This is a genomic window from Campylobacter sp. W0066.1, from assembly GCF_024723635.1.
GTDB classification, from domain to species: domain Bacteria; phylum Campylobacterota; class Campylobacteria; order Campylobacterales; family Campylobacteraceae; genus Campylobacter_D; species Campylobacter_D lari_C.
This window is the reverse complement of sequence record NZ_JANQCW010000007.1, coordinates 1-84306: the sequence shown is the minus strand read 5'-3', so window position 1 is coordinate 84306 and position 84306 is coordinate 1. Positions and strand designations below refer to the sequence as shown.

The window sequence follows — 84306 nt, the reverse complement described above, 5'->3', positions numbered from 1 at the left end:
TTTAATTCTACATAAGTAATATGCCCGCCATTATTTAGCTCATGATATGGGGCTTCTATTTGAATTTTTTCATATATACTAATAGGAAAATCTACAGGAATATGAAAAGAATTAGTATAAAATTCTTTATCGGTTATACCTTTTAAAATGCCGTATTTTTTTTGGTCTAGCTTTAAAAACCTTCCACTTAAACCCTCAGCTGGAGTAGCTATGAGTGAAAAATTCAGTTTGTCTTTGAGTGCTTTTTCATCGACAAATTCACGCATAAAACGCACGATTTGTAAGCCAAGCTCCCTTGCTTCTTGACTTTGTCCATGATGGGAACCTATCAAAGCTATTAAACTCTCACAAAGTCCTATGTAACCTATAGCTAAAGTCCCGTGTGCTATGATTTTTTCTACGCTATCATTTTCTTTTAAAGTATCTGAATCTATCCAAATTCCCTCGCCCATTAAAAATAGGAAATTTTTAACCTTTTTTAGACTTTGAATTTTATATCTATGAAGTAATTGCTCATACACAAGCTCTAATTTTTCTTTTAAAAGTGAGTAAAAAAGCTCTAAATTTCCTTTGGCTTCTATGGCTAAACGCACAAGGTTTATACTTGTAAAGCTTAAATTTCCCCTGCCGCTTGTGATTTCTTTGCTCTCATCATAAACATTTGCCATAACCCTAGTTCTACAACCCATATAAGCTACTTCGCTATTATAATCGCCCTTTTTATAGTATTTTGCGTTAAAACTTGCATCTAAAAAGCTAAAATTTGGAAAAAGTCTTTTGGAAGCACATTCTATGGCAAGTTTAAAAAGCTTATAGTTTGGGTCTTTTTCATTATAATTAACACCCTCTTTTACTTTAAAAATTTGCACAGGGAAAATTGGTGTTTCACCATTCCCTAAGCCTTTCATCGTGGCTTTGAGTAAATTTTCTATTACCATTTGCCCTTCAAAAGAAGTATCGGTGCCATAATTTAGTGTGCTAAAAGGTACTTGGGCTCCTGCTCTTGAGTTCATAGTATTAAGATTATGCACCAAAGCTTCCATAGCTTGAAAAGTTGCATCTTGGGTTTGCTTTAATGCTCTTTTATAAGCATAAGCATTTGCTTGTTTTAAAAAATTCTCATCGCTATTTAAGTCAAACTTTAAAAGCTCTTTGAAACATTCTTTTTCATTTGAAGCTTGAAATTTTGTGTTATCAAAGCAACTCTCGTCTAAACTTTGCTCTAATTTTATTTCAAAAAAAGCATTTATAGCCTTTTTATACTCTTTTTGAAAAGTCTTTGCCACACCATTTGCCATAGCAAAATCAAAATTTGGTATAGATTGACCCCCATGCATTTCATTTTGATTAGCCTGCAAGGCAATGCAAGCTAAAGAAGCATAAGATCTGATATCATTTGGCTCACGCAAACTTCCATGCCCTGTACTAAAACCATTTTCAAAAAGCTTTAACAAGTCTATTTGACAACAAGTTTGCGTTAGCATATAAAAGTCTTTATCGTGTATGTGTATATCGCCGTTTTTGTGTGCATTTGCGATATGTTTTGGCAAAATACACTCATCTACATAGTATTTTGCGCCTTCTGAGCCATATTTTAACATCATTCCCATAGCGCTATCTGAATTAATATTTGCATTTTCTCTTTTTAAATCAGCTTCTTTAGAATCTTTAAAAGTTAAATCATCATACAAACTAAGTAAATCATAACTACCATTACGAATTTGTGTTCTTTTTTGTCGGTATAAAATATAAGATTTTGCGGTATTAACTAAGGCATTTTTGATTAAAACTTCTTCGACTTTATCTTGAATTTGCTCTACTTGTGTGTGTTTTTCATCAAGTAAAGCTACAACCTCATCACAAAGCTTATCTAAAAAATCTTTATTTAATTTTTCATCTGTGGAGTTTATATTAGCTTTAAAAATAGCATTTTTGATTTTAAAAATATCAAATGCAACTTGGCTCTTATCTCTTTTTATAATAAATTTTATTTTCATGGAAATTTTCCTAAAAAATAATCTCTAAGCACTATAAAATAATACTTTTAAAAGATAAGTTTAGTACAAAAACTTGATGAGAAGCTTAAAAAGATAAAAGAAAAATTCACACAAAAAATGTGTGAATTTTATTTATTCTAGCTCTATACCTTTTACGGTATAAATTTTATCAAGACCGCGATTTCCAAACATTTTTTGAGTATTGCAACCTTTTTGGATATTCCATTCATCTAGCTCGTGATGAAAATTTTTACAATTATGGAAAAGATATGCCATGGTAATTACATTTTGCACATCCCAATTTGCAACGCTATGCTCATATGCATGGCAGTTTTCAAAACAATGGGCCATTCTAGTAGCATTTGAAGTCTTCCAGTGCAATAAAGAATGATTAAAACTAACACAATTAAAAAACATATAAGACATATCTTTTAAACTTTGTGTGTTCCATTTTGATAAGTCTTGATTGAAATTTTTGCAATTAAAAAACATACTTGCCATATTTTCAACCTTAGAAACATTCCAACGCGACAAATCCGCATTAAAACTTTCACAACAATAAAACATATAAGACATATCTTTAGCATTTGATACATCCCAACGCTCAATGCCTAAAAAATCTAGTCTTTTAGAATAATAAAACACATAAGAAAAATCATCAATCAAAGATACATCAATATCTCTTAAAGAAATTCTTTCATTATGCACCAAATTCATTAACTCGTTTTTGTTTTTAGGTCTATACATTTTGTCCTCCTTTTTGTACATTTTAAAAAACAATTGTGAAGTCAATGTAAATTTAAAAATAATTAATGAAAAATTTGAGAATATTAATAACAATTAATTTAAAATTAACTTAATTTAAACAAAAGAAAATAAATAAGAAATATTGATTTAAAATAATGTAACTTTTTGTAAAATATGACAATGATTATCAAAAAATGGGATAAAATAAGAAGTGGTGACCCATACGAGACTCGAACTCGTGTTACCGCCGTGAAAGGGCGATGTCCTAACCGCTAGACGAATGGGCCATTTGTAGTTTAAAGATGAAATTATAACAATTTTTACTTAATAATTATTTAAGGCATTAAAAAATACCTTAAATATCGATTTCTATCCCTACAGGAGCATGATCTGAACCAAAAATATCATCTCTTATAAAGGCATTTTTGAGCTTATCCTTTAAGCCATTAGAAATGAAAAAATAATCAATCCTCCAGCCTACATTTCTTTCTCTTGCTTTCATTCTATAGCTCCACCACGAATACTTTTCTTTAATATCGCCATTGATATGTCTAAAAGTATCTATAAAGCCTAATTTTAACAAATCATCTATCCAAGCGCGCTCAATCGGCAAAAAGCCTGAGGTTTTTTCATTAGCTTTTGGGTGGGTTAAGTCTATCTCACGGTGAGCAGTATTTACATCTCCACATATTATGATTTCTTTACCTTCTTTTAAAAGCTTATCTAAATACACTAAAAAATCATTATAAAATTTCATTTTAAAGTTTAAACGCTCTTCATCTTTTTGACCATTTGGAAAGTAGATATTAAACAAAACTACATTTTTAAAGCTATGTTCTAAAACCCTACCCTCATCATCATCAAAAAACTCACATTTTTTGACTTCGCAATCAAAATTACACAAGCTCATTACACCTGAATACCCTGCTCTTTTAGCACTATTTGAATGCATATGTTTAAAAGGATACTCATAAATTCTTTTTGGAAATTTATCCTCGTGTGCTTTGATTTCTTGAAAACCTATAAAATCAATTTCTTCTTTTTCAATCCAATCAAGTGCATTTTTATCACAAATTGCCCTTAAGCCATTTACATTCCATGATAATAATTTCATAAAATACCTTTACTAATCTTCTTTTGTTGCTATTTTATATGTGATTTATTAATTTTATTCAAATAGACTAAGTTTTTATTTTATTCCAAAGGAAAAAAATGCATTTAAAACTTTCATGGACAAAATTTACCTTACTTAATGCGGTTTTCATCATGACGTTTAATTTCTCATTGTTTGAATTTGTATATGAAAAGATAGATCAAAATACTATGCTTTTTAGTGTGTTTTTTGGAATTTATTTTTTCTTGGTTTTGAGTGTTTTATCTTTGGTATATTTTCCCTACATTAGCAAAATTTTAAGCATATTTTTACTTAGTACTTGTGCTATTTGTAGTTATTTTGTTAGTAATTATGGAGTTTTAATCGATGATCATATGATACAAAATGTTGTTGAAACAGACAATAGAGAATTTTTTTCTTATTTTAATTTTTCCTTTGCTTTGTATATTTTAACCTTTGTGATTTTTCCTAGTTTGCTTGTGATTTTTACTAAGATTGATTATCAAAAATATTTTTTCAAAAAAAGTGTATTATTTTTGACTTCTTTGGTATTTTGCTTTGCTTTAATAGCTCTTAGCTCAAAAACACTTTTGCCTTTTTTAAGATCACACAATATCGTTAGAATGTATAATCTACCTTTTTACCCAATATACTCAAGCATAGAATTTACAAAGAAAAAGCTAGCAGGTAAAAAAGAACTAACTATCATTTCAGATGATGCGAGTTTAAAAGATACTAATACAACTAAACTTATGATTTTAGTCATAGGTGAAACTGCTAGAGCGAGTAATTATTCTTTAGGTGCTTATAAGATCAATGATACGAATTTTTATACTAAAAATGAGCCAAATTTAGTGTATTTTAGCGATGTAAGCTCTTGTGGGACTGCTACTGCAAGAAGTTTGCCTTGTATGTTTTCAAGACACAAAAGAGTAAATTTTGAAGATGGATTATATGAAGAAAATGTTTTAGATATCTTACAAAAGGTTGGAGTACAAAGTATTTGGTTTGGTAATAACTCAGGGGGTTGTAAAGGAAATTGTGATCGTATAAAACATAGGCTAATTCTAAAAGATTATGATGAGAGTTTACTTGAACTTGTAAAACAAGAGCTTGAAAATATAAATTCAAACAAAATTATCGTTGTGCATTTACAAGGCTCACATGGGCCAACTTACTATAAACGCTACCCAAATACATTTAAAAAATTTATGCCAACATGTGATACAAACGAGCTTAACACCTGCTCACACGAACAAATCATAAACACCTATGACAATACTTTACTTTATACAGACTTTATTATAAAAAGCCTTATAGATATGCTTAAGCAAAATCCCACCAAAGAAGCTTCTTTGCTTTATTTGTCAGATCATGGAGAAAGCTTGGGTGAAAATGGAATTTATCTTCATGGTATGCCTTATTTAATAGCACCAAAAGAACAAAAACACATACCGATGATATTTTGGAACAAAGATAGTAAATTAAGCCAAGATTTACAAAGCAAAAAAGACTATAAACTTTCTCAAGATAATCTTTTTTCAAGCTTACTGGGGTATTTTGGTGTAAATAGCAAAGAATATGAAGCAAATTATGATATATTTAGCAAAAATTTAAAGGAAAATCCTTAATGAAGCCAAAGTATTCTTTATTTAAAAATGCAAGCTATGCCTTTAGCGGAATTAAATTTTTACTCCAAGATGAAATGGCTTTTAGGATAGAATTTGCCATTATTTTACCTTTGATTGTTGCAAGCTTATTTTTACCTGTGAGTTTTTTAGAGCATTTTGTGCTTGTATTTGTTTTGGTGCTAATTTTGATCGTAGAAGCGCTAAATTCTGCCATAGAAGCTTGTGTGGATCTTTGCACGAGCGAATTTCACATCTTAGCTAAAAAAGCAAAAGATTGTGCGAGCGCTGGGGTTTTTTTTAGCGTGGTTTTAGCTATAATTACTTGGAGTTTTATTCTTTTTGATTTGGTTAGAGAATGGATGATAAAGTAAAAACACTATGCGTGAAAATATTTGGTAAAAAACGCTTTGAAATTTTAGAATTTTTAGCCCTTCATGCTAATGAAGATGGCTTTGTCTTTGTCAATATAGAAGAGCTTTCTAAAAGGTTAAATATCAGCAAACCTACCATCATTTCTACTTTTAAATTTTTAGAAGAAAAAGCTTTACTTGAAAAACTTAAAAACGGCTTATATAAACTCAAATAGGAGATAAAATGACACTTAAAAACCCTTTGGATATGCATTTACATTTACGCGATGAAAGTATGCTTGAACTTGTAGCTCCATTTAGTGTAAAAGACTTTAAAGCAGGGGTTATCATGCCAAATTTAATCACCCCGCTTACCGAAACAAACGCATTAAAAGCTTATAAAGAACGTATTTTAAAAGCGTGCAAAAATGAAGATTTTACGCCTTTGATGACTTTATTTTTTAAAGATTATGATGAGCAATTTTTAGAAAAAGCTAAAGATGAGCTTTTTGCTATCAAGCTTTATCCTGCAGGTATCACTACCAACTCAGATAATGGAATTTCAAGCTTTGATATAGAAAAGTTAAAACCTACATTAAATGCTATGAGTGAGCTTGGACTGCCTTTGCTAGTGCATGGCGAAACAAATGATTTTGTAATGGATAGAGAAGCAAATTTTGCTAAAATCTATGAAAAATTAGCTAAAAACTTTCCAAAATTAAAAATCGTAATGGAGCATATTACCACTAAAGTTTTGTGTGATTTATTAAAAGATTATGAAAATTTATACGCAACTATCACTTTGCACCATTTAATGATAACGCTTGATGATGTAGTGGGTGGAAAAATGGATCCACATTTATTTTGCAAACCTATTGCAAAACGCTATGAAGACAAAGACGCTTTATGTGAGCTTGCTTTTAGTGGTTATGAAAAGGCTATGTTTGGAAGCGATAGCGCACCTCATCCTTTGCATACTAAAGAATGTTGTGGGTGTGCAGCTGGAGTATTTAGCGCACCGGTGATTTTACCTGTGTTGGCTGAACTTTTTGAAAAACATTCAAATGAAGCAAATTTACAAAAATTTATTTCAGATAATGCTTGTAAAATCCATAATCTTAAATTTGAAAAAGATAAAATCATCGCTTTAGAAAAACAAGAATGGCAAGTAGCGCAAAAATACGGCGATGTAGTGCCATTTATGGCAGGAAAAACTTTAAATTTCAAGGTTATTTAACCTTGAAATTTAATCAATAATCAAAAGTTTTATCTTAGCTTCTATAAGCTCTTCCACCTCATCTTTTACAAAGCTTTTTAGTTCTTGTTTATTTACATTAACACCATTCATACTCAAATGCCACAAAGCATTTTCTATCGCACTTTCTTTATCTCTTTTTACCACTCTAGTTTCATTAAAAACTTCACTTTCATAAGGGATATTTTGTGCATTTAAAAAACCTTGCAAATCCTCTTCATAAAAACCTTTAAAATGCGTGTTAAAATGTTCAAATATAGGATCTAAAAAGCTACTTTTACGCCTACTTGCCCAGCCTAAATACACCTTTTTAGAAGCTAAGTTTAAAAAAGCTTTATAGTCTTTTTCATTTTGCAAAGCAGGCGACATACTTAAAAAGGCTAAGTCAAATTTTGTGTTATTGTTTTTATAAAAGTTTTCAAAGTCTAAATTTAAAATTTTTACATTTGATATGGCATGAGTTTTTGCATCTTCTTGTAAAATTTCAAGCATAGCACTAGAGCTGTCTATACCTAAAACACTTTTTGCTTTTTGTGCTAAATGCAAAGTCCAAACACCACTCCCACAGCCTATATCTACCACGCTTTTATCTTGTAAAGATCCAAGTTTTGCGAAAGTAGCTTTTTGAATTTCGTTTAAACTAGGATTATACCTTGCATAGCTTTTTGCTTTTTTATTCCATAAATTCATCTTCACTCCTTATTTTTTCTAATATAGTATAATATTTTTTTGTTTTTAGAAAGGAAAATTATGCGTGTATTGTTTTTGTGTTTGATTTCATTTTTAAGTATATATGCCAAAGATTTGGTAAGTGTTAGTATAGCTCCACAAGCTTACTTTGTAAAGCAAATTGCCAAAGATACTTTGGATATTAATATAGTCATACCACCTAATGCAAATGAACATACTTTCGAATTTAAACCAAGTGGTATTTTAAAACTTGAAAAAAGCGATATTTACTTCACAGCAAATTTAGAATTTGAAAAAATTTGGATTTTAAAACTTAAAGATAATCTCAAAAATACCAAAATCATCTCTACTCAAAATGGCATTGATTTTATACCTTTGCAAGAGCATGCTCACGAAGGACACCATCATCATGGAGATGACCCTCACACATGGCTTGATCCACTTTTAGCAAAAACTCATGCTAAAAATATCACCTTAGCACTTATAGAACAATACCCACAAAACAAAGCATTTTATGAGCAAAATTTAGAAAATTTCTTAAAAGAAATGGATGTATTAAATTTACAAATACAAGCTTTATTTAAAAATGCAAAAAACAAGCATTTTCTAGTCTATCATCCATCTTGGGGGTATTTTGCAAAAAGATATCATCTAAGCCAAATTCCTGTAGAAATAGAAGGAAAAGAACCCAAACCAAAAGACTTAGCCAAGCTTGCAAAACTCATACAAAAAGAACAAATAAAAGCTATTTTTGTACCCAAAGGAGCTAATAATAATACTATTAAGGCTATGGCAAGTAATTATAATCTTAAAATCATAGAACTTGATCATTTGCCAAGTGATTATGAAAATGAACTTTTAAAAGATGCAAAAAATATAGCAAGCGTTTTACAATGATAAAAATCAATATTAAAAATTTAAACTTTTCATATAATCAAGATGAGGTTTTAAAAAATATCAACCTAAACTATGAAAGCAAAGACTTTTTAGCCATAGTAGGGCCAAATGGCGGGGGTAAATCTACACTTTTAAAACTCATACTAGGTTTACTAAATAGTCATAAAAATATAAACTTTGAAAATTTAAGTTTAAAAGATATAGGCTATGTCCCACAAAATACTTTAGCTAATCCAAACTTTCCAGTGCGCGTGCTAGAAGTGGTGATGATGGGAAGGGTGGATAAAAAATTCTTTGGTTTTTATACCAAAAAAGATCAAGAGCAAGCCTTGCTAGCCTTAGAAAAAGTAGGTATGAGAAATTTTTGGGATAAAAAAATCAATGAACTAAGCGGAGGTCAAAGACAAAGAGTTTATATAGCAAGAGCCCTAGCAAGCGAATGCAAACTTTTAATCCTTGATGAGCCCACTGCAAGTATAGATACTAAAGGCTCTGTGCAGATTTTTGAGCTTTTGAAAAAATTACACGAAAGCGGGGTTGGTGTGATAGTAATATGCCATGATTTAAATGTAAGCTTAGCTTATGCAAATAAAATCGCATATTTAAATAAAGAATTATTCTTACATGAAAACACTCCTGAAAAAAAGGCACATTTACTAGCGCATTTAAGCCAAAATCACACGCATTTTTGTGATGTGGAGCTTAGCTTGGAGCAGTGTTGTTGCAAAGGAGAAAATCATGCTTGAACTTTTATCTAGCTCTTTTATACAAAATGCTTTTTTGGCTGCATTTTTAACTAGCATTGCTTGTGGGATTATGGGGACTTTGATCATGATCAACCGCTTAAGTTCTATGGCAGGAGGTATTACGCATGGGGCTTTTGGGGGCATAGGTATAGCATTTTACTTTGGTTTGCCAGTATTAGTTAGCACGAGTTTATTTACTCTTTTTTTAGCCTTGCTTGTAGCATTTTTAGTGCAAAAATATCCTTTTAGGAGCGATAATATAGTCGGTGTTATATGGGCTTTTGGAATGGCTGTTGGTATCATACTCATAGACTTAACTCCTAGTTATAATGGTGATTTAATGGGATATTTATTTGGTAGTATTTTGTCTGTACCTACGCAAGATATAGTTTTATTTGCAGTGATTGATGTAATTTTTATCATTTTAGTATTGCTTTTTTATCGTCAATTTGAAATTCTAAGCTTTGATAAAGAATTTGCAAGCTTAAGAGGGGTTAATACCAATCTTTTTCACTATCTTTTAATCGCAATGATGGCTTTTTGTATCGTTATAAGTATCAAAGTAGTAGGGCTTATACTTGTGATAGCTTTGCTTAGCATACCTGCATTTATCGCTGAGAGTTTTTCTAAAAAGCTTGGTCAAATGATGATCATCTCTACGCTTTTGAGCATAAGTTTTTGCGTGATAGGGCTTTTTGTGAGTTTTTATTATAATCTTGCAAGCGGAGCTTGTATTATAGCAAGTGCTTGTGTGATTTTTGTGCTTTATCTTTGTTTTAGAGTTTTTGCAAAGAAAAATTGAAATTTACTTTTACTTTAAAACGCTATTTTCATGCACTCTTAAAAAACTAGCAAATTTTGGTTTGCCATTTTTGGTTAAGCCGTTGTATTTAAAAGTGATGATAGCACCAACTGGCGGAGGGTTTAAGCGATCGCTTTCTTTAAAACCTGAGCCTATTTTAAAACTTACTTTTTTACTCTCAATCACTGCTTCACAAAGCAAAGATCCCATTTTACCTTCAAATTTTCCCTTACCTTCAAAATGCTTTTTTACAACACATTCTGTATCATCAAAAGGTTTTAGTTTAAAAGCATTGCTTGATCTTTTCTTTTCATAAGGTGCGTTGTTTAATCTTATGATTATACCCTCGCCTTTATGCGAAATGATATCTTGGTAAAACTGCTTTAAATGATTTTTATCTTTAATGCGAATTTGTGGGATGATTTTTATAAAATCATTTGGAATTTTAGCTAAATACTTTTTTAAAACTTCTAATCTTGCTTCTAAAGTACAAGGATCAAGCTTAAATTCCTCGCAAGCATTTGGCACATCAAAGACATTATAACTTACTTTTTGCCAAAAGTTTTTCATCAGGGTTTTCTTGGCGTATTAAAGATGAAATTTCTTCAAAAGAAGCTCTTTTTACCCAAAGTTCTCCATCTAACTCAAATTTAGGAAAGTTTTTTGTGAAAAATGAAGGGAGTTTTATAGCATTTCCTGCTCTTGTTTGCATAGACTTACCACTCCAAAGTCCTCTTACGCCATCGAGTTTTTCGCTCATGAGATAATGGCTTAAATTTATATCTTTAAATGCTTTTTCATCATAAACTTTAAAAAGTAAAATATCTTTTGCAAAAAGAGGATTTAAAAAGAGAGTAAAGAGAAAAACAAGGCTTATAAAAAGCCTTGCAGTAAGATTAAAGTGCTTTTTTAGCAGCATCTGCTATTTTAGCAAAAGCAGCTGCGTCGTTCATCGCTAAATCAGCTAAGATTTTTCTATCAAGCTCAATGCCTGCTTTTTTAAGACCATTTATAAATCTTGAATAACTAATATCATTTAGTCTGCAAGCTGCATTGATACGTACTATCCAAAGACGACGGAAATCACGTTTTTTGCGGCGTCTATCACGATACGCATAAACCAAACTTCTTTCTAATTGTTCTTTAGCTTTTCTAAAGTGTTTGCGGCGACCACTATAAAAACCACGCGCAAGTTTTAAAACTTTTTTATGTCTGCGGCGTCTTACAACACCTGTTTTTACTCTTGCCATATTTATCCTTTCACAAATTGGCGTTCGTTAAACGAATCTTGCCCTTTAATATAAGGGGAGTTTGAATGACTTTCGTCAAAAACTAAAATTTAAGCTCGCTTAAATTCCTAACATTTTTTCAACCGCTTTAACATTGGTTGAGTGAACATACTTAGAAGTGCGAAGATCACGCATTCTTTTAGCAGGTTTTTTAGTCAAAATATGGCTTCTATAAGCAGCGCCTCTTTTGATTTTATTTTTACCTACTTTGAAGCGTTTAACAGCACTTTTAACGCTTTTCATTTTTGGCATGTGTATCCTTTGGATCAATTTTTTCATAAAAGAAAGCTATCATTTTACTACAACTATGCTTTAGAAAAATTAAATTTTTATATGACACAACCTGTCACAAGGGTTTAATATGATTTTATTATTTTTATAAAATCCAATAAAGGAGTCAAATGGCAATAGTAATTGGCATTATAGTCATGATAGCCACTGCTATATGGGCTATTGTCTGCGGAGCCTTTTGGGCTTTATTTATATTTATATTATGGTGCGTTATATTACCAAGTTTATTTTTAATAGAAAAATACGGAATTATAAATGTAGTAGTGTCTTATGCGCTAATTTTATCAGGTGTAGTAGTGCTTACAAGGATAATTAAAAGTAAACAATACTAAACAAAACCTTGACAATACGGGGGGGGGTATTGATATAATAATAAAAATTTAAATTGAAAGGAAAAAGATGGCATATAGATATGACAAAGATTTGGAATTTTTGAGAAACTTAAGTAGCGAAGAATTAAATGATTTTGTTAGTATTCTTACACATGATAAAGATAATACTACAAGATTTACGGAATTAATAACGGTAAATGAGTTGTATAAAAAATTCTATCCTGATCACAAACAGTATTTAGATTTAATTTTAGATGAGTTTCAGTGTTTTGGGGGAAACACCTTTGCAAATATCTTAAGAATGGGAAAAGGTGTACTTTATAAAGAAATTTTATGCGATGTAGCCGATAAACTTAAAGTTAATTATAATAAAAATTCCGATACAGAGATAATAGAAATAAATCTTTTTATGAAAATTTTAGAAAATTCTTTAGACCAAATGAGCAAAGAGCAAATCAAGGAAATTTCTCAAGAATTAAATTTAAATTTATCAACTTTTACAAAACAATCTACAATGGCAGCAATGCAATTTTTAATAAAACAAGGTGGTTTCAAAAGCTATCAATTAATAGTTATTGTTGCAAATGCCATATCAAAATTAATTTTAGGCAGAGGATTGTCAGCTGTAGTTAATGTGAGTTTAACAAAAGCGATGAGTATTTTTGTTGGTCCTATTGGATGGGCAATAACAGGGATGTGGACTGCAATAGATATAGCAGGACCTGCTTATAGAGTAACTATACCAGCTGTTATTCAAATAGCATATCTACGACAAAGTTATAATATGAAACAAAACAACCAAAAACTATTATAAAAGAGACCACTATGATAGATAATAAAGAACTTATAAACGATTATGAACTTTTAGAAAATGATTTGAAAGAGATATCACAAAGAGAACAACTTAAAATCAATATAAATCAAAACTTAGAAGAAGCCTTGCAAGAACTAAAAAACATAGAAACACAACTACCAAAAGAGCAAAGTAAAAAACTTTTTGAGCAATGCACCCAAAACGCACTTGATGCTATAACAAGTCATTTTGGATTGGCTGCTATTGTTCTAGATTCTCAAGACGGTGGTAATGTAAGCACCACACATAATGCCAGGAAAGATATATATGCCAACGAAAACGATAAGCAACAATATGAAAAACGTGAAAAATACTGTTCAAAAAAATATCATAATGGGGAATACAATAAAATAAATAATAAACTAAAAAAAGAAATAGAAGAGGGAAGATTATATGATTATGCAACTGGAAAGATGATTAAGCCAAAAGACAATACTCAGCTAGATCATGTTGTTTCAGCCAAAGAAATTCATGAAGATCGTGCAAGAATTTTAGCTAATGCTAATGGTGTATCTTTAGCTAATACACCTCAAAATCTAAAAAAACAGATGCTAAGATAAATAATTTTAAAAGAGATAATAGCGCAACAAAAACTTTAGAGAAATTAGAAGGACAGATACAAATATTAACCGAAAAAGAAATAAAAAATGGAAAACTATCCTTAAAAGATCAAAAAAATATAGAAAGATTATTGGATATGCAATGTAAAATTGATGGTGAAAAATTTATAGAAGAATATAATCATCAAAAAAAACATATTGATAGTGAAATTGATAAAATTTACTATACAAGCCTAAAACCTTACAAAGAAGCTTTGATAACCGGAGCTAAAGACTCTACAAAAATGATTGTATATTCAGCACTTGGAATGATTTTAAGAGACTTTTTCAAAAGCTTAATGATAGAAATTAGAAAAACATTTAAAGAATTTGGAAACGAGAGTTTTAGTGATATATTCAAAAGATTTAAAGATAGAATCCATTACATTTGGGATGATATCAAAAAGAAATGGAAAAATATTTTTGCAAGTTCTTTAGAGGCAGGAATTCAAGCATTTTTATCTAATTTAGTTGTATTTGCTATAAATACTATATTTACAACTTTAAAAAGAATAGTTCAAGTTATTCGTGCTGGCTTTACTTCTTTATATAATGCGATAAAAATTATTATAAATCCTCCAAAAGATATGCCTAAAGAAGATATATATTTTGAGGCCGCTAAAATTTTTACAGCAGGTATTATCGCCTCACTCACAATGCTAGGAAGTGAGGCGATAAATAAATGGCTTATAACTATACCTGGGCTTAATGTTTTATTATCTTTACCTATACCATTTACGAGTGAAACTATAGGTGATGCAATTTCATTAAGTATAAGTGCTGCTTTTGGAGCTATTGTTAGCACTATTGTTGTTTTTTATATGGATAAATGGAAAAACAACTCCAAAATAGGAAATTTACGATTACAGCTTGTTACTCAAAGTGGTGTTATTTTAAATTGTAAAATAGCTCAAACATGGCTTATGCTAGATGATGCATATATTTTTTTAACACATGCAATAAATTCTATAAAAGAAAAGAATTTAATACTACAAAACAATCTCACTCAAGAGCTAAATACTTATAAAAAGATGGACGAGGAAAGAAAAACTAAAATATCTAATCTGAAGAAAAAGATTCTTGATCTAAAGGAATTGCATGATTAGTTATAGTAAAAGTAAACATAAAATTAGTATAATAAATTCACATGAATGTTTAACAAAAACAAATACACCTAATAAAAATGCAAATTCGCAAGAAGTAGCTAACATACTTAATAATAAAATTCACAAAGCTTCTAAAAAAATCATAGAGGCAAAAAAAGTTGCAAAATTAGCTAAAAATACTAAAAATACTTTTTTGGAAAATATGGCAAAAAATATACCTTTTGCTGGAATTTTTATTGATAGTGAAGAGATTAAAAAAATAAATATTCTAATAGAATTAAACATGATGAATATAGAGGCTATTGAAGCACAAAATGATTTAATTCAAGAAGTTATAAAACTCACATGTTATAGCATAGAATTTATAAATGACACAATCAACGATCTACAATTAATAATTTCCAAAACAAATGAAAATTATAGGACTAGCATTACAGAATTATCTTATGATACAAATGAAATTTTAGAAATATATAATGAACTTACAGATATTGTAATAAATCAAATGCAAGATCATACAAAACATTTTCAAGAAATTCAAATAAAAATAGAAAAAAATGAAGATGAAGTAAATCTAATTAAACAACAACAAAAAAACTTCACCGAAACTATTGAGTTACAAGAAAATAAAATAAACTCACTTAATAAAGATTTACTATTATCTTCAAAAAAAATCGACAATTTATCAATGCAACAAAATGAATTTATGCAAAAATATGAAAACCAAATAGCAAATTTATCGAAAGATATTATGCAGGAATTGGAAAATATAAAAACTGTAATAAAAAAACACGAAAATCTATTAGATAATAATATATTAAAAATAGTTTCTATTACATCTTTGGGGATTGCAATAATAGCAATTTTATTGCAATATATACAATAAACCATGCTAAACAAACTACCCCAACTTTTTTCATTGCTTTTTAGTTATAAATTAAACATCTTTAACATCATCTCAAAGCCAAAGCAAGCTTATACTTACACCAAGTTTGCTTTAGAGCTAAAAGAGCTTTATGAAAAAGAAAACGACAAAACCGAAGCTGCTTTTATCATCCTAGATAGAGTACTTAAATTTAAAAAAGAAAATCCTGATGATTTTAATGATTTTTTAAAGCTTATTCAAGAGCTTTTAACTACCTATGAAAACGATCCAAAAACAATCAAACAAAACATCAAAGATTTGCTAAAATAAACAAAAATAAAAAAAGGTTGTATATGGAAAAAGACAAGCTTTCTACGCGTTTAGTTTCTATACTGCAGTGTTTAAACAATGGCGAGCGTTTTAGCTTAAAAGAGCTTGCGCAAGAATTTAATGTCAGCATTCGCACCATACAAAGAGACTTACATAAACGCCTTGCTTTTATCCCTATAAAAAAAGAAAATGGAAAGTATTTTTTAGAAGGCTATGTTTTAGGAAAATTAAGCTTTAAAGATATACAAAATTTTGCTATTTTAAGCGGTATAGGTAGACTTTATCCTAGTTTAGATAAAGAGTTTTTAAACGACTTGCTTAATGAAAAAATCAATAAAGCCTTTTTAGTCAAAACCCAAAGCTATGAAACACTTGATAGAGAAGTTTTTGAAGAACTAAGTGCAGCTATCATAGCAAAATATCCCATTAGTTTTTACTACAAAGAAAAACACAGAAAAGCTAATCCATACAAACTCATCAATATTGACCACATATGGTATCTTTTAGCAGATGAAAACGATACTTTAAAAACCTTTACTTTTTCTAAAATCACACAACTAAGAGTGGAAAAGAAAGAAATTTTTACCCCAAAAGAAGAGTTTTTAAAACAAATTCAAAAAGATCAAAGCAACTGGATTAGTAAAGAAAACAAAGAAGCTATTTTAAAACTTGATAAAAAAGCTAAAGAATATTTCTTAAGAAAAAATGCCCTTACTAAATACGAATTTATAGATGAGGATGAGAATTTTATTTACATCAAGGCATTTTATACCTATGATGATGAGCTTTTAAATTTAATAAGATATTGGATACCATATATTAAAATAAACAAACCTATCGCTTTAAAAGAAAAACTTTTTGAGCAGTTAAATACATACATGCAAGATTAGCGTTTTTTTAACACATAGAGTTGTTCTTGTATATGCATAGAGCGTTTAGAAAGGTTTCTACTAGCTCTAAAGGCATTATACTTTTGCTCAAGCACAAAACATTCTCCAAGACTTTGAAGTCTTTTTGTGAAATTTTCTTTTTTTACAAAACCCTCACAATTATAAGAAAGCAATACAATCTTGGCTTTTAAATCATTTATCAAATCAAACAAAGCATCTTCGGCTTTTTTTTCTTTGTTAAAAGCACTGCGGTTCCAGTCTTTTGGTATGCCAGAAACCTTTGAAATTTCCTTTGGCTTTTTATAATTAGCAATTAAATTTAACATAAAATAATTTGATCCATAAGGATGTTGATTATAAGGTGGGTCTAAATACGCCACATCAAAGCTATCAAGCTCTTTAGCTAAAACATTTGCATCTTTTTGAAAAACCTCATATTCACAAGTAAAATTTGAAAAAATAGGCATTTTTAAAGCTATATCACCCTTTATACGACTAAGTGCATTTGCTCCATTTCCTCCAAATTTTCCCACTCCATTTTTATCTTTATAAAAGCCTTTAAAAACCCCACTTGTATTTGCATGCACGCTTGCTTCATAGATAAGCGGCGCGATGAAGTATTTTTGTATATTACTTGGCAGGCTTGAAATTTTTTCTCGCATAGAGTCTAAATACATCGCATTTTTAAGCGTGTAGAAAACTCTTTCATTCTTTTGGATATACTCATCATCATTTGGCGCATAAAGCTTGCTTATAAAGCCTTTTTTAAGTTTTAAATCAGAAATTAAAAAATCATAATATTTTTGTAATTCTTGTAAAAATTGTACATTTTGATTGCTTAAATAACACTCATTGATGATTTTAGAATAATCTTCCAAATCATTTGCCATGATAAAACTCGCATAAGGCCTTACAAAACGCGAAACTACCCCAGAGCCACTAAATACATCACAAAAACTAAATTTGTCTTTTTTAAGCTCATTTTGCGCAAATTTAAAGCCTTGATTTAAAAACTCGAGCAAAGATCTTTTATTACCAAGATAAGTTATGATTTGTTCTTTTAAAAATTGTGGATTTTCTTCTAACATAAGTTTAAAATACAAGCCTTAAAAAGGCTTGTGATTATTTTTTCTTTTTAGGAGTTACTAGCATATTTACATAGCGTCCTTCGAGTAAAGGCTCTTTGTCTCTATCTGCTATATCTTCAACCATTTGCCAAATTTTTTCAAGCAAAGCTACCCCTGCTTCAGGAGAGCCCATCTCACGACCTTTTAAAAACACTCTAAATTTAACATGCTTGCCTTGCTCTAAAAACTCACTTGCATGTTTGACTTTATAATTAATGTCATTTTGAGCGATTTTCACAGAAAGTTTGATTTCTTTTATATCAATAACTTTTTGTTTTTTCTTTGCTTCTTTTTGTTTCTTTTCTTGTTGATAACGGAATTTTCCATAATCCATTATCTTACATACAGGTGGTTTGGCTTCGGGGGCTATCATCACCAAATCAAGCCCTAGTCTATTTGCTATATCTAGCGCCTCATCACTACTAATAATGCCATAAACCTTGCCATCATCACCTATACATCTGATCTCATCTGCTTGAATTTCTTCATTTAGCAATACTTCTTTTTCTTTACTCAAAAGCGTACCTCACTTAATTTCTCCTTTGTTAGGGTTATAAATTCATCTAAAGTCATTGTTTTTTGCTCTTTTGCTCTTCTATCTCTTAAAGCCACACTTTTGTTTGCTACTTCTTCATCACCTAAAACAAGTATCATAGGCACATGTGCTTTTTCAGCGGTGCGGATTTTTTTATTTAAGCTTTCATTTTTATTATACACTTCACTATCAATGCCAAGTTCTAAAAGTTTTCTTGCTATTTCTTTTGCATACTCATGATGATTTTGCGAAATAGGCACTATAGCTACTTGAGTTGGCGCTATGAAAAATGGTAACTCCCCTGCACAATGCTCTACTAAAATTCCTATAAATCTTTCAAAAGAACCTAAAATAGCACGGTGAAGCATTACAGGTTGTTTTTTCTCATTATCTGCGTCTGTGTATTCGAGTTTAAAACGGCTTGGTAAGTTAAAATCTACTTGTATAGTTCCACACTGCCATTTTCTTTTTAACGCATCAGTGATTTTGATATCGATTTTTGGACCATAGAAAGCTCCACCGCCCTCATCAATGCCATATTTTAAACCTTGTTCATCTAAAGCTTCTTTTAAAGCCTTTGTAGCTATATCCCAAATTTCATCATCGCCTATTGCTTTTGTTGGGCGTGTTGAAATTTCCATTTCATAATCAAATTCAAAAGCCTTCATCAAAGTATCAACAAAGCTTAAAATTTCTAAAACTTGTTCTTTTATCTGACTTGGCATACAAAAAATATGCGCATCATCTTGGGTAAATTCTCTTACCCTAAAAAGCCCGTGTAAAACTCCACTTTTTTCATGGCGGTGCACCACACCATATTCAAAAAATTTCAAAGGTAAATCACGATAGCTTCTAACATCACTTTGATAAATTTTAATATGTCCTACACAATTCATCGGCTTAATGCCATATTCTTGCTCATCAATTTGCGTAAAATACATATTTTCTTTATAGTTTGCATAATGCCCACTAATTTTCCACGCATCAGCTTTTAAAAGTTCAGGTCCACGCACAGGCTCATAGCCTCTTAATCTATGTGCTTTATATAATAAATGCTCTAATTTGCTTCTTAATTTTGCACCATTGCTAAGCCATATAGGAAGCCCACCGCCTATTTCATCATCAAAGGCAAAAAGTTTCATTTCATTGCCAAGTTTTCTGTGATCTCTTTTTTTAGCTTCTTCAATGATTTTTAAGTATTCATTTAAACTTTCTTTATCTGCAAAGGCAGTACCATAAATTCTTGTGAGCATTTCTCTTTTTTCATCACCGCCCAAATACGCTCCCGCTACGCGAGTAAGTTTGAAAAATCTTAAATACCTAGTATTTGGTACATGAGGCCCACGGCATAAATCTTCAAATTCGCCTTGCTTATAAATACTTACTTTCCCATCAGGAATTCTTAGTAAAACTTCTTGTTTTAAATCATCATTAGCAAATTTTTCTTTAACCTCAGTCTTTGAGAGTTCGTATTTTGTGATGTCTAGCTTTGCTTCTGCTAGTTCTTTCATTTTCTTTTCGATCTTGCTTAAGTCTTCTTCTGAAATCTTACTATCAACTCTAAAATCATAATAAAACCCATCTTCTATCACAGGCCCTACGAAAAATTTAGCCTCTGGATATAAACTTTTAATCGCTTGAGCCATTAAATGCGCACAAGAGTGGCGGATAACTTCTAAACTTTCTTTAGAGTTATCAAAATAAATCGGAGTTAAATTTGTATCATTGTTAAAACTTTGAGTATCTACCAAAGTTTCATTATTTGCATATGCAATTATATCTTTTGTCATTTCTACCCTTAACACTCACTAACCTTGTGAGCTTAAATTAAAATATAAGACTAATTTTAGCTATGAAAAACTTAAACTTTTTTTAAATAAAGGATATTTTTATATTTCAAACACCCGTTCTTGATATATCTAAAGCACCACTCATAAAAAGGTATAAAAATACAAAACCTAAAATTATCCTATAAATTCCAAAAGGTATGAAGTTTATCTTGCTGATTAATTTTAAAAATATTTTTATTACCACAAAAGCCACTACAAAAGCTGTTATAAAACCTATGGCTAAAGGAATGAAATTATTCATATTGCTTAAAACCTGTGGTTCTTTATAAATGCTATAAGCTGTTGCGATAATCATAGTAGGAATTGCAAGCAAAAATGAAAATTCAGAAGCCACTTTGCGATCAAGCCCAAGCAATAAGCCACCTATGATACTTGCTCCACTTCTTGAAGTACCTGGTATGATAGCAAGAGCTTGGGTTAAACCTATCAAAAAAGCTTGCTTATAACTTACCTCATCTAAAGAGTGGATTGTGTAGTCTTTTTTTCTATGTTTAAGTTCTATAATGATAAAAATAATCCCACCAATGATTAACATAGTAGCCACAGTATAGCCATTAAATATTTCTTTTAAAAACTTATATGCTATAAAACCTACTCCACCTGCGGGCAAAAAGCCCACAGCAAGTTTTAACCAAATATCAAGTTTTTGAGTTAGTTTATCTTTGAAAATAAAAATCACCGCTAGTATAGAACCAAGCTGAATGATGATGAAAAAACTTCTCCAAAAATCATCTATATTTAAACCTAAAATTTCAGCACCCAAGATCATATGCCCTGTAGATGAAACAGGTAAAAATTCTGTTAAACCCTCGATAATTCCTAAAATCAAAGCATAATAATAATCTAAATTCATTTTTTAAGTACTCTTCTTGCAAAAATTAGCATAATCGCTACAAAAACTACAAAACCTATAATCCCATCGTCTTTAAATGAAGTTGCAATAGCAAGTGGATCTTCAGCCCCACCTCTACTAATAGAAAGCACAGTTAAACCAGCTATTAACACTCCAAACAAACTCTCACCTACTATCAAACCAGAGGCAAATAAGGTTCCTTTTTGCTCATGCTCTTGAATGATTTCTTTTTTATGAGCATTTTTAGCATATCTTTGCTCTAAACGCTTTTTGATTAAATATGCCAATAAGCCACCTACAAATAAAGGCATATTAACAGCAGGTGGTAAATATATACCTATACCCACAGCTAAAGGTGGCAAAGACATATTTTTCTTTCTTAATAAACGATCGATGATGATTATACCAATACCCACAAAAGCTCCCGCTATAATATAACTCCAATCAATGTTAGCATTAAAAATGCCTTGTGCTATAGTACTCATTAAATTTGCTTGTGGTGCAGCAAGTGCATTTGCCTCATTCATTCCCTCTCTTGGCATTGCACCCACAAAACCATAAGCTTGGTATAATAAATTTAAAACAGGGGCTATAGCTAAAGCTCCAAATACGCAACCTATAATCAAAGAAACTTGCTGTTTCCAAGGAGTTGCACCTACTAAATAGCCAGTTTTTAAATCTTGTAAATTATCATTAGAAATAGCAGCAGTTGCCAAAATAACACTAGTAGTAAATATAGCAAAAGCAATAGCAAATTTAGACATCAAAGGATCGCTAAATAAATCTACTTGATAACCCAAAAGCAAAACAATCAAAGAAGAAATCATAATCCCAATAAGTCCTATACCCGAAATAGGAGAAGATGATGAACCCACCAAACCTGCCATATATCCACAAGCAGAAGCTACAAAAAAGCCTATGAAAATAGCTACTAAAGTTCCTACCAAAGCAAAAAGAATTTGATAACCACTTGCTAAATTTGAATCAGCCACAAAAGCATAAAATGAAATAAACAAACCTATACACATAAGCACAAATAAACCTAGCATAGCTTTTAAAGATAAATCCATATCTTTAGGATCTTGTGAGGGGTTTAATGAGGTTTTCTTAAGCATATTTTTCATGCCATCATAAACAGGCTTTGCAAGCTCTATTAAAGTCCATAATGCTGCTATAGCAATAGCTCCTGTACCTATTAAACGCACCTTTTGAGCCCAAATTTGATTAGCTATATCAAGCGCGCTTAAACTCGCGTCAAAACTTTCTTTAGCAGAAAAATATGGCACAAAAACCATCCAAGCAAGCACCATACCCGCAAGTAATGCAACACCTCCGGCTATACCTACTAAGTATCCAGCACCCAAAAGTGCCACTGAATAACCCATAGAAAAGCCAAAAGTCATTTTTTGCCAAATGAATGCAAAACTGCTTCCACTTGAAAGTAGTTTAAAACCGCTTGAAAAAAGACTTATCACAGAAGCAAAAGCCACGCCAAGTGTGATTTCTTTTAAGCCCACTTTTCCTTTTTTATCAGCTTGATCTTTATTAGCTACTTTTAAAATTTCAGCAGCAGCTCTTCCTTCAGGATAAGCTAATTTACTCTCTACCACCATAGCTCTACGCAAAGGTATGGTAAAAAGCACGCCTAATCCACCCCCACAAAGACAGAGCATAAAAGTAAGCCAAAGTGGAAATTCAAACCAATATCCACACATAAAAAGACCTGGTATAACAAAAATCACAGCCGAAAGCGTACCTGCAGCTGAAACTTGAGTTTGAACCATATTATTTTCTAAAATATTAGAGTCTTTAAAGATTTTTAAAACAGCCATCGCGATCACAACAGCAGGAATAGAAGTAGAAAAAGTAAGACCAACTTTGAGCCCCAAATATACATTTGAGGCGGTAAAAATAATCGTTAAAATACTTCCTAGTATTATACCCCTAAGCGTAAGCTCCGGTAGTGAGTTTTTTGTATGCATTTTGCTTCTCCATTTTTATTGACAACCTTCACATTCTATAGTTCTATCAACTACATCATCATTTACTTTTTGACTATCAGGACTTTCGCTTCTTAGATAATAAGTTGATTTAACACCTAATTCCCAAGCAAGTTGATAAATTTCATTTAAATATCCACCGCTTGCTTTATCTAAAGAAACAAAGATATTTAATGATTGACCTTGATCAATCCATTTACCACGAATCGCTGCTGCTTTTACTAAGATTTTTTGATCAAGCTCATAAGCAGGAGTGTAATACTGCCAAGTATTAGCACTTAGATTTGGCACCACAGTTGGTATCATACCGCTTAAGTTTTGCTCAAACCATTTTCTTTTATATACAGGCTCAATTGTTTGAGTAGTACCCACTAAAATAGAAATAGAAGAAGTTGGTGCTATAGCCATTAAATAGCCATTTCTTATACCATCTCTTTTTAGTTTTTCTCTTAATTTTTCCCAATCACACTCGCTTTGATCAAACAAACCTTCACTTGCGGTAAGTTTTTTAGCATTTTCGTTTGCTACATCAATTGGCACTATACCTTTACTCCAGTTTGATCCTTCAAAGTCAGGATAACTTCCTTTTTCTAAAGCTAAATTTGAGCTAGCTAAAATCGCCTCATAGCTAATCATCTCCATAATACGATCAATTTTTTCAAAATGCTCATTAGAACCCCAATAAATTTGAGCTTCAGCCACCATTTGCGCTTCACCCATTACACCAAGTCCTATAGCGCGTGATTTTAGGTTGGTATTTTTAACCTTTACATGAGGATAAAAATTTAAATCAATCACATTATCAAGCATTCTTATCGCTGTTGGCACTACTCTTTGAATGTCTTCTTTAGTATTGATTTTACTTAAATTTATACTTGCTAGATTACAAACTGCGGTTTTTCCTTCGTTTTTGTATTTTTCTACTATATAGACTTTTTTACCATTAATACTATCTAAAGTAGAAACTTTTTTAGCAAGCTTTTTATACCCTCCATCTATTGTAAGTTCTTCATCCTCATCTAAATGAAGCTCTGTTTTATCATCAAATACGATTTTGATTTGATAATAATTTGGATCTGTATTTTGAAAAATTTCTGTACATAAATTTGAACTTCTTATAATTCCTGCGTGGGAATTTGGATTTGTTTTATTTGCACTATCTTTAAAACATAAAAATGGCATACCTGTTTCAAAATAAGATAAAAGTATTTTTTTCCAAAGCTCTTTTGCATCTATAATTTCTTTAGCTATGCTTTCATCTTTTTCAAATTCTTCGTATTTTTTCTCAAATTCTTCACCGTATAAATCGCATAAACTTGCTGTATCAGCAGGATCAAAAAGCGTCCATTTATCATTTGCTCTTACTCTTTTCATGAACAAATCATTAATCCACAAAGCAGGGAAAAGTTCATGTGCTCTTCTTCTTTCTTCACCTGAATTTTTACGCAAATCTAAAAAGTCATTAATATCCATATGCCAAGGTTCAATATAAACCGCAATTGCACCTTTTCTAGTACCAAGTTGATCAACAGCAACTGCTATATCATTAGTGATTTTTAAAAATGGTATGATCCCACCTGCTGCATTTTTATGCCCATCTATGCTTCCACCCATAGCGCGCACCTTAGACCAATCCCAGCCTATACCACCGCCAAATTTAGATAAAAGCGCCATTTCTTGATAAGAATCAAAAATTCCTTCTATATTATCAGGCGTGCTTCCTATATAACATGAGCTTAATTGGTGTCTTGTAGTTCTTGCATTTGAAAGGGTTGGAGTTGCAAGCATTACTTCAAAAGTTGAGATCAAATCATAAAATTTCTTAGCCCAAGTTTGAGAGTCTAGCTCATTTTGTGCTAAAAACATTGCAATAGCCATAAACATTTGCTGTGGTAATTCTATAGGCATACCTTTAGAATCTTTAATCAAATATCTATCATATAAAGTTTTTATACCAAGATAAGTAAATTGCAAATCACGTTCTGGCTTGATATAAGCATTAAGATCATCTAAATCATATTTTTCTTTTAAGCCAATTAAAATCCTACCTTCTTTTTCACCTTTTTCAAGATATTCTCTTAAATGTTTATATCCATTATAACCACTTACTTTTTTATATAAATCATATAAAAATAATCTTGCAGCAACAAAGGTCCAATTAGGTCTATCAATATCTATTTTATCTACTGCTGTTTTTATAAGAGTTTGTTGGATTTCTTCTGTTGTTATACCATCACGAAATTGAATTTTTGCATCTACTTCAAGCTCACTTTGGCTAACATTTTCTAAATTTGCCACCGCATCAGTGGTATATTTTTTAATTTTAGAAACATCTAACTCTTCAGTTCTTCCATTTCTTTTTAATACTTTCACTCACAACCCCTAGTTTATTATTTAAAAGTTCTTGCAAAAATTTTATCTACATTTTTTGTATAGTAGTTATAGTCAAAGCAATTTCTAATATCTGCTTCACTTAAAGATTTTTTCAAATCCTCATCAGCTAATAAAGCTAGCAAAAACAAACTCTCGCCTTTTTCATTTAAAGCAGGCTTACCATTTTGCAAATCAGCCCAAACTTTCATAGCATTTCTTTGAACGATTTTATAAGCTTCTTCTCTGCTTATACCTTTAAATGGAAGCTCAAGCAACACTCTTTGAGAAAATACAAGTCCCCCGGTTAAGTTTAAATTTTTCATCATATTTTCTGGATATACCAAAAGCTTTTCTATCACACCACATAATCTTGAAAGCATAAAATCAGTCGTGATAAAAGCATCAGGTAATACAAATCTTTCTACACTAGAATGTGATATATCTCTTTCATGCCACAATGCTACATTTTCCAAAGCAGGTGTTACATAAGCTCTTATCATCCTGCAAAGACCGGTGATATTTTCACTTAAAACAGGATTTCTTTTATGAGGCATAGCTGAACTTCCTTTTTGTCCTTGAGAAAAATATTCTTCAGCTTCATATACTTCTGTTCTTTGAAAATGGCGGATAGCAACAGCAATTTGCTCACAACTTGAAGCTAAAATAGCTAAAGCTGAGATAACTTGTGCATAACGATCTCTTTGTATAACTTGGTTTGAAACTGGTGCTGGCTTAAGATCTAAGTTTTTACAAACTTCTTCTTCAAATTCAAGCGGAGCATGAGCAAAATTCCCCATAGCACCGCTAATTTTTCCATAGCTAATCACTTCTTTTGTATGAATGATTAAATCTTTTGCATGAACTAGCGAATCATACCAAATAGCCAAAACCAAACCAAAAGTTATAGGCTCCCCATGAATTCCATGACTTCTTCCTACCATTAAGGTGTTTTTATGCTCATACGCTCTTGTTTTAATCGCTGCTAAAACTTGATCTAAATCTTGCAAGATTAGTTCTAAACTATCTTTAATCTGCAAAGCAACTGCAGTGTCAATACAATCTGAACTTGTCATTGCATAATGCACAAAACGACTTTCCTCGCCCAAGCTTTCACTTACACTAGTTAAAAAAGCGATAACATCGTGTTTGGTAGTTTTTTCTATCTCATCTATTCTTGCTATATCAAATTTTGCATTTTTTATAATTTTTTCACAATCATCATCTTTAATAAGACCAAGTTTATTCCACGCTTTCACAGCAGCTAATTCTACTTTTAACCATGCATCATATTTTGCTTGCATGTCCCATTTTTTAGCCATGATTTCTCTACTATATCTTTCAACCATTTTCAAGACCTTTTTTTATATAATTTTTTATGAAAAAATAGCTTGAATTTTATTATAAATTACCTAAGAAAGTTATTAAATGGCATATATAAAAAAGAAACTATCAAATAATGGAAAAAAGGCATTTAGACTGCTTATGGATGAGTTAAAAATTTCTATGCGTGAAGCACAAAAACTCATTGATAAAAAAAGACTATTTTGTAATGGAATTTTAGTAGAAGAAAAAAACAAATTTTTAGATGGCTTAGTGGAATTAATCGTATATGAAAATAATCCCAAAGGATTAGAAATAGTTTATGAAAATGAAGATTTTGCTGTAGTAGAAAAACCAAGCGGGGTGCTAACTCATCCTAATGGACGCAATTGTGCTTATAGTCTTTGTGATGAAATTTGGCATTTATGGGGTGAAAAAGCTTGCGTAGCTCATAGATTAGATAAAGAAACAAGCGGACTTTTACTCATAGCAAAACATAAAAATGCACAAATTGAGTTAAAAACTATGTTTGAAAAAAGATTAGTTCAAAAAAGCTATCTTGCACTAGTAAAAGGAAAAACTGAAAAAGAATTTATAGTAGATAAAAGCTTGGATTTAGCTAAAGACTATGATGCAATAAAAACTAGGATGCATATTTGTGAAAATGGCAAAGAAGCTTTAACGCAATTTTATGCTTTAGAATATTTTAAAAATTTAGATGCCAGTTTAGTTTTAGCTAAGCCTCTAACAGGTAGACAACACCAAATAAGACTACATTTGTTTCATGTGAAACATAAAATTTTAGGTGAACCTTTATATGGTTTAGAAAAAACACAAATAGAGCAAATATTAGATGGAAAAATGAGCGATATCGAAAGAGTTCTCATCACAGGTGCTAAAAGATTGCTTTTGCATTCTTTTAGCTTAGAATTTACATATAAAAATCAAAAATTTTTGATACAATCTCAAAAAGATATAAAAGATGAGTTTTTGAAAAATTTATCTTAATCTTTTTCTAATTTTAAAACCTTATCAGTTTGGATTGCAACTGCAATTTGCTTAGCTGGCTTACCATAATCTCTACAATAATCACAAGATTTATAAAAATCTTGAGAATAAAATTCAAAAAATCTTTCTTTAGAATCCTCTAAATTTAAAAAATCGCCATTAAATTCTTCAAGTCCTTTTAAACGTGATAAAGAACTTGATATAGGGCAAACAAAAATAGCTCCTTTAGGTGCTAATTGTTTATTTTCTAAGCCCTCAGATGTCATCAAACTTACGCATGGCATTTGACAATTACGATAATTTTTGATTATATCTTCTTTACTTCTACCGCGTTTATAAATTTTTTCAGGATCACTCCAAGTAGAATTTTCGCCACTAAAGTCCATAGAAAATGGAATTTTATTTTCTTTTAATTTTCTTAAAATGTTTTCTTGTTTTAGTGGAATTTTTAAATTTGGCGATCTTTTGTAGTCTGAAATCGTAATTTTTCTAATCTTATTAGATTTTTTAACTTTTTCATCAATTCATCTTTAAAATCAATGGTTGCATTGGTAACTAAAGAAAAAGTTAGTATTTTCTTTTGAGTATCTAAATAATCAATCAATTGTGGTAAATATTTAAATAACAAAGGCTCTCCACCTATAATTCTAACTCTTGCAATAGAATCTACCTTAGATAAAAGTAGATCTAATGATTCTATAATACCCTCTAAAGTACAAGTATATTGATTTGATGGTGAAAAATACTGCATTAAATTATTACATGATTCACAACGCAAAGTACATCTTGTAGTTAAAACTAATTCTAAATAAGGAATATCCACCTTACCTTCTAAAACCCTCTTTTCGAAGTATTTTTTAAATAAAATTTTTTCATCAAAGTAGCATAAGGAACTTTAAAAATTCTAGCAAATCCTCTTTTACCATTTAAATGAGAGAAATACCAAGAAATATTTGGCTTTATATATCTATTTTGAAATAATTGATTTTCTAACAATTGTTTTTTATCTATCATTATTTTTCCCTTCATTTTTTAATACATAAATAATCCCACCAAGCCCTATGATCACCACTATGCTTATAAAAATAAGCTGTGCTATATCTAAAAAAGTCATTGTTTACTCTGCCTTTCTTTAAGCTGTCCGCATGCAGCTGAAATATCAAGTCCTTTACTTTCTCTTATCGTACAAGTAACACCTTTGGCACTTAAATAATCTTGAAATTTAACCGCATTTTCAACACTTGGTCTTTTATATAAACTTCCTTCGTGTGGATTAAAAAGTATTAAATTTACTTTAGCTTTTATACCATTTAAAAGTTTGACTAGTTCTTTGGCATGTTCTATTTTATCATTTATACCATCGATTAAAAGGTACTCAAACATTACTCTTTTACGCTGATCTATAGGAAAATTTCTCACTGCTTCCATAATGCTTGCTATATTATAAGCTTTATTAATAGGCATTAATTCACTTCTAAGTTCATCATTAACCGCATGGAGTGAAATAGCCAAAAGTACACCTAAATTCATTTCTCCAAGCTCTTTAATTTGCTTTGCTAAACCACTTGTACTTATAGTTTGTCTTCTAGGGCTTATTGCCAAAGCATCATTATCTGCTAAAATTTTAACTGCCTTAGAAACATTTTTAAGATTATCCAAAGGTTCTCCCATACCCATATAGACTATATTAACCCTTCTTTCATAAGGTATATTGTTATGTTTTTTAATCCATAAAATTTGTCCTACTATTTCCCCTGCGCTTAAATTTCTTTTTAAACCACCTTTAGCAGTAAGACAAAAACTACAACCACTTTTACAACCCACTTGAGAGGAAACACAAATAGTATATCTTGCATGTTTGATGATTTTGCCATCTTCATCTAAAAGTTCTTCTTTCATTGGTAGCAAAACAGCTTCTATCTTTTTACCATCTAGAAGTTCAAAAAGATATTTAATACTCCCATCTTTGCTTTTTTCATCTTTCACACATTTTAAAGGTGAAAAATGAAAATTTTCTTGCAAATGCGCTCTAAAGTCTTTTGGCAAAGATGACATTTGTAAAAAATCATCTGCATATTTTTTATATATCCATTCAAAAATTTGCTTTGCTCTAAATTTTGGCTGAACTAAATTTTCTAATTCTTCTTTAGTAAAATCTAATATATTTTTTAATTCACTCAATTTTTTTCCTATATAAGTTTTTTATCTAACAAAAATTCTTTTAATAATTCTTTTGCTTTTTGATGGTTTTTTAAAAAATCCTCATGTGCAAATTCATTACAAAAATTTGTCGCACATAAATAACAAATTCCTTCTATACCTTGCATTTTTGCACAAGAAAGCACTGCATATGCTTCCATATTTTCTATATGTACGCCTTTTTTAAAAAATTCTTGGGCGATATTTTCATCTTTACAAATATAATTTGAAGAATTAATCATAGTTTCATGTGAAACATTTAATCTAATCTCATTAGATATAGGTGTATAGAAACTATCAAATAAATCTGCGTATTCTAAATTTGCAGCATTAGAACTTTCATAAATGTCTAAAATTTTTCCTTCTTGGTAAATTCCACATGTACCTATAAAAATCACTCTATCTACTTTTGCTTGACTTAAAATTTTACCTAGAGAAAAAGCAGAATTAACTAAACCTATGCCTATACTTTGTGCAAATTTAAAATCCTCATTTCCTCCTGCACATACTATAAGATTTTTCAAAAATTAACCTTTATAAAAAATAATTCAAATTTTATCTAATTAGCGCTTAAAATAATGCTATAATTAATATTTTTTAGATAAAATAAATTTATGATAAAAGCAAAAAAACATTTTGGACAAAATTTTTTATGTGATAAAAGCGTGGTAGATAAAATCATCCAAGCCATACCCAAAGATACTAAAAATATAGTTGAGATTGGGCCTGGCTTAGGTGATTTAACGCAAGAACTTTTGAAAATCCCACAAGCTCATATTAGAGCTTATGAGATTGATAAAGATTTGATTCCTATTTTAAATAAAAAATTTCAAAATGAGATTGAAGGTGGAAATTTTGAGCTTATCCATCAAAATGCAAGCGATGCTTTTGATCAAGGAAGTTTAAGCGATAAAGAGTACTTTTTGGTAGCAAATTTACCATATTATATTGCTACAAATTTGATTTTAAAAGCCCTAGAAGATCAAAATTGCCTTGGGCTTATAGTAATGGTGCAAAAAGAAGTGGCACAGAAATTTTGTGCAAATGAAAAAGAAAGTAATTTTTCGGCTTTAGGGGTGCTTTGTGCATTGATATGCCAAAGACAAATGCTTTTTGATATACAACCACAAAGCTTTAATCCTCCACCAAAAGTTACTTCAGCTGTAATGAAGTTAATAAAAACTACTCATTATCAGCAAAAATGTGAAAATATAGAAGCTTTTAAAGAATTTCTTAGAGCTTGTTTTCAAAATCCTAGAAAACAACTCTTATCCAATTTTAAAAATAAAAAAGAAAAAATTCTAAAAGCATTTGAAGCACTAGACATCTCTTCTACCTCAAGAGCTCATGAAATTAGCGTTGATTCATACCTTAAAATTTATGACTATTTAAAGGATGACTATGAGCGAAGAAAACAAAACTCAAGAACAAAATAAAGCTAAAAGATTTAATAAATTCAAAAACAAAAGAAAAAAAGATTCACAAAATCAAGAACAAAATAGTGAAATTAAAAACGGAACAAAAATAGAAAATACTCAGACTGAAGTTAGCGAAGAAAAAAAGAAAAAGAAAAAAAATAGAAATTTACCATCTAAATTAAGTGGTAATGAAGAATGGCAAATAGAACTTGCCAAAAGCATAGAAGCTAATAAAATCATGCACGAGCTAAGACTTCACCCTTTAAAACACAACAACTCAAGCGAACATAAAATTCGTATTACGCCTTTGGGTGGGCTTGGAGAAATCGGTGGAAATATCACTGTTTTTGAAACTAACAACGATGCAATTATCGTTGATATAGGTATGAGTTTTCCAGATGGAACCATGCATGGAGTAGATATTATCATACCTGATTTTGACTATGTAAGAAAGATTAAAAACAAAATTCGTGCTATCATCATCACTCATGCTCATGAAGATCACATCGGTGCTGTGCCGTATTTTTTCAAAGAATTTCAATTTCCTATCTACGCAACACCTTTGGCGCTAGGTATGATTTCAAATAAATTTGAAGAGCATGGTTTAAAGGCTGAGCGTAAATGGTTTAGACCTATAACAAAAAGACAAATTTATGAAATAGGTGAATTTAATTTAGAATGGATTCACATAACCCACTCTATCATCGATGCTTGTGCTTTAGCCATTAAAACTAAAGCAGGAACCATCATACACACTGGCGATTTTAAAATAGATCAAACACCAATTGATGGTTATCCAACGGATTTAAGTCGTTTAGCTCAATATGGCGAAGAAGGTGTGCTTTGTCTTTTAAGTGATAGCACAAACTCATATAAAGAAGGTTATACAAAAAGTGAAAGCTCCGTAGGACCTACTTTTGATCAAATTTTTGCCAAAACTAAAGGCAGGGTAATCATGAGCACCTTTAGCTCTAATATCCACCGCGTATATCAAGCTATTAGTTATGGTTTAAAATACGGCAGAAAAGTGTGTGTTATAGGGCGTTCTATGGAAAGAAATCTCTATACTACTATGGAACTTGGCTATATCAAACTTGATAGGAAAATTTTCATTGACGCTGATGAAGTAAGCAAATACAAAGACAACGAAGTGCTAATTGTCACTACAGGAAGTCAAGGCGAGACCATGAGTGCTTTATATAGAATGGCAACTGATGAGCATAAATTTATCAAAATCAAACCTAGCGATCAAGTTATCATTTCAGCTAAAGCAATACCAGGTAATGAAGCAAATGTTTCTGCTGTGCTTGATTTTCTTTTAAAAGCAGGAGCTAAAGTAGCTTATCAAGAATTTAGTGAAATTCATGTAAGCGGACATGCTAGTATAGAAGAACAAAAACTCATGCTAACTTTAGTAAAACCTAAATTTTTCTTACCAGTGCATGGAGAGTATAATCATATCAATAAACACAAAGAAACCGCTCTAAAATGTGGCATACCTGAAAGAAACATCTACTTAATGAGTGATGGGGATCAAGTAGAGCTTTGCCAAAAATACATCAAACGCGTAAAAACAGTTAAAACAGGAAAAGTCTTTGTAGATAATCAAATCAACAAACAAATTGCAGATGATGTGGTAATTGATAGACAAAAACTAGCAGATAGCGGTATAGTTGTCATCATCGCCCAGCTTGATAAAGCAAGTAAAACACTAATTAATAAACCAAGAGTATTTAGTTATGGCTTGGTAGCTGATAAACAAGATGGAGCATTTTCAAAAGAAATGAGTGATGTTTTAAGTCAATTTTTCCCAAATGTAAAAGATGAAATTTTAGATAATCCAAAAGTTTTAGAAGCTCAAATTAGACAAGTACTAAGAAAGCATATTTTTAGAAAAATTAAAAAATATCCAACCATAGTACCAACTATTTTTGTGATGTAAAGCAAAATTATGAGAATTAATAAATTCATCTCACACAATAGCAAATATTCTCGCCGTGAGGCTGATGAGCTAATCAAGCAAGGCTTAGTAAAAATCAATAAAAAAACAGCCTTGCTAAGTGATAGTGTAAATGCTGAGGATAAGGTTTTTATCAATGGTAAAAAGCTTCATAAGAAAACACAATTTTCAGTCATCATTTATCATAAACAAAAAGGTGAAATAGTTAGTAAAAAAGATGATAGAGGTAGAAAAACCATCTATCATACCCTGCCAAAACAATTTAGCACTTGGCTTAGTGTAGGAAGGCTTGACTTTGCAAGCGAGGGATTGCTTTTATTAACTGATTCGCCTGTGATAGCAGATGCGCTTATGCATAGTGATTTAGAAAGAGAATATTACTTAAAAGTAAAAGGTAATATAGATAAAAATGTTATCGAAGCTATGCAAAATGGCTTAGAGATTCAAAATGAAAAAAAAGGGGCTCACGCTAAAACTAAAATAACCTCAATGAGTTTTGCTCCATTTTTAGGCTTTGAAATTTTTGGCTCAAGCGGTGGCTATACGAAGCTAAAAGTAATCATTAATGAAGGTAAAAATAGAGAGCTAAGACGCTTTTTTGGGCATTTTGACTTAGAAGTGATGGATCTTAAAAGAGTAGCTTTTGGAGCATTAGATCTTGGTATGTTAAAAGCAGGAAAATATCGTTATTTAGAAAATGGCGAGTATGAAAAACTACGTGATTTTTTAAAAACAAATGATATTAGGTATTAAATTAATACTTTAAAAATACTTAAATTAATTAAAATTTAATTTTAATTTTGTATAATTAGCAATTTAATTTATATAAAAAAGGAAAATTATGGCAAACCATAAATCTGCTGAAAAAAGAGCAAGACAAACTATCAAAAGAACTGAAAGAAATAGATTTTATAGAACAAGATTAAAAAACATTACAAAAGCGGTTCGCGAAGCAGCAGCAAATAACGATAAAGAAGCTGCACAAAATGCATTAAAAGTAGCTAATAAAAGCATTCACGCTATGGTAAGTCGTGGATTTTTGAAAAAACAAACTGCTTCACGCCGTGTGAGTAGATTAGCATTATTGGTAAATAAATTAGCATAATTTAATGTTAGCTGATAAACTCAAACCTTTTTTAGCACGCTTTGATGAGTTAAATACTCTTCTTAGCGATGTTAATATCTCTAATGATATTTCTAAAATGACAGCTCTATCTAAAGAGCAAAAAAATTTAGAACCTATAGTAGAAAAAGCAAAAGAATATCTCAAAACCTTAGATGATATAGAAGAGAATAAACTTCTTTTATCTGATCCTGAACTAGGGGAGCTTGCAAAAGAAGAACTTAAAAATCTCGAAGTTTCAAAGCCACAGCTTGAAGAAGAATTAAAAATTCTTTTATTGCCTAAAGATCCAAACGATGATAAAAACATATTTTTAGAAATTCGTGCAGGAACGGGTGGTGATGAAGCTTCTTTATTTGTTGGGGACTTAGTAAAAGCTTATATACGCTATGCTGAAAATCGTGACTACAAATACGAAATCGTAAGCTCAAGCGAAGGTAGCGTAGGGGGATTTAAAGAAATCATCATTCTTATTAAAGGAAATGGAGCTTATTCAAGGCTAAAATACGAAGGTGGTACGCATAGGGTTCAAAGAGTGCCTGAAACAGAATCTCAAGGTAGAATTCATACTTCAGCTATTACAGTGGCTATTATGCCTGAAGTTGATGATGTTGAAATTCAAATCAATCCAAATGACTTAAAAATCGATGTAATGCGTAGTAGCGGTCATGGTGGACAAAGCGTAAATACCACAGATAGTGCTGTAAGAATCACTCACATTCCAACAGGTATAGTTGTAGTAAATCAAGATGGTAAAAGCCAACATAAAAACAAAGAAAGCGCCATGAAAGTCTTAAAAGCAAGACTTTTTGAAATGCAAGAACAAGAACGCTTAGCTAAAGAAAGCGAGGCAAGAAAATCACAAGTTGGAAGTGGCGATAGAAGTGAGCGCATACGCACTTATAATTTCCCTCAAAATAGAATTAGTGATCATAGAATAAATCTTACTTTATATAGACTTGATGCGATTTTAGAAGGCGGGCTTTTTGATGAAATCATCGAGCCATTAATTGCTTATTATCAAGCAGAAGCTTTAAAACAAGAAAATTTATAATTTCTTGTTTTAATTATTACTTGCTAGCAAAACTCTGTATTGTTCTTTATCTACATTTATCAAAAGAGAAGCGAGTTTAAAAGCTCTAAATTTTTCCATTACAAAAAGATCTTTGCTATCTTTTAAGACTATAGCAACTAAATTTTTCATTACTTTATCAAGCCAAATATTTTTATATTTATCATTTGCTGAATGGTATCTTCCAATGGCATTCCAACTAAAACCATGCTTTTGTATAATCTCATGAAGCAATCTTGCTGCTGTGTCGATATTTACACTAGATTTTACAATCTCTTTTTCAGCAATTTTATAGCGTTTTAAGTGAACACTATTAATTTGCATTAAACCATAATCTCTTGTTTGATTTTTATTTTTACCGATGATATTATGCTTATATGCAGCATTTTCTGTTAAAGCTATAGCCTTAAGTAAAGTCATAGGTATGTTGTATTTTCTAGCTGCAGCTTTAAAGTCTTTGTCATACTTATAAAAATTTTCAGGTATATAAGTATCACCTATAAAAATTTTGGTATCAAAGGCAAAAGTAAAATTAAAAAATACTACTAATAATAAAATCCTTTTTAACATTTTACTCCTTTATATTACTTATGCTATAGCAAATTTATAAATAAAAAATATGTGAATAAGTTAATAAATTATCTAAGAATTTCTTTGATAGTAAGTTGAGGCGTGATTAATCCTCTAAAATTATTTTTGGAAACACTAGCTATAAAATTGATATTTTCCCCAATTTCTGGTTCATAGTCAAAGTTAAAAAATAAAGCTTCTAAAGTCTTATTTCCTTGTGTTAGAATAAGTTTTATATGATTTTCATCTTTACCAAGTCTTCTTTTATTTTTCACAAAAAGCTTATCAAATTTAAAATAAGGTCTTGGGTTTTTATGTCCAAAAGGTTCAAAAAATTCTAATATCTCTAAAAGTTCAAAATCAACTTCATTTGGGTCAATACTACCCAAAACCTCATCAGCATTATAAAAATCATCTTTAGGGATATTTTGACAAATTTCATAAAGCTTACTTTTAAAAACACCAAATTTTTCAAGCTCTACCAAAACTCCGGCTGCACCTTTATGCCCACCATAGCTTAAAACAAAGTCTTTAACTTGCTCTATAATATTTAAAATATCTATCCTACCTACACTTCTAACGCTAGCTTTAGCCTTTTGCTCACATTCTGAAAAAACAAAGGCAGGTTTGTTAAAATGCTTTGCTAAACGACTTGCAACTATACCCAAAACACCCTCATGCCAGTTTTGACCATTGACAATAATCACAGGATCATTTTCATCAACTTGTTCTAAACACTGCTTAAAAAGCTCACGTTCTTCATCTTTACGGCTATTATTATAAGCAATGATTTGTTCTAAATACCCCATAACTTCATCGATATTTTTAGAATGTAAAAATTTATAAGAAATAATCGCATCATCCATTCTACCTGCACTATTAATCAAAGGTGCGATTAAAAAGCTAATATTATCAAGTTCAAATTTACCCTTACCAAAATACTGCTTAATCGCTTTAAATGCTACTCGTTTTGAATCATTAATACACTCTATACCTTTTCTAACTAAGGCTCTGTTTAAATCTCTAAGCTCCATCATATCTGCGATAATTGCAATTGATAAAAGCTCTATAAATTTACACATATTGTAATTAATCTTACACACTTCTTTTATCGCAGCGACTAAATACCAAGCCACTTGAGCACCACAAATTTCAATATCAGGAAATTCACAATCTTGTTGCTTAGGATTAATGATCGCATAAGCTTTTGGTAAAGTAGCTGGAGGCATATGATGATCGGTAATGATTAAATCAATTCCTTTTTGCAAACAAAGCTCTGCTGCATCAAATGCTGCTATACCATTATCTACAGTGATGATTAAATCTACCCCATCAAGTTCATTGATGATTTCCTCATTTAGACCATATCCATCTTTAAAACGATTTGGAATTTTTACTACATAGTCATATCCAATATCATCAAAAAATTCAGATAAAATCACACAAGAAATCACCCCATCTACATCATAATCCCCAACAATAGCAAGCTTTTGATTTTTTTCAATCGCTTCTTTGATACGCAAAGCACCCTTATAGACATCTTTTAAACAAGATGGCATAGGTAAATCACAAAGCTTTACATGTGTATCGTTGATAAAACGCTGGTGTAAAATTTCTTTTATTTTAGCTTTATTTAGCATGATTTGTTAAAGATGCCTTGATAAAAGAAAAAATAGCCGGATTAACTCTAACTAAGCGTGAAGTAAATTCAGGGTGAAACTGCACTGCTAAGAAAAATGGATGATCTTTAAGCTCCACAGCCTCAACCAAACCTTCATTCTCCCCGCTTATAATAAGTCCATTTTTCTCAAACATTTCTTTGTATTTTGGATTAGCTTCATAGCGGTGGCGGTGGCGTTCTTTTACGCTTTTTTGATTATCATAAACCTTGCTTAAAAGTGTATTTGGCTTGATATGACACTCATAAGCCCCAAGACGCATAGTTCCACCAAGTGGAGTTTTACTTGTTCTAATTTGCTTTTCTCCACTTGCGTCAATAAATTCATCAATCAAAAAGATGATAGGATTTTTACAATTTGGATTAAACTCATGAGAATTTGCATCTTCAAGTTTTAAAACATTGCGTGCAAATTCTACTAAAGAAAGCTGCATACCCAAACAAATTCCTAAAAATGGAATTTTATTTTCTCTTGCATATTGTATGGCTTTGATTTTTCCTTCTACTCCACGGTAGCCAAAACCACCTGCTACTAAAATCCCACTTACATCTTTAAAGCTTTCTTCAACATTTGTATTTTCTAATTTTTCACTATCAATCCATTTTAAATTTACTCTTGCATCAAGTGCTGCACCTGCATGGATAATGGCCTCTGTTAAACTTTTATAGCTTTCTTTTAAATCTACATATTTTCCTACAAAAGCGATGCTAAGTTCATTACTTGGAGCGATGACCCTTTTTACTAAAGAATCCCATTCATTCATATTTGGCTTTAAATTTTGAAGATCTAATAAACTTGCAATAGAGTTTAAAATATCTTGTTTTAAAAAATTTAGTGGAATTTGATAAATACTAGCTGCGTCCACACTTTCTATAACACAGTTTTTTTCAACCCCACATGAAATTGCGATTTTGTCTTTTAACTCTCTATCTAAAGATTTTTCACTTCTGCAAATAATCATATCAGGGCTTATACCTATACGGCGTAATTCTCCCACACTATGTTGAGTTGGTTTTGTTTTAAGTTCTCCTGCTGCTTTGATAAATGGCACTAAAGTTAAGTGAATATTAATAGCATTGTATTTACCCACTTCAAGCTTTAAAGCTCTAATAGCTTCTAAAAATGGTAAGCCTTCTATATCTCCTACTGTGCCACCTATTTCAACGATTAAAATATCTTTATCAACTCCGGCTTTTTTAATACGATCTTTTATCTCATCAACTATATGAGGGATTACTTGTATGGTTTTTCCTAAGTAATCTCCTCTTCTTTCTTTTTCTATAACACTTTGATAAACTCTTCCTGTTGTGAAGTTATTATCCTGAGATAAGCTTTCATTTAAAAATCTCTCATAATGTCCTAAGTCTAAATCTGTCTCAGCTCCATCATCTGTAACAAAAACTTCCCCATGCTCTAAAGGACTCATCGTACCAGGATCAACATTGATATAAGGATCTGCTTTTAAAATACTTACTTTTAAACCTGAATTTTTTAAAATCGTAGCTATAGAAGCTGCTGCTATACCTTTTCCTAATGAGCTTAAAACACCACCGGTTACAAAAATATACTTAGTTTGTTTTAATTTCATAAAATAACCTTAATTTCTTTTTTTGAAATTATAACGAATAAAAAATTTTATTTTTATAAACATTTGTGTAAAATTCAATTATTTTTGAAGGAAATTTTTGATGAAAATCACATTATTAAATCATACTCCACTTTCTGTATGCTCTCATGCAACAAGAACATGTTGGCAAAGTTTTGACAAAGGCGATTGTGGCGGTGAGAAAGACAAAGAATTAATCGATCGAGTGGGAAATAAATTCAAACATGCTTCAACCTTAGAGCATTTAAACTATACTTTTTATATACAAGGTATTTCAAGAGCATGCTTACAAGAAGTTGCAAGACACCGCCACACTAGTCCTAGTGTAAAAAGCACAAGATATACTTTAAAAGAACTAAGAAATGAAAGTGAATTTAAAGAAAATGACTTTGAAAATGCTAAAAGATACTTAGTATTAACCGGAAATGAAGTGGTAGATAATGCAAGTATCAAAGCTTTAGAAAATCTGCGTTTGATTTTGCAAAATAGCATTAGTTTAGATATAGCAAAATACTGCTTACCAGAAAGTTATAAAACAGAATTAACTTTAACGATTAATGCAAGAAGTTTGCAAAATTTTATTACTCTAAGAAGCTCAAAATCAGCCCTTTGGGAGATAAGACAACTCGCCAATGCTTTATTTGAAAACTTGCCTGAGGAACATCAATTTATTTTTAAACATTGTGTTTATCAAGAAGAAAATTCCCAAGATTGATTGGGAATTTTTACTATATTTTTTTAAGAAATTCGGTTTTTAAAACAATCACACCAAATTTATCTACCTTAGCTTCAATTTCGGTGTCTTTGTTTGTAAGTTTAATGTTTTTTATAGTCGTGCCACGCTTTAAAGTAGTGCTTGCACCTTTTACTTTCAAATCTTTCACAACACTTACACTATCACCTGCATTAAGCTCAGTTCCATTTGCATCTTTTGGCATATATTCTCCTTAGAATTTATAAGTATATCCTAGATATAAACCATAATTTGTTTGTTTAGGATCATAAAAGTTTGATGAATTAGCAGTGCTGAAATTTCTTGTATTGTAATGAGTTTGCTCGGCTTTAAAACCAAACTCAATTTCATTTGCTTGATTTAACTCATATAAAGCACCGATTTTTGCCCCATAAGTATAACCATCAAAGTCTTGAGATAATGATAATATACTTGTTTTTAAAGTCATATCCGTTCTTGCATAACCGCCATATACACCTAAAACTGCTCTTGTTTTTTCAAATATTTTTGGAGTAAAATCATAACCAAGCAAAAACTTATGTGTAGTAAATTCTCCATCAATTTTAAAACTTGTGGTATTGATTACATCACTAAATTCACTTGAATAATTATAAGCACCATAAATTCTATGGTTTTCACTAAAACGATAACCAACTCTTAAACCAAAAACAGGAACATCACCTTCTAAATCACCATTAAATTTTTTATTGTTTTTAGTATGATCAAGATCAGATTTTACCTTAGTATGGAACCATCCTGCATCAATACCTAAAAGTAAACCCGAATTTTCATCAGCTAAAGCTAAATTTGAAACCAAAGCAACGCTTGCTACTAAACTAAATAATTTTAATTTCATATTTTCCTCCTTTAAAATAAGACTTAATATATCCTTTTATTTTTAATAAAAACTTAATTTTGTGGCACTACTAAATCGGATCTGCATTCAATCACAGTATGCACATTACCACGAGGGTTAAAATCGCCTACTACTTTTATCCATTTTGGATCAAGTTTTTCTTTTAAAGTATTATAAATTTCATTAATGCTTGCTTCATGTGAAACATTTCTATACATAAAGGTATTGATATAAAGTTTAATTGCTTTAAGTTCTACTACTAATTTATTTGGAATGTATTCTAAGTAAATCGTAGCAAAATCAGGATACCCACTACGTGGACAACAACACATAAATTCAGGCAAAGTGATTTTAATCACATAATCATTTTTAGCATCATTTGGCCAAACTTCCATATTTTCTACACTAAATTCTTTGATTTCTTTTTCACCATATCGCATTTATAATCCTTAGTTTGTTTTTAAAACTTTATAATACCACAATATTTTATATTTTATTTTGACAAAATTTAAAAAGCTTATCTTGAAATAAAAGTAATTTTTCACTTTCATTACTAAGAATTTTTATACACAAACCCTCATAAAAAAGTTGATTTATATCGTCAAATGAAGCTTTTAATTCTTCATAAAACTCATCATATCCAAAAAGATAAATACTCAAATAATGCGTATGATTTGCAAAAAAAAATAATTCATTTTCTTTCATATAAGAAGGATTGATTTTAATTTTATCATTTAAAATTAAAGTATCATTTCTGTAAATTTGAGTTAAACTCTCATAATTTTTAAAAGCAAATTTTTCATCCATAGCCACTCTACCAAAAATGACAAAATCAACATAAACTAATCTTGAAAAAGAAGCTAGATTAATCTTTGTATTTTGTATAAAATTTGCATTTTCTTGAAGCAAAAGTGGCTTTGGCATATAAAAAAAGCTTGCATTTTCTTCAAGAATAAAATCAATATTTTTACTCGCAAAAGAATCTTTAGTATCATATACCTTTTCATAACTTTGTGTGAGTATAGCGGTGTTTGTATTTTTCTTACATATGATTTCAAAACTTAAATAATCCTCTTTGAAAATTCCAGCACTAGAGTTTAAAACATATATACTAGTTAATTTTTTATCATAAAAATTCCTCATAAGTTTAAAAGGAGGAGTGAAAAAAGAATTTTTTATGATAGTTTTTTCATTGATAGTATCTAATGTAAGTTTAAAAACACTCTTTTGAGCAAACAAATCAATCCTTTAAAAGTGTGTATTTTTTAATCCAAGTAATGATTTCTTCTAAACCTTCTTTAGTTTGAAGATTACTCATGATAAAAGGTCTATCTCCACGCATTTTTAAAGTATCTTCTTGCATGATTTTTAAAGAAGCATTCACATAAGGAGCTAAGTCTATTTTATTGATAATCATTAAATCAGATCTACAAATAGCAGGACCACCTTTGCGTGGAATTTTTTCTCCTTGGGCAACATCTATAACAAAGATAAAAAAATCCACAAGTTCAGGTGAAAAAGTCATCGACAAATTATCTCCGCCACTTTCTATAAAAATAAGATCTAAATCACTAAAACGCTCTTGTAAAAGTTCAACGGCTTCAAGATTACAAGAAGCATCTTCTCTAATGGCTGTATGAGGACAACCTCCAGTTTGTACTCCTATGATTCTTTCTTTTTCAAGAACACCTTGTTTGATTAAAAAATTTGCATCTTCATTTGTATAAATATCATTTGTAATCACAGCCAAAGAAAGTTCATCTTTTAAAGCTTGACATAAATTTAATACTAAAGCTGTTTTACCACTACCCACAGGACCACCTATGCCTATTTTAACCATTAGAACCCTTTTAAGAAATATAAATTTTAAATGCTAAATTTTGGTGTTTTATACCCAAATAATCATTTAAGATATTGTGATTTTCACACCAATCTTTTAAAGTTAAATTTTGCAATTTAGAAAGAACCTTTTGAAAATCTTGCTGTAATTGAAAAAGTAAAATCTGCCCTTCATTTTGTGATAAAGGCACGATTTTTACAAGAATATTAACAAAATTACTCATTAAAGCAAACAAAAAACTTTCATACATAAAATCAAGTTCATTATCTTTACAAAATAAAGCATACACAAAAGGATAAATAGGAGTTTGATTTTCTTTAATGTATTGATTTAATAAAGGATTTGATAATCCATAAAGACTGACATTTTTTACAAAACGTTTAGCTAAAAAAACATAAGCTTGACTTTGTTCTTTTGCAACTATACTTGATAAAAATTTTCTTTGATAAATTAGTAAATTTTCTACATCATTTGCATTTTCATAAGCTATTTTCAAAGCTAAAAGTTCAAAATACAAAATATTAGAATAAAGCTGAGTTTTTAAAACTTTTTTAGCATCTTCTATATTTTTTATATAAGCAAAATTCACATAAGATTCTAAACCAAAAGAATGTGAAAAAGCTCCTATAGGAAAAGAAGAATCACTAATTTGTAAAAGTAAAAAATTTAATTTATTCATCTTTATTCTTTAATAAGTTTAAAATTTGGATCAACTTGGATAAAACTTGGCATATCAAGCATATATTTTGGCTCTAAAATTTCCTCACATTTTTCGTATTTTATATTAAATTTTTCTAAAAACCTTATGATAGAGTTTTGCTCTAAAGTAATGAGTTTATGATCTTTATAAAATAAATTTAAATGCATATTACCCACTTGATAACTTATTAAAGCAAGGTTGTATTCATTTTCTATGTGAATTTTTAAAACCTTTTCAGGTTTGATTTTGACTAAAATCAAAAAATCCTCATCATATAAACAATCATTATGATTTAAACCTTTATTATCAGGCATTTTTATAGCGACATCTAGTCCTTTTAAAGTCGTTGTTCTTAATATCTTTTTAAAAGTATCAAACCAACTAAGCTCTAAAAAATCGCATTCTTTGTTTAAATCATAATGCGTTATTTTATTTTGAAGTAAAATCATTAAATCATAAAATATTTTCTAGCTAAAGCTAAAGAATCAACGCTCTTGGAGCTAATAAGCTCACCATTTATTTTTACTTCATAAGTTTGTGGATTTACTTCTATATCTTGAACTTTATCATTAAATTTCAAGTCTTTTTTAGTAATATTTCTACAATTTTTTACTGCAACACATTTTCTTTTTAAGCTTAATTTTTCAGGCATATTAGCATCTAAAGAAGCTTTAGAAACAAAATGTAAAGCATTTTCATTTAAATTTGCTCCAAACATTTTTTCATAGATAATAGGCTCAGGCGTTGGGATAGAAGCATTAGCATCGCCTATTTTTGCACCTACTATCAAGCCACCTTTTAAAATAAGCTTTGGTTTTACTCCAAAAAATTTAGGTTGCCAAAGCACTAAATCAGCAAATTTTCCTACTTCAATAGAACCAACATAACTATCAATCCCATGTGCAATAGCAGGATTTATAGTGTATTTTGCTATATAGCGTTTAATACGGAAATTATCATCTAAATCATTATCTTCTTTCAAAGCACCAAATTCTTTTTTGCATTTATCAGCACTCTGCCATGTTCTTAAAATCACCTCACCTACGCGTCCCATAGCTTGAGAATCACTACTCATAATACTAAAAACACCCATATCATGAAGTTTATCTTCTGCTGCTATAGTTTCAGGACGAATTCTACTATCTGCAAATTCAACATCTTCTTTGATTTTATTATCTAAATGATGACAAACCATAAGCATATCTAAATGCTCATCAATGGTATTTTTAGTAAAAGGCATAGTAGGATTAGTACTTGCAGGTAAAACATTTTCAAAACCTGCCATTTTAATAATATCAGGAGCATGGCCACCACCTGCGCCTTCAGTATGAAAAGTATGGATAACTCTACCATTAATAGCTTTAATCGTATCTTCTACAAAACCTGCTTCATTTAAAGTATCTGTATGGATAGCTACTTGTATATCCATTTCATTAGCTATATTTAAACTAGCATCAATCACACTAGAAGTAGCACCCCAATCTTCATGAATTTTTAAGCCACATGCACCAGCTATAATTTGCTCTTTTAAAGCATTTTTATTACTTGAATTTCCTTTGCCTAAAAAGCCAAAATTCATAGGATAATTTTGCGTAGCTTTTAACATAGAATGTATATGATAAGCCCCACTTGTGCAAGTTGTAGCATTTGTTCCCTCACTTGGTCCTATGCCACCTCCTATCATAGTAGTAACACCACTATATAAAGCACATTCAATTTGAGTTGGGGAGATAAAATGTATATGAGTATCAATACCACCTGCAGTTACTATTAAACCTTCTGCACCAATAATATCTGTACTTGTGCCTATAACTAAGCTAGGAACAACTCCATCTTGTATATCAGGATTACCTGCTTTTCCTATACCTACTATATAGCCATTTTTTATCCCAATATCTGCTTTATAAATACCGGTATAATCAACGATCAAAGCATTAGTTAGAACTAAATCCGGAAATTCTCCCTCACTCACACTTTGAGCCATACCATCTCTGATATTTTTACCACCACCAAATTTAACTTCTTCGCCATATAAAGTATAATCTTTTTCTACTCTTAAAATTAAATCTGTATCTGCTAATCTTACTCTATCATTAGTTGTTGGACCATACATATTTACATAGTCTTTTTTGCTAATCTTAATCAAAGAAATCCTTTCTCTTTTGCTTTTAATAAAGCTTTAGTTTTATTTTCATCATTGATAAAATCATCACAAAGATTATTAAAACCTAAAACCTTTTTTAAACCACCAAATTCTATTAAACTTACTGTTTTTTCTTCACCTGGTTCAAATCTCACACTTGTTCCTGAAGCGATATTTAACCTTTTACCATAAGCTTTTTCTCTATCAAAAGACAAAAAGCGATTAACTTCAAAGAAATGAAAATGCGAGCCAACTTGTATAGGACGATCGCCTTTATTGCTTACTTTAATTTCTATAGAAGTTTTATTTTCATTAAGCACAATAAATTCTGATGATAAAAATATTTCTCCAGCTTTTATTTTATCATCATTTGCTATAGGCTCATGTATAGTAACTAATTTTGTGCCATCTTCAAAAGGAAGTTCTATTTGAATTTCTTCAAGCATACTTGCAACACCATCAATCACATCTTCACTTGTAAGTAAAGTTTTCCCTATGCTCATCAATTCACTTACACTTAAATTTTTTCTTGCAAGTTCCATTAATTCATAACATATATAAGCTAAAGCTTCATTATAATTTAATTTTATTTTTTGCTCTTTTCTATCTTTAGCGATTTTCCCTGCATAATGAAGCATTAATCGTTGCAATTGCTGCTGAGTAAAATGCATTTTAATCCTTATAATTTTTTAGATATTATATAACTATTTACTTGCTTTTAGGCAAAAAATTCTATTGCATTTTTTAATTCAGCTTCATAGTCTTTTTGAATTTCTATAAAAGGAAAATTTAAATTTTCACATTGAGATTTAAGTTTTTGATGATTTAAAATAAGAGTGTTTATTTCTTCTTTTTCACTAAATAAACGTTTTTCTATAGCATTTTCATTTTGATAAATTAATGCATAATTTTGTAAAATATATTCTTTTGAAAAAATGATATAAAATATTTTAACATCAGAATGATTTTGAAATTTTTGTAGCTTTTTTGGAGTAAGATAAATTCCTTCAATAATTAAATTTTGTTTATTTTCTATACAAGTTTGAATTATACCATCTACAATAGGAAATAAAAACTCAGCTATTTTTTCATCCTCATCTACTTTAAAAGGAAAATCTTTCATTCCTTTAATCAAACCCATTTTTAGATGATCTAAACTCAAATAAGGATAAGAAAATTTTTCAAGAATTTTTTGAGCAAGCAAGGTCTTACCTGTGTGACTTTCTCCCCCAAGTAAAAAAATCATTCTTGAAAATTAAAAATTAGCTTTCTTAAATTTTCTTTTTCATTTTCTTGTAAAAAAGAAGCATTTACAGCATTAATACAAAGTTTTTTAACCTCATCTTTACTAAGTTTAAAAGTTTCATCTAAGGCTATAAAATTTTCTAAAATATATCCTCCAAAATACGCTGGATCATCTGAATTTACACAAACACAAACATTTTTTTGTAAAAGTTTTAAAATATTATGTTCTTGCATATTTTGAAAAACTTTTAATTTTACATTCGATAAAGGACAAATTGTTAGTGGAATTTGTTTTTGAATAATTTCTTTTAAAAGCATATTATCATGCTCACATTTAACACCATGATCAATTCTATTTATATTAAGTTCTAAAGCTTGTTTGATATACTCACTACTTCCTTCTTCACCCGCATGCATAACTAACAAAAAGCCTTCTTCTTTAGCTTTTTGAAATAAATTTTTAAATTTAAAAGGAGGATTATTCAGTTCAGAACTATCAAGTCCTATGGCTTTGATTTTATCTTTATATAAACAAAGTTCATCTAAAATTTTTAAACCCTCATCCTCGCTTAAATGCCTTAAAATACAAGCGATTAAAAAACTTGAAATTCCAAATTCTTCTTTTGCTTTTTGCAAAGCTTGCCAAATTCCTTCTATAACATCTTTTAAAGCTATATTTCTAGCAGTATGAGTTTGAGGATCGAAAAAAATTTCAGTATGAACTACATTTTGCTCTTTGCATTTTTTCATATAAGCAAAGGTTAAATCATAAAAATCTTGCTTGCTTTGTAAGACATTTGCACCTTGATAATATATATCTAAAAAATCTTGTAAATTTGAAAAATCATAAGCTTTTTTTATCTCATCTTCGCTTTTATATTTTAAAGCAATATTATTTCTTTTAGCTAATTCAAACATCATTTTAGGCTCTAATGAGCCTTCAATGTGTAAGTGCAATTCTACTTTTGGAATATTTTGTAAAAAAGTTTTCATTTATTAAATAACTCAACATTCCATATTTCAAAAAATTCATTGACAAATTTTTCTGTTCTGGATTTAATTTCATCTTTATTCCATAATTCTTTGTTCAATAACTCTTTATTTATTAGCAAATCAGCGTTTTTACGAATATAATTTTTAGCTTTTCCATCACCATTAAGTTTAGCTTGCCAATTCATATTTCTTAAAGATGAATTAAGACTTCCTTTTAATAAAGTCATATTTCCTATTTGATATATAATTTCTTCAGCTTCATCATCATTAATAATATCGTTCCAATGTTCTTTCCAACTTTGTGGCAATAAATGTTCTAAAGTATAAACATAATTTAGCCCTAAAGTATTATCTTTATAATCTTTATTTTTATATTGTCTATATAATTCAATCCAAAATAAAATAAAATTAGCATCCTTATTTTTTATACAATATAACCAATTTCTAACTTCATTTTTATTAAAATATTCCCCATATCTATCATAACTTTCAAATTTTATAATATTTATTATATTATCAATATTACTATTTTGAATTTTTTTAATAATTTTTGAAAAAAATTTATTATAATCTTTTGTTTCAGGATTTAGTAAAATCAGCATTTCTAGTAAATATAAACATTCTTTATAAATATTTTCATTTTGACTTAATATTTTTTTAAAAAATAAAATTAAAGGCATAACAGTATTAGTATTATATACACTAATTATATGAAAAAATCTCAACTCATAATTTTCATATTTAAAAATAGTTTTTTTATTATTTATAACTGGAAAATTACGATATATCCTTGCATAATCTTTTAATTCTTTTAATAATTCTTTTAAATCATTTTCATTTAAATTTTTAATATAATCTTTATATAAAGAACTTAAATTACTTAAGTTATGTATTTCTGTATTAAAAATACCTTTTATAATCGCATAAGAAAATAAAAATATTTCACTTTTATTTCTTTTAATTCTACCAGTTTCAATTTCTTCATTCCAAAATTCTTGTTCGTTTTCATCTTTATCAAAAACACTATCCCAATATTCTTTATAATATTGCATAGCTTTATCTTCATTCGTTATCTTTATAATTTTATCAAATAAGGCATTTTTTATAATATCAGTAGAGGATAATCTTTGCCCTGTGGAATTTATAGAATCAAAAATTTTCTGTTCATCTTCATTTGCATTTAAACAAACAATAACCCATAATTTGCTTTCTATAATATATTTTATAAATTCAAATAAATTAATATTATTAAAATTATTTTTTATTTCTATATTAAAATAATTAAAACAGCCAAAAATTCCATATTCTTCTTTAATATCAATAAATTCATCTTTTAAAATTTTTTCATATTTAATTTTATCTAGCTTTGAATGATTAATTTTTGGTATATCAGTGGTAAAATTCTCAAATAAATAATCTTTAAAGTAATTTTTTTGTTGATTATCTAAAAAATTATACAAAACTTTAATTAAAATTGAAAAAGTAGTGAGTCTTTGTTGTCCATCAATAACAATAGAATAATTTTCTACCTTATCACTTCTTTTCAAAATAATAGAACCTAAAAAATGTTCTTTTTTCTCTAAAAAACTATTTTTTAAATCATTTAATAATTGTTCCCAATGTTCTTTTTTCCATACATAAGGTCTTTGAAAAAAAGGAATAATTATCTTTTTTTCATCTCTTATAAAATTAAAATTATTTTCTCTAGCTTCCATATTATATCTTTAATTCAATAAATCAAACATCTAAATGTTTAACATCTTTAGCATGAGCTTGTATATATTCACGGCGTGGTTCTACATCATCACCCATGAAAAGGTTAAAAGTATCATTTGCTCTTTGAGCATCTTCTATGGTGATCTTTAACAAACGACGATTACTTGGATCCATAGTTGTTTCCCAAAGTTGTTCAGGATTCATCTCACCAAGACCTTTATAGCGTTGTATATAAGCACCTTTTTTAGCATTTTTTTCAACTTCATCTAAAATTTCTAAAATATCTTTATCAAATTTTAAATCTCTATCTTTGATTTTTTGATAAATATAATTTGCCTCTTCATATAAAGGATTAGCAAACAAATCATCATTGATGATAAGCTCTTCTAAACCATTTTCAGTTTGTACATATACACGAATTTCATTTTCATTGATATAAGAATTTAAGATATTGTGATTTTGTTTTTCTAAAAATTCTTTTATAACTTTAAATAATTCTTCATTAGAAGCTTTTATCAAATCAGGATTTTCTATCAAATATCTAATCACTGAAATCACATTAAATCTTTTTTCTAATTCTTTTAAAACACTTCTATAAGCTGCGACAATTTTTAGAAAATCTTTTAAATCATTTAACCCTATACCCTCATAAGTAGAACTCTCTATACCTGTTTCGATCAAATAATCATTTAAAGCTTTTTCATCTTTTAGATAAATTTCTTTTTTCTGACCTTTTTTATAGCGATATAAAGGTGGTTGAGCTAAATAAATATGTCCATTTATTACAAGATCATTCATAAAACGGAAGAAAAATGTCAAAAGTAAAGTTTGTATGTGAGAACCATCTACATCAGCATCGGTCATGATAATGATTTTATGATATCTTAGTTTTTCTATATCAAACTCATCACCGATCCCACAACCAAAGGCTGTGATCATATTTTGAATTTGTTCACTTTTTAAAATTTTATCTAGTCTTGCTTTTTCAACATTGAGTATTTTACCTCTTAAAGGTAAAATCGCTTGGAAAGTTCTTTCTCTACCTTGTTTTGCAGAACCTCCCGCACTATCACCCTCAACTAAATAAATTTCACTTTCACTTGGATCTTTACTTTGACAATCAGCTAGTTTTCCTGGTAAAGTCCCTACACTTGAACTTTCTTTTTTTCTTGTTAGCTCTCTAGCTTTTTTAGCTGCTTCTCTACCACGAGCTGCCATTAAAGCTTTATTCATGATAGCTTTTGCTTCAATAGGATTTTCTTCAAAATATTTTGTCAAATACTCAAAAGAAGCCTTAGAAACTATAGGTCTAACATAGCTTGAACCTAATTTTCCTTTAGTTTGTCCTTCAAATTGTGGCTCAGGTACTTTTACACTTACAATTGCTATCAAACCTTCTCTTACATCATCACCTGTGATTTTAGAATCTTTCTCTCTAGCACTAGCATTTGCTTCAATGTAATTACTAATAACACGAGTTAAGCCCATTCTAAAACCTGCTTCGTGCGTTCCACCATCTGGGGTTTTGATATTATTTACAAAAGAAAGTAAATTTTCACTATAACTATCATTATAAAGCAATGCTACTTCAACATTTACATCTTCTTCATCTACATTGAAAAATATTGCCTTAGTTAAAGCTTGTTTTTTATTTAAATCTGTAACAAACTGGCTTATACCACCTTCAAAATGAAAACTTTCTGCTTTTCCTACACGATTATCTTTAAAATTTATAGTAATTTTTGGATTTAAATATGCAAGTTCACGAAATCTTTTAGCTAAAATTTCATAATCAAAATCAGTCACTTCAAAAATTTGATCATCTGGCCAAAATTCTATGATTGTCCCTGTTTTTTTACTTTTACCTATGGTTTCAAAATTGCTTGTGACTTTACCTTCTGAAAATTCTTGGCGATAAATTTCTCCATCTCTATGTACTGTAGCAACTAATTTTTTTGATAAAGCATTTACAACGCTCACACCAACTCCGTGTAAACCACCTGAAACTTTATAAGTATCTTTATCAAATTTTCCACCTGCATGAAGTACGGTTAAAACTACAGTTAAAGTAGGAATATTTTCAGTAGGGTGAATTCCCACAGGGATCCCTCTACCATTATCACTTACTATACAAGAACCTTCTGTGGTAATTTCTACATTGATCGTATCACAAAAACCTGCCATAGCTTCATCGATAGAATTATCCACTACTTCATAAATCATATGATGAAGACCGCCTATATTGGTATCACCTATATACATACCAGGGCGTTTTCTAACAGCTTCTAAGCCTTTTAAAACTTTAATATTTCCTGCGCCGTAATTTTGATTTTCTTGCATTTATTTTCCTTATAAAATAACTGGCATAATTACAGTTTGTAATTCTTCACTTGAAACTAAAAACGCCATATGAGGTTCATTTATGCTAAGTTTGAATGTTTCACTTTCAATAGAATTTAAAAAGTCAGTGATGAATTTATTTTTAATGCAAAGATTAAATTCTTCATCTATATTAAGTTCCATTTCAAGTTCAGTTTTTGCTTCCATATTATCTAAACTAATACCTTCAAATACAAGTTTATCTTTATGGAAATTTAATTTCATTTTTTCAGTAATTACATTGATTTTTTTCAATGCATCCATAAATTCTTCAGTTTTAAAAATAAATTCCTTTGTGATATTTTTTGGAATTACTCTTTCATAATCAGGGAATTTATCATTAATAAGTTTTGTAAAAAATTCAAAATTATCATTTTTTGCAATCAATATATTTTCATCATAATAAATTTCAATTTTTTCAAAAAAGATTTTTTGCATTTCTAAAATAGCTTTTTTAGGGATACAAAGGTTAAATTCTTTTTCATTTGTTTTATTTAGTGTGAAAACTGCTAAGCGTTTTGTATCTGTCCCTACAAAGCTGATGTGAGTAGTTTTTATATCAAGTAAAGCACCATTTAAAGAATACTTTGGATTATTTGTATCAACTGCAGGTAGGATTTTTTTCAAAGATCTACTTAAATCACTTGAATCAATATCAAATTTATCTTTTCCTTCAGTGCTTGGGAAATTTGGAAAATCTTCATAATTAAACATAGGAAGTTTATATTTAGTTCCTTTTTGTCTAATAAAAAGGAAATTTTCTATGGTTTCTAAGACTACATCTTCATTATTTAAACTTTTAATAATATCTAAAATACTTTTAGCATTAGCAGTTGCAAAACCTGCACTTTCAACTTTGATTTTTTTGATTTTATAATTAATACCTATTTCATAATCACTTGCTCTTATGATTAGCTTATCTTCAACTACTTCAAAAAGTAAGTGAGAAGCGATGTTACTTGAATCTTTTTTATCTACATAAGAGTTAGTTAAAACTATGGCAGATTCTAAAGTGTTTTTATTAATGCTAATTTTCATTTTTACTTCCTTTATTTTTTAAATTTATTTTATCATAATAATAAGCAATGTGAAAATGTGAAATGCTTTTTAAAAGTCTTTTTTTATAGAAATTTTACTCATAGAATAAAATTTTTTGTTTTTCACTTTTATTCACAGGTTGCTTTTTATTTTTGTCAAAATTTTATTTCTTAATTCTTCTACTATGGCTTTTAAGTTTTCATTTTCACTCATTAGTTCTTGAATTTTTTTAATATTATGTGAAATGGCGGTGTGATCTTTCATATTAAAAAATCTAGCAAGTTGAGGCATAGACATAGTCGTTAGCTCTCTTGCTAAATATATCACAACCCTTCTTGCCATAACGATATTTTGTGTTTTTTTGTTTGATTTTATATCATTAGGTTTAAGATTATAGCTTTTTGAAACATCAGCAAGTATATCTTCAACACTAATATTTTCTTTTGTTTCTTTAATGTGATCTTTCATAAAGCTTTTAACAATTTCTAAAGTGATTTCTTGGTTAAAAAGCCTTGCTTGAGCATTTAGATTTGTAATCATTCCTTCTATTTCTCGGATATTATCTCCCATTGAAGTAGCGATGTAGCTTATAACTTCAGGTTTAAGATAAATAGCATTAAATTCGCATTTTTTCTTGATAATTGCGATTTTTGTATCAAGCTGAGGTGGAGTGATATCTGCGATGATCCCATTTGCAAAACGACTTTTTAAGCGTTCTGTTATGCCTTTTAGTATATTTGGAGGATTATCACTTGTCATGATGATTTGTCCAAATTTTTCTTTGATTTCATTAAAAGTAAAGAAAAATTCTTCTTGAATTTTGTCTGTTTTACCTAAAAACTGCACATCATCGATGAGTAAAACATCACAATTTTTGTATTTTTCATGGAATTTACTCATGGTTTTGTTATTTAAATGCATGGTAAAATCATTGATAAAATTATCACTTGTAGCATAAATAACCTTATATCCATTATCCAAACACACATTTCCGACAGCTTGAAGCAAGTGAGTTTTTCCAAGTCCTGTGGGGCCATAGATAAAGATAGGATTGTATAATTTTCCAAGTTTGCTTTTATCGGTAATGGCTTTGCAAGTTGCATAGGCAAATTGATTAGAATCTCCTACAACAAAACTTTCAAAAGTAAAAGAAGGATTTAAAATAGTGCTTTGAAATTTAATCTGTGAAATATCTGTAGAAAAATGTTTTTTTTCTATCTTTTGATCATTTGTGATGATTTTAACTTGAGGATTAATCCCTGTTTTTACTTCATAAAAATAAGCTAGTTTTTGTGCGTATTTTGTTTGTATAAATTTAGCCAAAAAATGATTTGGTGCTATAAATACTAAGATATTATTTTTACTTAATTTTTCACTAAATTGTAAGTGAGAAATGTAAGTATTGTATTCGTTATTGCTAATTTCAGTTTTAAATTCAAGTAAAAAATCTTTTATATTCATTATTTTTCTTATAAATTATGATGTAAAACTTAAAATTCTAGCTTATTTTTTATAAAAAATGGTTAAAATTATTCACATAAAAATTTAAATTTCACATCTATGTGAATAAAAAGGTGAAAAGTTTGAAAGTTTTAGGGATAGATCCTGGTTCTAGGTATTGTGGATATGCTATTGTAGAAAGAATTAATAATAAAAATCAACTCATAGAAGCAGGTCTTATCAAAATCAAACCTAATGATTTACAATATCAAATCACAGAATTATGTGAAGGGCTTGATCTAATCTTTAAAAATCATCAATTTGATGAGGTAGCTATAGAAGATATATTTTTTGCTTATAATCCAAAAACGGTTTTAAAACTAGCTCAATTTCGTGGAGCTTTGAGTTTAAAAATTTTACAAACTCATGGAGAATTTGCAGAATATACACCTTTGCAAGTGAAAAAAACCGTAACAGGTAAAGCAAAAGCTACTAAAGAGCAAGTAGCTTTCATGGTAAAAAGATTGCTTGGAATTTCAAAAGATATTAAGCCACTTGATATTACTGATGCTATTGCGGTGGCTTTGACACACTTAGCAAATTTGAGAGTAAAAAAGTGATTTTATTTTCCACTACCTATGAAATAAATTTCAACATCATGTAAAAGTTTTTCACATATAGCTGAATCAGTGTTTTTTTCTACTACTAGGTTGATGTGATTTTTAGTATCTCTAAAGCTACCTGCAGATTTTGAATTTTTTAATTCTAATTTTTGATTATCTTTTAAATATTTGATAGTGATTACAAACTTATGTGCAGCACTTGCTTCGCCTAGGTTAGTTTCTATTAAAACATTCATATTTGATGCTTTTGCTAGAGTTGCTTGGGTTTTATTAATCACTTCTTTCATTCTTCTATTGAGTTCTAAAATTCTTGAAATGAATTTATTATCTATACTTTCAAATGCGATTTTTAGTTTATTCATGATTTCTTGATTAGTTGGTTTATCGGGAGCTACATACACCATATAAAGGCCGTTTTTAATATCTACTTTTGTGCTTTTTGTATCACGCCCACTACCAAAAATTTTAATATAAATGGCATTATCAAGATATACTCTATCTATCATAGGTCCATAAATTTCATATTCTCTTTTTCTTACGATTACTTCTCTTGCGGCTACTTGAATTTTTACTGAACAATCATGAATTATAGGTTCCATTTCTTTTTTTATCTCAAGTAGTTCTCTAAGCATTTTCCATCCTTGTGTATTTTTAAATAAATTATAACAAAAAAAAATTGAATTTTTTTGTTAATTTTAGTTTGTGATATTTTTATATATTTTTGATTTTAAATTAAAAGTTTAAGGAAAAAAATGAAAATAAAAACTATAGTTTCAAGTTTAGTTTTGGCAAGTGCTTTATTTGCTGCAAATTCTCATCATGCTCATCATGGAGCTTCTGGAAGTATTTCATCACAAATCATGATGAGTATGCATGAACCTATGATGAAAAATCCTTTAGTACAAAGCAATGACATAGAAAGAGATTTTTTAGCTAATATGATCCCACATCATCAAGGTGCTATTGATTCATCTAAGCTTTTATTAGAACATACTAAAAGTGAAGAGATGAAAAAAATCGCTCAAAATATCATCAAAGCTCAAGAAAAAGAAATTCAAGAATTTCAAGAAATTCTAGATAAAAATCTTTATACAAAAACTCAAATTGATGAAGAAACTTATAAAAAATTTGTTCAAGAAGAAAAAGAGTTAATGCAAAAAATGATGATTTTAATGAGTTCGGTTAAAGAAAGCAAAAACATCAATAAAGACTTTCTAGAAGCGATGATAGCACATCATCAAGGTGCGGTAGATGCTTCAAAACAAATTTTATTTTACTCTAAAGACAAAACTATCACTGATATTGCTAAAAAAATCATCTTAGATCAAGAAAAAGAAATTCAAGAATTTACGAATTTGTTAAAGTATATGTAAAAATAGGTAGTTTAGTAAAACTACCTAGATATCATTTTGCATTTTCATAGATCATATTAAACATTGTGTTGGCTATTTTGTCTTTGAAATTATTAATTTAAATAACTTTTATAATAGTTTTCAATTAATTGATAATTACAAAACAAATAAATTATAAAATTGATATAATATAATAAATTTATATAGTTTATATTTTTTTATGATTTGTAATGTATAATCACAAAATAATAAAATATAAAATTTGAAATTAGCACAAATTATTTATAAAATTCATAAGTGTATTAAAGTAAGAGAACTAAAAATATTATAAAAAAATTGCAGAAAGTTTATATAGAGTATTTAGAGAAATTTATGAGTCACTTACTATGAAAGTGGTTTGATATATTATCATAATTAAAAGATGATGATATATTGCAAATTATTAAAGAATGAATAAATGGTAAGAATATAATAATGAAAAAAAGAACTTTTATAGATTTATTCGCGGGTGCTGGTGGAATGGCAGAGGGTTTTTATCAAGAGGGTTACACGGCTCTTACTCATATAGAATCTGATAAATATGCTTGTTTAACACTACAAGAAAGAATGAGATATTATGGATATTCTCAAAATGAAATTAATAAAATACAACCTACTGATATAACAGATAAAAATATTATAGAAATAATAGAGAATAATATCAGTAAAACTACTGGTGTTGATATAATTGTAGGTGGTCCACCTTGTCAATCTTTTTCATCACAAGGCAAGGCAAGAGATCCATTTGGCATGAAAAAAGATCCAAGAAATTATTTATATGAAAATTATCTAAATATATTAAATTACTTTAAACCAAAATTTTTTGTATTTGAAAATGTTAGTGGTATATTATCTACGAAAATTAAAGGTAATTCTATAATAGAAAGCATATTTAATGGTATGAAAGAAAACTATAGAATTATTGAAGATAAAGATGTGATTTTGTTAAATGCAGTTGATTTTGGTGTTCCACAAGATAGAAAAAGAGTTATTATTATAGGTGTAAGAAAAGATTTAAATATTGAACCCAAGAATATTTATGATGATCTTAAAAAAATTACAAAAAAAATAGATAAGACAACTGTGAGAGATGCTATATCTGATTTACCAAAATTAAAACCATCAGAGGGAAAGAAAACTATAGTTTATAATCCAGTAAAAAAATCAAATTATTTAAAGTTAATTAGAACAAATGATTATAAACTCTTGCACGGACATATTGCTAGAAGTAATAATGAATTAGATAGAAAAAGATATCGCCTTATGGCAAAAAACAAATGGAATTTATTAGAATTATATGAAAATGAGCCAAATTTAGTACATACAAAAAAAAGGTTATTTAATAATAGTTATTGTGTTCAATATTATGACGCTCCATCAAAAACAATTATTGCACACTTGCATAAGGATGGTCATCAGTTTATTCATCCTGACTATACACAAGAGAGAAGTCTTACTCCAAGAGAAGCTGCAAGATTACAGAGTTTTCCCGATGATTTTATTTTTCCATGTTCTATTACACAACAATTTAAACAAATTGGTAATGCCGTTCCACCTTTAATGTCTAAATATATAGCTATGATTTTAAAAAAATATTTATAAATGAGGTAAAAAATGTTTTTTAAAAATGTTGCAAACTTAAAAACAGCTCAAGAAAAAAAATATTTTTTGGAAAATATTGAAATAATTAACCGCTTTGCAGAAAAAACAAAAGAATTACATAATCTAAACACCATAGTATTAAAAAATGATGATATATATAAACAATTAGAATATATGGGAATTATCAAAGATGAATATGAAATTGATATTTTAAAAAAAATACTAAAAAAAGATTACAATAGATTGATGAGCAGTATTTCTATATATACAAGTAATAAAAACTTTTTTACAGATACTATTGATAAATTTTCAAACAAATATAGAAAATCTTTGCAGGCAAAAAAAACAAATAAATCACCTGCAATTATTGATTTATTTTGCGGTGCAGGTGGTTTTAGTTATGGTTTTAGTAGAATGGGTTATAATATATTAATGGCAAATGATATTGATAAAGATGCTTTAAGAACTTATAGTTTTAATCATCCTGAAGTAAATTCATCTCGTATAATTAATGGTGATATAAGATTAATATCTCAAAATATACACAAATATGTAAAATCTCAAGTAGATATAATTATAGGTGGCCCACCTTGTCAATCTTTTAGTAGCGCTAATCAACAAAGAGTTATAGATGATCCTAGAAATGTTTTGTATAAATACTTTGCAAAATGTGTAAATAATTTAAAACCTAAATTTATAATAATGGAAAATGTGAAGGGTATGCTAAAAGTAGCAAATCAAGTAATAGAAGATTTTGACAAAATAGGTTATATGGTTAAATATAGGTTATATGATGCAACTAATTTTTCTGTTCCACAAAAAAGAATTAGGTTAATTTACATTGGTATTAACAAAGAGTATGCAAGAAAACAAAATTTAGATGTAGATATAATTATGAGTGATATTGAAAATGAAATAATAAAAAATAGAAAATTTGTCTTAAAGGATGCTTTGGATAATATCGATAGCTTGGTTTGTCCAGACAAAAAAAATCAAACAGAAACTGATGACGAATCTGGCTCAAAGATTTCTATTAATAGACATAAAAACAATGAATATTTAAATTTAATAAATGATAGTAATATTTGTTCATTTATATACAATCACAAGGCACGTTTTCAAAATGAAACAAATTTAAAGATATATTCACTATTAAAACAAGGGGAGGATTCTACAGCTGAAACAATAAAAGATATTATGCCTTATTCTATCAGAAGTCATATATTTAAGGACAAATATTTTAAACTGATAGAGAATGAGCCTAGTAGGACAATTACAGCACACTTAAAAATGGATTGTCACTCACACATCCATCCAACTCAGATTAGAGCTATTACACCACGAGAAGCTGCAAGAATTCAAAGTTTCCCTGATGATTATTTGTTTTTTGGACCATACCTAAAAACTTATATGCAAATAGGAAATGCCGTTCCCCCTTTAATGTCAAAGGTATTTGCAAAAGTATTTAAAAAGTATTTATAATAAAATAAGTGTTTTTTTATTAGAATACACAAAAATATATTTGTTTGGTTGACCGATGAATACACATTTTATTATTGCAACAAGACAATTAACTGGATATTCAGGTTCTGATTTATACATAAATCTTAGTTCTATAGATACAATTGAAAAGTTATTTAGCAAAGTAAGCAACTCTACAGCATTTACTATTAATGATAAAAAAACATCATATGATAGTAGAAATAGAATTGCATATTTTGAAATATTTGATCCAATTTTAGAAAAATATTTTCAAGTACACATAAAAGACAATAGACATAGAGATGGGCTATGGTTTAGATTAACTAATTATATAAAATATCAAAAAATCACACCAGGTCAATTTTTAGTATTAAGCCTAAATATTAATAAGTGTAATGCAGAAATATCAATATATAGTTTGGAGTTTTATAGATATATTCTTCAAAAACATGAAAAATACTATGTTTTAATGTCAGAAATAAATTCAAATGAAAATTATGATATAGTGGCTGAAAATTATTTAGCAAATTTTAATATATTAAGAACGGATACTTTTATAAATAAATGGCATGGCTCCTTTATTACTTATAAGGCTGATTCTTATTCAAAAAAATATATTGGCATTCCATATGATATTAATTTAAAATGCGATGAATTTAATGAGATTGGAGATATAATATGAATATATGGATTTATGCATTAAAGAATGACATAGAAATTAAAGATATAGAAAACTATAAAAATATTTTGGTAGGCGATATTATTTTTGGCTATATACAAATTATCGAAAATGGAGGTTTTTTTATTGTAAAAAAACTTGTGAAGAAAGAAGATGGTCAAGTTGAAGAAAATGACATAGAATCAATCAAAGTAGATTTACCATATAGTATTATGTATTGTTGTAAGGGAGGTAGATTTTTATACAAACTACAGAAAAAAGAAATTAATTTCTTGTTAAATGAAAAAATACTTGATGATAGTAAAAATAAAGAAGAAATTGATGAAAACATAAGAGAAAAAGGTGGAGAAAATATCATCTTATATGGTGTGCCAGGTAGTGGTAAAAGTCATACTATAAAAACAAAGTATCCAAATAATGAGTATACCTTTGAAAAATTAGTTTTTCATCCTGACTATTCATATAGTGATTTCATAGGACAGATAATGCCTATTGTAAAAGATAAAATCGTAAGTTATGATTTTATACCTGGACCTTTTACAAATATTTTAAAAAAGGCATATAATGATCCAAGTGGAAAATATGTTTTAGTTATTGATGAAATAAATCGTGGCAACGCTCCTGCAATATTTGGTGAAGTTTTTCAACTACTTGATAGAGATAAGAATGGCAATAGCGATTATGCGATAAACAATGAAAATATAGCAAAGATAGTTTATGGTAAGGACGATATAGAAAAACCTATTAAAATCCCATCAAACTTATGGATAATTGCCACAATGAATACAAGTGATCAAAATGTCTTTACACTTGATACTGCTTTTCAGCGTAGATTTTCTATGCAGTTAGTTAAAAATTCTTTTGATAAAAAAATACAAGAGTTTGAAAGTGAAGAAAAATACAATGAATATAAAAATTTTATAGATAAGAAAATTTTAAATACTGATGTTTCTTGGCAAATATTCTGTAAAACCATAAATTCAGTAATCTCTGACAACGAAAATGATGTTAGCTCAATGGAAGACAAAAGACTTGGTGTATTTTTTGTAAGAAATGATGACCTAGAAAATAAAGAAAAATTTGCTCACAAAGTTTTAAAATATCTTTGGGATGATGTTTTTAAATTTGACAAAGATAAACTTTTTAATAAAAATAAATACCACACACTAGAAGAAGTCATTGAAAGATTTGTTAATGAAGATGAAAAATCTCAATTTGATATTTTTATCGATGATGTTAAGGCTATGTTATATGTTTAATTTAAGGGAGTATTGCTTTATGGACAATGAATTAGACGATAATTTTGTTGGTATTAGAAGTAAAGAAAATAAGCTTCAAATTTGCTTTCCACTAGGGATTAACTTAGATTGTGATGACAAGAATATAAGAACAGATATTAGAAAACTAATATCTGTTCTTTTAAAATTTAACAAATCTCATACAAAATCTTATTTTGTAGATAATAAAAAAGAACAGATCGAGCAATCATTTCCACTTATTGCGTATAAAAATATCATAGAATATTTTCTTTCTCACGGTTACTATACCGAGCGAGAAAATATCTATCAAACCACTACAAAAGGTAAGATAAACTTTGCTAGAACGATTAATAAAAATCGCCCTAACATCCAAAATAATAATTCTGTAATTTATATGCAGTTTCAAGCTAAAAAAAATCAAGCCAATAAAAATGGGTTAATTACAGCTATAAATAGATATTGTGTTTATGAGGCATTTTGCAAATTTGGTTTTGCTTACAATTCATTTATGCCACCAAAATACAACTTACCAATAAATAAAAATCAATGTCTTTATGTTTTGCAAAGTAAATTAGATAATACATTTGATGATAAAAAACGATTACTTTTTAGTTCTATGAGAGATATGCTTTTACAAAGTGATAAATCTTTAAAAGAGAGCGAGTTTAAATTTGGAACCACGGCTTTTCATGCTATTTGGGAAAAGATGATAGATAGAGCATTTGGTACTACAGATAAGGATGAATATTTTCCAAAAACTCAGTGGAAATTAAAATATACAGATAATAAAGATAATAGCTCATTACAACCCGATATTATTATGATTAATGATGACAAAATTTATATATTAGATGCAAAATACTACAAATATGGTGTAAAATTAAAAGGATTGCCACAAAGTAGTGATATAATTAAACAGGTAGCTTATGGCGAATATGCAGAATATCGAACAAAAAATAAGAAGATATATAATGTTTTTTTGATGCCGTATAACAAACAAAATAATAATTTTGAAGTTAAAATAAATGGTATTTTTGAAAATATTGGAAAAGCTACTATTGAATGGAAAAACAGCAAAAGCTACACAGAAATTCAAGGCCTCTTAGTAGATACTAGATTTTTAATTTATAATTATGATAAGATTGGTTCTACACATAAAGAACAATTAATTACAGCAATTAGCGATATTGACCACTAGGATATACAAAAATATAAAGCTCTTTTGGATTACCTACAGCTTTTTTGTATCGTTTATCACTAGATTTTAAATTTTTAATATATTTATCTTGTAAGCTTTGTTTTGCTATGTTTGCCATTATTTTCCTTATAAAGAACCCTAATAATGAGCTTAATTAATTGAAAATAATTATAACACAAAAGAAATTAATTGAAATTAAAGATCATTTAGTTTGTTTATATATAGCATTTTGAAAGCATTTTTTGGAAATTAAAGAAATCGAAAGAAATAAAAAATGGTGGCTCCGATTGGACTTGAACCAACGACCACCACCATGTCAAGGTGGTGCTCTACCAACTGAGCTACGGAACCAAAAAATGAAAATTATATAAAAATATTTTTACATTGTGCTTAAAATCACTTTTTAACTTTTTTCATATCATTTAGCCATAAGTCTAGCTGCGCTTCAAAACCTATGCCTTTACTATGATAAAATTTCAAATCTTTTTCTAAGTATCTTTGCTTAACCCAGCCACCAAAATCATGCGGATAAAGGTAGTTTTTTCTTTGAGGGTTGTTATTATCAAGATAAGGAAGTATTTTTAACGCAGGATTGTTTTGCACATAATTTAGCGCTTCATTTATAGCAAGATAGCTTGAGTTTGACTTGGGCGAACTTGCTAAAAATACCACACATTGAGCTAAGATGATCCTAGCTTCAGGATAGCCTATGTTTTTTACTGCTATGAGTGTGCTTGTGGCTAGATTAAGTGCTTGTGGGTTTGCATTTGAGATATCTTCACTTGCAAATATCACTAATCTTCTAGCGATGAAATCTGCACTTTCACCCCCATCAATCAACCTTGCAAGATAATACAAACTCGCATCTACATCACTTCCTCTTAAGCTTTTTATCATAGAACTAGCTAGTTTATAGTGTGTATCTTTACTTGAAGTACCATCGCTTAAAACATTTGCTCTTAATTTTTTCAAAGTTTCAAGCGTGATATGAGTGCTATCTAAAGCCAAAGCAAACTCACATAAATTTAAAAAGCTTCTTGCATCATTTGCACTAGAAGTGATTAAAAAGTCTTTGGCATCATCATCGATTTTATATTGGAGTTTTTCTTGTACCTTTGTGGCAAGTTTTTCTAAGTCTTTATATTCTAAACCTTTAAATTCAAAAAGCATACTTCTGCTTCTTATGCCTGAAGTTAAAGTAAAATAAGGGTTTTCAGTGCTTGCACCTATGAAAAGGCATTTTTGATTTTCCAAAGGGATTAAAAGCATTTCTTGTTGGGTTTTTGAAAGCCTATGCACCTCATCGATAAATATCAAAGGTTTATATAAAGAATTTTCATAATTACTTAGTATTTTTCTAAGCTCTTCAAGCTTAAAATTTCCTCCATCAAACTCATAAAAGTCTAGTTTATACTCATACGCTATAGCCCTTGCAAAAGAAGTCTTCCCGCAACCTGCTGGACCAAAAAATACACTATGAGGGAGTTTTGAAACTTGTATGAATTTTTTAAAAATTTCTACTAAATTCTCTTGTCCTAAAACCTCATCTAAAGTTTTAGGACGAAAAGTTAAGCTTAAATTTGTCATTGTGGATTTATGGTAAGTCTTTCACCATTAATGATAGTTGTAACATCACTTTTATTAGAATCATCATAGATAAAATCAAGCACATAAGAGCCATTATTATCTACAAAATAAGTATCAAAATTTGCAAAATCAGGCCAAATTTGACTAGGAAGAATTTCAGTGTTTGCATGCAATTGTGATTTTATATTATTTTCAGTGAAAATAGTTTGTCCATTTGCGTCAAATTTTTTACCTTCTTTTTCAAAACTTAGATTATTTAAGATGATTTGTGGGTTTGCTTTTAAAAACTGACTTGCTAAAAGCATCATAGAAAAAATATCAGTATTTGAGTTTTGCACTAAGCTATCATAAGCTTTTTTAGAAAGATTATTAAAATTCATATCTAAGTTAATGTTATTTAGCATAAAGTTTTCATTTGCAAGGTTAAATTTAGCTAAATCTAGTTTTAAAACACTATCATAATCATTTTGAGCATTTTGAGCTGTTTTTGCAAAAATTTTTAATTTATCAAAGTCAAAAGCAATAGAACTTATAAAATTAGCACTATCAATGCTTATATTTTGCTCACTATTTCTACTAGGGCTAAAGATATCATTAAAACTTAATTTTTGTATAGGAAATTCAGAAATTTTGATATTTTTTGCTTCTAATTTTTCTTCATGAGATAGTTGTTCTAATAAAACATAACCTAGATTAAGCTCCATATTTTTTACAAATTCCTCAGAACCTATAATCTTAAAAGATGTATTATTTAAAACTAAATTTGTATTATTGCGGGTAAAATTGATATCGTTTATTTTTGCGTTGATGTTAATGTCTCCACCTTTTGCACTAACTAAGATTTTAAAGATTTCTTCATTTGGGAAAATGCCTTTTAAGTCTTCATTTTCATTTAAAATAGAAACGATGGCATTATTACTTGCAAAAAAATTATTAGAAAAATCCACATTCACTTTAAAACTATAAGGCAAGTCATTAAGTGTAGCTATAAAACTTCCTTTGGAGTTTAAAAGTCCTTTGGTATAGTTAGCATCTTCAACACTATAATATGCTGTATCTTGGCTCATTTGAGCAAATATTTTTCCATTGATAGAGTTAATGTAAGAAGCTGAGGCAAAAAACCCTATAGCTAGTAAAACTACTACTACAACCCCTGCGATGATTTTTTTCATTCATTTTCCTTAAGTGAAATTTTAAAAATTATATATTTTTATTACTAACTAATGCTTATAAAATTCTCATATTTATACATTACTTAACTTTTTTTCTTATAATTGCACTATTTAAAATCAAAGGTAAAAAAATGAAACTTTTTGGAACAGATGGAGTACGCGGTAAAGCGGGGGAGTTTTTGGATTCGTTTTTAGCTATGCGTTTGGCTATGGCTGCTGGAATTTATTTTAAAGATAAAGCCCTTACAAATAATATCTTAGTAGGAAAAGACACAAGAAGAAGCGGTTATATGATAGAAAATGCTATCGTTTCAGGGCTTACTTCTATAGGATATAATGTTATAGAAATAGGTCCTATGCCAACACCTGCTATTGCGTTTTTAACTGAAGATATGCGTTGTGATGCAGGTATTATGATATCAGCTTCACACAATCCTTACTATGATAATGGCATTAAATTTTTTGATGCACATGGAAATAAACTTGATGAACAAGCAGAAGCAAAGATAGAAGAAATTTATTTTAATGATAAACTCATAGAAGAAGCAAGAACAACAAAATCACAAATTGGCCAAGCAAAAAGAATTGATGATGTGATAGGAAGATATATTGTTTCTATAAAAAATTCTTTTCCTAAAGAGCTGACTTTAAAATCTTTGCGCGTTGTTTTAGATGTGGCTCATGGAGCTTCTTATAAGGTAGCACCTACGGTTTTTAAAGAACTTGGTGCAGATGTGATTGTAATCAATGATAAACCAAATGGTTTAAATATCAATGAAAATTGTGGAGCTTTACATCCTTTAAATTTGGCTTTGGAAGTAAAGAAATTTAGAGCAGATGTGGGTTTTGCTTTTGATGGGGATGCGGATCGTTTGGTTGTTGTGGATGAAAAAGGTGAAGTAGCCCATGGAGATAGTCTTTTGGGTGTTTTAGCTTTATTTTTGAAAAAACAAGGCAAGTTAAAATCAAGCGTAGTTAGCACTATAATGAGCAATGGTGCTTTAAAAGAGTTTTTAACTAAACATAAAATCACACATGAAACTTGCAATGTAGGCGATAAATATGTACTTGAAAAACTCAAAGAATGTGGTGGAAATTTTGGTGGGGAGCAAAGTGGGCATATTATCTTTAGTGACTATGCAAAAACTGGAGATGGTTTGGTAGCTGCTTTACAATTTAGTGCTTTAATGTTAAGTGAGGCAAAAAGTGCAAGTGAAATTTTAAATCAAGTTAAACCTTACCCACAACTTTTACATAATCTTAAAATTTCAGAGAAAAAAGACTTAAGCAAGCTTGCAGGTTTGGAAGAATTGAAAAAAGATTTAGAAAAAAAAGGAATTGCTAGTTTGTTTAGGTATTCAGGTACAGAAAATTTAATACGCTTATTGCTTGAAGCAAAAGACATTAAGCTTTTAGAAAAAGAAATGAAAGCTGTGGAAAGCTTTTTTATGAAAGCGCTGAATGCTTAAAATCCTGCCTTTAAAATTTTGGCTTGTTTTTGCTTTAGTTTTTATACTAGATCAAGCAAGTAAGTATTTGTTTTTACAAGGGCTTGAGTATAAGGGTGAATTTTTTGATTTAGTTTTAACCTATAATACCGGTGTGGCCTTTTCAATGTTTGCATTTTTAGGAGAGTACTTAAAATACATACAGCTTGTTTTTATTTTGGCTTTGTTTGGGTATTTACTTTATCAAAAAGAGTTTTTTAAAATGCATTTGATTGCTTTTGCTATTATGCTATCTGCTGGGTGTTCTAATTTACTTGATCGCTTTGTGCATATAGGTGTGGTGGATTTTGTATTTTGGCATAAGTGGTTTGAATTTGCTGTGTTTAATTTAGCTGATGTGATGATAAACATTAGTGTAGCTTTGATTTTAATAAAAGAAATTTTTAATAAAAAAGGAGAAAAATGTTAGATTTTTTAAACGAATGGTATTTGTGGATTAAAATGGTGCATTATTTAGCTTTTGTTTCATGGATGGCTGGAATGTTTTATTTGCCAAGACTTTTTGTCTATCATACAGAACATAAAGACAATAAAGGCTTTGTGGAAGTGGTGAAAATTCAAGAAAGAAAATTGTATTTTTATATCCAAACTCCTGCGATGATAGTTACTGCAATCACTGGAAGCTTAATGATGATGGCTAATAAAGATGTGTTAATGGTAGGTGGATATATGCATGCTAAATTAACCTGTGCTTTGCTTTTGATCATTTATCATTTGCAAAATTATTATTATTATAGACAACTTCAAAATGATACTTGTAAGAAAAGCGGGAAATTCTTTAGAGCTTATAATGAAATTCCAACGATATTATTTATAATCATTGCGATAATGATGGTGGTAAGACCATTTTAATAAAAAGCCTTAAAAAAAAAGGCTTTTTATCCTTTAAACTCCATACTTTTAAAATCAAGTGGATCAACATTTTCTTGCATGATATTAATGCGTTCTTTATCTTGTAAGCGTTTATCATCTCTAAATGCAGCACGCACTAAATCCATACCCGTATAAAAATCTTTCATCAAGACCATAAACAAATAACGCCCAAATTCACTTGTATATAAAGTATTATTTTCTTTTTTTATAGCTTTACTTAGTTTAAGACCTAAAAGTTCGATGAAAAGATCTTTTTCTAAATTGCATTCTAAAGTTTTATTAAATTTATCAATCTCTATTTTACCTGCAAACATTTCGGTTAAAAAGACATATTTGATGATTTCTTTTTTGCCAAAATTAGCTTTAGCAATATTTGCATTTTGTTTTTCTTTGATGAGTTTAGAATAATCATTTAAATTAAAAGCATTGATTAAAAGTTCTCCGTCTAAAAAGCTAAAAGCCCCGCTTCCTACACCCAAATACTCATGATGGCTGCTTACATACTCATCGTTAAAACTACTTTTTTCTAAAGAAAATGACCATGCATTATTTCTTTCATAATCTTTGAAAAAATCTATAATGATTTTATAAAATTCAAATTCATTATCTTTAAAACTTACTCCTAGAGTTTTTGCAATATTATCTTTTGTGAGGTTTGATTTCATCAAAGGATAAGTTGTGATTTGTTGAGGTTTTAAGCTTTTGGCTATTTCTAAATCATTGAGTAATTGTTCTTTGGTTTGAGAAGGAAAATTAAAAATCAAATCAATACTCATGATAGGAAGCACACCTATGGCTTTAGAAAGCTTTTCTTGAAGTTCTTTGCTAGAGCCAAATTTATGGTATCTTGCTACTTTTTTTAAGGTATCATCATCAAAGCTTTGTATACCACAGCTTAAGCGATCTATTAGCCCTTTAAATATTTCTAACTTTTTAGGTTCGATATGATTAGGGTCAGTTTCGCAAGAAATTTCTTTGATATTAAATAATTTTTTGCAAAGTTCTAAAGTTTTAGCAAGCTCTTCTTCGTTGATCAAAGTAGTACCACCACCCACATACATAGAGGTAAAATCAAATCCTTTATCTTTGATTTGTTTAATTTCTTCTCTTAAACTTTCAAAATATCTTTTCGCTAAATCTTCATTGTAATAATACTTATGAAAACTACAATATGGGCAAAAAGTATGACAAAATGGTATGTGAGCATAAAGCATATAAGATTTTTTTGGATTAACTTTTTTTTCTTGTCCTTCTTTTAAAAGTTTCACATCAAAACCATTCTCTAAAGATTTTTGCATAGCCTTGTGTGAGTAAGAAAGAGCTAAGTTTTGTAAAAAATTCATATTTTTCCTAAATTTTCATTTTGTAGTTATTTAAAAAGACTATAATTGTATCATATTTTTACAAAGGCTTTATAATGAAAAAGATTTTTATAGCATTTTTTGTATTTTTACTAGGACTTATAAGCGTGTCAAATTCTGCACCTTTAGATGAAATTTTTCAAGATGTTAATGTTTCAGGTAGTATGCGTTATCGTTTTGAGCATAATAGCCCAAAAGATAGAGGAAATAATAATTTTAATCAAAGAATTCAAATTCAAATGCATTGACAACTAAGCCTTAAAGGCTCAGTTGTTATAAAAGTTTTCCTTTAAGTTTTCTTCCATAGCTTTGATGTTTTCTTTTGATTCTTCTTTAGCGTTAAATCCTCCACCAAAGGCTTTCATAACATCTACAATGGAATTTGCAAGCTCATAAGATGAGTTAGTATAAGAAAGTTTAGCATTTAAGTAATTTCTTTGATCTTGTAAGAAATCAGCCAAGTTAATCACACCATTTTCATATCTTAAAGTAGAAATTTCATAAATTTTACTTTGAGCTAGAAATAAATTTTTATAATTTTGCTCATTTTCATAATAGCTTTGGCGGTTAAATAAAGCAAGTCTTATCTCTCCAAAAGCTGTTTTTAAGGTGTTTTCATATTGTAAAAAAGCTTCATCTTTGGTGAGTTTTGCAATATTAACATTATTCATAATCTCACCCCAATGAAAAATCGGCATTGCAAAATTTCCAGCTACATTCCAAGTATTGCTACCATGTTTGACTAAAAGATCTAAATCATTACTTTGAAAGCCCAAAAGTCCTGTTAAAGAAAGGTTTGGTAAAAATGCAGTTCTAGCTACTCCAACAAGATAGTTTTTTTCTTCTAAAATTTTTAAACTAGCTTGCACATCAGGTCTTTGAAGTAAAATTTCACTGCCAATGCCCTCAGGTATGCTAAGTTCGTATTGTCCTATTTTTTTATACTCTATGCTATTATAAAGTATATCATCAATATCATTTGAAGTTAAGATTTTTAAAGCTTTGGTATTAGCTTCTTTTTGAATTTTAGCATTTGTGAGTAAAACTCTTGAATTTTCAAGTTCAGCTTTAAATTTGTTAAGTTCATACTCACTAATTACTCCAAGTTTAAAATGCTCTAATTTCAACTCATAAGTTTTTTGATAACTTTGGGTTGTTTCTTCTAAAATTTTTACTTGTTCGCTTAAACTTGCTAGATTAAAATAGGTTTTTACTACATTAGAGATTAAGCTTAATCTCGCACTTTCATAGTCAAACTCACTAGCTTGTAATTTTGCTTTTGAAGCACCATAAGTATCTCTGTATTTGCCCCATAAATCTACTTCATAGCTTAAATTTAAACCCATGTTAAAATCATTACCATAAGCAAATTCATTGCTTTTATTGCTTGGAGCATTAATGCTAGTTTTTCCTCTTGCTCCGCTAGCACTTCCATCAAGCTTAGGAAGCAAATCGCTTCTTGCTATACCTAAAGTTTCATAAGCTTTTTGTAAATTCATATATGCAATTTGCAAGTCGTTATTGTTTTTTAAAGCTTGATCGACTAAGGTGTTTAAATAATTATCATCAAAAGCTTTCCACCATTGTTTATTAATGCTAATGTTTTGATCTAAATTTTTAGTGTAATTTACATCTTTGATTTCTAAATTTGGTTTTAAACTGCAAGCTGTTATAAAAAAACAACTTGCAAAAATTATTAACTTACGCATTGATTTTACCTCTTTTTTTATCAAGCCATTTATTAAAACTTTCTAGTAAATAGAAAAATAAAGGTACAAAGAAAATGGCTATAGTAGAAGCTGCTATCATACCCCCTATAACACCTGTGCCTATTGCATGACGACTTGCACTTCCTGCTCCATAAGCAAAGTATAAAGGTAAAATACCACAAATAAATGCTAATGAAGTCATTACAATAGGTCTAAATCTTAATTTTGCTGCACTAATAGAAGCTTCAAAAATACTTTTTCCTTTTTTAAGGTGTTCTTCCATGGCAAACTCAACAATCAAAATGGCATTTTTAGCTGAAAGACCTATTAAAAGTAAAAGCCCTGTTTGAAAATATATATCATTTTCTAAACCTCTAAGCCATACAAGAAGTAAAGAACCAAACACCGCAAAAGGCACAGCAGTGATTACTGCTAAAGGCATGAGCCATCTTTCATACTGAGCCGCTAGAATTAAAAATACAAATAAAAGCCCTAGTACAAAAGCTACTTGACCTGCGCCACTACTTGTAACTTCTTGATAAGCTGAACCTGACCAAGCAATAGAATAATCCTCTCCCAAAGTTTCTTTAGCAACTTGAGCAATAGCATCAATTGCTTGTCCTGAAGTATAACCTGGAGCAGGATCGCCTTGCACTAGTGCTGATGGGAACATATTAAAGCGTTTTACATCATCAGGCCCAACCCCTCTATGAAGTGTTAAAACACTATCTAGGGCTATCATAGAACCATCTTTTGCTCTAACAAATATATTTTTTAAAGCATTTTGTGTATTTCTAAAATCTCCAATGGCACTAATATTTACACGATAATTTTTCCCAAGCATAGAAAAATCATTCACATAATAAGTTCCTATGGTAGCATTTAATGTGCTAAATACATCTGCTAAATTTAAACCATAAAGTTTTACTTTATCACGATCAATTTCTAATTTTAATTGTGGGAAATTAGTATCAAGCGTTGTTCTTACATTGCTAAGTTCAGGACGTTTGTTTGCTGCTTCAACTAATCTATTTACATCAACTTGAATTTCATCATAGCTTTTACCACCACGATTTTGCGCATACATTTCAAAACCACCGGTTAAACTTAAACCTTGGATTGGTGGTGGATTAACAAAGAAAGTTTGGAAATTTGGATTTAAGAAATATTGTTTATTATACATACTAGTTAGATCAAAACTACTAGTATCTCTATCATCCCAATTTTTCAAATTTACAAACATTGCACCGGCGTTTTCTTTTAAAGAGCCTGTGAAAAGATCATAACCTATAAGTCCTACTACATTTGTTACATTTTCATTTTTACGAATTTCATCTGCCATGGCATCCATTGATTGAGTAGTTCTATTAAGCGAAGATGCTGCAGGTAAGTTAACAATAGTTAAGAAGTTTCCTTGATCTTCAGGTGGAACGAGTGAATTAGGTACAAGTTTGAAAAGTCCATATAAACCACCTAAAAAGATTATAAAAATCAATACAAATCGCACGGTTCTTTTAAGTATATAAGCTACACCGGCTCCAAAAACTTCAGTAGACCAATCAAAAATATCATTAAATTTTTTAACTAAATAAAATGGCTCACCCTCATTTCTTCTTAAAAAGATTGCACATAAAGATGGGGTTAGTGTTAAGGCTACAAAACCTGAGATTGCAACTGAAATTGCAAGGGTTATAGCAAATTGTTTTTGAATTTCTCCCACAAAACCGGATATAAATGAAACAGGTATAAACACCGCACAAAGCACAAGAACGATAGATACAACAGGCGCAGCAACTTCATCCATAGCTTTAATAGCTGCTTCTTTTATGCTTATATTTGGATCTTCATGCATGATTCTGTCGATATTTTCAACCACGATAATTGCATCATCAACAACAATACCAATGGCAAGTACTAAGGCAAAAAGTGTAAGTAAGTTAATACTAAAGCCTAAGACATATAATCCTGCAAAAGTTCCTAAAATAGAAACAGGCACAGCAATCATAGGTATAATGGTTGAGCGGAAATTTTTTAAGAATAAATACATTACAATCACAACCAAAATAAGTGCTTCAAAGAAAGTTTTTACTACTTCTTTAATAGAAGCTTTAATAAATACGGTTGTATCATAAGGCACTTTATAAGTTAAACCCTCAGGAAAACTTTTTGCTAATTCTTCAAATTTTTTCTGCACTAATTCAGCTGTACTTACTGCATTTGCTCCAGTTTGTAAGAAAATCAAAATAGGAGTAGCGTCATTTCCGTTTAATCTACCTTTAAAGGTATATTCTCTTGAACCTAAAGAAACTTCAGCTACATCTTTAAGTCTTAAAAAAGAACCATCACTATTTGCTCTTATGATGATGTTTTCAAATTCTTTAGTGTTTTTTAATCTTCCTTGCATAGTTACTGAATACACATAAGGAGATCTTTCTACCACAGGCTCTTGACCTATCTTACCAGTAGCATATTGAGCATTTTGCTCACTAACTGCAGCAATAACATCCGTTGCAGTAACTTGGTATTTGTTTAATAAATCAGGATTAAGCCAAATTCTCATAGAATAATTTCTTGAGCCAATAGCTACAGCATTGCCCACACCAGGAACCCTAGCAAGATCATCTAAGATATTTAATGCAGCATAGTTATATACTTCAAGTGAATCCATAGAACCATCAGGGGAATATAAAGTAGCAACTTCTAAAATACTTGAGCCGGTTTTTCTTACACTAACACCGGTTTTTTTAACATCTTCAGGAAGTCTTGCCATAGCAGCTGAAATTCTATTATTAACATCAACTGTTGCTTGGTCAGGATCTGTACCTATGTTAAAATACACACTTAAACTCATATCTCCTGAAGAACTTGAGGTTGAATCCATATAAATCATATTTTCAACCCCATTGATTGCATCTTCAAGAGGAATAGCCACCGTTTGAGCCACCGTTTGAGCATCAGCACCTGAGTAATTTGCACTTACTTTTACAACAGGTGGAGTTAGAGAAGGGTATTGCTCTACAGGCAAAGAATAAAGGCCTATAATCCCTGCTAAAGAAATGATAATAGCTACAACAGAAGCAAATACAGGTCTTTCTATAAAAAATTTAGAAAACATTATTTATTCTCCATTACGCTAACACTTGCACCAGGGCGGATTTTTTTGAAGTTATTTAAAATCACTTTATCGCCATTTTTTAAGCCCTTATCAATGATTGCTTTATCAGAAGTTTGATAAATAACATTAACAATAGTTTTAACTACTTTTCCATCTACTAGAGTATAAACATAAGTAGCACTATCATCTTGTAAAAGTGCAACTTGAGGAATTTCAAAACCATCTTTTTGAACAAAGCCTTCAACATGAACATTTGCAAAAGAACCAGGCATTAAACTTGAGTTGTTATTGTCAAAAATAGCCTTTGCTTTTACTCCACCACTATGGGTGTCTATAACACTATCTATAAAATATAATTTTCCATTAAAAAGCTCTCCGCCAACATTAGCTTGCACTTGGATATTTTCTAACCGCCAGTTACCGCTTTGAATATTTTTATTCATATTGATTTTATCTACATCAGAAATATAAAAGTCTGCAAAGATAGGGTTAATGTTTGTAATACGCACAAGCTCAGTTGATGAAGCGTTTACATAATCGCCCACATCCATTAGTGCATCTCCTAAAACCCCATCAAATGGAGCGCTTACTACGGTATATTTTAAGTCTAATCTCACATTAGCAAGCTTTGCTCTAGCGCTTTCTAAATTAGCTTTGGTAGAATTAAATTTAGCCAAACTTGCATCAAATTCTTTTTGTGAAATAGCATTTTTTTCTATTAAAATTTGATCTCTTTTGAAATTTTTTTCAGCATCATCAAAACTAGCTCTTGCTACCAAAGCTTCTCCATAAGCCATATTTACACTTGCTTGGTATTTATCAGGCTCTATAAGAAAAAGTTTATCGCCTTTTTTAACAGCTTGACCGCTTTTGAAATATTTTGCTTTGATTTCGCCACTTACTTTAGGTTTGATTATCACATCTAATTCAGTGCTTAATCTTGCAGGATAAGTAAATTCTAAAGGTAAATTAGCACTTTGCATAGTCATAATGCTAACAGGTTGAGGAGGGAGTTGTTTAACTTGTGCGTTTTTATCATCTGAGCATGCCACAAATATAAGTGAAGCACAAGCTAGGGTTAAAAGTTTTGTTTTCATTGGTTTCCTTAAAATTATTTATTTAGCTAAACAAAAAAGTAATTTATATTACAAAATGTATGATTATTATTTTATCAATCTTTAGTTAATTAAAATTAACAAGTCCTTGAGTAAATAGCTTTACGATTTTTTTTGCGTGATTTTGCTGTTCTTTTTTACTCATCGAAACCTTATTTTCAAAAGTGCTTTGTATAAAAAAGGTTCCTCTAAGCATAGCGCAAAATGTATAGCTTAAAAATTCAGCATTTTTGGCTAAATTTTCATTTTCTTCTTCAAATCTTTTTTGAAGTACATATTCTACCTCTTTTCTATTATCTCCTTTAAACCATTTGCCAAAATCAAATTTTTCATTATAAATTTCAGAATAGATAAGTCTTACTATGGCTATAGTTTTAGCGTCATTAAAAATTCCCAAATAAGCTTTTGCAAATTGATGAAGAAATTCTTCTAAATTAGCATTGGGTGAAAGTCGCATATTTTTATTTAAAATAGCTAGAAAATGATTTTCTGCAAAATCATTTAAAACTGCTTCAAATAAACCTTCTTTACTTTTAAAATGCTCATACACACAAGAAAATGAACCACCAGCTTGCTTGATAATATCTTTAAGATTGGTTGCTTCGTAGCCGTTTTCTAAAAACGACTCCGCAGCAATTTGTTTGATTTTTTCAAGCCTTGCTTGAGATTTTAAAGAAAGTCTTTTTTCCATTTTAATGTTTTTTGTGTTCTATAATTGAATTTTTAGGATATACAAAATTACTTTCTCTTGTGATTATGATGTTTTTATCATCAAGCGCATAAGCTTTGATAGTTAAAGGTATTACGGTATCTTTTCTATCATTATCAGCTAGTTTTTTAGTAGCTTTTAAAACAACTATTTGTTTATCTTTTTCACCAGCTTTTAATTTAAAAGGTTTTTTTGGTCTAATGATTTCTAAACCATCTTCAATGCCTTGTAATTTCACATCAAAATAATACTCATGAGTTTTATTGTCTGTGTTTTGAAATAAAAATACATAAGCATTGCTAATGATTAATTCTCCATCATGTGCTTTTCTAATTTGATAAAGTTCGCTAGAACGATTGATATTTAAAAGCATATTTTCTTTTTTACTTCCCATTAAAACTAAGGCTGCAAAAACACCACATAAAACCACTAAATATCCGATAGTTCTAAATCTAAAATATTTTACTTTTTCTCTTGTTTCAATGGCTTTTGCACTAGTCCAGTTAATCAAACTAGGGCGATCAAATTTGGCTTGAATTTTTGAACAAGCATCAGCACATTCAAGACAGTTAATACACTCAAGTTGCATTCCTTGGCGTATATCTATATGTGTAGGGCAAATTTTTACACAGGCTTCACAACCTATACATTCACCTTGTGGTGGTTTTTGATAAAGTTTGGTATGTCCATCATAAATCACACCCCCTCTTTTATCATCATAGATAACTTGAACGGTGTTATTATCAAACATTACAGATTGAATTCTTGCATAAGGACATACATAAACACAAAATTTTTCACCCAAATACACTATATCAAAAGTAAAGGCCAAAGAAGCACAAAATAAAATCCCTAAAAGCAATAAATGATCAGCAGGGTTTTGAATATATACAAAAAAATCTTCAGGTGGCACAAAATACCATAAAAAAGCACTCATCATTAATAGGGAAAAAAGATAAAAAATCACAATACTTAAAGCTTTTTGAACAAAAAATCCCTCAGCTTGTTTTTGTTTGTTTGCTGTGCTTTTGTGAATTTTAAAGATTTTTGTTTGTAATAAATCTCTATAAATAACTCTAGCAATAGTTTGAGGACAACTCCATGCACACCAAATTCTTCCTGCTAGGGTGGTAACAAAAAGTATGGTTAAAAACATACCCATGATAACAAAAGGCATTAAATACAGCTCTTGGGTATCAAAAGCTATAAAAAACAAATTAAGTTTTTTATGGTCAAAACTTAATAAAAAGAAATGATTTCCATTGATTTTTACAAAAGGTAATGCTATGAAAATAATCATAGAAATGATATAAGCTATATACCTTTTTTTAGTATAGTTGGTGATACAAGCACTCATTTTTATTTTCCTTAAAAAAAGTTTTTTTAATTGTAGTACTAGAAAAATTAAACCAAACTTTGTCTTAATTAGGAATTTATGTTTAATTTTTATTTATGTAATTATTACAAAAATAAATTTTATTTTCAAGTGAAATTGTGATATAATCCTTTTTTTAATTTTATTTAAGAAAGGTGGTGAGGGTCGTGCCAGGAATTAAGGTACATCCTAATGAGTCTTTTGATGAAGCGTATAGAAAATTCAAAAAACAAGTAGATAGAAATCTAGTTGTTACTGAAGTTCGCGCAAGAAGATTTTTTGAGCCTATGACTGAAATTCGAAAAAAACAAAAAATTTCAGCTCGCAAAAAAATGCTTAAAAGACTTTATATGCTTAGACGCTACGAGTCAAGACTCTAATACCAAAAAGCCGAATTTTCGGCTTTTCTTCGATTATTTTTATGTTTCTTTGGATTTTAATCATTCATTTTTTTGGACTTATTTTACCAGGACCTGATTTTTTCTTAGTAAGTTCTTATGCCTTAAGAGAGGGTATTAAAAGTGCTTTAAAAGCTAGCTTGGGTGTGAGTTTGGCCATGAGTGTGTGGATTATACTTTCTATACTTGGTTTGAGTGTGATTTTTCATCAATTTCCATTTTTGCAAATTGCTTTATCAAGTTTTGGAGCTTGCTATCTTTTGTATTTAGCTTATGGAATTTATAAAAATGCAAAAATAGGTAATATAAAAGTCCAAAAAACTCATATATCTGCATTTTTAAGTGGGATGATTACAAATTTATCTAATCCAAAAGTTATTTTTTATTTTGCTAGCGTTTTTGCAAGTTTTGATTTTGCCCAAATGCGGTGGATGTTGATAGTTTTAATTTTTGTTTTGATTTTAGAAACCATAATTTATTTTTCTTTAATTTCTTTATTGTTTTCAAAACCTTTCGTGGTAAGAATTTATCAAAAGAATTTAAAACTCATTGATTATTTAAGTGCTTTTATATTTTTTGCTTTTGCTGTGTTTATTTTAAGTAGCAATTTAATGACCATGATAAATTAAAGCAATTAATTTTTATTAATACTTTTTTTGTTAAAATCTTATTTAAGTTAAACTTATTAAATTATAGGAAAGATTATGAAACACATTAAAACTATACTTAAACTTAGCATGATAAGTGGTATTGCTGCAATAAGTGCAGGCGCTTTAAGTGCATGTAGTAGCAATGCAAGTGATTCTAATAATGCATTAAGTCAAGCAGCAAATACTCAAGGTGCTTTTGTTATCATTGAAGAAACCGCTCCAAATCAATACAAAATCAAAGATCAATTTCCAAGTGATGAAACTAGGGTAGTTTTAAAACAACTTGATGGTACAGAAAGAGTTTTAAGTAAAGAAGAAATGGATAAATTAATCCAAGAAGAAGCTGCTAAAATAGACAATGGTACCTCAAATTTAACAAATCCAAATAACGCTCAAATGAGTAGCGGAGGACTTTCTTTAGGCGAAACATTGCTTGCAAGTGCAGCTGGAGCTATACTTGGTAGCTGGATAGGTTCAAAGCTTTTTAATAATCAAAATTTCGCAAATCAACAAAGAGGAGCATTTTCAAACCAAAGCGCTTATCAAAGAAGTGTAAATAGTTTTAATAAAGCAAGTACAAGTGCAACTTCAGGCTCAAGTGCGAAAAAATCAGGCTTTTTTGGTGGTGGTTCTAAGGCCACTTCAAGTTCTTCTAGCTCTTTTGGATCTTAAGGGTGTAAAATGAATTTTTTAAAAGTAAATCCTTTAGAAAAATCTTACTTAGAACAAATAGGTTTTTCATGGCATACAGATAATGATGGAAGTGATTATTTAGATTCTAATTTAGTTTGTGTGAGAGAAAATGAAGCAAATGCATATTATGAAGCAGTGAATGAACTTTATGATATGTTTGTAGCTGCTGCACAAGAAGTGATTGATAATGATCGTTTTGATGAGCTTGGAATTCCTTTTAATTTAGTTGATGCGATTAAGATGAGTTGGGAAAATGATGTGCATTGGCATTTATATGGAAGGTTTGACTTAGCAGGTGGGCTTGATGGCAAGCCTATAAAGCTAATAGAATTTAATGCTGATACTCCAACATCTTTATTTGAAAGTGCTATTTTACAATGGGCTATTTTAAAGCAAAATAACCTAGATGAAAGTTCGCAATTTAATAATATATATGAAGCCTTAAAAGATAATTTTAAAAGACTTATCACTTTAGAAGAAGATGTAAGCGAGTTTGAAAAGTATTATGAGGGTTGGAAGATATTATTTTCTTCAATCGCAGGTAGCGATGAGGATATGATTACAACCAAACTTTTAGCACACATTGCTAGTGAAGCAGGTTTTGAGAGTGAGTTTTCTTATATTGATGAGGTTGAATTTTCGCCTGAAGGTATTTTTAAAAATGATGTAAATTTTGAGTATTTTTTCAAGCTCATTCCTTGGGAAAGCATAGCCATAGAAGAGGGTGAGCTTGCTATGCTTTTAACGCAAATCATGCAAAATCAAAAAGCAATCATTTTAAACCCTGCTTATACTTTACTTTTTCAAAGCAAAGGTATAATGAAAATTTTATGGGAGCTTTATCCAAATCATCCTTTATTGCTTGAAACAAGCGATCAACCTTTAGTGGGTAAAAAATGTGTTAAAAAGCCTGTTTTTGGTAGAGAAGGAGCTAATGTTTCTATTATAGAAGCTAATGGAGATGTAAGTTTTGAAACAAAAGGAGATTATCAAAATAATCGCTTTGTATATCAAGAATTTGCTGAGTTTAATAAAAATGAAAATGATTATTATCAAGCAGGAGTTTTCTTTGCTTATGAGGGTTGTGGATTAGGTTTTAGAAAAGGTGGTTTGGTACTTGATAATTATTCTAAATTTGTAGGACATATAGTAAAAGATTAATGAAAATAGTATGCTTAGATGCTGCTACCTTAGGTGGAGCAGATTTAACGGTTTTTGAAAGTCTTGGCGAGTTTGTAAGTTATAACTTAACTTCTAAAGATGAGGTTATTGCAAGAATAGCTAATGCACAAGTTGTGATGATAAATAAAATCATCATTGATAAAGAAGTGATTGACAACACTAATCTAAAACTTATTTTACAACTTGGTACAGGGGTAAATAATATAGATGTAGCTTATGCAAATTCTAAAGGTATAGTGGTAAAAAATGTAGCCGGTTATTCTACAAAAAGTGTTTTAAGCCATACCTTTGCCTTGCTTTTTGCTTTTTTAAATCAAATTCCATATTATGATAAATGGAGTAAAGATGGCAAATGGTGTGAGAGTAAAATGTTTTGTGATTTTAGCAAGACTTTGCACACTTTAACCGGTAAAAAACATGGTATTATAGGACTTGGAGCTATAGGTAAAGAAGTAGCTAGGATTTCTCAAATGTTTGGTTCTAAAATTTGTTATTATTCTATTTCAGGAACTAATAATAATGATGAATATGAAAAAGTAAGCCTTGAAGAACTTTTAAAAACTTGTGATGTAATTAGCATACATGCGCCTTTAAATGATAAGACAAAAAATTTATTAAGTAAAAAAGAACTAATGCTTTTAAAAGATGATGCTATTTTGATTAATGTAGGACGTGGTGGAATCATTAATGAAGCAGATTTAGCTCAAGTTATGAATGAGAAAAATATCAAAGCAGGACTTGATGTGCTTGAAATAGAACCTATGGTTAAAAATCATCCTTTGCTTAGTATAAAAAATAAAGAAAATTTACTCATCACTCCACATGTTGCATGGGCAAGTGAAGAATCCATACAAAATTTAGTCCAAATTGTATTTAATAATCTTAAGGAGTTTATAGAAAATGGCAAGTGAACATAGTTTTGATATTAGCGGGGAAATTGACAAGCAAGAGTTAAAAAATGCTTTAGAACAAGCTAAAAAAGAGCTTGATAGTAGATATGATCTAAAAGGCATTAAAAGTGAAATAGAGTTAAATGAAAAAGAAAGTGTTTATAAACTTATTTGCTCTAGCGAAGCAAAGCTTGAAGTGTTAAAAGATATTGTTATTTCAAAGCTTATTAAAAGAGGGATAAACCCTAATGGTATTAAAGAGTTAAGCAGGGAAAGTGGGGCAAATTTTAGACTGAATTTAAAAGTTAATGATGCTATTGATACTGATAGTGCTAAGAAGATTAATAAAGCTATAAAAGATAGTAAGCTAAAGGTAACTTCAAGCATTAGAGGTAATGAAATTCGCGTAGTTGGTAAGCAAATTGATGATTTACAAAGCGTGATGAAAATAGTAAAAGAACTCAATTTAGAACTTAATCTTAATTTTAAAAACCTTAAATGAAAACTTTACTTCAAATAGTTTTTTTGTGTTTTGTGTGTGTTTTTTTAAGCTCTTGTGCTTTAAAAAGCAAAACACAAGCACAAAGTACTTATGTTATTTTAAAAACTCCAGAGTTTAAATTTGCCGATTATGGCTTTTTATATGAGGGAAAAAATTTTACAAGTTTAGAGCTTTATAGTGCTTCTAAAGCCTTGCTTGAATTAAAAATTAGCGATAAAATTTGTGTTAATGGTGTTTGTTATGCAAAACCTTTTTTTAATAAAAGATTTTTTAATAATGAATATTATGATGATTTTTTACAAGATCTAATCTATAAAAAGCCTATTTTTTATGGAAAAAATAAACAAGCTACCTCTTGTGGTTTTACTCAAAAGATTATAAGTAAAAATTATGATATTTTTTATGAGGTTTGTGACAAAAATATGATTTTTAGTGATAAAAAATCCAAAATCAAATTTAGCATAAAATCAATATAAAGGAAAATATGAAAGATTTAAAACTTTTTCTTAATGATACTTTTAAAAGCAATATTTATAAAAACTTACAATGCAGTGAAGATGAAATTTTAATCTTAAAGCATTTATGCAAAAATTATTTGCAGGCAAATGCAAGCATTAATGCTTATAATCTTCTTAGCGAAGTTTTTAAAAATGATGAGTATGAGTATTTAGATCATTTAAAAGATCTTAAAAATCTTATAGAAAAAGGTTTTATTGTTCAATTTTTTTCTGATTTTAAATCGAGTAAAAACTCAAGTTTGCTTTTAAATTTATTACAATGTGAGTTAAGTTTAAGTGAAGTTTTCTTACAAGTTTTAGAAAATAAAACCATACAAGATTATATGCAAGATCAAATTTATGAAGATCATATTGCATATTTAAAAGATGAATTTTTTAAAATCGAGCTTTATCAAAGATTGCGTTTTTTTGCTAAAAGCTCTCAAAGTAAGAATATTAAAAAAGATATAACCACCTTTGAAGCATACATTAAAGAGCGTTTAAAGAAAAGTAAAATTTCTAATGTTTTAGCAGATATTTTTAAAGAATATGCTTTAAACGATAATGAATGTTTGATATTTATTAGTTTGTTAAAAGAAGAGTATTTGCTAAATACTGAAAATTCTTATAGTAGAGATTTTAATTTTTTACTTCATTTAATTAGCGAGGATGAGGCTCAAAAGCAAGAAAATAAAGCTTTGCTAGAAGAAGATTCTAAGCTACTTAGTTCAAATCTTTTAGAATATGATGAATTTGTTAATTCTTTGGGTGATATAACTAAGATTTTTTATTTAAGTGATGATATTTTACAAAGAATTATTAACTTTAAAGAACCAAAGAAAAATAAAAAAATTAAACTTCAAAATTTAGTTAAAGAACAAGATATCTTTGAGCTAATCGAGCCAAATATCAATATAGATGATGTTATTATGCCCCAAAGTACTAAAGATTTGTTAGAAAGTATATTAAAACAACAAGATAAAAAGGTTTTAGAAAGATTAAATAAATGGGGTATAAAAACCAATAAAAACATAGAAGCTAAGATAATTTTCTATGGTCCTGCTGGTACAGGTAAGACTATGAGTGCATTAAGTATGGCAAAAGCTATGAAAAAATCCATTTTGAGTTTTGATTGCTCGAAAATTTTAAGTAAATATGTGGGCGAGAGTGAGCAAAATGTAAGAAAGATTTTTGATACTTATAAAGAGCTTTGTCAAACAAGTAAGCAAAGTCCTATTTTGCTTTTAAATGAAGCAGATCAGTTTTTAAGTACTAGAGTAGAAAGTAGCGCTGGTGCTGATAAAATGCATAATCAAATGCAAAATATTTTTTTGGAACAAATTGAGCGTTTTAGCGGAGTTATCATAGCAACAACTAATTTTTTAGAAAGTTTAGATGTGGCTTTTTCAAGAAGGTTTGAGTATAAAATTGAATTTAAAAAGCCAAATTATGAACAACGCTTAATGATATGGCAAAAAGCTTTGCCTAAAAATGCTAAATTTGATGATAGTTTTGATTTAAAAAATTTAGCTTCGCATGAATTAAGTGGAGCTCAAATTGTAATGGTGGTCAAAAACACAGCTTTAAAAGCGGCTATTTCTAAAGATGGTGTTTTTAAAATGAGCGATTTTTTACATACTATAGAAAAGGAAATAGAATCTTCATTTGATAAAAATAAGATAGTTGGCTTTAAAAATTAAAATTCACACAAATTTCACAAGCAAACAATATCATTCTTTCAACTTTTATTTAAAGGAGAAAAAATGAAAATGAAATTAATGGTAGCTAGTTTAGTTTGTGCAAGTTCTATGTTTGCAGATATGATTGTTAGCCCAAATGCTTTACCTCAAAAGGCTCAAGAGTTTTTAAACACTCATTTTAAAGGCGTAAATGTAGGTTATGTAAAACAAGATGTAGATTCTTATGAAGTAAATTTGGTTGATGGAACAGAAATTGACTTTATCATTAATGGAGACTGGAAAGAAGTTGATGGCAAATACAAAGGTATTCCAACAGGATTTATCCCAAAAGAAGTTATTGCAAAAGTACAAGCAGCACAACCAAATGCAGCTATTGTAGAAGTAGATAAAAGAATTAATGGTTATAAATTCAGAACAAATAATATGATGGAAATTTATACAGATTTTAAAGGTAATATTTTAGGTCAAAAATTTGA

Annotated in this window: 88 protein-coding genes, 2 tRNA genes and 1 pseudogene; 41 read left to right on the top strand and 50 right to left on the bottom strand. The window is 29.3% G+C overall.

What is annotated here, in order from left to right:
• From CAMP18497_RS04185 to CAMP18497_RS04170, 4 genes are all read right to left on the bottom strand, one after another.
• Positions 1-1997 (bottom strand): anaerobic ribonucleoside triphosphate reductase (locus CAMP18497_RS04185; RefSeq protein ID WP_337212641.1); only part of this gene is annotated, 1997 nt, incomplete at its 3' end.
• A 132-nt stretch (positions 1998-2129) separates the two neighbouring features.
• The gene (locus CAMP18497_RS04180; RefSeq protein WP_337212639.1) at positions 2130-2744 is read right to left on the bottom strand and encodes a BspA family leucine-rich repeat surface protein; all 615 of its coding nucleotides are present in this window, start codon (positions 2742-2744) and stop codon (positions 2130-2132) included.
• Between the two features lie 212 nt (positions 2745-2956).
• Positions 2957-3031, bottom strand: a tRNA-Glu gene (locus CAMP18497_RS04175).
• A 68-nt stretch (positions 3032-3099) separates the two neighbouring features.
• Positions 3100-3858: an exodeoxyribonuclease III gene (locus CAMP18497_RS04170; RefSeq protein WP_337212637.1), complete on the bottom strand. Its 759-nt coding sequence runs from the start codon at positions 3856-3858 to the stop codon at positions 3100-3102.
• A 98-nt stretch (positions 3859-3956) separates the two neighbouring features.
• Between CAMP18497_RS04170 and CAMP18497_RS04165 the strand changes: the two genes are divergently transcribed.
• Genes CAMP18497_RS04165 through pyrC form a run of 4 tightly spaced genes read left to right on the top strand, consistent with a single transcriptional unit; the run spans position 3957 to position 7076 of the window.
• Positions 3957-5489 (top strand): phosphoethanolamine transferase, encoded by a 1533-nt coding sequence (locus CAMP18497_RS04165; RefSeq protein ID WP_337212635.1) that lies wholly within the window; start codon positions 3957-3959, stop codon positions 5487-5489.
• A complete protein-coding gene (locus tag CAMP18497_RS04160; protein WP_214100142.1) occupies positions 5489-5860 on the top strand; it encodes a diacylglycerol kinase in 372 nt (123 codons plus the stop codon). The genes CAMP18497_RS04165 and CAMP18497_RS04160 overlap by 1 nt, the downstream gene beginning before the upstream one ends.
• A complete protein-coding gene (locus tag CAMP18497_RS04155) occupies positions 5845-6075 on the top strand; it encodes a helix-turn-helix domain-containing protein (RefSeq protein ID WP_263726716.1) in 231 nt (76 codons plus the stop codon). The genes CAMP18497_RS04160 and CAMP18497_RS04155 overlap by 16 nt, the downstream gene beginning before the upstream one ends.
• Before the next feature lie 8 nt (positions 6076-6083).
• A complete protein-coding gene (pyrC, locus tag CAMP18497_RS04150) occupies positions 6084-7076 on the top strand; it encodes a dihydroorotase (RefSeq protein WP_337212631.1) in 993 nt (330 codons plus the stop codon).
• Positions 7077-7085: 9 nt separating this feature from the next.
• Here pyrC and CAMP18497_RS04145 read toward each other — a convergent pair whose 3' ends face one another.
• Positions 7086-7784, bottom strand: coding sequence for a class I SAM-dependent methyltransferase (locus CAMP18497_RS04145; RefSeq protein ID WP_337212629.1), 699 nt, complete (start codon positions 7782-7784; stop codon positions 7086-7088).
• Between the two features lie 60 nt (positions 7785-7844).
• Between CAMP18497_RS04145 and CAMP18497_RS04140 the strand changes: the two genes are divergently transcribed.
• The 3 genes from CAMP18497_RS04140 to CAMP18497_RS04130 are packed head-to-tail and all read left to right on the top strand — an operon-like array spanning position 7845 to position 10229.
• A complete protein-coding gene (locus CAMP18497_RS04140) occupies positions 7845-8681 on the top strand; it encodes a metal ABC transporter solute-binding protein, Zn/Mn family (protein ID WP_337212627.1) in 837 nt (278 codons plus the stop codon).
• Positions 8678-9427, top strand: a complete 750-nt coding sequence (locus CAMP18497_RS04135) for a metal ABC transporter ATP-binding protein (protein WP_263667442.1) — start codon at positions 8678-8680, stop codon at positions 9425-9427. Before CAMP18497_RS04140 ends, CAMP18497_RS04135 begins: the two co-directional genes overlap by 4 nt.
• Positions 9420-10229 (top strand): metal ABC transporter permease, encoded by an 810-nt coding sequence (locus CAMP18497_RS04130; RefSeq protein WP_337212623.1) that lies wholly within the window; start codon positions 9420-9422, stop codon positions 10227-10229. The genes CAMP18497_RS04135 and CAMP18497_RS04130 overlap by 8 nt, the downstream gene beginning before the upstream one ends.
• A 9-nt stretch (positions 10230-10238) precedes the next feature.
• On the opposite strand, the pseudogene CAMP18497_RS04125 reads toward CAMP18497_RS04130, so the two are convergent.
• From CAMP18497_RS04125 to rpmI, 3 genes and pseudogenes are all read right to left on the bottom strand, one after another.
• Positions 10239-11148: pseudogene (locus CAMP18497_RS04125) on the bottom strand (DNA ligase).
• Entirely contained in the window at positions 11126-11479 is a 354-nt protein-coding gene (gene rplT, locus CAMP18497_RS04120) for a 50S ribosomal protein L20 (protein ID WP_039617097.1), read from the bottom strand. The pseudogene CAMP18497_RS04125 and the gene rplT overlap by 23 nt, the downstream one beginning before the upstream one ends.
• A gap of 99 nt (positions 11480-11578) precedes the next feature.
• On the bottom strand, positions 11579-11770 hold the full coding sequence (gene rpmI / locus CAMP18497_RS04115; protein ID WP_039617094.1) for a 50S ribosomal protein L35: 192 nt from the start codon (positions 11768-11770) through the stop codon (positions 11579-11581).
• A 149-nt stretch (positions 11771-11919) separates the two neighbouring features.
• Between rpmI and CAMP18497_RS04110 the strand changes: the two genes are divergently transcribed.
• From CAMP18497_RS04110 to CAMP18497_RS04080, 7 genes are all read left to right on the top strand, one after another.
• Positions 11920-12141 carry a hypothetical protein gene (locus tag CAMP18497_RS04110; RefSeq protein WP_337212621.1) on the top strand — a complete coding sequence of 74 codons (222 nt, stop codon included), beginning with the start codon at positions 11920-11922 and terminating at the stop codon, positions 12139-12141.
• Positions 12142-12208: 67 nt separating this feature from the next.
• On the top strand, positions 12209-12955 hold the full coding sequence (locus tag CAMP18497_RS04105; protein ID WP_263659199.1) for a DUF3944 domain-containing protein: 747 nt from the start codon (positions 12209-12211) through the stop codon (positions 12953-12955).
• An 11-nt stretch (positions 12956-12966) separates the two neighbouring features.
• Entirely contained in the window at positions 12967-13554 is a 588-nt protein-coding gene (locus tag CAMP18497_RS04100; protein WP_337212618.1) for a hypothetical protein, read from the top strand.
• Positions 13555-13691: 137 nt separating this feature from the next.
• Positions 13692-14699 carry a hypothetical protein gene (locus tag CAMP18497_RS04095; protein ID WP_337212616.1) on the top strand — a complete coding sequence of 336 codons (1008 nt, stop codon included), beginning with the start codon at positions 13692-13694 and terminating at the stop codon, positions 14697-14699.
• Positions 14692-15585: a hypothetical protein gene (locus tag CAMP18497_RS04090; protein WP_263659201.1), complete on the top strand. Its 894-nt coding sequence runs from the start codon at positions 14692-14694 to the stop codon at positions 15583-15585. The genes CAMP18497_RS04095 and CAMP18497_RS04090 overlap by 8 nt, the downstream gene beginning before the upstream one ends.
• A 3-nt stretch (positions 15586-15588) precedes the next feature.
• Positions 15589-15894, top strand: a complete 306-nt coding sequence (locus tag CAMP18497_RS04085; RefSeq protein ID WP_263659202.1) for a hypothetical protein — start codon at positions 15589-15591, stop codon at positions 15892-15894.
• A gap of 23 nt (positions 15895-15917) precedes the next feature.
• On the top strand, positions 15918-16784 hold the full coding sequence (locus CAMP18497_RS04080) for a helix-turn-helix transcriptional regulator (RefSeq protein ID WP_263664516.1): 867 nt from the start codon (positions 15918-15920) through the stop codon (positions 16782-16784).
• On the opposite strand, the gene CAMP18497_RS04075 is transcribed toward CAMP18497_RS04080, so the two are convergent.
• The 7 genes from CAMP18497_RS04075 to purB form a co-directional block, all read right to left on the bottom strand.
• Entirely contained in the window at positions 16781-17872 is a 1092-nt protein-coding gene (locus CAMP18497_RS04075) for a DNA adenine methylase (RefSeq protein ID WP_337212612.1), read from the bottom strand. The genes CAMP18497_RS04080 and CAMP18497_RS04075 overlap by 4 nt on opposite strands.
• A gap of 34 nt (positions 17873-17906) precedes the next feature.
• Positions 17907-18428, bottom strand: coding sequence for a translation initiation factor IF-3 (infC, locus tag CAMP18497_RS04070; RefSeq protein WP_039617082.1), 522 nt, complete (start codon positions 18426-18428; stop codon positions 17907-17909).
• Positions 18425-20236 (bottom strand): threonine--tRNA ligase, encoded by a 1812-nt coding sequence (gene thrS / locus CAMP18497_RS04065; protein WP_337212610.1) that lies wholly within the window; start codon positions 20234-20236, stop codon positions 18425-18427. The genes infC and thrS overlap by 4 nt, the downstream gene beginning before the upstream one ends.
• A 106-nt stretch (positions 20237-20342) precedes the next feature.
• Entirely contained in the window at positions 20343-21149 is an 807-nt protein-coding gene (locus CAMP18497_RS04060; protein ID WP_047207836.1) for an undecaprenyl-diphosphate phosphatase, read from the bottom strand.
• Positions 21146-23131: an OPT family oligopeptide transporter gene (locus tag CAMP18497_RS04055; protein ID WP_337212607.1), complete on the bottom strand. Its 1986-nt coding sequence runs from the start codon at positions 23129-23131 to the stop codon at positions 21146-21148. The genes CAMP18497_RS04060 and CAMP18497_RS04055 overlap by 4 nt, the downstream gene beginning before the upstream one ends.
• Before the next feature lie 15 nt (positions 23132-23146).
• Positions 23147-25522, bottom strand: a complete 2376-nt coding sequence (locus tag CAMP18497_RS04050; protein ID WP_337212605.1) for a ribonucleoside-diphosphate reductase subunit alpha — start codon at positions 25520-25522, stop codon at positions 23147-23149.
• A gap of 17 nt (positions 25523-25539) precedes the next feature.
• On the bottom strand, positions 25540-26868 hold the full coding sequence (gene purB, locus CAMP18497_RS04045; protein ID WP_263693818.1) for an adenylosuccinate lyase: 1329 nt from the start codon (positions 26866-26868) through the stop codon (positions 25540-25542).
• A gap of 79 nt (positions 26869-26947) precedes the next feature.
• Between purB and CAMP18497_RS04040 the strand changes: the two genes are divergently transcribed.
• Positions 26948-27850 carry an RluA family pseudouridine synthase gene (locus CAMP18497_RS04040; RefSeq protein WP_337212602.1) on the top strand — a complete coding sequence of 301 codons (903 nt, stop codon included), beginning with the start codon at positions 26948-26950 and terminating at the stop codon, positions 27848-27850.
• On the opposite strand, the gene CAMP18497_RS04035 is transcribed toward CAMP18497_RS04040, so the two are convergent.
• The 6 genes from CAMP18497_RS04035 to CAMP18497_RS04010 all read right to left on the bottom strand — a co-directional run bounded on the left by CAMP18497_RS04035 (position 27847) and on the right by CAMP18497_RS04010 (position 30573).
• Positions 27847-28236, bottom strand: a complete 390-nt coding sequence (locus tag CAMP18497_RS04035) for a hypothetical protein (RefSeq protein WP_337212600.1) — start codon at positions 28234-28236, stop codon at positions 27847-27849. The genes CAMP18497_RS04040 and CAMP18497_RS04035 overlap by 4 nt on opposite strands.
• 62 nt (positions 28237-28298) lie before the next feature.
• Positions 28299-28673 (bottom strand): radical SAM protein, encoded by a 375-nt coding sequence (locus CAMP18497_RS04030; RefSeq protein WP_337212598.1) that lies wholly within the window; start codon positions 28671-28673, stop codon positions 28299-28301.
• A gap of 8 nt (positions 28674-28681) precedes the next feature.
• Positions 28682-28864 carry a hypothetical protein gene (locus CAMP18497_RS04025; RefSeq protein ID WP_337212596.1) on the bottom strand — a complete coding sequence of 61 codons (183 nt, stop codon included), beginning with the start codon at positions 28862-28864 and terminating at the stop codon, positions 28682-28684.
• Entirely contained in the window at positions 28854-28964 is a 111-nt protein-coding gene (locus tag CAMP18497_RS04020; protein WP_087699086.1) for a hypothetical protein, read from the bottom strand. The genes CAMP18497_RS04025 and CAMP18497_RS04020 overlap by 11 nt, the downstream gene beginning before the upstream one ends.
• Positions 28961-30031 (bottom strand): 23S rRNA (adenine(2503)-C(2))-methyltransferase RlmN, encoded by a 1071-nt coding sequence (gene rlmN / locus CAMP18497_RS04015; protein ID WP_337212593.1) that lies wholly within the window; start codon positions 30029-30031, stop codon positions 28961-28963. The genes CAMP18497_RS04020 and rlmN overlap by 4 nt, the downstream gene beginning before the upstream one ends.
• Before the next feature lie 8 nt (positions 30032-30039).
• On the bottom strand, positions 30040-30573 hold the full coding sequence (locus CAMP18497_RS04010) for a purine-nucleoside phosphorylase (protein ID WP_337212591.1): 534 nt from the start codon (positions 30571-30573) through the stop codon (positions 30040-30042).
• Positions 30574-30663: 90 nt separating this feature from the next.
• Between CAMP18497_RS04010 and rsmA the strand changes: the two genes are divergently transcribed.
• The 5 genes from rsmA to prfA all read left to right on the top strand — a co-directional run bounded on the left by rsmA (position 30664) and on the right by prfA (position 35604).
• Entirely contained in the window at positions 30664-31485 is an 822-nt protein-coding gene (gene rsmA, locus CAMP18497_RS04005; protein ID WP_012660773.1) for a 16S rRNA (adenine(1518)-N(6)/adenine(1519)-N(6))-dimethyltransferase RsmA, read from the top strand.
• Positions 31451-33409, top strand: a complete 1959-nt coding sequence (locus CAMP18497_RS04000; RefSeq protein ID WP_337212588.1) for a ribonuclease J — start codon at positions 31451-31453, stop codon at positions 33407-33409. Before rsmA ends, CAMP18497_RS04000 begins: the two co-directional genes overlap by 35 nt.
• A 9-nt stretch (positions 33410-33418) precedes the next feature.
• Entirely contained in the window at positions 33419-34180 is a 762-nt protein-coding gene (locus CAMP18497_RS03995; RefSeq protein WP_214099280.1) for a pseudouridine synthase, read from the top strand.
• A gap of 88 nt (positions 34181-34268) precedes the next feature.
• Positions 34269-34532, top strand: coding sequence for a 30S ribosomal protein S20 (rpsT, locus tag CAMP18497_RS03990; protein ID WP_039617063.1), 264 nt, complete (start codon positions 34269-34271; stop codon positions 34530-34532).
• 4 nt (positions 34533-34536) lie between these two features.
• Positions 34537-35604, top strand: coding sequence for a peptide chain release factor 1 (gene prfA / locus CAMP18497_RS03985; RefSeq protein ID WP_263676973.1), 1068 nt, complete (start codon positions 34537-34539; stop codon positions 35602-35604).
• A 9-nt stretch (positions 35605-35613) separates the two neighbouring features.
• Here the strand turns inward: prfA and CAMP18497_RS03980 are convergent, their stop codons facing one another.
• The 3 genes from CAMP18497_RS03980 to CAMP18497_RS03970 all read right to left on the bottom strand — a co-directional run bounded on the left by CAMP18497_RS03980 (position 35614) and on the right by CAMP18497_RS03970 (position 39459).
• The gene (locus CAMP18497_RS03980; RefSeq protein WP_263676974.1) at positions 35614-36192 is read right to left on the bottom strand and encodes a lytic transglycosylase domain-containing protein; all 579 of its coding nucleotides are present in this window, start codon (positions 36190-36192) and stop codon (positions 35614-35616) included.
• 68 nt (positions 36193-36260) lie between these two features.
• Positions 36261-37832 (bottom strand): single-stranded-DNA-specific exonuclease RecJ, encoded by a 1572-nt coding sequence (recJ, locus tag CAMP18497_RS03975; RefSeq protein WP_263676975.1) that lies wholly within the window; start codon positions 37830-37832, stop codon positions 36261-36263.
• The gene (locus tag CAMP18497_RS03970; protein WP_257927540.1) at positions 37822-39459 is read right to left on the bottom strand and encodes a CTP synthase; all 1638 of its coding nucleotides are present in this window, start codon (positions 39457-39459) and stop codon (positions 37822-37824) included. The genes recJ and CAMP18497_RS03970 overlap by 11 nt, the downstream gene beginning before the upstream one ends.
• Positions 39460-39559: 100 nt before the next feature.
• On the opposite strand from CAMP18497_RS03970, the gene thyX reads away from it, so the two are divergent.
• A complete protein-coding gene (gene thyX / locus CAMP18497_RS03965; RefSeq protein WP_039617054.1) occupies positions 39560-40192 on the top strand; it encodes an FAD-dependent thymidylate synthase in 633 nt (210 codons plus the stop codon).
• Positions 40193-40205: 13 nt separating this feature from the next.
• Here the strand turns inward: thyX and CAMP18497_RS03960 are convergent, their stop codons facing one another.
• The 15 genes from CAMP18497_RS03960 to dnaA form a co-directional block, all read right to left on the bottom strand.
• Positions 40206-40415: an alkylphosphonate utilization protein gene (locus CAMP18497_RS03960; RefSeq protein ID WP_039617052.1), complete on the bottom strand. Its 210-nt coding sequence runs from the start codon at positions 40413-40415 to the stop codon at positions 40206-40208.
• Positions 40416-40424: 9 nt separating this feature from the next.
• Positions 40425-41066 carry a porin family protein gene (locus CAMP18497_RS03955; RefSeq protein ID WP_263702390.1) on the bottom strand — a complete coding sequence of 214 codons (642 nt, stop codon included), beginning with the start codon at positions 41064-41066 and terminating at the stop codon, positions 40425-40427.
• Between the two features lie 53 nt (positions 41067-41119).
• The gene (gene queF / locus CAMP18497_RS03950; RefSeq protein ID WP_039617048.1) at positions 41120-41506 is read right to left on the bottom strand and encodes a preQ(1) synthase; all 387 of its coding nucleotides are present in this window, start codon (positions 41504-41506) and stop codon (positions 41120-41122) included.
• 46 nt (positions 41507-41552) lie between these two features.
• Complete coding sequence (locus tag CAMP18497_RS03945; protein ID WP_337212580.1) at positions 41553-42305, bottom strand: urease accessory protein UreD; 753 nt, start codon at positions 42303-42305, stop codon at positions 41553-41555.
• Position 42306: 1 nt separating this feature from the next.
• Positions 42307-42906, bottom strand: a complete 600-nt coding sequence (ureG, locus tag CAMP18497_RS03940) for an urease accessory protein UreG (RefSeq protein ID WP_039617044.1) — start codon at positions 42904-42906, stop codon at positions 42307-42309.
• A 10-nt stretch (positions 42907-42916) separates the two neighbouring features.
• Positions 42917-43585: an urease accessory protein UreF gene (locus tag CAMP18497_RS03935; RefSeq protein ID WP_337212577.1), complete on the bottom strand. Its 669-nt coding sequence runs from the start codon at positions 43583-43585 to the stop codon at positions 42917-42919.
• A gap of 2 nt (positions 43586-43587) precedes the next feature.
• Positions 43588-44055: an urease accessory protein UreE gene (locus CAMP18497_RS03930; protein WP_039624994.1), complete on the bottom strand. Its 468-nt coding sequence runs from the start codon at positions 44053-44055 to the stop codon at positions 43588-43590.
• Positions 44055-45752 (bottom strand): urease subunit alpha, encoded by a 1698-nt coding sequence (gene ureC / locus CAMP18497_RS03925; RefSeq protein WP_337212574.1) that lies wholly within the window; start codon positions 45750-45752, stop codon positions 44055-44057. Before ureC ends, CAMP18497_RS03930 begins: the two co-directional genes overlap by 1 nt.
• Complete coding sequence (gene ureB / locus CAMP18497_RS03920) at positions 45749-46420, bottom strand: urease subunit beta (protein ID WP_337212572.1); 672 nt, start codon at positions 46418-46420, stop codon at positions 45749-45751. The genes ureC and ureB overlap by 4 nt, the downstream gene beginning before the upstream one ends.
• Positions 46421-46467: 47 nt before the next feature.
• On the bottom strand, positions 46468-46995 hold the full coding sequence (locus CAMP18497_RS03915; protein ID WP_337212570.1) for a hypothetical protein: 528 nt from the start codon (positions 46993-46995) through the stop codon (positions 46468-46470).
• A complete protein-coding gene (locus tag CAMP18497_RS03910) occupies positions 46992-47987 on the bottom strand; it encodes an adenosine deaminase (RefSeq protein WP_337212568.1) in 996 nt (331 codons plus the stop codon). Before CAMP18497_RS03910 ends, CAMP18497_RS03915 begins: the two co-directional genes overlap by 4 nt.
• On the bottom strand, positions 47984-49702 hold the full coding sequence (locus CAMP18497_RS03905; protein WP_337212566.1) for a DUF262 domain-containing protein: 1719 nt from the start codon (positions 49700-49702) through the stop codon (positions 47984-47986). Before CAMP18497_RS03905 ends, CAMP18497_RS03910 begins: the two co-directional genes overlap by 4 nt.
• Before the next feature lie 22 nt (positions 49703-49724).
• Positions 49725-52043: a DNA topoisomerase (ATP-hydrolyzing) subunit B gene (gene gyrB, locus CAMP18497_RS03900; protein ID WP_337212564.1), complete on the bottom strand. Its 2319-nt coding sequence runs from the start codon at positions 52041-52043 to the stop codon at positions 49725-49727.
• Positions 52044-52052: 9 nt separating this feature from the next.
• Positions 52053-53120, bottom strand: coding sequence for a DNA polymerase III subunit beta (gene dnaN, locus CAMP18497_RS03895; RefSeq protein WP_039617031.1), 1068 nt, complete (start codon positions 53118-53120; stop codon positions 52053-52055).
• 132 nt (positions 53121-53252) lie between these two features.
• Positions 53253-54581 carry a chromosomal replication initiator protein DnaA gene (gene dnaA, locus CAMP18497_RS03890; RefSeq protein WP_337212561.1) on the bottom strand — a complete coding sequence of 443 codons (1329 nt, stop codon included), beginning with the start codon at positions 54579-54581 and terminating at the stop codon, positions 53253-53255.
• Positions 54582-54703: 122 nt separating this feature from the next.
• Between dnaA and ruvC the strand changes: the two genes are divergently transcribed.
• Positions 54704-55180, top strand: a complete 477-nt coding sequence (ruvC, locus tag CAMP18497_RS03885) for a crossover junction endodeoxyribonuclease RuvC (RefSeq protein WP_039619511.1) — start codon at positions 54704-54706, stop codon at positions 55178-55180.
• Positions 55181-55182: 2 nt separating this feature from the next.
• Here the strand turns inward: ruvC and CAMP18497_RS03880 are convergent, their stop codons facing one another.
• Entirely contained in the window at positions 55183-55815 is a 633-nt protein-coding gene (locus CAMP18497_RS03880; RefSeq protein WP_039619509.1) for a hypothetical protein, read from the bottom strand.
• A 120-nt stretch (positions 55816-55935) separates the two neighbouring features.
• Here CAMP18497_RS03880 and CAMP18497_RS03875 point away from each other — a divergent pair, with 120 nt between their 5' ends.
• The 6 genes from CAMP18497_RS03875 (at position 55936) to CAMP18497_RS03850 (ending at position 62794) form a co-directional block, all read left to right on the top strand.
• Complete coding sequence (locus tag CAMP18497_RS03875; protein WP_047208734.1) at positions 55936-56556, top strand: DUF305 domain-containing protein; 621 nt, start codon at positions 55936-55938, stop codon at positions 56554-56556.
• A gap of 453 nt (positions 56557-57009) precedes the next feature.
• Positions 57010-58176 carry a DNA cytosine methyltransferase gene (locus CAMP18497_RS03870; protein ID WP_337212558.1) on the top strand — a complete coding sequence of 389 codons (1167 nt, stop codon included), beginning with the start codon at positions 57010-57012 and terminating at the stop codon, positions 58174-58176.
• 12 nt (positions 58177-58188) lie between these two features.
• On the top strand, positions 58189-59658 hold the full coding sequence (locus tag CAMP18497_RS03865; protein WP_337212556.1) for a DNA cytosine methyltransferase: 1470 nt from the start codon (positions 58189-58191) through the stop codon (positions 59656-59658).
• A 55-nt stretch (positions 59659-59713) separates the two neighbouring features.
• Complete coding sequence (locus CAMP18497_RS03860; protein WP_114640746.1) at positions 59714-60340, top strand: hypothetical protein; 627 nt, start codon at positions 59714-59716, stop codon at positions 60338-60340.
• Positions 60337-61596 (top strand): McrB family protein, encoded by a 1260-nt coding sequence (locus tag CAMP18497_RS03855; RefSeq protein WP_337212553.1) that lies wholly within the window; start codon positions 60337-60339, stop codon positions 61594-61596. Before CAMP18497_RS03860 ends, CAMP18497_RS03855 begins: the two co-directional genes overlap by 4 nt.
• Positions 61589-62794 carry an LlaJI family restriction endonuclease gene (locus CAMP18497_RS03850; RefSeq protein ID WP_337212551.1) on the top strand — a complete coding sequence of 402 codons (1206 nt, stop codon included), beginning with the start codon at positions 61589-61591 and terminating at the stop codon, positions 62792-62794. The genes CAMP18497_RS03855 and CAMP18497_RS03850 overlap by 8 nt, the downstream gene beginning before the upstream one ends.
• Here the strand turns inward: CAMP18497_RS03850 and CAMP18497_RS03845 are convergent.
• From CAMP18497_RS03845 to CAMP18497_RS03830, 4 genes are all read right to left on the bottom strand, one after another.
• Positions 62775-62912, bottom strand: coding sequence for a hypothetical protein (locus tag CAMP18497_RS03845; protein WP_263724155.1), 138 nt, complete (start codon positions 62910-62912; stop codon positions 62775-62777). The two genes, CAMP18497_RS03850 and CAMP18497_RS03845, sit on opposite strands and share 20 nt — an antisense overlap.
• Positions 62913-63069: 157 nt before the next feature.
• Positions 63070-63145, bottom strand: a tRNA-Val gene (locus CAMP18497_RS03840).
• 45 nt (positions 63146-63190) lie between these two features.
• The gene (locus tag CAMP18497_RS03835) at positions 63191-64381 is read right to left on the bottom strand and encodes a replication-associated recombination protein A (protein ID WP_337212547.1); all 1191 of its coding nucleotides are present in this window, start codon (positions 64379-64381) and stop codon (positions 63191-63193) included.
• The gene (locus tag CAMP18497_RS03830; RefSeq protein ID WP_337212545.1) at positions 64378-65553 is read right to left on the bottom strand and encodes a DUF945 family protein; all 1176 of its coding nucleotides are present in this window, start codon (positions 65551-65553) and stop codon (positions 64378-64380) included. The genes CAMP18497_RS03835 and CAMP18497_RS03830 overlap by 4 nt, the downstream gene beginning before the upstream one ends.
• A gap of 131 nt (positions 65554-65684) precedes the next feature.
• Here CAMP18497_RS03830 and glmM point away from each other — a divergent pair, with 131 nt between their 5' ends.
• The 3 genes from glmM to hemJ are packed head-to-tail and all read left to right on the top strand — an operon-like array spanning position 65685 to position 67913.
• Positions 65685-67022: a phosphoglucosamine mutase gene (glmM, locus tag CAMP18497_RS03825; RefSeq protein ID WP_039629248.1), complete on the top strand. Its 1338-nt coding sequence runs from the start codon at positions 65685-65687 to the stop codon at positions 67020-67022.
• Positions 67015-67470, top strand: a complete 456-nt coding sequence (gene lspA, locus CAMP18497_RS03820; protein ID WP_337212542.1) for a signal peptidase II — start codon at positions 67015-67017, stop codon at positions 67468-67470. The genes glmM and lspA overlap by 8 nt, the downstream gene beginning before the upstream one ends.
• On the top strand, positions 67464-67913 hold the full coding sequence (gene hemJ / locus CAMP18497_RS03815) for a protoporphyrinogen oxidase HemJ (RefSeq protein WP_337212540.1): 450 nt from the start codon (positions 67464-67466) through the stop codon (positions 67911-67913). Before lspA ends, hemJ begins: the two co-directional genes overlap by 7 nt.
• Before the next feature lie 26 nt (positions 67914-67939).
• On the opposite strand, the gene CAMP18497_RS03810 is transcribed toward hemJ, so the two are convergent.
• Entirely contained in the window at positions 67940-69277 is a 1338-nt protein-coding gene (locus tag CAMP18497_RS03810; RefSeq protein WP_337212538.1) for a coproporphyrinogen III oxidase family protein, read from the bottom strand.
• Positions 69278-69351: 74 nt separating this feature from the next.
• Here CAMP18497_RS03810 and CAMP18497_RS03805 point away from each other — a divergent pair, with 74 nt between their 5' ends.
• Positions 69352-69543 (top strand): mini-MOMP protein, encoded by a 192-nt coding sequence (locus CAMP18497_RS03805; RefSeq protein WP_039627274.1) that lies wholly within the window; start codon positions 69352-69354, stop codon positions 69541-69543.
• 18 nt (positions 69544-69561) lie between these two features.
• Here CAMP18497_RS03805 and CAMP18497_RS03800 read toward each other — a convergent pair whose 3' ends face one another.
• The 5 genes from CAMP18497_RS03800 to ccoG all read right to left on the bottom strand — a co-directional run bounded on the left by CAMP18497_RS03800 (position 69562) and on the right by ccoG (position 77300).
• A complete protein-coding gene (locus tag CAMP18497_RS03800) occupies positions 69562-71004 on the bottom strand; it encodes a TolC family protein (protein WP_337212536.1) in 1443 nt (480 codons plus the stop codon).
• Complete coding sequence (locus tag CAMP18497_RS03795; RefSeq protein ID WP_337212534.1) at positions 70997-74119, bottom strand: efflux RND transporter permease subunit; 3123 nt, start codon at positions 74117-74119, stop codon at positions 70997-70999. Before CAMP18497_RS03795 ends, CAMP18497_RS03800 begins: the two co-directional genes overlap by 8 nt.
• Positions 74119-75216 (bottom strand): efflux RND transporter periplasmic adaptor subunit, encoded by a 1098-nt coding sequence (locus CAMP18497_RS03790; RefSeq protein WP_263677932.1) that lies wholly within the window; start codon positions 75214-75216, stop codon positions 74119-74121. The genes CAMP18497_RS03795 and CAMP18497_RS03790 overlap by 1 nt, the downstream gene beginning before the upstream one ends.
• An 85-nt stretch (positions 75217-75301) precedes the next feature.
• The gene (locus CAMP18497_RS03785) at positions 75302-75925 is read right to left on the bottom strand and encodes a TetR/AcrR family transcriptional regulator (RefSeq protein WP_263677931.1); all 624 of its coding nucleotides are present in this window, start codon (positions 75923-75925) and stop codon (positions 75302-75304) included.
• Position 75926: 1 nt separating this feature from the next.
• Positions 75927-77300, bottom strand: a complete 1374-nt coding sequence (gene ccoG / locus CAMP18497_RS03780; protein WP_337212531.1) for a cytochrome c oxidase accessory protein CcoG — start codon at positions 77298-77300, stop codon at positions 75927-75929.
• A 185-nt stretch (positions 77301-77485) separates the two neighbouring features.
• Between ccoG and rpsU the strand changes: the two genes are divergently transcribed.
• From rpsU to CAMP18497_RS03735, 9 genes are all read left to right on the top strand, one after another.
• Positions 77486-77698, top strand: coding sequence for a 30S ribosomal protein S21 (rpsU, locus tag CAMP18497_RS03775; RefSeq protein ID WP_002780697.1), 213 nt, complete (start codon positions 77486-77488; stop codon positions 77696-77698).
• Positions 77699-77739: 41 nt separating this feature from the next.
• On the top strand, positions 77740-78345 hold the full coding sequence (locus tag CAMP18497_RS03770; protein ID WP_337212529.1) for a LysE family transporter: 606 nt from the start codon (positions 77740-77742) through the stop codon (positions 78343-78345).
• A gap of 75 nt (positions 78346-78420) precedes the next feature.
• The gene (locus tag CAMP18497_RS03765) at positions 78421-79038 is read left to right on the top strand and encodes a UPF0323 family lipoprotein (protein WP_039619476.1); all 618 of its coding nucleotides are present in this window, start codon (positions 78421-78423) and stop codon (positions 79036-79038) included.
• Between the two features lie 9 nt (positions 79039-79047).
• Entirely contained in the window at positions 79048-80220 is a 1173-nt protein-coding gene (locus tag CAMP18497_RS03760; RefSeq protein WP_263677924.1) for a glutathionylspermidine synthase family protein, read from the top strand.
• Entirely contained in the window at positions 80220-81152 is a 933-nt protein-coding gene (locus tag CAMP18497_RS03755; RefSeq protein ID WP_337212526.1) for a D-2-hydroxyacid dehydrogenase, read from the top strand. The genes CAMP18497_RS03760 and CAMP18497_RS03755 overlap by 1 nt, the downstream gene beginning before the upstream one ends.
• Complete coding sequence (locus CAMP18497_RS03750; protein ID WP_337212524.1) at positions 81142-81633, top strand: YajQ family cyclic di-GMP-binding protein; 492 nt, start codon at positions 81142-81144, stop codon at positions 81631-81633. Before CAMP18497_RS03755 ends, CAMP18497_RS03750 begins: the two co-directional genes overlap by 11 nt.
• Complete coding sequence (locus tag CAMP18497_RS03745) at positions 81630-82109, top strand: hypothetical protein (RefSeq protein ID WP_263677922.1); 480 nt, start codon at positions 81630-81632, stop codon at positions 82107-82109. Before CAMP18497_RS03750 ends, CAMP18497_RS03745 begins: the two co-directional genes overlap by 4 nt.
• Positions 82110-82117: 8 nt before the next feature.
• A complete protein-coding gene (locus tag CAMP18497_RS03740; RefSeq protein WP_337212522.1) occupies positions 82118-83830 on the top strand; it encodes an ATP-binding protein in 1713 nt (570 codons plus the stop codon).
• A gap of 63 nt (positions 83831-83893) precedes the next feature.
• Positions 83894-84306 (top strand): PepSY-like domain-containing protein (locus CAMP18497_RS03735; protein WP_337212520.1); only part of this gene is annotated, 413 nt, incomplete at its 3' end.

Coding starts and splice junctions, on each gene's coding strand:
- CAMP18497_RS03760 (WP_263677924.1), top strand. CDS start 79,048: ATGAATTTTTTAAAAGTAAATCCTTTAGAAAAATCTTACTTAGAACAA.
- CAMP18497_RS04095 (WP_337212616.1), top strand. CDS start 13,692: ATGCAATGTAAAATTGATGGTGAAAAATTTATAGAAGAATATAATCAT.
- CAMP18497_RS04170 (WP_337212637.1), bottom strand. CDS start 3,858: ATGAAATTATTATCATGGAATGTAAATGGCTTAAGGGCAATTTGTGAT.
- CAMP18497_RS04035 (WP_337212600.1), bottom strand. CDS start 28,236: ATGGACTTTAGTGGCGAAAATTCTACTTGGAGTGATCCTGAAAAAATT.
- CAMP18497_RS04060 (WP_047207836.1), bottom strand. CDS start 21,149: ATGAATTTAGATTATTATTATGCTTTGATTTTAGGAATTATCGAGGGT.
- dnaA (WP_337212561.1), bottom strand. CDS start 54,581: ATGAATATAAAAGATTTTTTACTTGAATTTAAAACTGAAATTAGCAAT.
- recJ (WP_263676975.1), bottom strand. CDS start 37,832: ATGCTAAATAAAGCTAAAATAAAAGAAATTTTACACCAGCGTTTTATC.
- rsmA (WP_012660773.1), top strand. CDS start 30,664: ATGATAAAAGCAAAAAAACATTTTGGACAAAATTTTTTATGTGATAAA.
- rplT (WP_039617097.1), bottom strand. CDS start 11,479: ATGGCAAGAGTAAAAACAGGTGTTGTAAGACGCCGCAGACATAAAAAA.
- CAMP18497_RS04180 (WP_337212639.1), bottom strand. CDS start 2,744: ATGTATAGACCTAAAAACAAAAACGAGTTAATGAATTTGGTGCATAAT.
- CAMP18497_RS04165 (WP_337212635.1), top strand. CDS start 3,957: ATGCATTTAAAACTTTCATGGACAAAATTTACCTTACTTAATGCGGTT.
- CAMP18497_RS03785 (WP_263677931.1), bottom strand. CDS start 75,925: ATGGAAAAAAGACTTTCTTTAAAATCTCAAGCAAGGCTTGAAAAAATC.
- glmM (WP_039629248.1), top strand. CDS start 65,685: ATGAAACTTTTTGGAACAGATGGAGTACGCGGTAAAGCGGGGGAGTTT.
- CAMP18497_RS04110 (WP_337212621.1), top strand. CDS start 11,920: ATGGCAATAGTAATTGGCATTATAGTCATGATAGCCACTGCTATATGG.
- CAMP18497_RS03835 (WP_337212547.1), bottom strand. CDS start 64,381: ATGACAAATTTAAGCTTAACTTTTCGTCCTAAAACTTTAGATGAGGTT.
- CAMP18497_RS04140 (WP_337212627.1), top strand. CDS start 7,845: ATGCGTGTATTGTTTTTGTGTTTGATTTCATTTTTAAGTATATATGCC.
- CAMP18497_RS03905 (WP_337212566.1), bottom strand. CDS start 49,702: ATGGAAGCTAGAGAAAATAATTTTAATTTTATAAGAGATGAAAAAAAG.
- CAMP18497_RS03875 (WP_047208734.1), top strand. CDS start 55,936: ATGAAAATAAAAACTATAGTTTCAAGTTTAGTTTTGGCAAGTGCTTTA.
- CAMP18497_RS04020 (WP_087699086.1), bottom strand. CDS start 28,964: ATGACTTTTTTAGATATAGCACAGCTTATTTTTATAAGCATAGTGGTG.
- gyrB (WP_337212564.1), bottom strand. CDS start 52,043: ATGCAAGAAAATCAAAATTACGGCGCAGGAAATATTAAAGTTTTAAAA.
- CAMP18497_RS04040 (WP_337212602.1), top strand. CDS start 26,948: ATGGCATATATAAAAAAGAAACTATCAAATAATGGAAAAAAGGCATTT.
- CAMP18497_RS04085 (WP_263659202.1), top strand. CDS start 15,589: ATGCTAAACAAACTACCCCAACTTTTTTCATTGCTTTTTAGTTATAAA.
- CAMP18497_RS03795 (WP_337212534.1), bottom strand. CDS start 74,119: ATGTTTTCTAAATTTTTTATAGAAAGACCTGTATTTGCTTCTGTTGTA.
- rpsT (WP_039617063.1), top strand. CDS start 34,269: ATGGCAAACCATAAATCTGCTGAAAAAAGAGCAAGACAAACTATCAAA.
- CAMP18497_RS03855 (WP_337212553.1), top strand. CDS start 60,337: ATGAATATATGGATTTATGCATTAAAGAATGACATAGAAATTAAAGAT.
- CAMP18497_RS03765 (WP_039619476.1), top strand. CDS start 78,421: ATGAAACACATTAAAACTATACTTAAACTTAGCATGATAAGTGGTATT.
- CAMP18497_RS04075 (WP_337212612.1), bottom strand. CDS start 17,872: ATGTTAGAAGAAAATCCACAATTTTTAAAAGAACAAATCATAACTTAT.
- CAMP18497_RS04155 (WP_263726716.1), top strand. CDS start 5,845: ATGGATGATAAAGTAAAAACACTATGCGTGAAAATATTTGGTAAAAAA.
- lspA (WP_337212542.1), top strand. CDS start 67,015: ATGCTTAAAATCCTGCCTTTAAAATTTTGGCTTGTTTTTGCTTTAGTT.
- CAMP18497_RS03740 (WP_337212522.1), top strand. CDS start 82,118: ATGAAAGATTTAAAACTTTTTCTTAATGATACTTTTAAAAGCAATATT.
- purB (WP_263693818.1), bottom strand. CDS start 26,868: ATGGTTGAAAGATATAGTAGAGAAATCATGGCTAAAAAATGGGACATG.
- CAMP18497_RS03750 (WP_337212524.1), top strand. CDS start 81,142: ATGGCAAGTGAACATAGTTTTGATATTAGCGGGGAAATTGACAAGCAA.
- CAMP18497_RS04000 (WP_337212588.1), top strand. CDS start 31,451: ATGAGCGAAGAAAACAAAACTCAAGAACAAAATAAAGCTAAAAGATTT.
- CAMP18497_RS03930 (WP_039624994.1), bottom strand. CDS start 44,055: ATGATTTTACTTCAAAATAAAATAACGCATTATGATTTAAACAAAGAA.
- prfA (WP_263676973.1), top strand. CDS start 34,537: ATGTTAGCTGATAAACTCAAACCTTTTTTAGCACGCTTTGATGAGTTA.
- queF (WP_039617048.1), bottom strand. CDS start 41,506: ATGCGATATGGTGAAAAAGAAATCAAAGAATTTAGTGTAGAAAATATG.
- dnaN (WP_039617031.1), bottom strand. CDS start 53,120: ATGAAAATTAGCATTAATAAAAACACTTTAGAATCTGCCATAGTTTTA.
- CAMP18497_RS04080 (WP_263664516.1), top strand. CDS start 15,918: ATGGAAAAAGACAAGCTTTCTACGCGTTTAGTTTCTATACTGCAGTGT.
- ureG (WP_039617044.1), bottom strand. CDS start 42,906: ATGGTTAAAATAGGCATAGGTGGTCCTGTGGGTAGTGGTAAAACAGCT.
- CAMP18497_RS04145 (WP_337212629.1), bottom strand. CDS start 7,784: ATGAATTTATGGAATAAAAAAGCAAAAAGCTATGCAAGGTATAATCCT.
- CAMP18497_RS04025 (WP_337212596.1), bottom strand. CDS start 28,864: ATGATAGATAAAAAACAATTGTTAGAAAATCAATTATTTCAAAATAGA.
- CAMP18497_RS03910 (WP_337212568.1), bottom strand. CDS start 47,987: ATGAAAACTTTTTTACAAAATATTCCAAAAGTAGAATTGCACTTACAC.
- CAMP18497_RS03980 (WP_263676974.1), bottom strand. CDS start 36,192: ATGTTAAAAAGGATTTTATTATTAGTAGTATTTTTTAATTTTACTTTT.
- CAMP18497_RS03960 (WP_039617052.1), bottom strand. CDS start 40,415: ATGCCAAAAGATGCAAATGGAACTGAGCTTAATGCAGGTGATAGTGTA.
- CAMP18497_RS03800 (WP_337212536.1), bottom strand. CDS start 71,004: ATGCGTAAGTTAATAATTTTTGCAAGTTGTTTTTTTATAACAGCTTGC.
- CAMP18497_RS04100 (WP_337212618.1), top strand. CDS start 12,967: ATGATAGATAATAAAGAACTTATAAACGATTATGAACTTTTAGAAAAT.
- CAMP18497_RS03955 (WP_263702390.1), bottom strand. CDS start 41,066: ATGAAATTAAAATTATTTAGTTTAGTAGCAAGCGTTGCTTTGGTTTCA.
- ccoG (WP_337212531.1), bottom strand. CDS start 77,300: ATGAGTGCTTGTATCACCAACTATACTAAAAAAAGGTATATAGCTTAT.
- thyX (WP_039617054.1), top strand. CDS start 39,560: ATGAAAATCACATTATTAAATCATACTCCACTTTCTGTATGCTCTCAT.
- CAMP18497_RS03755 (WP_337212526.1), top strand. CDS start 80,220: ATGAAAATAGTATGCTTAGATGCTGCTACCTTAGGTGGAGCAGATTTA.
- CAMP18497_RS03770 (WP_337212529.1), top strand. CDS start 77,740: ATGTTTCTTTGGATTTTAATCATTCATTTTTTTGGACTTATTTTACCA.
- rpmI (WP_039617094.1), bottom strand. CDS start 11,770: ATGCCAAAAATGAAAAGCGTTAAAAGTGCTGTTAAACGCTTCAAAGTA.
- CAMP18497_RS03970 (WP_257927540.1), bottom strand. CDS start 39,459: ATGAAATTAAAACAAACTAAGTATATTTTTGTAACCGGTGGTGTTTTA.
- thrS (WP_337212610.1), bottom strand. CDS start 20,236: ATGACAAAAGATATAATTGCATATGCAAATAATGAAACTTTGGTAGAT.
- CAMP18497_RS03870 (WP_337212558.1), top strand. CDS start 57,010: ATGAAAAAAAGAACTTTTATAGATTTATTCGCGGGTGCTGGTGGAATG.
- hemJ (WP_337212540.1), top strand. CDS start 67,464: ATGTTAGATTTTTTAAACGAATGGTATTTGTGGATTAAAATGGTGCAT.
- CAMP18497_RS03830 (WP_337212545.1), bottom strand. CDS start 65,553: ATGAAAAAAATCATCGCAGGGGTTGTAGTAGTAGTTTTACTAGCTATA.
- CAMP18497_RS04135 (WP_263667442.1), top strand. CDS start 8,678: ATGATAAAAATCAATATTAAAAATTTAAACTTTTCATATAATCAAGAT.
- ureB (WP_337212572.1), bottom strand. CDS start 46,420: ATGCATTTTACTCAGCAGCAATTGCAACGATTAATGCTTCATTATGCA.
- pyrC (WP_337212631.1), top strand. CDS start 6,084: ATGACACTTAAAAACCCTTTGGATATGCATTTACATTTACGCGATGAA.
- CAMP18497_RS04130 (WP_337212623.1), top strand. CDS start 9,420: ATGCTTGAACTTTTATCTAGCTCTTTTATACAAAATGCTTTTTTGGCT.
- CAMP18497_RS03865 (WP_337212556.1), top strand. CDS start 58,189: ATGTTTTTTAAAAATGTTGCAAACTTAAAAACAGCTCAAGAAAAAAAA.
- CAMP18497_RS04105 (WP_263659199.1), top strand. CDS start 12,209: ATGGCATATAGATATGACAAAGATTTGGAATTTTTGAGAAACTTAAGT.
- CAMP18497_RS03860 (WP_114640746.1), top strand. CDS start 59,714: ATGAATACACATTTTATTATTGCAACAAGACAATTAACTGGATATTCA.
- CAMP18497_RS03805 (WP_039627274.1), top strand. CDS start 69,352: ATGAAAAAGATTTTTATAGCATTTTTTGTATTTTTACTAGGACTTATA.
- CAMP18497_RS03915 (WP_337212570.1), bottom strand. CDS start 46,995: ATGATTTTTTTACTTGGGGGAGAAAGTCACACAGGTAAGACCTTGCTT.
- CAMP18497_RS03935 (WP_337212577.1), bottom strand. CDS start 43,585: ATGAATAAATTAAATTTTTTACTTTTACAAATTAGTGATTCTTCTTTT.
- CAMP18497_RS03995 (WP_214099280.1), top strand. CDS start 33,419: ATGAGAATTAATAAATTCATCTCACACAATAGCAAATATTCTCGCCGT.
- CAMP18497_RS03880 (WP_039619509.1), bottom strand. CDS start 55,815: ATGCTTAGAGAACTACTTGAGATAAAAAAAGAAATGGAACCTATAATT.
- CAMP18497_RS03845 (WP_263724155.1), bottom strand. CDS start 62,912: ATGGCAAACATAGCAAAACAAAGCTTACAAGATAAATATATTAAAAAT.
- CAMP18497_RS04090 (WP_263659201.1), top strand. CDS start 14,692: ATGATTAGTTATAGTAAAAGTAAACATAAAATTAGTATAATAAATTCA.
- CAMP18497_RS04160 (WP_214100142.1), top strand. CDS start 5,489: ATGAAGCCAAAGTATTCTTTATTTAAAAATGCAAGCTATGCCTTTAGC.
- CAMP18497_RS03790 (WP_263677932.1), bottom strand. CDS start 75,216: ATGAAAACAAAACTTTTAACCCTAGCTTGTGCTTCACTTATATTTGTG.
- CAMP18497_RS03810 (WP_337212538.1), bottom strand. CDS start 69,277: ATGAATTTTTTACAAAACTTAGCTCTTTCTTACTCACACAAGGCTATG.
- CAMP18497_RS03745 (WP_263677922.1), top strand. CDS start 81,630: ATGAAAACTTTACTTCAAATAGTTTTTTTGTGTTTTGTGTGTGTTTTT.
- CAMP18497_RS03850 (WP_337212551.1), top strand. CDS start 61,589: ATGTTTAATTTAAGGGAGTATTGCTTTATGGACAATGAATTAGACGAT.
- CAMP18497_RS04055 (WP_337212607.1), bottom strand. CDS start 23,131: ATGCATACAAAAAACTCACTACCGGAGCTTACGCTTAGGGGTATAATA.